At 69.6% G+C, this 115,343-nt stretch carries 100 protein-coding genes and 3 pseudogenes (1 of these 103 running past the window's edge); 43 read left to right on the top strand and 60 right to left on the bottom strand.

The features are described from left to right. Together ADK67_RS50890 and ADK67_RS14915 are read right to left on the bottom strand one after the other, a co-directional pair. Positions 1–55, bottom strand: partial view of a hypothetical protein gene (locus tag ADK67_RS50890; protein WP_157620383.1) — the 5' end (the start) only. It extends 152 nt beyond the left edge of the window; 55 of the gene's 207 nt are visible here — the first part of the coding sequence; the start codon lies at positions 53–55; its stop codon lies off the left edge, out of view. Between the two features lie 49 nt (positions 56–104). Continuing rightward, on the bottom strand, positions 105–1,100 hold the full coding sequence (locus ADK67_RS14915; protein ID WP_053717031.1) for a helix-turn-helix domain-containing protein: 996 nt from the start codon (positions 1,098–1,100) through the stop codon (positions 105–107). Positions 1,101–2,456: 1,356 nt separating this feature from the next. Between ADK67_RS14915 and ADK67_RS54645 the strand changes: the two genes are divergently transcribed. The 3 genes from ADK67_RS54645 to ADK67_RS14905 all read left to right on the top strand — a co-directional run bounded on the left by ADK67_RS54645 (position 2,457) and on the right by ADK67_RS14905 (position 4,333). Next, entirely contained in the window at positions 2,457–2,582 is a 126-nt protein-coding gene (locus tag ADK67_RS54645) for a hypothetical protein (protein WP_269436001.1), read from the top strand. A gap of 806 nt (positions 2,583–3,388) precedes the next feature. Continuing rightward, entirely contained in the window at positions 3,389–3,667 is a 279-nt protein-coding gene (locus tag ADK67_RS14910; RefSeq protein ID WP_053717030.1) for a hypothetical protein, read from the top strand. Between the two features lie 159 nt (positions 3,668–3,826). Then, positions 3,827–4,333, top strand: a complete 507-nt coding sequence (locus ADK67_RS14905; RefSeq protein WP_157620381.1) for a hypothetical protein — start codon at positions 3,827–3,829, stop codon at positions 4,331–4,333. Here the strand turns inward: ADK67_RS14905 and ADK67_RS48980 are convergent. Both ADK67_RS48980 and ADK67_RS48975 read right to left on the bottom strand, forming a co-directional pair. Continuing rightward, positions 4,315–4,785: a hypothetical protein gene (locus ADK67_RS48980; protein ID WP_082403484.1), complete on the bottom strand. Its 471-nt coding sequence runs from the start codon at positions 4,783–4,785 to the stop codon at positions 4,315–4,317. The two genes, ADK67_RS14905 and ADK67_RS48980, sit on opposite strands and share 19 nt — an antisense overlap. After that, positions 4,766–5,377, bottom strand: a complete 612-nt coding sequence (locus ADK67_RS48975) for a transposase family protein (protein WP_082403483.1) — start codon at positions 5,375–5,377, stop codon at positions 4,766–4,768. The genes ADK67_RS48980 and ADK67_RS48975 overlap by 20 nt, the downstream gene beginning before the upstream one ends. 534 nt (positions 5,378–5,911) lie before the next feature. Here ADK67_RS48975 and ADK67_RS14880 point away from each other — a divergent pair. The 3 genes from ADK67_RS14880 to ADK67_RS14870 all read left to right on the top strand — a co-directional run bounded on the left by ADK67_RS14880 (position 5,912) and on the right by ADK67_RS14870 (position 8,235). Further along, positions 5,912–6,142 (top strand): hypothetical protein, encoded by a 231-nt coding sequence (locus tag ADK67_RS14880; RefSeq protein WP_053717024.1) that lies wholly within the window; start codon positions 5,912–5,914, stop codon positions 6,140–6,142. Between the two features lie 231 nt (positions 6,143–6,373). Further along, positions 6,374–6,616 carry a hypothetical protein gene (locus ADK67_RS14875; protein WP_053717023.1) on the top strand — a complete coding sequence of 81 codons (243 nt, stop codon included), beginning with the start codon at positions 6,374–6,376 and terminating at the stop codon, positions 6,614–6,616. A gap of 56 nt (positions 6,617–6,672) precedes the next feature. Continuing rightward, positions 6,673–8,235 (top strand): pentapeptide repeat-containing protein, encoded by a 1,563-nt coding sequence (locus ADK67_RS14870; RefSeq protein ID WP_157620377.1) that lies wholly within the window; start codon positions 6,673–6,675, stop codon positions 8,233–8,235. A 217-nt stretch (positions 8,236–8,452) separates the two neighbouring features. Here ADK67_RS14870 and ADK67_RS14865 read toward each other — a convergent pair whose 3' ends face one another. From ADK67_RS14865 to ADK67_RS14825, 10 genes are all read right to left on the bottom strand, one after another. After that, positions 8,453–9,055 (bottom strand): hypothetical protein, encoded by a 603-nt coding sequence (locus tag ADK67_RS14865; RefSeq protein WP_157620375.1) that lies wholly within the window; start codon positions 9,053–9,055, stop codon positions 8,453–8,455. 182 nt (positions 9,056–9,237) lie between these two features. Then, the gene (locus tag ADK67_RS50885) at positions 9,238–9,393 is read right to left on the bottom strand and encodes a hypothetical protein (RefSeq protein WP_157620373.1); all 156 of its coding nucleotides are present in this window, start codon (positions 9,391–9,393) and stop codon (positions 9,238–9,240) included. Between the two features lie 126 nt (positions 9,394–9,519). Beyond that, positions 9,520–10,095, bottom strand: coding sequence for a hypothetical protein (locus ADK67_RS14860; protein ID WP_157620371.1), 576 nt, complete (start codon positions 10,093–10,095; stop codon positions 9,520–9,522). Positions 10,096–10,166: 71 nt separating this feature from the next. Then, positions 10,167–10,655 (bottom strand): hypothetical protein, encoded by a 489-nt coding sequence (locus ADK67_RS14855; RefSeq protein ID WP_053717019.1) that lies wholly within the window; start codon positions 10,653–10,655, stop codon positions 10,167–10,169. Then, positions 10,652–11,842 carry a hypothetical protein gene (locus ADK67_RS14850; RefSeq protein WP_157620369.1) on the bottom strand — a complete coding sequence of 397 codons (1,191 nt, stop codon included), beginning with the start codon at positions 11,840–11,842 and terminating at the stop codon, positions 10,652–10,654. The genes ADK67_RS14855 and ADK67_RS14850 overlap by 4 nt, the downstream gene beginning before the upstream one ends. After that, positions 11,839–13,881 carry a hypothetical protein gene (locus tag ADK67_RS14845; protein ID WP_053717017.1) on the bottom strand — a complete coding sequence of 681 codons (2,043 nt, stop codon included), beginning with the start codon at positions 13,879–13,881 and terminating at the stop codon, positions 11,839–11,841. The genes ADK67_RS14850 and ADK67_RS14845 overlap by 4 nt, the downstream gene beginning before the upstream one ends. After that, the gene (locus tag ADK67_RS14840; protein WP_053717016.1) at positions 13,878–15,617 is read right to left on the bottom strand and encodes a hypothetical protein; all 1,740 of its coding nucleotides are present in this window, start codon (positions 15,615–15,617) and stop codon (positions 13,878–13,880) included. Before ADK67_RS14840 ends, ADK67_RS14845 begins: the two co-directional genes overlap by 4 nt. 9 nt (positions 15,618–15,626) lie before the next feature. Next, on the bottom strand, positions 15,627–15,914 hold the full coding sequence (locus ADK67_RS14835; RefSeq protein WP_053717015.1) for a hypothetical protein: 288 nt from the start codon (positions 15,912–15,914) through the stop codon (positions 15,627–15,629). Then, complete coding sequence (locus tag ADK67_RS14830; RefSeq protein ID WP_053717014.1) at positions 15,911–17,962, bottom strand: hypothetical protein; 2,052 nt, start codon at positions 17,960–17,962, stop codon at positions 15,911–15,913. Before ADK67_RS14830 ends, ADK67_RS14835 begins: the two co-directional genes overlap by 4 nt. Beyond that, positions 17,959–21,489, bottom strand: coding sequence for a penicillin-binding transpeptidase domain-containing protein (locus ADK67_RS14825; RefSeq protein ID WP_053717013.1), 3,531 nt, complete (start codon positions 21,487–21,489; stop codon positions 17,959–17,961). The genes ADK67_RS14830 and ADK67_RS14825 overlap by 4 nt, the downstream gene beginning before the upstream one ends. Before the next feature lie 801 nt (positions 21,490–22,290). On the opposite strand from ADK67_RS14825, the gene ADK67_RS14820 reads away from it, so the two are divergent. Both ADK67_RS14820 and ADK67_RS14815 read left to right on the top strand, forming a co-directional pair. Continuing rightward, positions 22,291–23,532, top strand: a complete 1,242-nt coding sequence (locus ADK67_RS14820) for a GUN4 domain-containing protein (RefSeq protein ID WP_053717012.1) — start codon at positions 22,291–22,293, stop codon at positions 23,530–23,532. Further along, positions 23,526–25,061: an SPFH domain-containing protein gene (locus tag ADK67_RS14815; RefSeq protein ID WP_053717011.1), complete on the top strand. Its 1,536-nt coding sequence runs from the start codon at positions 23,526–23,528 to the stop codon at positions 25,059–25,061. The genes ADK67_RS14820 and ADK67_RS14815 overlap by 7 nt, the downstream gene beginning before the upstream one ends. Positions 25,062–25,379: 318 nt before the next feature. On the opposite strand, the gene ADK67_RS55350 is transcribed toward ADK67_RS14815, so the two are convergent. The 6 genes and pseudogenes from ADK67_RS55350 to ADK67_RS14795 form a co-directional block, all read right to left on the bottom strand. Continuing rightward, the gene (locus tag ADK67_RS55350) at positions 25,380–25,736 is read right to left on the bottom strand and encodes a hypothetical protein (protein ID WP_197289457.1); all 357 of its coding nucleotides are present in this window, start codon (positions 25,734–25,736) and stop codon (positions 25,380–25,382) included. Between the two features lie 67 nt (positions 25,737–25,803). Continuing rightward, complete coding sequence (locus ADK67_RS54640) at positions 25,804–25,938, bottom strand: hypothetical protein (RefSeq protein ID WP_269436000.1); 135 nt, start codon at positions 25,936–25,938, stop codon at positions 25,804–25,806. A gap of 292 nt (positions 25,939–26,230) precedes the next feature. After that, positions 26,231–26,500: an RICIN domain-containing protein gene (locus ADK67_RS50875; protein WP_157620363.1), complete on the bottom strand. Its 270-nt coding sequence runs from the start codon at positions 26,498–26,500 to the stop codon at positions 26,231–26,233. Next, positions 26,410–27,024 carry an RICIN domain-containing protein gene (locus tag ADK67_RS55075; RefSeq protein WP_331459293.1) on the bottom strand — a complete coding sequence of 205 codons (615 nt, stop codon included), beginning with the start codon at positions 27,022–27,024 and terminating at the stop codon, positions 26,410–26,412. Before ADK67_RS55075 ends, ADK67_RS50875 begins: the two co-directional genes overlap by 91 nt. 57 nt (positions 27,025–27,081) lie before the next feature. Next, a pseudogene (locus ADK67_RS55070) lies at positions 27,082–27,381 on the bottom strand (beta-L-arabinofuranosidase domain-containing protein); the annotation flags it as partial. A 229-nt stretch (positions 27,382–27,610) separates the two neighbouring features. Next, positions 27,611–29,542, bottom strand: a complete 1,932-nt coding sequence (locus ADK67_RS14795; RefSeq protein ID WP_157620361.1) for a hypothetical protein — start codon at positions 29,540–29,542, stop codon at positions 27,611–27,613. 305 nt (positions 29,543–29,847) lie between these two features. Between ADK67_RS14795 and ADK67_RS14790 the strand changes: the two genes are divergently transcribed. Then, positions 29,848–31,611, top strand: a complete 1,764-nt coding sequence (locus tag ADK67_RS14790; protein ID WP_157620359.1) for a hypothetical protein — start codon at positions 29,848–29,850, stop codon at positions 31,609–31,611. 441 nt (positions 31,612–32,052) lie between these two features. Here ADK67_RS14790 and ADK67_RS54635 read toward each other — a convergent pair whose 3' ends face one another. Then, complete coding sequence (locus ADK67_RS54635) at positions 32,053–32,445, bottom strand: hypothetical protein (RefSeq protein ID WP_053717005.1); 393 nt, start codon at positions 32,443–32,445, stop codon at positions 32,053–32,055. Between the two features lie 151 nt (positions 32,446–32,596). Here ADK67_RS54635 and ADK67_RS14780 point away from each other — a divergent pair, with 151 nt between their 5' ends. After that, on the top strand, positions 32,597–33,676 hold the full coding sequence (locus ADK67_RS14780; RefSeq protein ID WP_197289456.1) for a hypothetical protein: 1,080 nt from the start codon (positions 32,597–32,599) through the stop codon (positions 33,674–33,676). 482 nt (positions 33,677–34,158) lie between these two features. On the opposite strand, the gene ADK67_RS14775 is transcribed toward ADK67_RS14780, so the two are convergent. The 3 genes from ADK67_RS14775 to ADK67_RS14765 form a co-directional block, all read right to left on the bottom strand. Continuing rightward, positions 34,159–35,184, bottom strand: a complete 1,026-nt coding sequence (locus tag ADK67_RS14775) for a tyrosine-type recombinase/integrase (RefSeq protein ID WP_231648188.1) — start codon at positions 35,182–35,184, stop codon at positions 34,159–34,161. Continuing rightward, the gene (locus ADK67_RS14770; RefSeq protein WP_157620355.1) at positions 35,171–35,671 is read right to left on the bottom strand and encodes a hypothetical protein; all 501 of its coding nucleotides are present in this window, start codon (positions 35,669–35,671) and stop codon (positions 35,171–35,173) included. Before ADK67_RS14770 ends, ADK67_RS14775 begins: the two co-directional genes overlap by 14 nt. Before the next feature lie 126 nt (positions 35,672–35,797). Continuing rightward, complete coding sequence (locus tag ADK67_RS14765) at positions 35,798–36,196, bottom strand: SsgA family sporulation/cell division regulator (RefSeq protein ID WP_053717002.1); 399 nt, start codon at positions 36,194–36,196, stop codon at positions 35,798–35,800. Between the two features lie 694 nt (positions 36,197–36,890). Between ADK67_RS14765 and ADK67_RS14760 the strand changes: the two genes are divergently transcribed. Further along, positions 36,891–38,303 (top strand): cytochrome P450, encoded by a 1,413-nt coding sequence (locus ADK67_RS14760; RefSeq protein ID WP_157620353.1) that lies wholly within the window; start codon positions 36,891–36,893, stop codon positions 38,301–38,303. A 58-nt stretch (positions 38,304–38,361) separates the two neighbouring features. Here the strand turns inward: ADK67_RS14760 and ADK67_RS14755 are convergent, their stop codons facing one another. Beyond that, on the bottom strand, positions 38,362–40,779 hold the full coding sequence (locus tag ADK67_RS14755) for a LuxR C-terminal-related transcriptional regulator (RefSeq protein ID WP_053717000.1): 2,418 nt from the start codon (positions 40,777–40,779) through the stop codon (positions 38,362–38,364). Positions 40,780–41,394: 615 nt separating this feature from the next. Between ADK67_RS14755 and ADK67_RS14750 the strand changes: the two genes are divergently transcribed. Both ADK67_RS14750 and ADK67_RS53610 read left to right on the top strand, forming a co-directional pair. Next, a complete protein-coding gene (locus ADK67_RS14750; protein ID WP_082403480.1) occupies positions 41,395–41,793 on the top strand; it encodes a helix-turn-helix domain-containing protein in 399 nt (132 codons plus the stop codon). A gap of 147 nt (positions 41,794–41,940) precedes the next feature. Continuing rightward, positions 41,941–42,213 (top strand): annotated as a pseudogene (locus ADK67_RS53610) (transposase); the annotation flags it as partial. Between the two features lie 172 nt (positions 42,214–42,385). Here ADK67_RS53610 and ADK67_RS50865 read toward each other — a convergent pair. Further along, on the bottom strand, positions 42,386–43,093 hold the full coding sequence (locus tag ADK67_RS50865) for a YczE/YyaS/YitT family protein (protein ID WP_157620350.1): 708 nt from the start codon (positions 43,091–43,093) through the stop codon (positions 42,386–42,388). A gap of 650 nt (positions 43,094–43,743) precedes the next feature. Between ADK67_RS50865 and ADK67_RS14740 the strand changes: the two genes are divergently transcribed. The 5 genes from ADK67_RS14740 to ADK67_RS52530 all read left to right on the top strand — a co-directional run bounded on the left by ADK67_RS14740 (position 43,744) and on the right by ADK67_RS52530 (position 46,815). After that, positions 43,744–44,604, top strand: coding sequence for a hypothetical protein (locus tag ADK67_RS14740; protein WP_053716997.1), 861 nt, complete (start codon positions 43,744–43,746; stop codon positions 44,602–44,604). A 131-nt stretch (positions 44,605–44,735) separates the two neighbouring features. Beyond that, complete coding sequence (locus ADK67_RS14735) at positions 44,736–45,032, top strand: hypothetical protein (protein WP_157620348.1); 297 nt, start codon at positions 44,736–44,738, stop codon at positions 45,030–45,032. A 251-nt stretch (positions 45,033–45,283) separates the two neighbouring features. Further along, entirely contained in the window at positions 45,284–45,760 is a 477-nt protein-coding gene (locus tag ADK67_RS14730) for a DUF6355 family natural product biosynthesis protein (protein ID WP_053716995.1), read from the top strand. Between the two features lie 348 nt (positions 45,761–46,108). Continuing rightward, positions 46,109–46,564 carry a hypothetical protein gene (locus ADK67_RS52535; RefSeq protein ID WP_053716994.1) on the top strand — a complete coding sequence of 152 codons (456 nt, stop codon included), beginning with the start codon at positions 46,109–46,111 and terminating at the stop codon, positions 46,562–46,564. Further along, positions 46,561–46,815, top strand: coding sequence for a L,D-transpeptidase (locus ADK67_RS52530; protein WP_053716993.1), 255 nt, complete (start codon positions 46,561–46,563; stop codon positions 46,813–46,815). Before ADK67_RS52535 ends, ADK67_RS52530 begins: the two co-directional genes overlap by 4 nt. Positions 46,816–46,847: 32 nt before the next feature. Here ADK67_RS52530 and ADK67_RS14715 read toward each other — a convergent pair whose 3' ends face one another. Then, positions 46,848–47,324: a hypothetical protein gene (locus ADK67_RS14715; RefSeq protein ID WP_053716992.1), complete on the bottom strand. Its 477-nt coding sequence runs from the start codon at positions 47,322–47,324 to the stop codon at positions 46,848–46,850. 1 nt (position 47,325) lies between these two features. On the opposite strand from ADK67_RS14715, the gene ADK67_RS14710 reads away from it, so the two are divergent. The 14 genes from ADK67_RS14710 (at position 47,326) to ADK67_RS14645 (ending at position 62,082) form a co-directional block, all read left to right on the top strand. Beyond that, positions 47,326–47,988 (top strand): hypothetical protein, encoded by a 663-nt coding sequence (locus ADK67_RS14710; RefSeq protein WP_053716991.1) that lies wholly within the window; start codon positions 47,326–47,328, stop codon positions 47,986–47,988. A gap of 22 nt (positions 47,989–48,010) precedes the next feature. After that, complete coding sequence (locus ADK67_RS14705; RefSeq protein ID WP_157620344.1) at positions 48,011–48,484, top strand: GNAT family N-acetyltransferase; 474 nt, start codon at positions 48,011–48,013, stop codon at positions 48,482–48,484. Positions 48,485–48,530: 46 nt separating this feature from the next. After that, positions 48,531–49,319 (top strand): GP88 family protein, encoded by a 789-nt coding sequence (locus ADK67_RS14700; RefSeq protein WP_053717053.1) that lies wholly within the window; start codon positions 48,531–48,533, stop codon positions 49,317–49,319. Beyond that, complete coding sequence (locus tag ADK67_RS14695) at positions 49,309–49,608, top strand: helix-turn-helix domain-containing protein (RefSeq protein WP_053716989.1); 300 nt, start codon at positions 49,309–49,311, stop codon at positions 49,606–49,608. The genes ADK67_RS14700 and ADK67_RS14695 overlap by 11 nt, the downstream gene beginning before the upstream one ends. Positions 49,609–50,469: 861 nt before the next feature. Continuing rightward, positions 50,470–51,411, top strand: coding sequence for a conjugal transfer protein (locus ADK67_RS14690; protein ID WP_157620342.1), 942 nt, complete (start codon positions 50,470–50,472; stop codon positions 51,409–51,411). Between the two features lie 11 nt (positions 51,412–51,422). Next, positions 51,423–51,698 carry a hypothetical protein gene (locus ADK67_RS14685; protein ID WP_157620340.1) on the top strand — a complete coding sequence of 92 codons (276 nt, stop codon included), beginning with the start codon at positions 51,423–51,425 and terminating at the stop codon, positions 51,696–51,698. Continuing rightward, positions 51,695–52,117: a hypothetical protein gene (locus ADK67_RS14680; protein WP_053716986.1), complete on the top strand. Its 423-nt coding sequence runs from the start codon at positions 51,695–51,697 to the stop codon at positions 52,115–52,117. The genes ADK67_RS14685 and ADK67_RS14680 overlap by 4 nt, the downstream gene beginning before the upstream one ends. Then, positions 52,114–54,735 (top strand): ATP-binding protein, encoded by a 2,622-nt coding sequence (locus ADK67_RS14675; protein ID WP_053716985.1) that lies wholly within the window; start codon positions 52,114–52,116, stop codon positions 54,733–54,735. The genes ADK67_RS14680 and ADK67_RS14675 overlap by 4 nt, the downstream gene beginning before the upstream one ends. After that, positions 54,732–55,196, top strand: coding sequence for a hypothetical protein (locus tag ADK67_RS50855; protein WP_157620338.1), 465 nt, complete (start codon positions 54,732–54,734; stop codon positions 55,194–55,196). The genes ADK67_RS14675 and ADK67_RS50855 overlap by 4 nt, the downstream gene beginning before the upstream one ends. After that, on the top strand, positions 55,193–57,286 hold the full coding sequence (locus ADK67_RS14670; protein WP_053716984.1) for a hypothetical protein: 2,094 nt from the start codon (positions 55,193–55,195) through the stop codon (positions 57,284–57,286). The genes ADK67_RS50855 and ADK67_RS14670 overlap by 4 nt, the downstream gene beginning before the upstream one ends. A gap of 627 nt (positions 57,287–57,913) precedes the next feature. Continuing rightward, complete coding sequence (locus tag ADK67_RS50850) at positions 57,914–58,348, top strand: hypothetical protein (RefSeq protein ID WP_157620336.1); 435 nt, start codon at positions 57,914–57,916, stop codon at positions 58,346–58,348. A gap of 4 nt (positions 58,349–58,352) precedes the next feature. Next, on the top strand, positions 58,353–59,486 hold the full coding sequence (locus tag ADK67_RS54630; protein WP_053716981.1) for a C40 family peptidase: 1,134 nt from the start codon (positions 58,353–58,355) through the stop codon (positions 59,484–59,486). Continuing rightward, on the top strand, positions 59,480–61,498 hold the full coding sequence (locus tag ADK67_RS14650; protein WP_053716980.1) for a type IV secretory system conjugative DNA transfer family protein: 2,019 nt from the start codon (positions 59,480–59,482) through the stop codon (positions 61,496–61,498). Before ADK67_RS54630 ends, ADK67_RS14650 begins: the two co-directional genes overlap by 7 nt. Beyond that, a complete protein-coding gene (locus ADK67_RS14645) occupies positions 61,495–62,082 on the top strand; it encodes a hypothetical protein (RefSeq protein WP_053716979.1) in 588 nt (195 codons plus the stop codon). The genes ADK67_RS14650 and ADK67_RS14645 overlap by 4 nt, the downstream gene beginning before the upstream one ends. A gap of 164 nt (positions 62,083–62,246) precedes the next feature. Here ADK67_RS14645 and ADK67_RS14640 read toward each other — a convergent pair whose 3' ends face one another. Then, complete coding sequence (locus ADK67_RS14640) at positions 62,247–64,577, bottom strand: ATP-binding protein (RefSeq protein ID WP_231648187.1); 2,331 nt, start codon at positions 64,575–64,577, stop codon at positions 62,247–62,249. Positions 64,578–64,698: 121 nt separating this feature from the next. Beyond that, positions 64,699–70,110 carry an AAA family ATPase gene (locus tag ADK67_RS14635; protein WP_082403479.1) on the bottom strand — a complete coding sequence of 1,804 codons (5,412 nt, stop codon included), beginning with the start codon at positions 70,108–70,110 and terminating at the stop codon, positions 64,699–64,701. Between ADK67_RS14635 and ADK67_RS14630 the strand changes: the two genes are divergently transcribed. Then, positions 70,094–70,693: a hypothetical protein gene (locus ADK67_RS14630; RefSeq protein WP_197289454.1), complete on the top strand. Its 600-nt coding sequence runs from the start codon at positions 70,094–70,096 to the stop codon at positions 70,691–70,693. The two genes, ADK67_RS14635 and ADK67_RS14630, sit on opposite strands and share 17 nt — an antisense overlap. 145 nt (positions 70,694–70,838) lie before the next feature. On the opposite strand, the gene ADK67_RS14625 is transcribed toward ADK67_RS14630, so the two are convergent. The 17 genes from ADK67_RS14625 to ADK67_RS14550 form a co-directional block, all read right to left on the bottom strand. Further along, positions 70,839–72,026 carry a hypothetical protein gene (locus ADK67_RS14625; protein ID WP_157620330.1) on the bottom strand — a complete coding sequence of 396 codons (1,188 nt, stop codon included), beginning with the start codon at positions 72,024–72,026 and terminating at the stop codon, positions 70,839–70,841. A 765-nt stretch (positions 72,027–72,791) separates the two neighbouring features. Beyond that, on the bottom strand, positions 72,792–73,382 hold the full coding sequence (locus tag ADK67_RS14620; RefSeq protein WP_053716975.1) for a hypothetical protein: 591 nt from the start codon (positions 73,380–73,382) through the stop codon (positions 72,792–72,794). A 221-nt stretch (positions 73,383–73,603) separates the two neighbouring features. Continuing rightward, positions 73,604–73,768 carry a hypothetical protein gene (locus tag ADK67_RS50840; RefSeq protein ID WP_157620328.1) on the bottom strand — a complete coding sequence of 55 codons (165 nt, stop codon included), beginning with the start codon at positions 73,766–73,768 and terminating at the stop codon, positions 73,604–73,606. 166 nt (positions 73,769–73,934) lie between these two features. Continuing rightward, entirely contained in the window at positions 73,935–74,987 is a 1,053-nt protein-coding gene (locus ADK67_RS14615; protein WP_053716974.1) for a hypothetical protein, read from the bottom strand. Positions 74,988–75,324: 337 nt separating this feature from the next. Next, on the bottom strand, positions 75,325–75,813 hold the full coding sequence (locus tag ADK67_RS14610; RefSeq protein WP_053716973.1) for a hypothetical protein: 489 nt from the start codon (positions 75,811–75,813) through the stop codon (positions 75,325–75,327). 231 nt (positions 75,814–76,044) lie between these two features. Further along, positions 76,045–76,905, bottom strand: coding sequence for a bifunctional DNA primase/polymerase (locus ADK67_RS14605; RefSeq protein WP_053716972.1), 861 nt, complete (start codon positions 76,903–76,905; stop codon positions 76,045–76,047). 393 nt (positions 76,906–77,298) lie between these two features. Next, on the bottom strand, positions 77,299–78,348 hold the full coding sequence (locus tag ADK67_RS14600; protein WP_053716971.1) for a DUF4192 domain-containing protein: 1,050 nt from the start codon (positions 78,346–78,348) through the stop codon (positions 77,299–77,301). Between the two features lie 299 nt (positions 78,349–78,647). Further along, on the bottom strand, positions 78,648–79,130 hold the full coding sequence (locus tag ADK67_RS14590; RefSeq protein ID WP_053716969.1) for a hypothetical protein: 483 nt from the start codon (positions 79,128–79,130) through the stop codon (positions 78,648–78,650). A gap of 949 nt (positions 79,131–80,079) precedes the next feature. After that, entirely contained in the window at positions 80,080–80,250 is a 171-nt protein-coding gene (locus tag ADK67_RS50835; RefSeq protein WP_157620326.1) for a hypothetical protein, read from the bottom strand. Between the two features lie 710 nt (positions 80,251–80,960). Next, positions 80,961–81,395 carry a hypothetical protein gene (locus ADK67_RS14585; RefSeq protein ID WP_053716968.1) on the bottom strand — a complete coding sequence of 145 codons (435 nt, stop codon included), beginning with the start codon at positions 81,393–81,395 and terminating at the stop codon, positions 80,961–80,963. 276 nt (positions 81,396–81,671) lie between these two features. Next, the gene (locus ADK67_RS14580; RefSeq protein WP_082403477.1) at positions 81,672–83,120 is read right to left on the bottom strand and encodes an ATP-binding protein; all 1,449 of its coding nucleotides are present in this window, start codon (positions 83,118–83,120) and stop codon (positions 81,672–81,674) included. Positions 83,121–83,374: 254 nt separating this feature from the next. Further along, positions 83,375–84,625 (bottom strand): hypothetical protein, encoded by a 1,251-nt coding sequence (locus ADK67_RS14575; RefSeq protein WP_053716966.1) that lies wholly within the window; start codon positions 84,623–84,625, stop codon positions 83,375–83,377. A gap of 294 nt (positions 84,626–84,919) precedes the next feature. Then, positions 84,920–85,114 (bottom strand): hypothetical protein, encoded by a 195-nt coding sequence (locus ADK67_RS14570; RefSeq protein ID WP_157620324.1) that lies wholly within the window; start codon positions 85,112–85,114, stop codon positions 84,920–84,922. 42 nt (positions 85,115–85,156) lie between these two features. Then, a complete protein-coding gene (locus ADK67_RS50830; protein WP_157620322.1) occupies positions 85,157–85,672 on the bottom strand; it encodes a hypothetical protein in 516 nt (171 codons plus the stop codon). A gap of 406 nt (positions 85,673–86,078) precedes the next feature. Continuing rightward, entirely contained in the window at positions 86,079–87,035 is a 957-nt protein-coding gene (locus ADK67_RS14560) for a hypothetical protein (protein WP_053716963.1), read from the bottom strand. Between the two features lie 108 nt (positions 87,036–87,143). Next, positions 87,144–87,542: a hypothetical protein gene (locus tag ADK67_RS14555; protein ID WP_157620320.1), complete on the bottom strand. Its 399-nt coding sequence runs from the start codon at positions 87,540–87,542 to the stop codon at positions 87,144–87,146. A gap of 203 nt (positions 87,543–87,745) precedes the next feature. Continuing rightward, positions 87,746–88,417 carry a Crp/Fnr family transcriptional regulator gene (locus tag ADK67_RS14550; RefSeq protein ID WP_053716961.1) on the bottom strand — a complete coding sequence of 224 codons (672 nt, stop codon included), beginning with the start codon at positions 88,415–88,417 and terminating at the stop codon, positions 87,746–87,748. A 194-nt stretch (positions 88,418–88,611) separates the two neighbouring features. On the opposite strand from ADK67_RS14550, the gene ADK67_RS50825 reads away from it, so the two are divergent. Then, positions 88,612–88,854: a hypothetical protein gene (locus ADK67_RS50825; RefSeq protein ID WP_157620318.1), complete on the top strand. Its 243-nt coding sequence runs from the start codon at positions 88,612–88,614 to the stop codon at positions 88,852–88,854. A 235-nt stretch (positions 88,855–89,089) separates the two neighbouring features. Here ADK67_RS50825 and ADK67_RS14545 read toward each other — a convergent pair whose 3' ends face one another. The 12 genes from ADK67_RS14545 to ADK67_RS14485 form a co-directional block, all read right to left on the bottom strand. Continuing rightward, positions 89,090–89,353: a hypothetical protein gene (locus tag ADK67_RS14545; RefSeq protein ID WP_053716960.1), complete on the bottom strand. Its 264-nt coding sequence runs from the start codon at positions 89,351–89,353 to the stop codon at positions 89,090–89,092. A gap of 101 nt (positions 89,354–89,454) precedes the next feature. Further along, positions 89,455–91,290 carry a hypothetical protein gene (locus tag ADK67_RS14540; protein WP_157620316.1) on the bottom strand — a complete coding sequence of 612 codons (1,836 nt, stop codon included), beginning with the start codon at positions 91,288–91,290 and terminating at the stop codon, positions 89,455–89,457. An 863-nt stretch (positions 91,291–92,153) separates the two neighbouring features. Next, complete coding sequence (locus tag ADK67_RS14535) at positions 92,154–92,663, bottom strand: hypothetical protein (protein ID WP_053716958.1); 510 nt, start codon at positions 92,661–92,663, stop codon at positions 92,154–92,156. Positions 92,664–93,019: 356 nt separating this feature from the next. Then, on the bottom strand, positions 93,020–94,228 hold the full coding sequence (locus ADK67_RS14530; protein WP_231648186.1) for an MFS transporter: 1,209 nt from the start codon (positions 94,226–94,228) through the stop codon (positions 93,020–93,022). A gap of 13 nt (positions 94,229–94,241) precedes the next feature. Then, positions 94,242–95,522 (bottom strand): GGDEF domain-containing protein, encoded by a 1,281-nt coding sequence (locus ADK67_RS14525; protein WP_231648185.1) that lies wholly within the window; start codon positions 95,520–95,522, stop codon positions 94,242–94,244. Positions 95,523–96,459: 937 nt separating this feature from the next. After that, positions 96,460–98,628: a thiopeptide-type bacteriocin biosynthesis protein gene (locus ADK67_RS48215; protein ID WP_063797606.1), complete on the bottom strand. Its 2,169-nt coding sequence runs from the start codon at positions 98,626–98,628 to the stop codon at positions 96,460–96,462. Continuing rightward, on the bottom strand, positions 98,610–99,833 hold the full coding sequence (locus tag ADK67_RS14515) for a lanthionine synthetase C family protein (RefSeq protein ID WP_053716957.1): 1,224 nt from the start codon (positions 99,831–99,833) through the stop codon (positions 98,610–98,612). Before ADK67_RS14515 ends, ADK67_RS48215 begins: the two co-directional genes overlap by 19 nt. Beyond that, positions 99,830–102,763, bottom strand: coding sequence for a lantibiotic dehydratase (locus ADK67_RS14510; RefSeq protein ID WP_197289453.1), 2,934 nt, complete (start codon positions 102,761–102,763; stop codon positions 99,830–99,832). Before ADK67_RS14510 ends, ADK67_RS14515 begins: the two co-directional genes overlap by 4 nt. Positions 102,764–102,965: 202 nt before the next feature. Further along, the gene (locus tag ADK67_RS14505) at positions 102,966–103,172 is read right to left on the bottom strand and encodes an FxLD family lanthipeptide (protein WP_197289452.1); all 207 of its coding nucleotides are present in this window, start codon (positions 103,170–103,172) and stop codon (positions 102,966–102,968) included. A gap of 10 nt (positions 103,173–103,182) precedes the next feature. After that, entirely contained in the window at positions 103,183–104,451 is a 1,269-nt protein-coding gene (fxlM, locus tag ADK67_RS14500; protein WP_053716956.1) for a methyltransferase, FxLD system, read from the bottom strand. A gap of 1,145 nt (positions 104,452–105,596) precedes the next feature. Beyond that, positions 105,597–105,905: a hypothetical protein gene (locus tag ADK67_RS14490; protein ID WP_053716954.1), complete on the bottom strand. Its 309-nt coding sequence runs from the start codon at positions 105,903–105,905 to the stop codon at positions 105,597–105,599. 7 nt (positions 105,906–105,912) lie between these two features. Then, positions 105,913–106,509, bottom strand: a complete 597-nt coding sequence (locus ADK67_RS14485) for a DUF4254 domain-containing protein (RefSeq protein WP_053716953.1) — start codon at positions 106,507–106,509, stop codon at positions 105,913–105,915. 127 nt (positions 106,510–106,636) lie between these two features. On the opposite strand from ADK67_RS14485, the gene ADK67_RS14480 reads away from it, so the two are divergent. Then, positions 106,637–108,157, top strand: coding sequence for a peptide deformylase (locus tag ADK67_RS14480; RefSeq protein ID WP_053716952.1), 1,521 nt, complete (start codon positions 106,637–106,639; stop codon positions 108,155–108,157). A gap of 1,537 nt (positions 108,158–109,694) precedes the next feature. Here the strand turns inward: ADK67_RS14480 and ADK67_RS50820 are convergent. Continuing rightward, positions 109,695–109,850: a hypothetical protein gene (locus tag ADK67_RS50820; RefSeq protein ID WP_157620314.1), complete on the bottom strand. Its 156-nt coding sequence runs from the start codon at positions 109,848–109,850 to the stop codon at positions 109,695–109,697. Between the two features lie 143 nt (positions 109,851–109,993). Between ADK67_RS50820 and ADK67_RS50815 the strand changes: the two genes are divergently transcribed. The 5 genes from ADK67_RS50815 (at position 109,994) to ADK67_RS14460 (ending at position 112,856) form a co-directional block, all read left to right on the top strand. Continuing rightward, positions 109,994–110,146, top strand: coding sequence for a hypothetical protein (locus tag ADK67_RS50815; protein ID WP_157620312.1), 153 nt, complete (start codon positions 109,994–109,996; stop codon positions 110,144–110,146). Between the two features lie 44 nt (positions 110,147–110,190). Then, positions 110,191–110,658: a hypothetical protein gene (locus ADK67_RS14475; RefSeq protein WP_157620310.1), complete on the top strand. Its 468-nt coding sequence runs from the start codon at positions 110,191–110,193 to the stop codon at positions 110,656–110,658. Beyond that, positions 110,610–111,365, top strand: coding sequence for a hypothetical protein (locus ADK67_RS14470; RefSeq protein WP_053716950.1), 756 nt, complete (start codon positions 110,610–110,612; stop codon positions 111,363–111,365). Before ADK67_RS14475 ends, ADK67_RS14470 begins: the two co-directional genes overlap by 49 nt. A gap of 124 nt (positions 111,366–111,489) precedes the next feature. Then, on the top strand, positions 111,490–112,350 hold the full coding sequence (locus ADK67_RS14465) for a hypothetical protein (RefSeq protein WP_053716949.1): 861 nt from the start codon (positions 111,490–111,492) through the stop codon (positions 112,348–112,350). Then, a complete protein-coding gene (locus tag ADK67_RS14460; protein ID WP_053716948.1) occupies positions 112,347–112,856 on the top strand; it encodes a hypothetical protein in 510 nt (169 codons plus the stop codon). Before ADK67_RS14465 ends, ADK67_RS14460 begins: the two co-directional genes overlap by 4 nt. Before the next feature lie 337 nt (positions 112,857–113,193). On the opposite strand, the gene ADK67_RS53600 is transcribed toward ADK67_RS14460, so the two are convergent. Beyond that, positions 113,194–113,397 carry a hypothetical protein gene (locus ADK67_RS53600; RefSeq protein WP_231648184.1) on the bottom strand — a complete coding sequence of 68 codons (204 nt, stop codon included), beginning with the start codon at positions 113,395–113,397 and terminating at the stop codon, positions 113,194–113,196. Between ADK67_RS53600 and ADK67_RS50810 the strand changes: the two genes are divergently transcribed. The 3 genes and pseudogenes from ADK67_RS50810 to ADK67_RS14440 all read left to right on the top strand — a co-directional run. Further along, positions 113,332–113,745, top strand: coding sequence for a transposase (locus ADK67_RS50810; RefSeq protein WP_231648189.1), 414 nt, complete (start codon positions 113,332–113,334; stop codon positions 113,743–113,745). The two genes, ADK67_RS53600 and ADK67_RS50810, sit on opposite strands and share 66 nt — an antisense overlap. 114 nt (positions 113,746–113,859) lie before the next feature. Then, complete coding sequence (locus ADK67_RS14445; RefSeq protein WP_053716945.1) at positions 113,860–114,708, top strand: hypothetical protein; 849 nt, start codon at positions 113,860–113,862, stop codon at positions 114,706–114,708. A 77-nt stretch (positions 114,709–114,785) separates the two neighbouring features. Further along, positions 114,786–115,343, top strand: a pseudogene (locus ADK67_RS14440) (AfsR/SARP family transcriptional regulator); the annotation flags it as partial.

Genomic DNA, 115,343 nt, shown 5'->3' with positions numbered 1-115,343 from the left:
GCAGGAGGATCAGCGCGAGTCGGAGGGTGAACAGCGGCGCATGGGGCGTGGACATGTGACCCGTCTCCGTCGTCGGGGTGGTGGTTGTGCGGGATGGGGCCCGCTCAAAGGCCGATGACCGGAGGCGCGGCCTTGCGGTCCACGCCGAACACGGCCTCGTCGTCCTCGAGGTAGCCGGGCTGTTGATTCGCGCTGGTGTCCGGGTTGAGCAGTTTGTGGTGCAGCAGCCAGCAGGAGGAGAGCATGACGGCGGTGAAGTAGGTCCAGCCGATGACCTCGACGGGGATGCCCAGCAGCCACATGCCCGCGCCGGTTCCGGCGCTGACCAGCAGCAGCAGGGTGCACAGCAGCAGTGTCTTGACCGGCACGGCGGCGGGTCCGTGCTGGTGGATGACGATCTGCGGCGTGGGTGTCGGGTGGTCCGCGGGAGCGGGATCTGCCGGAGGCGGGGGATCGGCGATCTCGACGGGGGGCGGCACGGCGGTCCGGACGGGGGTCGTCTGCGGCCGGCTGCGGGGTTTGACGTCCGGCTCGTACACGTCGGCGACCGGCGCGCTGGGTACCGGCGCGGAGACGGGGGCGACATGGTGTTCGGCGAGCCTGGCCCAGCCCTCCACCCACAGGTCCACATCGGCGGCGGAGATCCCGCACAGTCTGGTGAAGACCTCGACCTGTGTGCGGGTGGGCAACTGGTCGGGGTGCGACAGGATGGCGTGCGCGGTGCTGCGGGACATTCCCCGGATGCCGGCGTTGCCGATGTCGGCGTAGGACAGGCCGGCGGCGTCGCGCAGGTCGTCCATCGACTGGACGAACAGACGGATGCTGCCTGCCCGTTGGGCGGTGAGGGTGATCTGGGAGACGGGGTAGTCGCCGGGCTGCTTGCGGCGCGTCCGCCGGCCCGTCTTGACCACCCGAAGATGACGGCTCGCCGTCGGCCGGTCGGCGTTGGCCTGCTGCCAGAACTCTTTCCAGTAGGACATCCTGGACGCCGGCTCGCCGCAGCCCAGCAGGAACAGCCGCACGGACTGCCACGGCAGGTTGTGGATGTCCGCGGTGAGCTCGGGGAAGCTGCGGAAGTCGACGCTGATGCGTCGGGCCATGTCCCACCTCGACGGCCTGCCCGCTTCGTCCCACCGCTCGGTCAGCGCATGACGTAGGCGCTCCGTCACCGGTTTCTCGAGCGGACCGGTCTGCGGGGAAGTTCCATCGGGTAACGCTGAATCCTCGGACATCACGCACCTGCTCCCGTCGCCGTGGACTTGGTATGACAGCCCGGACACGTCAGGGTCGTCCGCAGCCGCGTCCTCGGTTGGCGCCGATGGAAGCGGCTCCCGCCCGGCGGGAGGAACGGATCACCCTGGCCAGTCCATGATTGCCCTAACCAGGGCGTGCTCCCAGTGTCGGAAACGTCCAGGACGTCCAACACCCCCACGAGTGAATGTGACCTGTGTCACGGATATTGCGGGTGCGGGTGCGGGTGAGCACGGGATTCCCGGTGGCCAGCCACGCCGACGGGTCTCCAGGACGGACGTCCAGAACGATTTCCGTCGGTGGTGGGGACGGGTGGGCGGCCCTACCGTTGGTCGCGGAAGCCCACTCCTCATGTGAGGTTCCCTCCCGAAGTCAGGTCCGACAGCCCGGACACAGCATCGGTCAGGTGGGCCCCCGCTGTTGGCGCAGCGGGGCCCGCCGCACACAGGACAAGCACCCCGCTCAAGCTCCGACCCCCGCGTCGGCGCAACAGCGGCCAGAGTCCAGTCCACGTCGCCCGACCGGTTCACGATCCAGCGGCTTCGCAACGAGATCGAGCAGTTGGACGTGCACCTGCTGCGTCATCACTCACGGCCGTTCCGAGCCGTCCAGGGCGGGCAACCACCGGACGAGCTGAGGTTCGGGTTCGCCCGACCTCCGTGGACCCCGAGCTGCACACGCTGACCAGCTTCGCCAAGTGGATCCAAGCCGCAGGCCCGACAACGAGCACAAGTCGCCGGAGCAGATATGCGAGGTCATGGTTGGCCTGGTCAAGCGGGGCTACCGCTTCTGTGGTCCGGTCAACCACTGGGTGCTGCTGTCCGTCGGCTTAGCACCGGTGCGTCGCGGCCCCATTCACCGCGCGTCGTGCGCCTCGACCACCGCGCCCGAGGTGGTAGTCGAGATGGACCTGGCGTTCGGGCTCGCCGTCCTCAGCTGCGGTGGCGGCGGAGCCGGGCGTTCGCGGGGGCGGCTGCATGGTGGTCGACAGGGTGCTGGTCAACGTCGCTTCGGCGGCGCTGTGCCAGGCGGTCGTCGCGCGCTTGGCGGCGGCCGTGGTGGACGCCGTGGTGGGACCAGGTGCGAGCCGATCCGCACGTGGTCGACGAACTCGCCTATGACGGGCGCGGCCCGGTGCAGGTGATCGCGCTGCGCGCGGGGGATCGGCTGGTGCCGCTGCGTCCCGGCCACGGCACGCTACGGGCGTGGCCCGTGACCGAGGGCGTCGCCTGGCCGGTGAACCGCTGGCCGAGATCACGGTGGACGTCGACCCGGACCGGTGGGTGCCGGCTGCCCGGATCGCCGAAGCACGGCGACCCCATCTGGTCTGATCCTTCGAACCCGACGATCGGGATTGCAGGCCTGATCAGGGGATATCGGACTCGTCGGGGCCACCTCTAGAGGCGTCCACCCAGGCCAGTCAGTCCGCGACAGCGACTCCGAGCGCGGCGACGCGCCCGAACGGTGTGACCGCGCTGCTGATCGGAGTCGGGGTCGGTCTCGGGCAGCGCCTGGCCGACGCGCTGCTGTCCGCACGTCGGTGACACGCCGCCCGCACCGTCCAGCCATGTCTTCTGCCGACTTCGTTCAGGTCATGCTCGACTGGGTGGGGGAGCCGGCGCATCTGCGCCTGACCCTCAACGCCACCCGCACCCTCGCGCGCCCGGATAGTGCCCGCACTGCTACGCGGCCGGCAGGGTGGAGGCGGCGTGGTGGACCCGCGCCGATGCCCCACGCGGGCCAGAATTCCGGGGTGGCAGCCTGGCCCTACCCTCACGCTCACGAGGACTGCGACTCCTGCGTGGCCGCTGACTCCGAGATCGTCGTGCACTACGACGCCCCTGCCCTCCCTCGACCGGGACAGCCGTTGTGCCGCGGCTGCGCCGGACCAGTGCTGGCCCACCTGGTCGGCCTCGGACACGTCATCACCGTGCGCGCCCCGGCACCCGCGCACCCGTCACAGGCACGACCGGTTGCGACAGTACGGCGAACACGGTGGCCCAGGCGAAAGCCACCCACGATGCCGGATCGGCACCCGGTCGGGACGACGTCGTGCCCGCCCGCCGCGTCGGGGGCGTGCGCTGGACGGTCGAGGCGGCCGAGGAGATCCTGCGCCTGGCGCTGCCCCAGCGGGTCGGTGTTCCTGCGCGCGCTGATCGAGGAGGGCGGCACCGCGACCGTGACCAGGCTGCGTGAGCTGACCGGCGAGAAGAATCTGCGCTACATGACCCTGACGTTGAACACCGCGGCTCGCCGGGTGCTGGGCGGGCGCAAGGACGGCACCGGTGAACGGCTGCGCGTGGCCATCCCCTGCACCGACCCGACCCAGCCGCGGTCGACGACTGTGCACGACTACACGCTGCCCGAAGAGTTGGTCCCGATTCTGGACGCGGCGCTGCGGCACCTGGGGCGCTGATCAACCGAGCCGTTCGGTGACGGCGAAGTCGAGGCTGAGCGCGAGCCGCCGAGCGGTTGGCCTGTGGTGCTGCGTCACCGCGCGGTTGCCAACGATGTGCTCACGCCATCGCGCTGGCTGCCCGTTGGGCACCGGACTGCGGACTGCTTGGATGACCGGATGCCGTTAGGTCAGCAGTCGTTGTCGGCAGGGGAGCCCTGGTACGCCTCGGGCACGGTCTGGACGATCGTCGGGATCGTGGTGGCGGTCGTGCTGGGCTGTTGGGCGGTGTGGGCGGCGTTCCGATCGGCACGGCCGCGTCGGGCGCTCTACATCACGGTGGACCAGGCGGTGTTGCTGCCGCGCTCGGCGCCCGGTCTGGAGCATCGGCGGCTCGAGGCGTCCCTGGAGGGCCGGGGGTTGACCACGCCCTACGTGGTGACGGTGGGCGTGGTCAGTGACAGCGCGATGGACAGCGCGCCGGCGATGTTCGGCGGTGCACCGTTGGTGTTGGATTTCGGGGTGCCGATCCTGGCGCTACTGGACAAGAGCTCGGTCCCTGGGCGGCCGCGGGTGCGCGAGCTGGCGGTCTGGCACCACTGGGCCCGTGTACGCCAGACGGGGCAGCTCGACCGGGGCACCCTGCAGGGCGGCCACGAGGTTGGTGGCTATGTAGGTCGGAACTGACTGCGGATGTCGGTCAGTTCCGACCGCCCTTGCGGATCAAGCGCGTGATCGATGTCGGCGTTCGCGGCCCGGGCGAACCGCCGCGCTGTCTTGCGGTCCAGCCGCAGCGACCGCGAGATGCCGCTGATCGATTCACCCTGGGCCAGCGACTGCTGCACTGCACGGTAGTGCTCACGGATCCAGGCGACCACGGCTTGCGCCTCGATGCGGTCGACGTCCGCAGCGATCGCGATCTGTTCCACGTCCGATGGGGCAACGGGATCCGAGACAGGTTCGGGACCTCCTGATTCGGGGTCGCGCAGGTCGTGGCGGTGCTGTCTGATCGTTTTCTCGATGTGGTCGGCCAGGCCGTGCCAGAGGTGCCAGCGGTTGGCCACTTGCCGGGCGTCGGGTGCGCCCAGGCGCGTACCTTCGGCGTGCGCGCCGGCACGATCACGGCAGCCGACGGCCACGCCGGGTGCGAGTGGAGCCACTCGGTGAGGCTGTCCGCGGTGCGGTCGGCGAGCAGGTCGATCGGCCGGTGGGTGGCCATGTCCAGCAGGATGGTCCCGTAGCTGCGGCGGCGTTTGAACGCGAGGTCGTCGACCCCAGCACCGTGACCGGCCCGATCGGCGGGTCGGGGACGGCGCGGACCAGGCGCAACAACGTGTCCTGGCCGGTCACCAGGCCGAGGCGACCGGCCAACCGGGCTCCGGCACGAGCCGCCACCGCCAGACCGATCGACTCCAACATCCCCTGCAGCCCCGGGCTCCTCCGCGTGCGCACTGTCACACCGTCCACCTGCTCGGCGAACGTCCTGACCGGACAGGTCCCGTTGTCGCAGAAGAAGCGGCGCATCCGCAGCCACAGCACCACCGGCGATCCCGCCACCGGCGTATCGGCCACCCGACGGTCGTAGTGGCTGTGTACCCGGCGTGACCCGACCCCGCATGATGAGCAGGTACGCATATCCGCCTGGGCGGATACCCAGATCCGCACCCCGTCCGGTGCCTGCTCGATCTTCTCGACCACCATGCCGGCCAGGTGCGGCAGCAGGTCCGCCAACCCATCGTAATCACAGACCGCGAACCGACGCTCGCACGGACCCAAGGAAGTTGATCACGGCACGCGGGACTCGGCGGGATCAGTCGCCGGGCGGGCCCCAGGTGCCCTTGGGTGGCGGTGGCGATTGGGTGTCGGTCTCGTCCGTGGTGGGTGGCGCCGTCGATGAAGCGGATCAGTGAGTCGTCGTGTTCGACCCGTCCGGGGAACGGGTCGCAGGCGGTCAGCCTGGTGAGGGCGGCTACGGGCAGTTCGACCTGGGAGCCCAGGAGCACGAAGTTGCCGAAGCGCCTGCCGCGGAAGACCGCGGGTTCGGCCAGCACCCAGACGTGGGGACACGGCGCGGACGGTGGCGGTCTGGGCCTTGGCGAAGGCCAGCTTGGGAACGACCCGCTGGGCCAAGCCGCCGATCTCTTTCAAGACCTTCACATGTCAGGTAACGGGAAGGCGTCCTTGATCCTCAGCGGGTCGTTCGGCACTCATTAGGTAACGGGGGGCTCCGGTCGGCTACCGCGCAAGCGTCCCGACCGACTGCGAGTGACCTGTCGTGGCACGCACGGCATCCGCTACTCCACGGTCGCTAACCCGTTGCTGATCGCGGCCACGACTGCGGGCAACCCCGCCGACGCCGACCCGTGGGACGAGGCGGACTGGTGCCAGGCCAACCCGGCCGTGGGTGACTTCCTGTCGCTGACCGCGCTGCGGGAAGGAGCCCTCGAAGCGCGCAACGACCCGCTCAAGAGAACGCGTTCCGGCAGTTCCGGCTGAACCAGTGGGTCAACCAGGCGTCGCTGTGGATGCCCATGCACCTGTACACGGCGTGCACCGGCACCATCCGCGACGAGCTCGCCGCCCTGCGCCGGCAGCTGGCCCGCCGCCCCGCTTGGGCGGGCTCGACCTGGGCCTCGAAACTCGACCTCACCGCCTGGTGCCTGATCGTCCTGGACGGTATCGACGGCCACCCCCGCGCTGTGGTGGTTCTGGCTGCCCGAAGCCGGGGTGACGTTCCTGGACGAACGCACCGAGGGCCGCGTGTCCCGCTGGGTCGACCAGGGCTGGATCACCGTCACGGACGGAGAGGTCATCGACTACGAGAAGGTGGAGGCGGACATCGTTGCCGACACTGGCCTGTCGCGGGTCGCGGACATGATCTGCGGCGAGATCTCGTTGGCGTACGGCCCGGAGAATCGCGCACGGCAAGATCGCCAACCTGACCATCGGCCCAACCGGGGTGGCGCGTGAAGTTCGTCAGCGCTCGACACCCGCAGCTCGTCGTCCACGATCTGGGCGTCACGTTCGTGGACGGCGAGGCCGAGGTGACCGACAAGAACATCATCGAGACTCTGCGTGGTCTGCCGGTGAGCTGGGTGTGTGCGACGGGTGGCGACCGACGAAGGGTCACGCTTCGGAGTGAAATGCCCGGTCAGCGTGGTGCCAGGCGGGCAGTCTTGGTTAATCAGGTGGACAGCTGCCGAGGTCGGGAGGACTCGTCGATCATGCGCCTACCCCGCGGGAGGAGCCGCCCGAGGAGATCGCCGCGGACGCTCCGCCTGCCGTTCATCGGGCACCTCGCGCTGTGGTCGGCGCTCGGCGTCCTGGTCGCCGCGGGCACGGCCTGGTCGCTGTGGCTGCTGCTCGGGCGACCGCCCCTGACCCCGGCGACCAAGACCCCGGCCGGCACGCAGGAGAAGTTCGACGCGGTCAAGATCGCCCTGACCGTGGTGGCCGGTGTCGGTGGGGTCATCGCGTTGACCGTCGCCTACCGCAAGCAGCGCCTCGGCGAGGCGGCCGAGCGGAGGGAGGAGACCAAGGTCTTCACCGACCGGTTCACCAAGGCGTCCGAACTGCTCGGCTCCGACCAGTCCGCGGTCCGGCTCGCCGGGGTCTACGCGATGGCGGCACTGGCCGACGACTGGGACGACCACCGGCAGACGTGCATCGACGTGCTCTGTGCCTACTTGCGGATGCCCTACGACCCTCCCGCTGTACTGCCCGCACCTCCGGCGCGGCGGGGAATCGGCCTGCGCAAACCACGCCCCGGCACCAACCGCACGCCGACCCAGGTGGCAAGTCCGCAGTCCGCACGGGAAGACCCCCGCGAGGAACAGCAGGTCCGGCACACGGTGATCCGCGTCATCGCCGCACACCTGCGCCCCGACGCCCCCGTGACATGGGCAGGCCGGACTTTCGACTTCACCGGAGCGACCTTCGACGGGGGCGACTTCAGCGGAATAACCATCGATGGCGACACCAACCTGATTTTCCGAGACGCGACCGTCTCCAGCGGCGCCGTCAACTTCTGGGAGGCGACGTTCTCCGGCGGCACCGTCGACTTCAGCCAGGCGACGTTCTCCGGAGGGACCGTCGCATTCGCGGGGGCGACCTTCTCCGGCGGTACCGTGACCTTCTGGGGGGCGACGTTCTCCGGCGGCATCGTCCACTTCGGCCAGGCGACGTTCTCCGGTGGCGGCCACGTCAACTTCGTGATGGCGACGTTTTCTGGCGGCAAAGTCTACTTCAACCAGGCGACGTTCTCCGGCGGCACCGTCGACTTCGAGGCAGCGACGTTCTCCGCCGGTGACGTCCGCTTCCTGTTCACGACGTTCTCCGACGGCACCGTCAACTTCGGGCGCGCGACGTTCTCGGGCGCAACCGTCGACTTCTGGCGCGCGACGTTCTCCGGCGCAACCCTGGACTTCGAGCGCGCGACCTTCTCCGGAGGACGGGTGGATCTGTCCCAACCGGACGCTTACACCGTACCGCCGATCTTCGGCGTACTGGCTGCCGACACCTACTCGTGGCTGCTGCTACCCGACGCAGCCGGCGATCAACCCACGCAGGTGGGCGACTTGACGCAGTAGGGCGATGCGGTGGTCGCCTCTCTGGCTACGGTCGCCGACGTTCAGGCGCGTACCGACGTCCAACTCACCCCGAACAACAGGTCCGCGTGGCCGTGCTCATCGGCGATGGAGGCCCGGAACCGCAGCACGTTCTGCGACGAACCAGTCCAGCGCCTGCTGTTCGCCGACGATGTCGAGCGGTTGTACCTCCTCGGTCGGCTGTTGCAGGGCGATGCGCTCACGCTGCGGTGCGATCTGACGGTCCGCGGCCGCACAGGTCTGAACGTAGAAGTCGAGCAATCCGACGCACCGCGGCTCGACGGTGGGCGTCGGGCTCCTCCGCGGCGGCCAGTTCCGCGGAGTAGCTTCGCAGCAGGTCATGGAATTGGTAGCGCCCTGAGCTGAGCCGCTCCACCAGGTGCGCCCGGACCAGTTCGACCATCGGAGCTCCCACTTGGGCCGGGAGAACACCCACGAGGGCGGCCGCCGTGGCCGCGCTGACGGTGGTGCCGGGGTGCAACCCGAGGAGGCGGAACAGACCGGCGGCGTCGCGGCTGAGGGCACGGTAGGACCAGGAGAACACCGCGCGGGCACCGCCGTGGTCGTCACCGGCGTCGAGAGAGTCGAACCGTCGCTGCTCGTCCCGCAACTCCTCGGCCAGGGTCGCGAGCGCTAGATCCTGCTGCGTCATGGCGCGCGCTGCCACCAAGGCCAGCGCGAGCGGCAAACGCGCGCAGAGTCGGATAAGCCTTCTGACGGCGCCGGGTTCGGCTTCCACCCGTTGCGCACCGAGTCTTCGCCTCCACAACTCGATGGCCTCGTTGTCCTCCAGCACCTTCAAGGTGATCGGACGCGCGCCTTCTCGGGCGACCAGACCGGTGAGCTGGTCCCGGCTGGTGACGAATGTCAGGCAGGTCGTATGACCGGGCAGCAGCGGTCGTACCTGCTCGGAGCGTAGTCGCGTGTGAGCCCGGCGGTGAACGAGTGCAACTGCGGAGAGTTGTCCGCTTGCACCGCGGCGATTCATGCAGCGAGGCGTTCGCCGTGCAGGCCCGTCATCATCTCCGCGAAGGCCGCGACGTGGTGGGCCAACCTCTCCAGCGCCGGGCGGTGTGCCAGGATCTCGTTCAGCCGACCGCGCTCGCGGTCGTCGAGGTCGTCCGATGTTGCTGCATCCATCGGGTCACGTCTCGGACTTTCGGTGGGGCAGGGGTGGCGGGTGGCTGTCGTGCCTCCTTAGTTCCGTTGCTTGCGCAGGTAAGGGCTCTCGCTCTACCAGCGACGATGACTTTCACGCGGCACACGCTACGCCCGGGCTCGTATCGCTGCCGCCACTGACTCGACACCGGCCCAGCGCACGTGGTCGGCTGGGCCGACCTCCACGCACAGGGCGTGCAGCGGGTCCGGGTCCAGGGTTCGGAGGGTGCGCAGGACGTCTGGGACGCGGTTGACGCCCAGTCGGAAGTGGGTGGGGGCCTGGACCATCCGCGACACGCGGCTGCTGCGGCAGTGGACTGCGGCACGTTCGTCGTTGTGCCTGGTCAGTTCGCGGCTCCAAGATGTGGCCAGCAGGAGTTCGGCCGCGTTCCACATCGGGGCCTCGCCCACCACCGACAGGTGGGCGCGGGCGGCTCGGCTCAGGTACCACACCAGGATCAGGCGGCCGGAGAAGGCGGCCGCCGGGTCCGCCGCCACGCGGCCCAGGACCGACAGGGCGGTGGTGCCGGGGGTGGGCAGAGTGGTGGGGCGCAGGGGGAGCAGCAGGACTGCCACGTTCGTCGCCGCGTCGATCTCGAAGGGGTCGATGGTGGTCGCCTCGACGCCGCGGGTGGCCAGGGCCTCGCACAGGACGTCGCCGACGTCGTGGCCGGTGCCGTCCACGACCACGGTTCCCCGGTGGACCACTGGGTCCGGTTCGGGTGGCAGGGGTCTCCGGCGGCGCAGGAAGCCGATCACGACGGGCCGTTCATCAGGAACAGTTCGACGAGCACGTCGCCGCCCGCCCCGTCCGACGTGCTGCCGATGTAGGCGCGGATGTCCACGGCCGAGGCCAGTTGTGGGATGCCGGCGGGGACGATCAGGGAGAGCAGGTGTTCCGACACCACGGCGCCGTCACCCAGCGAGCCGGTGCGCGAGACGCCGAACAGCAGGACCAGGCCCACCTTCGCGTCCGGACCGATCTCGGCGGTCAGCAGGTCGCGGAACCTCGACGCGGCCTCGGCATCCGGGGTCGCGGGCATGAGGAACTTCTTGGTGGTCAACGACAAACCCTGCGGTGACCCGACGGCCGACGGCGGCGCGACCGGCGCCGAGGCGGCCGGGCGGTGGTCGGAGATCTCCGAGCCGATCACCACGACTACCAGCAGCAGGGCCAGTTCGGCGAACAGCCAGCCGGATGTCCCCAGGGTACCGGCCGCGGGTGCGCGGCGGCGGCGCCTCACCGCTCGTCCTCGTGCTGGTCGTCGGCGGCGCGCAGGCCGTCGGACACCAGCGCCAGCCAGTTCACCTCGTTCACGACCTTCCCCAGCTCCACCACGGTCTTCTGCAGCAGCGCGGACGTGCTGTCCAGCCGGCCCGCGGCCTGCGCGACCACGTCGGCCACGGCGGTGAACGGCGCCTGCGCGGCGGCCAGCGCCTCGGTGTGGCCGACGTACTGGTCGGAGATGGAGCGTGACTCGGCCAACTGCTCGGACGACCGGGACAGCACCCGCTCCGAGACGTCCACGGCCCGTTGCGCGGCCTCGGCGGCACCCGACACGTCCGCGACGACGGTCGCCAGCGGGTCGAGCCGGCTGGTGATCACGGCGGCGGTCCGGTCCAGCTCCTCGCGCACCTCGGCCAGCCGCTCGGCCTGCTTGCCCAGCTCCGGGAGCGTGGCGATCAGCCGTTCCACGCCCGCGACCAGCCGGTCCACCACCGTCGTCGAGTTGGCGAGCCTGCTCGTCGCGCCGCTGAACAGGCGGGCGGCGGCCGACAGTTCGATCGCGGCCTGCCGGGTGTGCTCCTCCACCTGCACCGGTCCCAGGCGCGCGCGCAGCACGGCCAGCGGGGCGAGCAGGTCGACCTCAAGGCTGTGCACGACGCGGTCCACGTCGTCGGCCAAGTCCTGGGCCTTCGCCGGGCCGCGGTGCCGCCACATGATCACCAGCACGGTGAGCACGATCGCGAACGACAACCCGACCGGCCCGCGCCACAGCGGCTGGGTCATCCAGTCGGCGAAGAACGACGGCCGCGCCACCGCGTCGATCGAGGTGAAGTCCTTGACGTAGCCGTACTCCGCGATGCCGAGAATGCCCCACGTGAGCACGACCGGCACCAGCGGCAGCGTGCTGCCCGGCCGAGGTACGGGGTGCTCGACGATCGCGCGCAGGTACCCGGGTTCGCGCAGCTTCCACAAGTCCGAGTCGCGGTCTACGGCCGCCGACCCGGCCTGGGCCTGCCTGGCCTGTTGCACGGCCTCGCGCAGCACGGCGTCCAGCTGCGCCAGGTGCGGTGGGCGGGTGCCCGGGCCGCACTTCGCGACCCGGTCCAGCTCGGCGACCGCGCGGGTGGCCAGCCGGTCGACCTGGTCGGCCGCCGACTCGGGCGTGGGCATGTGCGGGTGCATCCGTGGTTCTCCGGTGGTCATCGTTCGAGCATGTGGCGGGTCAGCAGGAAGATGGCTACGAACATGGCCAGCACCAGCACGCCCAGCAACAGCCACCGGATCAGTGGCCAGTGCGCGGACAGGTCGGGCAGCCGCCGGCGCTTGCCGACGACGGGTGAGGGGTGCGAACCCCACGGCGGGCTGTGGTCGGCGGGCTCGGTCCGGGGCGGCGAGGTCTGTGGTGTGCTGGGCGTCGGTGTGCGCGGGGCAGGTTGCGGCGTCGGTGTGGACCGCGCAGGCTCAGGTGCCGGTTGCGACGGCGGAGCGGGCTGCGCCGGTGCGCTCCGGCCGACGGTCCGGACCTTCTTCGCACCGGATTCCAGCCTGGCCGCCGCCTCCATGTAGACCTTGCGCCGTCCGGCCGCGGCCGGGTCCAGGTTGTCGGCCTCGGTGCGCAGTGCCAGCACCAGCAACGGCACCGGCAGCTCCCGGGCCAGCCGGGTGAAGTGCGCGAGCCCCGCGGCCAGCACGGCCGGGCGGCGCTTTGCCTCGACCAGCCCGTGCACGTCGATCAGCCACTTCTCGGCCCAGGTCGCGCCGCCCTTGGCGTACCCGAGGTCCAGCGCGTACTCGAGCAGGTCCGTCACCTCCCGCTCGTCCGCGCCCAGCCCGACGAACTCGGCCGCGACCTTCGGTGGCACGCCCGCGAGCCCGTCCAGCACCCGCCGCACCTCGGTGATCGGGTCGGTCGCGGCGGCCAGGAACGCCCGGCTGTCCGCGCCCAGGGTCTTGGTGTCCCGGATCTCCGCCACGATCCGCCCGGTCGGCACGCCGTAGATCCCCGAGGCCGGGTCGCTCGGCGGCACACCGAGCAGGTCCAGCCACGACTCGTGCGCGTGGAACCGGTCGTGCAACGGCCGGCCGGGCGCGATCACGTAGTCGCGCACGAACTCCACTACTAACTCGTGCCGGTCCAGCCGTGCGCGCAGCAGCCCGGCGAGCTTCACGTCCCAGCCTGGTACCACTGACGCGGCGGGCGGGAACAGCGTCGGGTTCGCGCCCGGCTCGGCGAGCCGGTGCAGGTCGAGCACGCTGTCGAACACCACCTGTTCGTGCGCCTCGGGCAGCCCGCGCACCAGCCGGGTGATCGCCTCGCGGGGCGAGGCGGCGGCCCACTCGGCGAGCAGTTCGCGGCCCCGGCCGAAGGTCAGCCGGTCGTCGCCCGCGTCGAGGAGTCCCGGCACGTCCCGCCGGTCGAAGTCCAGCTGTCGGGCCGCGATCAGCGCGGACAACGCCTCCAGGTCCGGCTGCGCCGCGTAGTCCGGCGGCAGCGCCAGCCCCAGCCCGGCGAGCTCGGCCAGCCAGTCCACGACGGCGTCCGCCTGCGGGTGCCCGACCGGCGAGCCCGCGCGGTCCGACGCGCGGTCCAGCCACGACCGCAGTCCCGCGTTGCCACCGGGCAGCACCTCGGGCCAGCGCCCCGTCACGATCGGGCGCGGGTCCTGCACAGGTCTGCGCACCAGGTACGTCGACCACACGTGCCGGGCTACGACGGCCGAGGGCAGCACGGCCAGTAGTGCGCCGATCGTGGCCGCGACACCCAGCGCCGACCCGGTGAGCACGATCCTGGTCTCGCCCGCGAACAGCCCCCGCAGCCCCGCCGCGACCGCGTCATCGGACACCGGCCGCCGCCACGTGTCGGTGGGCTCGCCCACGTCCGGGTGCGCCAGCCGGCCGTCCGGGCGTACGAGCTGGCTCGCGCCGCTCCACAGCCGGTCCGGGGGGAAGTCCGCGCCCGCGAACAGGAACTGGCACATGCCCGCCTGCCCGAACGCACCACCGCGCCCCTGCACCGCGAAGCACCAGTGCGGCACGCCCTCCACGTCCACCTGCCGCAGGCTCCACATCGGGTGGTGCCGCCCGTCGTCGACGGGCTCGGGCGGCTGGGGCACGTTGCCGCCCACCAGTTTCGCGGCGGCGGAGGCGAACGCGGCGGGCGGCGCGGGGCTGCCGTCGGCGACGTGCGGCACGAAGCCGCCGCCCTCCAGGTCTCCGTACTCGACGAGCACGAACTCGGTCATGGCCGCAGCCTCCCCAGCACGCACAGCAGCAGTTGCGACAGCGCGCTCGACGGCGCGCTGAGGTCGGTGAAGCGCCCCTTGCCCAGCGGTTTGAAGCTCACCGCGTCGTCGGCGGTCGGCACCGGAACCTGCCCCAGCGGCGAGCACAGGAAGAAGCGCAGTTCGCGCCACTCCTGGCCGAGCATCCGCTGGGTCTGCTCGCCGAACCCGAGACCGTAGACCAGACCGCACGTCAGCGCGGACATCACCAGGTCGCGGGTGCGCATCACCCGCGCCTGGCCGACCACCAGCGAGTCGATCAGGTGCCGGTCCAGCGACGGCACCTGGATCAGCCCGGGCGGCAGCAGCGCCGACGGGTCGCCCGGCGGGATCTTCACGGTGTCCTTGCGGCCCAGGTGCACCAGGTTCCACAGCGCGGTCGGGTTGTCGAAGTGCGTCACGAGCGCCTCGGCGATCTGCACCGCGGCCTTCGTGCGCACCTCGCCGTCGTACTGGTTGCGGGTGATCCGCTCGACGACGGCCTCGGCGCCGGGGTCGAGCCGCAGCCGTGCCGTCGCGTGCCGCTTAGCGGCCTCCAGCAGGTAACGCGCGGTGCCGGTGACCACGTCGCCGAGACCCTCACCCGGGTGGTCCAGGCCGTCCGGGTCGCGGCCGATGTCGCGCAGCGAGCGGCCACCTTCCAGCATCAGCCGGACCAGGTCCGCCTTCGTCACGCACACCAGCACCTGCTGCGTGCCGCCCAGGTCGACGGCCAGCGCGCCGGACAGCTCGGCGAGCTGGCGGGCCAGCCGGTCCTGCACGCCGTTGCGCTTGCGCCGCACCCGGTCGTGGTCGGCGTTCACGTCGGCGGCCGGCCGCATGCTCGCCCGCATCACGCGTGGTGCCTGCGACTCGGGCAGCAGGTGTGAGAACTCGGTGACGACCGGGTCCACGACCCACAGCAGCGTGCCGTAGTTGCGCAGCAGCCGTTGCCGGTCGTCGGCCTGCACGGTCCGCTGGTCGAACAGCTCGCCCGGCAGGTCGGCGATCGCGGTCAGTACCCGCTCGGTGCCGATCTGGTAGCGCCGCACGATGGGCTGCCGGATCCGCTTGCCCCACTCGTTGCCCGCGGCGTGGGTCTCGTGGATGCGGTCGATCTGGTCGACCAGGTCGGCGGAGACCGTGTCGTTGAGGAACGCGACCGGCATCATCTCGCCGAGCTGGGTCGCGTTCATCGGCTGCCCTTCCTCCTCGGTGCGCGCGTAGTGCGCGGTGAGGACGTTGAGTGGGTGCTCCTCCAGCATGTCCGAGGTCTGCGGGTCGATCCGGGTGCCGTCGGCGTCCCAGTCGACCGCGTCCAGGCCGGTCGGCGTGAGCTGCTGGTTGAGCGTGCGCAGCACGAGGTAGCTCTTGCCCGCGGCTGTGCCGCCGATCGCTGCGGCCACGTCGGAGCGGTCGACCGTCCACTCCGGGTCATAGCGGGCGCCGGATGTGCGGATGTGGTCGAGGAACACGTGGCCGTCACCGCAGATCCGGTAGTACCAGCGGATCCGGCGCTCCTGGAAGCCGGCAGACGCCCACGACTGGTCGCGGCCGAACAGGCCGATGCGCCACTCCATGTCGCCGGGTTGGCTGCCGTGCACCTGGAGCCAGAGGCTGGGCGGGCGCGGGTAGCCCTCGTCGTCCAGTGCGGGCGGCACGCCGAGGTCGGCGTAGCAGGCGGGGCACCGGCGCAGCCGGTCGAGATTTTTGGTCATCGGCGGTCCTCAGGCGGGGCGGGTGAGCAGGACGGCGAGCACGATCAGCACGGGGACGCAGGCGACCAGCCACAGCAGGCACTGCCGCTTGGCGTACGACCGGCCCAGGTCCGCGGCTTCCTGGAGGTAGCCGTGCAGGCGGGCTTCCACGTCGCGCGCGGCGGGTTCGGCCAGGCCGCCCATCGCCCAGTCGACGACGCGGTGGTCGACGCCGTCGTCGTTGCGGCCACCCAGCGGCAGTGCCTTCACCGCGGCGGCCAGGTGGTTCGGTCCGGTCTCCAGATACTTCGCGATCACTTAAGCCCTCCCGCGACCGTCAACACCAACAGCAGCAGGGACACGCCGAACGCGATCCGCCCCAGCCACAACCACTTCCCGTACGCCTGGCGCGCGACCTGCTGTTGAGCGGCGCGCACCCGGTCGACCAGCTCGTCACGCCACTCCGCCCACGCGGGCGCGCGCTCGTTGCGCACACCCGTTCGGATCGCGGTGACCTCGCGCCCGAACCGGCCGACCGCGACCCGGTCCACCTCGAGCGGCTCCTCCACGCGCTCCGGACTCCACAGCGCGGTCAGCCGCTCCAGCCACCCGCTCGCCGTCCACGAGTCGTCCAGCAGCGCGCCCGGTCGGAACGCGGCGGTCAGCGCGGCGGTGAACCTGGCCCACTCCGGCGACCACGCGTCCTCCAGGGTCTCGGTCACGAACGCGACCGAGTCGACCGGTCGCTTGCCCTCCGGGCCGCGCAGCAGGGCGTCGACCTTGTCCACGCCGATCAGCGCGGTCAGCACCACGAGCACGAACCCGAACCGGTCGTGCTCGGTGAGGTCGATGGTGTCGCGGGCACCGGGCGCGCGGACCTGCTTGGCCGCCCGGATCACCTCGGCGGAGGTGTACTCCGGGGTGAACCGCAGCTCGCTCACCGGACCCACGGCCCGTGTGATCGCGTCGCCATCGACCAGCACGTACGTGCTGCGGCCCTGCGCGTCGAGGTGGTGGCACACGTTCTGCGGCTTGATGTCGCAATGTGCCACACCCAGGTCGTGCAGCTTGTCCACACCGGCCGCGAGTGCGGTCAGCGCGGCGAGCTGCACGCCGCTGGGCGCCGTGCCCAACTGCTCGTAGCCGGCCCAGCCGACCACGTCCAGCAGCGGGCTCGCCACGATCACGAAGCAGCCCGGCTGCGGCTGGTCGGGCACGCCGAACCAGGCGGACAGCCTGTGCTCGGGCCCGTCGGACACCGTCATCGGCGCGGACCGGGTCGTCAGCACCTCCGGTGGCGGTGTCGCGGCGACCAAGTGGATGGGGGCAACCGCCCAGACCCGTTCGCCGGCCTTGCCCGCGACCGCGTTCGCCTGCCGTACCAGGCCCGCCTGGGTGGCCAGGTGCCGGCGCAGGTACGCGGCGTGCTGGGGTGTGGCGCAGCGGTAGATCTTCACGTGCAAGCGCTCGTCCGAGCCGGGGTGCGTCGCGGTGGTGTGCAGGACCTGCACGTGCACGTCGCGCACGCGGACATCGTCGCGCCCGGTCACCAGCGGGAACCGGCGCCCGCCCGCCTTCGTGCCCGGCTCGGGGGGCTGGACCAGCAGCGTGCCGGGATGGCCGGGATCGGCGTACTCGGCGGGGTGCGGCGCACCGTCGAGCACGTCGGCGCCGCCGCCTGGGCCGGGCACCTCGTCGCTCCACTCCACCAGCTCGTAGGTCAGCGCGCGGGTCTCGCCGTCGACCCGCGAGGTGTAGCGGATCTCGCCGGAGGCGGGCACCGGCGCGCCGTCCGCGACCAGGTCCACCCCGTCGACGGACACGGCGTAGTCGAGCCGTTCGGCAGCCCGGCGCGCGCTGAGCACGCCGTCGCGGTAGCGCAGGTCCACGAGGTGCCCGTGCGGCACGCCCGCGATCGACTGCGGCAGCAGCAGCCCGATTCCGTCGTAGCCGGTCGCCGGGCGCACCAGCGGCAGCCAGTCCGCGCCGGGTTCGAGCAGGAAGTGGAACTCCACGCCGGCGAAGCCCAGCACCAGCAGGCGCGCGGACCCGTCGGTCTCCTCCTCCGGCTCGGGTTCGGTGGTTTCGACCTTGGGTAGCGTGCAGCGGACGTCGCACGGGTCCGCAGCGTCCACGGCCGTGTCGAACTCGACGCGCACCCGGCCGTCGCCGTCGCCGAACGTCGCGCGCACCTCGCGCACGCCGTTGCGCACGTCGTTCTGTGCCTCGGCGGGCAGCGTCCACGGCGTGCGCACGAGGACGTGCGGCACCTGGCCGTCGGCCAACGGCTCCAGCGCGAACAGCCGCTGCTGCACCTCGGTGATCACCGTGGCGCGCACGTCCCTGACCCAGCGTTCGTCGCTCATCCCCGCACCTCCACGACCTCGTCGATCACCCGCTGCGCGAGCCACCTGGCCCGGCGCGATCCCGCGTTCTCGTCTTTCGTTTCCACCGCGACCGCGAAGGCGACCGGCCCGGTGGCGGTGTCCAGCGCGCCGACGACCCAGGCGACCTGCTTGGCGAACTCGCCCGCCGGCGGGTCCTGGTCCGGGCCGTACAGCTCGTGCGTGCCGGTCTTGACGCGCAGCGCGTGGTCACCGGCCCGCAGCAGGTGCGCGGTGCCGCCGTCGTCTTGGGTCACGCCCGCGAGTGCCTCGCCCAGTTCCCGGGCCTGCGTCTCGGTGAGCACCTGCCGCGCCTCGCCCCGGTACCGCCGCTCGTTCCTCCCGAACGGGTCGGCGGACGCGGCCACGACCGTGGGTTGCACGACCTTGCCTCCGTTGCCCAGCGCGGTCATCACGGTGGCCATCTGCAACGGCGTGCCGACCACCCGGCCGCCGCCCAGGGTGTTGTTGCCGATGCCCTCCATGCCCTCGGCGTCCACGTTGGCTGGCACGCAGGAGGCGGCGCCTGCCGCCGGACCGGCGAGCCACGCGTGGTTCTCCGGTGTGGTGCCGTCCAGCGCGCAGAAGCCGAGGGCGGTGGCCGTGTCGCGGATCTTCGCCCAGCCCAGCTGCTCGGCCAGCGCGACGAACGCGGTGTTGCACGAGACCACGAGCGCCTGCTTGAGGGTGATCTTCCCGGCGGCGTCGGTGCCGCGGCACGGACCGTCGACGTGGTTCTTGATCGGGAGCCCGGACCGGGGCTTGTAGGTCGGCGGCGAGGGGATCTTGGTCTGCGCGGTGGTCCCGGGCTCCTTGAGGTACGCGGCGGCGACCACGACCTTGAACGTCGAGCCGAGGCCGTACGCGCGGTCGAGGGCGCGGTTCTGGTCCAGCGCGGGCAGCTTGTCGTCCGGGGTGCCGGGTGCGTACCGGCGGCGCTCGGTCAGGGATTCCTCTTCGAAGTCCTCGGGTTTCTTGTCGAGGGACCACTTCTTGCAGCGGCCGTCCCACTCCAGGGTGTGGCAGTCCCGGTCGGACTCGTCGACCCGGTCGCCGGTGATGGGCCCGTACTCCTGGTGGTTCTCGAGGTAGGAGTCGACCTGGCCCTGGTCCGGTTCCCCGGACTTGGCGTCCTTGGTCCATCCGAGCGCGCTGGGCGCGCTGGAGGCGGTGAGCACGTGCCCGGTGCGCGCGTCCACGATCACGACACCGCCCGCGAGCGGTCCCTCGCCGTCGGCGTCGGCGCGCAGCGCTTCCGTGGTGGCCTTCTGGAGCTCGGGGTCGATCGTGAGGTCGGCGTACCCGACTCGCGGTCCGCCGGGCGTGGGCAGGACGCGTTCGCGTAGCGAGGTGCCCGAGCCGCCGTCCAGGATCGGGTCGAGCGCGTAGGCCAGGGAACTGCTCGCGCCGTGCAGGCGCAGCAGCCCTGCCAGGTCGGAGAAGGCCAGGGCGGGCTCGCCGACCGGGCGCCACACCTGTTCGGCGCGGTCCCGGACGTACTGGACCCGGCCGTCGATCCGGAGTTCGGCCGACGTGCGGCGGTTCGCCGTGCGGTCGGTGGAGCACCGCGCCGGGTCGACCCGGGCGTCCTGGGTGAGGCAGAACGGGCGGTCCTCGGCGTACCGGCCGTAGGGCGCGACCGTGATCGTGGCGGCCAGGAGCACCGAGCCCAGGAACATCGCGATCAGGCCGACCGGCGCGACCCGGCGGAACCGGCCGTGGCGCAGCCCAGCGGGCACGGGGGAGTGGTCCACGACGGCGCGCGGGGTGTTGGCGGGCACCGGGTTCGCGGGCCGGTCGGCCCGGTACAGCAGCCACACCGCGATCAGCACGCCGGCCGTGAGCGCGAGCGTGGACTGGCCGCCGCGGGACAGGAACGGCGCGGTGATGCCCGAGTGCGGCAGCAGGTTCAGCGTGGTGACCAGCACGAAGCCGAACTGGGCGACCAGCATCCCGGCGAGGCCCGCGGCGAACAGCCGGGCCGCGCGGATCCGGCGCTGCGCGGCCGGGTCGTCCGCGTCGGTGTACCGGGTCAGGTGCGTGCGGCAGCGGGCCAAGGCGACCGCGAGCATGGCCAGCAGCATGGCCAGCAGCACGATCACGACGCCGCCGAGCTTGTTCCACACCACGGCGAGGATGAAGTCGGTGCTGCCCGCCGGTAATCGGCCCAGCAGCGTGTCGGACAGCCCGCGGCCCCACAGCCCGCCGTCCGCGACCGCCGCCATCGACTGCGCGATCTGCGAGCGCTTGCCCGCGGAGGCGCCGTCGAGCGTCTCCAGGCACGGCACCAGGCCCTCCGGCGTGTCGGTCGGCTCGACCACACCCTCGGGCGCGGGCGCGCAGCCCACCGACCAGTTGAACGTCCACGGGTGGTGCCACGCGTCCTGCCGGGTCTGCACGTACGGCATCTGCAACACCGGGATCGCGACCAGGACCACCGCGCCGAGCGCGAACCACAGCGACCGGCTGGAGTTCAGCGTGTCCCGCAGCCGCGCACCGGAGCGAACCTGGAGGCGCAGCAGGAAGACCACGACCGTGAACGTGGCGGCGAACAGCGGGATGGTGGGCCCGATGTCCCGCTTGAGCAGACCGACGAGGCCGACCGCGCCGAAGATCGTGAACGTGTAGGAGACGTGCTTGCTCGTGGCCAGCGCCCGGCGGGCGCGGCGCCAGGAGGCGTTGGCGAAGAGCTTGCCGGGCCGGACCTGGAAGCCGATGGCGTAGCGGGCCAGGATCACCGCCAGCACCCAGATGTAGACGACCTTGCCGTACTCGGGGGTGGCGAAGCCGAAGAAGGTGAGGTCCGCGTCGTTTTCGCCTTCGGAGTAGAAGATCGGCGCCACGAACAGCAGCACGACGGCGGCGATCCCAGCCGGGTAGACGGTCGAAGGCCGCTTCGGCAGCTTCCCGAGCAGGTCGGCGAACCTCCGCGAGTCCACCACACGCTCGGCGAACAGCAGGCCCGCCAGCACCAGCAACGGCAGCGCGACCGAGCGCGCGACCTCCTCCAGGGCGTCCCGGGTGAACGAGGGCGCGAAGCCGACCGACGGGTCGGGCACGACCACGAGCCGGATTGCCATCACCACGCCCACCAGCAGCAGCATCGCGGTCGAGAGCAGGACCGCGAGCACCGGACCGGCGACCGAGTCCTCGCCGCGCCGACCGTGCTCGGCGCGCAGCCGCATCGCGGCCAGGAACACCAGCCCGCCCAGCAGCCCGGCACACACCAGGAACCACGGCGCCAAGCGGAAGACGCCGACGCACGCGCCCGAGAGCACCAGGGCGAGCGGGATGTAGAGGGCGGCATCCGGTCCGCGCAGGTAGCGCGTGCGCCCCTCGTGCACGTGCCGGGGCGGTGCGCCGTCGGCGGCCATCACGGCGCTCTCGCGGCCGGTCAGGAAGCGGAAGGAGTTGACGAGCGCCAGCACCAGGCCCGCGAGCAGGACCAATCGGCTCCAAGCCGTCGGTCCGGCGAAGAACAGCGCCAAGGCCGCGACGATCTCCGTCATTCGCTCCGGGTCCTCCCCAAAGAATTGTCGTCGGGCTGATCGGGGAAACCCCTAGGGGTGTTACCGGGGTTCCGTGATGTCGGCAGGGTGCGTTCCGTGACAATGTCGTCACGCTGTCGGGTTCGTGGACTCCACCTTACCGACGCGAGGCGCGTCGGGTGGTTGCCTTCGAACGGCCGGAGGTACATCAGGTCGCGCTGATTCCACCGCCTCAGCGTGGCGACCACGTCGGCACCGCCTCAGGATCCCTTGGTGCCGCACGCGTGCGGGACCGCAAAGCCCGTGGTCGATTTCAGTCCGAAGGGAATCGATGCGGAATGTGAGTATCCCGCGCTTCTATCGATCGCGTCATCGAGTGCAAGAGGTAGGTCAGGTTCGCGACCGTGTTTGCCGAGCCGGTTCCCCACGTCCGTTCGAGGGTCGCCGCCAGAGCTTCCAGTCGGCCGGTGTCGTCTTTCGCGGAGCCGGGCGCTGTGACCAGCCGGTTTCCGGTGCGGTGAAGCGGAACCGCACGGAGTGGTGCGAACGGCCGTAGCGGTCCAGCGGGTCGTCGGTCGCACCCGTGGCGTCGGTGGTGTCCAGTGCGGTGGTGAACGGCAGCGACGTGATCTCGGTGGCGTGGTCGAACCCCGGCGGGCCGACCGCCGCAGCCCGGCGAACAACCCTGACGTGGGATAACGGTCATTCGCCGACGAGGTTCGCCGCAATTCTGCGGTATGTACTGCCTTCCTGGTCGCACATTGTCGTTCGTGTCACAATTTCGAGTACGCGGTGGGTAGCCCTCGATTCGAGGAGGCACGGTTGGCACTGATCGAGCGGTTCGTCCTGGGCTTCGACATCAAGGATTCCTCCCTGCTGTCCGCCCGCCTGCAGAAGAAGCTCTACGAAGAGTTGGACCGGATGCTCGACGAGGCGTCGGCGCGGGTCGGGCTGGACCGGTCGGGCTGGGTCAGGCACCCCGGCGGCGACGGCGAGATGGCGGTGTTGCCTGCGGACGTGGACCTCGTCGCACTGGTGGGCGACTTCGTGCTGTGGTTGGACCGCAAGCTCACCGACCACAACGAGATGTTCGCGCCACCCGCGCGGTTGAGGCTGCGGCTCGCGATGCACACCGGCGCGCTCACCACCGCCCCGTTCGGGTTCGCCGGTCCGGCCCTGGTCACCCTGGGGCGGCTGCTGAACTCCCGGCCGGTGCGCGGTGCGCTGGACGACACGTCCACAGCCAACCTGGCGCAGATCATCTCCGAGTCGCTTTTCCACAAGGCTGTGGTGGCGGAGCTCGAGGGGTTGCGCCCGAGCCGGTTCCGGCGGGTGGAGGTGGACGAGAAGACGTTCCATGAGACCGCGTACGTGTACGTGCCCGAACCACCCCCGAGCCCTCGCCCGCCGTCGGTGCCCGGTGGGTCCGCGACCAGGGTGGGACGTTACGAGCCGTTGATCAGCACCATCATCTCCACCATCCCGCCGCGGTCGCGTCCGGTCGTGCCCGAGTCGAAGCTGCGGCGGGCCGAGCAGGCGGTCGTGCCCGAGTCGGAGTCGCAGCGGGCCGAGCAGGCGGTCGTGGTGCTCGGCGACGACGTCCGGCGGTTGCTGAACGAGTTGAACGCCGCGCTGGAGGACCACGCCTGGGAGCGGGCCGACGCGCTGACCACGACGACCCTGCTCGCCGAGGTGGGCTGCGTGGAGACGGGGTGGCTGCGTACCCGCGACGCCGCGCGGCTCACCGACCGGCTGCTCACCGAGCTGGACGCGGCCTGGTCGCGGCACTCCGACGGCGTGTGGGGATTCCGCGCGCAACGCGCGAGATCGCCAAGGCCGTCCACGGCGGGCTACTTCCGGTCGCTGTCCACGACGTTCGGGTGGAGCGCGGACGGCGACGGGGCCGACCCGCCCTACGCGGAGCTCGGTCGACGGGCGGATCGCTCCCGGTCGTTCTTCCCGACGTTGCGGAACCCGGTCCGCGAACAATTCCCCGAGTGGCACAACGAATGGTCGAACACGGTCGAGGCCACCCATCGGCGGCTGCGGGACTGGGAATGCTGAAAGGCGTGGTGGTCATGGCGGTCCTCTGGGCGAGCCCGGCGGTGCTGTTCGCAGGCTGGCTGGCGTTCACGAGTTGGTGCCGCCTGTCCGGCGACGAGGTCGGGATCGTGGAGAAGCGCTTCGGGCTGCGGCGTCGCCGCGACGACGACCCGACGGTGAGCCTGTACGGGGCGAAGGGCGTGCAGGCCGACGTGCTCCTGCCCAACTCGACCACCTTCCTGCCGAAGTTCGTCTACGACGTCCACCGCGTGCCGCTGATCCACGTCCCCAACGGCACGGTTGGCGTGGTCGTGGCCAAGGCCGGCCAACCCCGCCCGCCGGGTCGGCGGATCGCGAAGCACGTCGAGTGCGACCACTTCCAGGACGCCGCGGCCTTCCTGCGCGGCGGCGGCGAGCAGGGCCGGCAGCAGCAGGTGCTGGTGGGCGGCACCTACCGGATCAACACCAGGGTGTTCACCGTGATCACTGTGGACCGCCCCGAGGACATGGAGCGCGAGGAACTGACCAGGCAACAGCTGACCGACGTGGACGTCGAGGTCGGCGAGGCCGGCGTCGTGATCACCCAGGTGGGGGAGAAACCCGATCCCGACGAGGTCGGCCCGGTCGTGACCGGTCACGAGAGCTTCCAGCTGCCCTGGGTGTTCGTGGCCAACGGCGGGCGGCTGGGCGTGCAGCGAGAGACGCTCGAAGGCGGCGGCCACTACCCGCTTAACCCGTGGTTCACGCGGGTGGTGAAGGTGCCGACGCGCGTGCTGATCCTGGAGTGGAACCGCGAGCCCAAGCCCGGCGGCAATTTCGACGCGTCGCTGGAGCAGATCGTGCTGGACGTGCAGGGCTACACCGTTCGCCTGGACATGAAGCAGACCGTCCGCATCCCGCCCGATGTCGCGCCCAACCTGGTCATGCGCTTCGGCATGCGCGGACCCGACGCGCAGACCCCCGTGCAGCAGTTCGTGCAGAAGGAGCTCGCGCCGACCGTGAGGAGCTACTTCCTGCGCAAGGCGTCCGGGTACCGAATCCAGGACTTCCTCACCCGTTACAACGAGGTGAGCGACGACCTGGCGGCGGCGGTGCGGCAGGCGATGGCCCCGACCGGCGTGCAGGCCATGCGGACCACACTGGAGGAGTTCGAGTGCGACCAGCAGGAGATCAACGAACTACGCCGGGAGATCGCCAACCAGGAGAAGCGCGCCCAGTTGGAGGCCGTCCGGCTGGACCAGCTGAACGCGTTGCGCGAGAACGAAGAGGTGCTCGTCGAGATCGAGGTGCAGAAGGTCAGGGTGGAGAGGGAACGGGCCAAGCTGGGTCTGCTGGAGATCCGTACCCTGGTCGAGCTGCTGGGACCGGCGCAGGTGGCGACCGAGCGGATCGTGCGCGAGCTGGCCAAGGCCCCTGTGCCGCAGGTCATCGGCGGCAACGGCGACATGGCGCAGCAGTTGTTGAGCGTCATGCCGATCGCACAGGCCAAGGACATGCTGATGACCCTGCTGGAGCGGCACCCACCCGAGCCGCGCGCGGTGGAGGAGTAGCGCGGGCGTCGGTCGTGTGGTGACTCGGCCGCGGTCGACCTCAGCCGGCGGCACGCGGACGGGTGTGCGACCCTGCGAGCAGTTCGCCGACCAGTGGGCCAGTGCGCACATCCGCGCCTCGCTGCTCCGGCGTGGTCGGCCCTCTCATCGCCGCACCACAGGACCAGCGCGGTCATCGTGCCGTCGCCCGGCGTCATCCCGCCGACCAGCGTCGGCCGTTGACATCGACGACATGTTCGGCAGTTATCCCGGTACCCGTGGTCGTGCGCCTAACCGACCACAGTGCCGCCAGGACGCCGACCGAATGCGGCACTGCCCTCACCCACCTCGTGTGGGCGCCAGAAACGCTGAATTGGGGATGCTGAGCTGCAGCGATCGCGCATCATGGATCCGCTGCTGCGCCAGCCTCCGTCCCGGCACGGTCACCGCCGCGACCAAACACACCTGCGCGCCATTGCCCGCCGGTGGCAGCACCCCGACACCGCCTCCGAAATGCGCATCGTCGCCAGCGACAACATCGACCCGCGTCCGATCCGAACCGGCCTGGGCACGCATCTGCGGCGTCGCCCCGTTACCGGCGTCCTCCGGCATGACCAACCACCGACTCAACCGCGGCGGACACCGCCAGGCCAACGCCGCCTCTACCGCGCCGTCATCGTCCGCATGCGCTTCCACCAACCCACCATCGCCTACGTCGCGAGGAACCACCGAAGGCAAACCAAAGCCGAGATCACCCGATGCCTCAAACGCCTACTGGCCAGTAGCCGGTGAACGGCTCCAGCGCCTCCGCCCTGCGTTCGGTCATCGCCGACAAAGTGGTGAACAGCAGGGCGACGGCGGCGACCAGCGCGCCGACCCTCGTCAGTGCTCGTGACACGGATGATCTCCCTTGATCACAGGGTGCGGACGATTCGGTGCGAGCAGTCCCCATCACTCGGGGGATGAGGTTTCGACAGGTACTGCTGATGCCGTGCGACGTCTCGATGGACGTCGTGGGCACCTGACGGCTCTGCGGGATCAGATGAAGGACCAGAGGTGGTCGTTGGTGCCGTTGTCGTCCCAGATGACCACCTGTGCACTCCGCGAGGTGGAGGCGCCGTTGACGCCGAGCACGCGGCCGCCGTTGGCGCGTGGATGCGGAAGTAGCCGCCTGAGCCGTGGCGGAGTCGTCACTTGTGGTGCGCGGTGCCGTCGTCGGCCCACTGCACGGCGCGGGCGCCGTTGCCGGTGGTCCCACCTTCGACGCCGAGGACCTTGCCGCTGTTGGAGTTGCGCAGCCGGAAGTAGCCGTCGGAGTCGAGCAGCGTGGTCCACAGGTGGTCGGCGGTGCCATTGCCGTCCCACTGGATCACCAGGCCGCCGTCCGCGGTGGACATGTTCTGCACGCCCAGGAGGAGGCCGCTGCGCAAGTTCTGGATGCGTCGCGTGCCGACGGGCACGAACCGCCAGTTGTTGTCGTGCTGCCGTTGTCCGGGTCTTGGACGGCCTGGGCGCCCTGTGCGGTGGAGCCGTTGAGGATGCCCAGGACCTTGTCGCTCTTGAGGTTGCGCAGCCGGACCGCGGCGCCGTCGATGACAAGGTGCCAGTTGTGGTCCGGTGTTCCCGTGTCGCCCCACTGCAAGGCTGAGCCACCATCCGCAGTGGACATGTCCCGGATGCCAAGCACCATGCCGCTCGCCGCGTTGAACAGGCAGTAGCCCGTGTTCGAGCCACTGCCGGTGTTCCAGTACACGGTGTAGTTGTGGCCATGGGCGTCGTAGAACGGGCCGAGGTTGACGGTGGCGCCGTCGGCGGTCGCGGTGAACGCCAGCGACGAGGAACTGGTGCGGGTGACGGAGGCGGTGGCGAGGGACGGGAGCGTGCTGAACGCCGTGTCGCCGTGGTTGCCGGACAGCACGACCGGGCCGTAGGTCACCGCGGCGACCTCGGTGTTGTCGTTGGCAGGCTGGATGACGACTCGCATCGGCAGGCGCACGGTGACGGCGTCGCCCGTGGCCCACGTCCGGGTCAGGCTCGCGTAGGTGCCCGGAGTCGTGGTGATGTTCTGGGCGGTGACGTTGACGTTGATGGTCGCGCCGCTGGTTCAGGGCGGGATGCGCAGTCGCATGGTCCACGACCCGGCGGCGTTGCCGGTGACGGTCAGGGTGGAGGTGTCGGATACCGGGAAGCCGGTGGTCTGGCTGACGGTGATGTTGCGCTGCGACCACGTGAGCACGGACGGCGTGTAGAGGTTCACGGTCAGCGTGGCGCCGTTGTGGAAGTAGATCGAGTCGGCCAGGCGGGTGTTGACTTCCAGGCCAGGGCGGCGCCCTGGCAGCACCAGAAGATAAGGATGATGAACGTGGCCGGACCGGACGTGGTCGACCTCGGGTTCGCCAGGGCCGACGTCGATTGCGAGGCGCGCCAAGGCACGCGCATCGAAGGTGCCCTCACCGACGCGAACACCACCGGCGATGGTGGTGATCACCTGCTACAACACCCGACGGGCGGCGTTCCGCCAGTCGGGGTGTCAACGGCGTCCGAATGTCAGATTTGGCGCGGGCTGCGGTTCACCCGGCGAAGTAGGCGACGGTCACGGCGATACGCTCAGGCGGTGGGAACTGCTCATCGGCCCCGCCCAACGGGCCTACCAACACGGTCCACATGGGTCCGGAGTTGTCGACGATGGCTTCGTCGCCTGCCTTGATGAGCACAGGGTCGTGATCGGGGCAGTAGTAGGCGCCGACGTAGTCGTCGGCGCGACCGTCCCAGGAACCGCCGTTGCGCAGCCTGCACTTCGCCCCGTTGGCCAACTCCAGGCCCCACGGTGTCGGGTTGGCAACCTTGGTCGTGGGTGGTACGGGGGCGTCGGACCGGGCCAGGGTGATCGTCTTGTCCCACGGCAGCCCACCGCACACGAGGGCGCGCCGGTCGGGGCCCACCCAGCACACGTCCGCGCCCGCGGCGCTGGGTGAGCAGGACACGATGTCGTCCCGGACGGCCGCGATCGATGCCGAGGAGCACTCGACCGACCCGCCTTGGTCTCGCACGGTGAACCCCGGTGCGGGCGTCCCGTCGGCTGCCATGCCCACCAGCGTCACCACCTTGGTCGGGGTGGGTTTCGGTTTGACCGTCGGGAAGAGGGTGACGGTGAACGCGGCGGCATCGAGCATGAGCGTGGTGGCGGCATCGGTGGCGATGAACGTGATCCCGGCGATGGCGAGCACCCTGCCCAGGGCGCGTTTGGCGGTGTTCGCGGTCTGGTAGACCTGCGGTGACAGGCGCTGCCACGTCGCGTCGGGTAGGGCGGCGCGCAGCGTGCGCACGATCACCTCGGCCTGCTCGACCGCGCACCCGGCCAACGACGCGACCGCCGAGGCGATGCCGCCGGCGGTCCGATCGGCGACCAGGTCCGCCCCGGCGCCTTGCACGCAGGCAGCCACCAGGACGTAGCTCCATGCGCTGGTCCCGTCCAGCTGGTCCGACACCAGTTGGGTGATGGTGCCGACCGCCATCAGCAGCGGGTCGGTGCGGGCCACGAGCGCGGCCGAGGCACCGGCAGTTCGCACGGCGTCCTCGTCGAACCCGAGGTGCACCTCGTCACCGGGCAGCAGCAGCCAGCTGCGCCCCACCGCCTGCTCCTGCACGCCGAGCTTGATCAACGCCTGGCCGACCAGTGCGGCTGGCCACTCGTCGACGTGGTCGCTGATCGCCCGCTGCCACGCCCAGGTCGGGGCGACGGGTGAGGTGAGCACCATGCCCCCGCCGCGGTTGTTGGCGATCTTCACCACCGTGACCGCGGGGTCCTTCGGATCCGACCCCGCGCACACCCGCAGTGGGCCGTTGACGTCGTCCAGGAAGACGATCTCGTCCAGCCAGTCCGGTACCGTGCCGTGGCACTGCGGCGCGTCCGCACGGGTGCCGAAGAACTCGCCGAGGGCGTTGGTGGTTGCGCTGATGACGCCCTCGAACCACGACTTGAAGCTGAGGTGGTCCACCGGCACGGTGCCCGAGCGGCGGTCGCCGGACATCTCGGCGACCCGGATCCGGGCATTCGAGACGGCCGCGGAGTCGTCCACCGCCGGATCGAAGCCGGTGCCGTCACCGGAGTCGTCGACCAGGTAGAGCACGTGGTCGTCGGGCAAGGGCTGCTCGGCTCGCCAGGTGAACGTCCACGGCGCGCTCGGTTGGCCGGTCGACAAGCGGAGCCGGGCGGAACTCAGCGGGACGTCAGCGCCGGGGTGCGCGGGCAACTCCACCCGGTCGATGCTCAGCGTGGACGCGGCGGGCACACCGCCCCGCGGCACGTGGATCGACCAGTGCTCGTCGATCACCACCTCGGTGTCCCGGTCCGGTGCCAACTCGACCGAGTCGACCGGGCCCGCCGCGGCGGAGTCGGTGTCCGAGGGCCACACCGACCAGACGACCAGGGCCGCCACGACGAGCACGGCCACACCCGTGACGACCAGGGCGCGGTGTCGAGATCTGACCGGATCCGCCATCGGATTCCTCCACGCTCATGATGTGCTCGGCATTTCGCTACCGGCCCCGGCGGCGTTACCGACGGGCACCTCCACCACCGGCCGGTTCCGACACGTCGATGCGCGGCAGCTGCCGGCTTCCGAGGCACGTTGGAACGTCATTCACGTCCCACGGCCTGTGCCGTCGCACGCGGACCGGAAGTAGAGATGTTTCACCCGATCGTGTGTGTCGCAGGCTCGGCACTAACGCAGCGAACGGAGGCTGCGATGGACGGTGAAAGGGCCGGATCAGCTCATCTTCCGGTCGCTGACGCTGGGAGCGCGCGATGCGTCTGCTGCGTTCGATCGTGGTGCTGGTCCTGTCGTTCTCGCTGTGCCCTGCGTGCACCGGTTCACAGCCGACGCCTCCGACCGACGAATCGTGGATGGTCAGCACGCCTGCCACGGCGGGCAGCGTGGTGGATTCACATGGGTGGTCGGCCGAGCTGCACGGCACTGTCGGCGGCGACTTGGTGCTGGCGGCGGGCCTGGGAAGCGAGGCGCGTGCGACAGAGGTGTTGGACGAACTCACGACCCCGGGAGACCTGACAGCGGGCGCACCGGTCGAGTTGTCCTTGACCGCCGGGACCGTGCCGCCGGAGGGCGTCACCGTCCGGCGGCGCCTGGACTCCGCTCTGCAGGAAGGGCAGCAGGCGTCGATCGCGTTTTTCGACCCCGGGACGGACACCTGGACCGCGATCCCGACAACGCTGTCCGAGGACCGCAAGACGCTCACCGCGCAGGTCGACCACTTCACCACGTTCACGGACTTCGTCTACAACGTGTTCACCCGGCGGCGCGACAAGCCGTCATGCCACGGCACAGTCCCCGACTGGGCCGGCGATGCCACGTTCTTCGACGACCGCCACTCGCCGATGCGGTGGTGTGTCGGCGGCATGGACGGCGATCCCGACATCATGGTCGTGAAGGTGGCGGGCAACCGTGCGTACGGCACGGCTGTCGTCCCGGCTGCCGTGCCCCAGTACACAGAGGACACCTTGTCGAAGTCGCTGCGCGGCCTGGCCGGCGAGGACCTCCTGCAGCAGCTGATGACACGGGCGTTGTCGCCGAGCGGGACGATCACCGATCTGTTCGGCGGCAGGGTGCTCCTGCCCGGTGGGGAGGAAGTCGAACTCCGCTTCACCGAAGCGCAGGTCCGAGCCGCAGGCGACCAACCTCTGATTACCGCAGACCCCAGCCCGGTCTACGCACTGGCCGGTCAGATGTACGACGCAGTCAGCGCTGTAGTGGGCCAGGACAATCGGGGTGTGGCGATCGCCATGACCATGGCCATGGCCGGCCAGTGCCTGCACGACCTCACGCAACCAGCCGGACGAGGCGACGCGCTCGCAGCGGCCGCAGAGATCGCCCGGTGCGCGGTGGCCAACGCCGATCACATAGCGCAACAGGCGCTCGCCATGGTGCTTACGAAGGCCAACGGTTCGAAGGTTCCCGCGGTGCAGGAGACCACCGAACGGATCAAACTCGCCCGGCGGGCGATGATCCTGGTGTGGCTCGCGGGGAAGGTGCTCCAGCTCGCCGAGTGGTTCCTCGACCGCGAACTCCCCCCTGCCGCGTGGGCCCTCAGCCCAGCGCTCAAACCGCTTCGCCTGACATTCCACGGCTACGGACCGCTGACCATCGGTCTCACCGCCGAGCAGGCGATGGCCACAGGTGTCGCCGACCTCACCGCCATGCGGATCGGCAGGCGTTGCACGGCGCTGGCCGACGGAGGCTGGAGCGCGGACTGGGAACAGCGGCTGAGTACGTTGATCACCGCCGAGGCCGGCCGTACCGTCGGCGTCAATCCCCCCAGAGGAGTGCGGACCGACAAAGGAATCGGCGTGGGCTCCACCGCCCAAGAAGTGCGCGTGGCCTACCCCGGCCACCGTGACGAGCGCCTCGAGAACGAACGAGGCTCGATTCTGCTGATCGCGGGCCCAGAAGACCTCTACCTCGGCTTCCAACTCGGCCCGGGCGACATCGTGACCGACATCCTCGCCGGACAACGCGACTACGCTTCCGGGTTCGAACTATGCAGCGGGTCCTGACCCGGCGCACTTCGGCCGAGCCGGATCGCCTGGTCGGTCGGTGCGTTCGATGGACAGCGCCCTGGGACTCTGTTGCGTTGTTGGGCTATGCGCCGCTCCACCATGCGTCCCGGCGGATCAGGTTGAGGGCGGTGGTGAGGCGCGCCGCTGCGACCGTGATCCTTCCGCCACGGTTCGGGCACCCACACCACCGGAGAGCAGGCCGGGTCAGCCGATCACCCGTCGAGCCCGCCTGCCTATCCGGGCGGGAATTTGAGGATGGCCGTCGTCTCGTGAGGCGGGACGAGCAGACGGATCCACGTGCGCTCCAGAGCCGGCCGGAGCGGGTGGAGTTCGCCGCCACCGCGGCGGGGAACTGCTGGTCGGGATGCGGAGTTCACCGACCGGCAGTTCGTCCGGTGTGGACGATGTCCGTCTGTTGCGTGTTCGCTCGGCGGGTTCTTACGGTTCGCAGCCGGTGGTGGTTTCGACGTTGGTGCAGGTGTCGGTGCCGGGGCCGGCCTGTGCGGTGTCGGCGGTGCCGGCTGCGCCGTTGATGGTGTCGGCGAATCCGGCGCCGGCGTCGACCAGGGATGCGTTGCCGGTCTTGGCGTCGCCGTAGATGGTGTCGATGCCGTCGCCGCCGACGATGGTGTCGTTGGCGGCTGCCAGGGCGGCGCCGACGAGGGTGAGGGTGATGTCGATGTAGTCGCCGGCGATCACGTCGGCGCCGAGGCCGCCGTCGATGCTGTCGTTCCCGGGCAACCCGAGGGCCGCCGGGCCGTTGATGGCGCGGAAGTCGCCGATCAGGAGGTCGTTGCCGTCGCCGCCGAACAGGGTGTCGGCGCCGCCCACGGCCGTAGTCACCTGAAGATCACGCCCTTTCGGGGAGCCATCGCCGCTGATCAGCTGAAAGAGCGTTTCGAGGCTAATAAATCCATATATAACGAATCGATCGTCTTGGCTGGCACCGTAATACGGTTCGAGTCGGCTATAGGTTGACGATATGACGACACGTGAACCGGATGAAGCTGCTGCGGCAGCGCGGCGGAGGTACTCCGCTGCGGCGCGACGCCTGTCCAGCCTGGCTCGGCAACTGGTTCCCACAGAACGTGGGCACCACGACGGCGACTACCTCCGCGAAGCGCTGCGGGTGTCGAAGGATGTCGAGCGACTGGTGGTCATCGCCGTGGACCTGGAACGGGCTCGGGGAACGACCTGGGACACGATCGGCCAGGTGGACGGCGGCATGACCGCACAATTCGCCCAGAAGAAATGGTCCGACACCATCGCAGACCTGGGCCACCTCGACGAAGGATCCGGCACCGGGCTGGCCGAGGAACTGGACGCCTGGGACACCCGACCGACGCCCGGCCAGCCTTCCACGCACAACCAGATGTACGGACAAGTCTTCGGGACCGTGATCCAGGTAGGTGGTGGGGTCAGCGGAGGCGTGCACATCGCGCCGACACCGGATCAGCTCAGCAAGCTGAAGGACGAGTTGAACCTGCCGGTCCTGGCATTCCTCGTGAACTTCGACAACTGCCTGGAGGAAGTGGGAGACCTTCAAGCCCAACTCGACCTCATTCCCCGGGGCATGCGGCCTGTCATCGACGCCGTCGCCTACAGCCAAACCGATACGTTCCTTCGAAGATCCGGCCTGGGGGATGCACCGCCGGCCGCCAGGCCGGATGATGTCTCCGAATCACTCGCGTTCTTGCTGAAGGTCGCGTTCGAGCGGGGCTACTTCATGCTCCACTTCCACCGGTTGGACTACATTCCCCGCCCCGTTCACCCGGTGGATCCCCTGGCGATCATGGATCTGATCATCGCCGAAGGAGACCCCGCGCATCCCGACCGCACGTTGGGAAACGCCATCGAGGTCACCCTGCGGCGAGTGATCTCGCAGAGCACTGAGCCCGACGTAGCCATCAGGACCCTGCAGATGTTCGGGGACGGCCTCGTCTCCACCGTCCAACCTCATCTTGACCTGTGGTGCGACGTCGTCCGCAGCGCGCACGCCTACGGAATCCTCGCTGCGAGAGCCGAGATCAAGATCAGCGCGACTCGGTGGCCTGAACGGTGACGCCCGCACCCACCGGCCACCAGCCTCGGTGCAGTCCGGCAACCGGAGAGCTTGCCGACGCCGACCGTGTGCCGCAAGCCGACGGCGCGACCGTCCCAATCGTGCCGCCCACATACGCCGATGTACCCGGTCACGCACCACACCAACTGCAGCAGTGGTGCACCGAGATGGTTGGCTGGTCGCAGAACGCGCAAGCTGGCCGGGGTATGCAGTTCAATCATGGCGAACGCCTGCGACGCTTCCGCGAGGACCTGGACCAGATCGACCGGGTGGTGGCGGTGCTGCGCGCCCGACCGAACAGCAGTCGGGCACTGGCGGTGCCGGTGGACCCGATCGGCGACCGGATCGACGACCCGACCGCACGGTTCCCGACGCTCACCCTGGTCCACTTCCTGCTCACCGAGGGAGCGGTGGACGTACACCGGTCGTCAAACCTTGCCGAACCCTGGGATGCCACACTGTCCGGCCTGCTGTCGCGGAGGTCAGCCTGGTTCGGGGCCAGGGGCCGGGGCGAGCGGATGAGCTTCTCCGGTCAGTGCGGCGAGGGCTTCGGCGACTTCGCTGATGCCGGCGCGTACGTAGGTGGCGGTCACGCCGAAGCGGGAGCTGGAGGCGGCGTGACCGGCGAAGGCTCTGGCCACGGCGTAGCCGAAGTTGCGTTCCACCCAGGTGAGTGTGGTGTGCCGCAGCCAGTGGGTCGTGATGCCGAGCGCTCGTACGGTGTCCACGTGTTGGCCGATACGTTCCCACAGGTGGTCGTAACGTCGCGCCGTTATCGGCGTTCCGTTCCGGTAGCGGAGTATGGGGCGGTTGTCGTCGGGGTCGCCGCGGCTTTCCGTCAGGTGTAGCAGGTGTGTCATCAGGTGAGGGGACACCGGTTGCCAGCGGGTGATGTCGCCCTTCTCGCTGAGTCGGATCAGCGATCGCTTGGGATCGAGGTCCTGCGGTCGCAGGCCGAGTGCTCCGGCTCGGCGTGCGGCCGTCTCAAGGTGCAGGCGGATCATGATCGCGTCGAGTGTGGGGTCGTCGCCGGTGGTCGAGGCGACTTCCACGATCTGGCCGAGCAGGGTGTTGTCGATCGCGTGTCGGTTGGACTTGACATGTTTCGGTTTGGTCACCATGGCGGTGGGGTCGTTTCGCTGGTCGATCACTCTGTTCAATATCGCGTACCTGTAGACACATCGCAGTGCGCGGTAGGCGTGTTCGGCGGCGCTGTGTCCGCCCCGGCTCGATCGTCGTATGGCTGCGGTCTTTCTGGTGTGTTCGATGAACCAGTTGACGTCGGTGGCGCGGATCTCGTCGATGCGCAGCGCGCCCCACGTTTCGGTCAGCTTCCCCCAGTAGGGCTTGTAGACCCGGCGGGTTCCCACTGGTACCGCGTTGCTGACGATCGGTATGAACTCCGCGAACGTCGGCGCCGGCGGGGTGGCGTTGGTCAGGTCTTCGAGAGAGATGCCAAGGCGCTCGAGGAGTAAGTGCGCCATGGTGAGTTCCTCAGCGGTGGTCACCGGAAACCCTCCTGTGTACGTTTCGTTGGAACTGTGCCTCGTGGAACCCGCGGACCATCTCCGCGATGTTCTGTTGTGGGTGGACGACGAGCATGTCGTGGTCTGCTGCGGCGATCAGCAGGATCTGTCGGTGGGCGCCGATCCCGCAGTAGTGCAGAAGGTTGGACGGCAGCAGAAGTCGCCCTCGCTCGCCGACGGTGAGCTCGCCGTCGGCGGCGGGACGGAGCAGGACGTAGTTGCGCCCAAAGGTGCTTGTAAGGGTTTTACCTGGAGGCCACTGCAGGTGACTGAAGGTTTGCCGGCTGGTCAGTCGTCCGCGATGGTCCACAGAGGACAAGGCGAAGTGCAGGGTGGTGTTGTTGACCCTGGCGTACAGGTCTCCGACATCGAGTTTCCTTGACCGCGCGCGTGTTCGGCCGGGTAGAACCGCCGGCAGGGACAGTGCGCGGATGACCACGTCGTCCGAGTCGAAGGTCGGCGGTGTCAACGGCGCGATCCGATCATGGCGTGGGTGCCGGCGAGACTGCCGGTCTTCATGCGTTCCCCCGTGTCGCTCGACGTGCAGGGTCGGCGCCTGGTAGGTGGGCCACGGTCGGTAGCTCAGGCGGTCCGCTCAGCGCAACAGTTGCTCGACGTCGAGTTCGATTCGTTCGTGGCCGGGAGGCACAAGCGCGAACGCTTCCTTGAGAAATGAGGTGAGCCTGGCGGAACCGAGCACGACCTCGGTTCGTTCGTGCCATTCGCCACGCGTGACCTTGGTGATCTTCGTGGTTCGGTCGTCGACCCGGGTGATGAGCATGTCGAGCTCTCCGGTCACAGTGCCGTCGGTGTCGGCTTCGAGGGCCTGGGCGAGGAGGTCACGCTCGCAGACCCACTCGAGCCAGTGCTTGCCGTACCAGTTCCAGATGTACATGAAGACGGTGTAGGGCTCGGTCGGGTCGTAGACCAGTTCGATCTTCACTCCGGTCAGGCCTATCGCTCCGGTGATCTGGGCGGCGATCGGTTCTGTCATGGAACGGTCCCCTAGTTCGTACGTGGCCGTGGTTGGCTTCGAGCGTGGCGACGTGGTGTGGCACGCCCCCCGGTGTGCCACACCACGTCAGGTCTGTTGAGGTGCTCTGTGGTGCAGGTGCGTCGGGTCTCGGCTGGCAGTACAGGTTGGTGTTCCAGCGAGTAGCGCAGGCTGCGGTCTGGCCGTGCTAGTTCCGTCAGGGGCGAGTTCAAGGGTTCTGTTCGGACCGATGTGCGTGCGTCCTGCGTTTGATGCGGGAGCCGCAACGCCCTGCCGGACGAGCTTCAGGTCGAGTAGATGGGTCAGGGTGCCCTCGGATCGGCCAGCGCGTCCCGGTGTCGGCTGTGTCCACCGCCGTCCATTCCCCTCGCTTCGTCTGGCGTGTCACCCTTGTGGAGCGAGGCGCCCTGCGTTCATCCCCTGCGGCGCTACCCGGTGTTCGTCGCACGCAGGATCCTGTGTGCAGGTCTTCCCGTCCTGGTCGACGAGCGTCGGTTAGGGCGCTGAGATCAGCATCGTGATTCCGGTACTGCCCGGCATCACACGAAACCCGGAGACCGTGCGTGAGACCGCATCAATGCGGAGAACCCGAAGACGGTTTGAATACACTCGGTAACGCACTCATCACGATCGGTACTTTACTGGGGCTGAATGGGCGAATGTCTTGACTCGTATGCTTGCCCGGAGACGTAGCTTGACCAGGGGCGACGCGCCTGGCGACTGCTTCAGGCCGCAGGGGCGTCGGGCGCGACGCGATGACGGTGAATCCCGTGTCTGCACTGATGCGCTGTGGATCCGGGACACGGCATGGTTGTCGGCGTACCGCGTTGCCGCCCGGCCCGCCGAGATCCAGGGAGAGCCGCAGACCATGACCCGAATCGAGCACGACGTCGATCACGCCCGGCTGGTTGGTGGCGAGTCCGTCGGATACGTGCACCACGAGGTCGAGGACGTCGCGCGCGGGATCGGTCCGGTGCACGTGGCCCACCAGGCCAATGGTGTGCGGGTCCACATCGTCACCACCGGGCTGGAGCAGGCACGGACGCTGCTGAACAATCACCCGGGCCTGACCAAGGACGCCGCCGGCATCGCCTCGGTGATGAGGGACCACATGGTCGAGGCGGGGGTGGAACCGAACGTGACGGCCGTCATCGGCGGCAGCATGATCAACACCGATCCGCCGGACCACACCCGACTGCGACGGCCGGTCGCGGCGGCGCTCACCCCCCGACGGGTGCAGGAACTGCGCCATAACGTCGTCGGGATCACGCGTGGGCTGCTGGACGCGATGGACCCCGACCAGCCGGTCGACATGGTGGCCGGCCTGGCGTTGCCGCTGCCGCTGATGGTGATCTGCGAACTGCTCGGCGTGCCGGCACGGGATCGCGGCATGCTGGCCGGGTGGTCCTCGGCGATGATGACCGAGGTGCCGGAACAACAGCAGCCGGCCTCGGAGGCAATGGTCGGCTACCTGGCCGAGCTGATCGAGAACAAGCGGGTACGGCCCGACGAGGCGCTGCTGTCCACTCTCGTGCACGCCGGCGGCGAGGACCGGCTGGCTCCGGAGGAGGTTCTGACCACCGCGGTGCTGATGGTGCTGGCCGGCCACGAGACCACCACCGCCGCCATCGGCAATACCCTGGCCGCGCTGCTGCACACCGACCAGTGGTCCAGCGTCGCCGCAAACCCGGACTCCGTCCCCGCCGTGGTGCGGGAAAGCCTGCGCTGGGACCCACCCACCCGTAACATCCCGCACTACCTCGTCCGCGAGCCCATCGACCTGGACGGCGGTGTGACCCTGCGCCCAGGCGCCCTGGTGATGGTCAACCTCGGTTCGGCCAACCGGGATCCGGAGGCCTTCGGCCCCGACGCGCACCGGTTCCTGCCCTCCCGGCCGCGTACGGCCCGGTCCCACCTGACCTTCGGTATGGGGTGGCACCGTTGCGTGGGCAGCCCACTGGCCACCATGGAGACCGAAATCGCAGTGCGCGAGGTCCTTGCGCGCTGGCCACGGGCACGTCCGGCGGTCGCGGTGGACCGCATGCGGCGCAATCCCTACCTGGTCACCAACGGGTTCTCCGAGGTCGGCGTGACCCTGGCGGAGTGAACCGGCCCGCCCCGCAACCATCGGTGCGTGGCGAGCCGGTTCCCCTGTTCTCCCGTTGTCAGGGGTTCTCGCGCTGTTGGATGAGGCGGGTCGCGAGCTCGACGCGGTTGGCCGCGCCGACCTTGTCGCGCAAGTTACGCACGTGGGTTTCCACCGTTCGAGGGCTGATGTACAACTTCCGGGCGATCTCCTTGTTTCCCAGGCCCTGAACCAGCCAGCGGGCGACGTCGTTCTCGGGCACGGTGAAACTAGGGTGCAGAAGCGTCGCCTCGCCGACCGATCGGTCACCGGAGGCGGCTTCCGGACCCTCCTCGTCTCCGGCGGGCTCGCCGACGGCAGACGCGTTGGTGACGGACCGGTCGGCTGCAGGCGCGTCCTTCTCGCCGGGAAGCGCATCGGCGTACCTGCCGTTGAGCACCAGCGCAAAGGCGTCGTCCACGGTGCCCACCCGGACGTCGCGGGCATCCTCATACCGGTCCGGGGGAAGGTGCTCGGCTACTGCGGCCTCGGCGTTCTCGTGCACCAGAGCGAAGACCCGAAGTTCGCGGGACAGCTGGATACCGGTCGCCTGGTGCAGACCATCGGCCGCGCCCAGCAGTCGGGCCGCGGCCACGGCGGAGCGCCGCCCGCAGCGGGCCAGCGCCCAGGCCAGCACGGGCAGGGTAAACAGCGGGGTCCACCGGTCATTGATCCGCTGCTGGCCGCGCACGCCCTCGATCAGTACCCGCACGGCCGCGCGCGGCTCGTCGTCGAACCTGATCAATGCCACCGCCTGGCACCAGCGTGCCCATGCCATACCCCAGTCGGCACCCAGTCGCCGGCACCCTGCCAGGAAGTCCTGCGCGGCTCGCCGGCCTTCGTCGGCGTCCTCCACCAATACCGACCCGATCGTCACCAGCGTCTCGGTCAGGTGCGCGTCGACCAGGGCGTCCGGGCCGTAGGAGAGCCACAGGCGATGCGACTGGCGCAATAGATCCATCCCATTGCGGTCGCCGTCGAGCAGCGCGACCTGGGCCCCTTTGATGAACAGCAGGGCGGCGACCGGCTCGTCGGACGGGGCCATCGTCTCGGCATCGGCGATGCGCCGCACCACCGCCTCGCGGCCTTCCCCCAGGCACAGCATCATCCATGCGTCGAGAGCGATCGCGCTGGCGCGCAGTACTGAGGGCACTGAGGGAGTCGCCCGCAGGGCACGGTTGAGCCACAGCGATTGCTCGGGCAGGCGCCCGGAGTAGGTCCACCACCGGGTTCGCGCGACGTCCACGGCCATCTCCAAGCCCTGCCCGGCGGACTCGGGATCGGCTATCAGTGCCCCGAGGGCCGATCGGAGATTGGGCATGTCGACCTCGACAGCGCGCAGAACCTCGATCTCGTTCTCGCCTCGCCATCCCGCGGCGTGCCGCGCCGCGATCCGGAGGTAGTGGTCCCGGTGCCGCCGCCGGACCGCAGCGCCTTCGTCGGCTTGGTCCTGCAGTTGCTGCGCGGCGAACTGCACGACCGGTTCCAGCAACCTGTAGTGGGCGCGGGAGGGGGAGGGCACCACCAGCGATCGGTCGACCAGCCCTGCCAAGGCCTCGGCGATCTCATGCTCGGGCAGTTTGTCGTCGGCGCATACCTGCTCGGCGGCCTCCAAGTCGAAAGGGCCGGTGAACACCGATAACGCCGCCAGTAAAAGTCGTTCCGCCGGCTTGCACGCCTTGTAGCTGGGGCCGATCAGCTCGTTGAGGGCCTGCTGGTGCGGCGAGCGGTCGAGCCGGGCGGCGATGGCCTCCGGCGACAATGACCTCATCTGTCCCACGACGAGCTCGATGCCCAGCGGTAGTCCGCCGACACGGCGCAGGATCAGCCGCACGGCGGGCCAGTTCTGTTCAGTCAGACTCCACCCAGGCACACCGGTGTGCGCACGTTCGACAAGCAGTTGGACGGCCTCGAGCTTGGGGTTCAGCGGTCCATCCTCGGCGGGCAGCTCCAACGGCGGCACCATGATCAGCATCTCGCCGACGAGGCCGAGCAGTTCGCGGCTCGTGGCCAGCACGCGCAGCTGAGGTGCCCCGCGCAGCAGTGTGTCCACCAGGGCGCCCACGTCTTCTTTCAAGTGTTCGCAATTGTCCAGGATCAGCAACATCCGACGGTCACGTAGGAATGCCACCAGCGATGTCCGCAGATCCCGGGCGGATTGGCTGGGCAGCCGCACCGCCGATGCCACTGCCTGCTCGAGCAACGCGGTGTCCCCGGCGGGCACCCCGCGCAGATCGACGAACGCCCAGCCATGCTCAAAGGAGGACTTCGCCTGTTTGGCGTACTCCTGCGCCAATCTGGTCTTGCCCACACCGGGGCCACCCGACAGCGTGACAAGCCGGGATCCGCCCATCGCGTTCCTCAGGTCGGTCAGCTGCCTACGCCTGCCCACGAAGGCGTTGAGCGTCTCGATGCTTCCGTCCTGGTCTGACGCTGCGGTCCGAAACGACGTCCCCATGCTATGCACCGTACGACACCCGGCCTGGGCCAGGCGGCTGTTCCGGCACGTCAGGACCGTACGTGACGAAAGTCGTAAGTAGCGCAGTTCGGGCCGCAGTGAGCGCAGCGCGTCTGCCATCCATAGACGACGGCCGAGCGGTGCGCCAGCAGAGTGACCCGCTCGCTTGCTCGAACCTACGGTGATTACCATTCGTATTTGCAACGTTACCTAGAGTGAGGCGGGTGTCGCTGCGGGTTTCCGCATTCATGCGGATTGAGGTGAGCGCGCGGTCTACCCCGATGGCCCAGAAGGCCGCGATCACCATGCTGGTTGGCACACGGCGCGACGTACGACGACTGGTCGGCAAGCCTGAGACAGCAGGCGAAGCCGGACATGCCGTTGGAGCGGTTGGCGGTGTGGGATGGGAGGTGGCTGGCACTGCGGTGCCCACCCGCCGGACGGTCAGTGTCGGAACGTCAGCAGCGCCGCAAGAGCGGCCGTCTACGAGTACGAAACGCTCTGGTGCCCCCGCGACGCCGAGAGGGGGCGCGGTGCACGGAGCCACCACGATGACCGATATGACCGCATACCGGCCCGCCCTCGGCAACGTGCATAACCGCCACGCTGCCGGTCATGTCGGAAAAGGAGGGAATGCAGGTGTCGCTTGGCGACGACAGCCGGGACGAGGGACCGCTGCGACCTGATCGCGCCTCCCGAGATCAGCAGATCGAACCACAAGCCTCCGTCAGCTTGGCGGACCAGGGCACGACGGCTGACGGCGGTAGCCGGCCCTCCGTGTTGGAGCGTGCGTTTCAGATTCTGGAGTTGGTCGCCAACGAGGACCGGCCAATGAACCTCACCGAAATGAGCCGTGCGGTCAAGCTGCCGCTTCCGACAACGCACCGTCTAGCCAAGTCATTGGTGAAATTGCGCGCCTTGGAGCGGAATCACGGTCGCTTCACGCTGGGGCCGGTGTGGTCGGAGTGGCCCGACGCCACGCTGGAGCAAGGTCCAGCTCGTCGTGTTGAGTGACACTCACTGCTGCGAGCGTGACAGCGCACGGCAGCAGGACGGCCGGAACAGGGCCGCGCAACATGGGTTTCCCTGAGATCGATGTTGTTCGGGGTTGGTGTCCCGGATGTCCGGGGTGATGGGTGTTGCTGATAGATCTCGGCCGCGCCCGTCGCCTGGGACTCCGGCCGTATCACCGGAACCTGCGCCTTCCCAAGCGCTACAACCGCAGGCTGCGCCGAGTCTTCTACGTGGCCGCCCCGTCGTCCAGCCTGAGGATCGAAGACACTTCGCGCACCTTCTACAACAGGAATGCGGCGAACTGCTCGCCCACGTCTAGGCCCTCGCCCTCGCCCGTCGACTGGTCGACATCCTGTGGGCACTCCTGCGCGACGGACGGATCTTCACGTCGCGCCGCAACCAGCCGCCGCTACGACTTGACATGGTCATTCAGATTCCCTCCAGGTGGAGGCGCGCGCCGAGAGATCAGCGCTTGAGGTGGTGGGCGAGGTCGGCAACCGATACGCCGTCGAGGGTCTGCGTCCGAGGTGTTGGTGAGTCGTCGCGCGTGACGCCGTCCGTCGCTTCGGGGCGAAGAGGCTGCGTGACCAACTCACTCTGGGAATCGCGCGAGGTAGGCGGGTGGCCGCTGGCTCGGGATGTCTGTCCGTCCTGTGACGACTCCGCGGGCGCAATGGAGCGTCCGGTCCGGCGCAGCAGGAGCGCGATGACTGGTCCGAGCAGACCCGCCCACAGTAGCGAGCCCAGACCCACAGTCCAGTCGGGTCACTGCGGTGACCGGTCCCAGGGCAAGCCAGCCCGCCAGCAGGCATCCGACGTCGGCGACGACGCGGATCACGGCTGGGCGCAGCCACGGCCGGCGGCGGTGCAGTTCCAGCATCAGGCCGTCACGCGGCAGCGCGCCCATCCTGGCACTCAGGTACAGGGCGATCCCCAGTGCGAACTGGATGCCGCCGAGCGGCAACAACGCCAGGCGCCAAACCAGGGCGACACCCGGCAGCAGGGCCAAGGCCGCGTCGCACACGACCGCCGGGACCGTCGCGGCGACGATCGTCCCCACACCCGGCCGCATCCGCAGCGGCAGGTAGGCCAGCAGCAGAATCGCTTGGACGGTAAGGAAAGCGCCGCCCATCGTCCAGTCGGTGTGCCTGCTGATCGCCGCGTGCAGGACGTCCAGCGGCAGCAGGCCGAGCCGGGCACGCACCAGCAGGGCGATGCTCAACCCCATCGCGACTGTTCCAGCCACCAGACGGACGAACCGCGCTCCCTGTGCCGTGATCCGACGATCGGCGCCAGTCATGCCCTCACCTGTCCGGCCCGGCCCCGCCTCGCCACCGTGGTTGGTGGCTCGACCGCGCATCGAACGAGCGGACGCGCGGAACTCGACATCGCATTACGCATGGCTGTCGCCTTCGGATTTCGTTGTGCGAAAACATCGACTAGCAAGGAGGACGCCGGTCGCACGCTGAGTACCATAGTCGACTCGACGCGTTTAGGGGAATATTTTCATCAGTCGAAAGCATCGTCGGAGCGCGCGTGACGGAAGATTTCACTTGGTGAAACCGGCCCTTTTCGCGCACCGGAAAGATTTCACTCAAAGAAATATCAGGCCGCGTCCAGCGGTGAACGTTTGTGCAGGTCAGAGGCGAATCTATCCTTGTTTGAACTTTTCTCGTGACGTGATGCGGGAGTTTGTGTCATTGTTCTGTCGGCAACGGGGTCACCGGTTGCGGTGAACCTGATGGATGCGGACACGGCCAATGGTCTGTCGCGATGACGCGGAACGTGTCTGTATGGGTCGACTTGTTCGCGCTCGACGGGTTAATTGCTCGTGGACTGCCAGGGTGCGGCCGCCGCACGAAGTCGGGTCAAGCGGTTGTACGCGCCCTGCTGACGCATGGATAACAGGGGAACAAGGTGGAGACACGTCGTGCACGGTGGCGGCACACCGTGGAAGGGCAGCTGCTGGTGCTGCTGGGGCACCGGGCGGATCCGGTGCCGCAGACGATCAAGGACCGCCTGGTCGGGGACGGGACACTCCAGGCCCTGACCGCCGATGCCGCCGGCGATCTGCTGCTGTTGGAAGCGACGCTGAGGCGGGAGTCGGCTGAGACGCTGGAACGGATTGACGACGCGCAGCGGCGCGTCACGACGACCCGATCCGCGACGAGGCCCGACGTCGGCGCGCTGCAGCGGGCGGTGGACGAACACACCGGGGCCGTGTGGGAGCTGGAGAACGCACGTGCTCTGGCCGAGGATCTCCGCGATTTCGTGATCGGGCTGGACCCGCCGTCGGGTCCGCTGCGGGCGGCTGCCGATGGCTGGCGTCTGTCACCGGACGTGCCGGCTCAGGTGGTGGTCTTCGACGACGAGACCACGTTCCTCACCCTCGACCCCCGGAGGGCGACTGCCACGGGACTGGGTGTCTTCGCGTTGGACGGTGTCGAGGAGTGGGGCTGGGCCTGGCGCCGTGACGGCGATGACGACGATCTGTCCTCCGCCCTGCAACCGGATCGCTGCGGTCAGTGGGTGCTGGGCTATCTGCCAGCGACCCAGGAGGTCTACGCGGTCCTGCGCGGGGCAGGCGTGCCGACGCGGATCTGGCTGCTGGCGCGGAACTTCGCCCGCGACACCGCGCACGCGGTCCTCGACGAGCTGGCACCGCGGATGGCGCATCCGAACTCGTTGATCGCGGCTGCCGGGACGGTCCACGCGGCCTCGTTGTGGCGGGATCGGGAGCCGACGGTTCCGTTGACTGACTCGATGTTCCGGGACGTGGGAGTTCCCGCCGACGAAGGCGACCTGCGATGAGGTGCCATCGACGGAGGTCCACCGCGCTGGGAATGTCGACCGTCCTGGCCGTGACCATTGCCTGCACGACCCCTCAACCGGGAGACCACGTCGACTCGACGTCCGCTGATGCGAAGCACCCCGATCCGCAGGTGAGGACTGCGGTGGTGATCCCGCCGCCGCAGGCGCGCGGATCGCTGGTCAGCGTCGTCGGCAGCGTCGAGTGGACCGGCCCTCAACCCGGCTGCGTCGTGCTGGAGCTCCCCAGCGGGCAACGCTTCCAGCTCACGGGCACGGCCGCAGACGACGGAGAACGGCAGGCCCGAGCCGGCCAACGCCCGTCACGGCAGGAGATCGAGGCCACCGGCCACATCCCGCCCGTGGGCGCGACGTCCTGCGGCCCGGTGCGGGCGTTCTGGGTGGAGCGCCTGGCTCCGACCGGTCGCTGACCCACTGGGCGGCAACAACTGCACACCGCGGAGTGCCGGCTCGCGCTCACCCAGCTCCCCGCTCCGTGACAACCACAGACCACCGGCCCGACCGCGGGCCGGAGCCTCACCGCCGGATGGCGGGTGAGCACCAAACTGCCGGTCATTCCCGACCGGCGGGGTGTGCCGCGCCGCCGCTCAGACCCACATCCCCCCCTGGGAGCGCGGCGAGCGGCGCGGCACACCTTCCCCACCGGAAGCAAAGGAATCCGATGACACGCACGTTCATCCTGCGCCTGCTCGGCGTGCTCGGCCTCGCGCTCGGACTGTCGCTGGCCGTCACCGCGGGAAGCGCCTCCGCGCAGATCGCCATGGGCGGCCCTTACGGACCAACCGGCGCGAACAGCGGCCAGTCCCAGATCCAGACGCAACCCAGCACCTTCCGCGCTCCCAACACCAACCCCGGGTCGCAGATCCAGAACGGCACCCAGGGCGGTGGCGGGGTGAGCGCCCAGGATGTGTCGGCCGCGGCGTCGTGCGGCTTCTTCGTCGACAGGAGCGACCACCACTACGCCAAGTACAACCACTGCGGTTCCTCGCCGAGCATCAAGATCAGGGTCAGCTTCTGGTACGGCTGGAGCACCCGCGACATCTGGGTCGGCCGCTACGTCACCAACCTGAGCACCCACTCGCAGCTCCAGGGCGCCGGGATGATCACCAACGCCTGGTGCATCGAGCGCTGCTGGTGAGCGGCTCCCTCTCGCCCTTCGCACAGAGATGACAAGAAGCGCGTGCACCGCCGTCGTCGGGGACGTCCGGCGCACCGCGCACTTGTGAACCAGCCACTTGGTACCGAGGAGGTGATCGCCGTGGGCCACGACACGACGAAGGAGTCCGAAGACACGGCTATTCGCCGCGTCCGGGGAGTCGTCGTCAGCGGGCTCGCATTGTCCGCCTTGACCGTGGCCCTACTCGCTTTCACGTCCGCCGAGGACCGGGGCCAGGGGCAGCCCAGCCCCGGTTCCTCGGCGGGCCGCCAAGCGGAACCAGTCGCCGACGCAACGTCCGATCGACCGGTTTCGTCCCAACCCCGACCGATGTCCGACGAGCAGCTCGCTCTGCTTCCGCAGGCCGACACGTTCACCGAGATCCCTGATGCGCCGCGCGACCCGGAACCCAGGCAGATTCCGGACGGCACGGTCGCACACCCCACGCGCACGGTGGCGGCGTACACGACGCCGGGTGGTGACCCAGTCGCCGCGGTACCCAGCGCCCAGCCCATCGGCATCGAACCGGCGCGTGCCCAGGTCGACACCTGGCTGCCGGTCCTGGAGCGACGAACGGACTGGGTCATGGTCGCTCTGCCGTCGAGGCCCAACAACAGCGTGGCCTGGCTGCACCTGGGGTCCGGTATCACGCTCGCCGTGACGCCGTACCTGGTCACCGTCGACCGGGCGCACTACTCGCTGACGTTGCACCAGTACGGTCGCGAGGTCGGCCGGTGGGCATCGGTGCCGCGAACTCGGCCGCACCCCAAGGGCGCACGTTCGTGATCGCCGCGATCCGTGACCCCACCGCCACCTACGCCCCGGTGCTCCTGGCGCTTGGCGCGCACTCCGACACCTACACCACCTACGGCGGAGGACCCGGAACCATCGGCGTGCACGGCTGGCCCGATCCGGCCGTCTTCGGCGTCGCCAGCTCTGACGGCTGCATCCGGGTTCCCGCCGACGCACTGCACACCCTAACCACATCTCACGGTGGAAGCCCCATTCCTGCGGGCACGACCGTGTTGATCAGGTAGCCGGCAGAACGCCGCCGCCAGCCTGAAACCGTTTACTTGTAAGGAGATTCGATGACCCAGGGGTCTGTTCGCATCGCCTTGGCCGGGATGGCCGCCGGTGCGCTCATCGCAGGTACAGCAACCCTGTTGACCACGACCGGCGCGTCGGCCCAGGCGGCAGGGATCAGCGTCCCACCGTCGACAACGACGACCAAGCCCACGACCACCGTCAATCCGACGACGACGTCGCCGAAGCCGACGCGTACCACGCCCAAGCCCAGGCCGACCATCACGACGTCCCGCCCGACGGATACCTCATCGTCGTCGGCACCGAGCCCCACCAGCCCTCCGGTCGGCTCGACGACGACCAGCGCGGTCGTCGTCCCGGCGCCCGCACCGTCGGTCGTCGTCGCCCGGCACCCAGTCACCGGGTGAACCGAGTGCCTGATCTTCAGCGCGCGGTCCGCCCTCTCTTCCCAGGAGGGCGGGCCGCGTTCCCACCGATGCCGAACTTCAGGCAGGAGGAACACCGTGTCTCTCGTCGACATCGACACGCGCGTCAGTACCGGTCACGACGCCACCACGTTCGACACCGAGGGAACGGCCGCTGACGTTCCCGGGACCGGTGGCGAGGACCCGGGGCGCGATCTGGAAGACCGCGCTGTGCGGCTCAAGCGTTTGATCAACACAGCTCCCACCTACACCGCGGCCTTGTCCTGGTGGACCGGCTTCACCGTGCGCAGGACAGCACGTGTGCCCGACACGCGTCGTGAGGTGAACCCGCTGGAGGCCAAGCTGCTCGATGTCGCGCTCGGAACTCGCGTCACCGTGCGCGACGGCTTTCTGGTGCCCGCCACGGGTGATGCTGCCGTGCGTCTGGCTGCGGTGACGGCGCTGGTGTACGAGCCGGCGCTGGGCCTGGACATCGACGGGCAAGCCTTGCTGCGGCAGGGCAGCGTCCCGTTGGGCGAGCTGCTCGGCGCGGCGGTGCAGCGTGCCACCCAGTTCGCCGTCCGTGTCGATGGACCGCCGCACGCCGATGCCCCGGCGTTGTACTCGCAGGCACGTCTGCTCGTGGCGGGACGCCCTGTCGCTGTGGTGACCGAGACGACCTACTGGTGGCCGCTGCTGCGGCGGGCGCCCACCGCGGTGCCGCAGTACATCCAGGCTGCCCCGTGGACGTCGCGGCCATGACCACCCTCCACCGGAGCTGAGCATGATGCGCGTCGCACACCTGGTGACAGCGCCGTTGTTGGCTGCTGATGGGCGCAGCGTCGAGGCGATGCTGGACCGGTGCTCCGACCGCACCGTGCTGGACCGGTGCGGCGGAGGTTCGCCGGACGCCGCCCGCCTCTACCTGCGGTCGCTGCCCGACCGGTTCCGGCAGACCACCGTGGCCGGGTGGCATGGTCATCTGCTCGTCGGGGTCGCCACCGCGGTGCACGATGACGACGGCAGCGAGCTGGCGATCCTGGTCGAGGATGCCTGGCAGCGCCGAGGGGTCGGCACGGCGCTGATGAGCCGGTTGCTGGCCGACACCGCAGGGCGATTGGCCGTGCGTGCGCAGGTGCCCGTCACCAACACCGCAGCTCTTGCCCTGCTACGTCGCGTCGCCCCGACGGCGCGTCTCGGCGCGCCCGACGCGGGCGTGATCGAGGTCGAGTTCACCCACGCCCCCATGACCGCATGAGGAGCACGTCGTGGCAGTCGACCGGTCCAGGCGCACGCCCGAACGCATGATCACCCAGAACGCCTACCTCCGGCCGCACGGGATCTTCACCTTCTCCATCCCGGCGCTGGCGGGCAGGTTCGACGACGGAACCCCTTACGTCACCTGCCCGGCAGCCGGTGTCTGTGCGGCCGTGTGCTACGCCCGCACGGGCACGTTCCGCTTCCCGAAGGTGCTGGCCAAGCACCAGCGCAACCTTCTCAGGATCAAGAACGACCTTCCACAGTGGAAGGACGACATGCTCGCGGAACTCGCCGCACCGCGCCTGCGCGGAGGCAAGTACCTCAGGGTCCACGATGCCGGCGACTTCTTCTCCGACCTCTACTTGGCGGCCTGGCTGGACATCGCCCGCGCCACGCCAGATGTGACGTTCTACTCGTATACCAGGGAAGTAGCCAGGTTCAAGAGGTTGGTGGAGCCGGACCCGCCTGCGAACTGGCTGTGGATCTACTCCTACGGAGGGAAGGAAGACAACCTCATCGAACCGGGCGACCGGGTCGCCGACGTGTTTCCCAGCGAGGAAGCGATCACCACCGCGGGCCATCACTCCAACACCGCATCGGACCTGCTGGCGGTGCTCGGACCCTCACCGGTCGGCATGACCCAGAACAACCACCCGCACCTGCGTCGTCGCATCGGCGAGAGGACCTTCCGGGAGTGGCAGGCGCAGAGGTCGGCACAACGACCGAGCCCTGGCCGATTGGGGGCGCGACCCCACCGGCTACCCGACGCGCAGCCACGGCTACCTGCACATCCGGAACTCGACCCGACTGCGGAGCGCAGCGATGACCGGTGACCCGTCCGGGACGGCGCGACCCGCCTCCGCGCCCGCGACTCGTGGTCGCGACGCCTACCTGGAGCGCTGCCTGCGTGTGCTGGAGGCCATCGCTCCCCAACCCGCACCGTTGACCTTGGCCCGGATCAGCGAACTCGGCGACCTGCCGCTGAGCACGGTCCACCGTTTCGTCCGCGCCCTGGAGGACTGCGGCGCCGTGGAACGGGTGGGCCGCCGATACCGGATCGGCGGACGACTGGTCGCGATCACCGCTCACACCACATCCGAGCGGCTCGACCGAAGGAACTGACCGGCTTCCACGCGATTGCTTCGACGACTTCGCCGCCGCACGCTCATAGTGGACGGGGTGTGCGGGAGCCGACCGCCGGTTCCCGCACACCCCGCCTTTCGACACATGAAATGTGTCGCCAGCGCGAGCGGTCGATTACCCGTCTACGCCCCCACGGCTCGACGAGCAATCAACCGCCCGTATCCCCGACGGTGCGCATACCCGACCGCGCACCGGCTCCATCATGGCACGTCACGGGCTCCTCCGCATCGCATCGGAGTTGAGTCAGGCGGTTTTCATTCAGCGACAACCCTTTTCCCGATCTACGGGAAAAACTCTTTTCACGAGCGGGTGTGGAGTTATGGTGCCTGTATCGCGCCGCGCATCCAGGATTCTGGCGTAGTAGCGCCGCGATGTTCACAGGGGGTTTCATGTGCGCTTTCATCACGAGGCTGCCGGCCGCCCGGAGGGCGGATCATGGCCGGTGATCTGCTGTGGTGGTTGATGGCAGGGAAGAATCACCACGCTGTCCGCGTCCGCTGGAACGCGAAACGCATCGGGAAGTCCACTCGGGCGGACGGCACGGCGGTCGCCGCCGACGACAGGTCAGGACGTGCGGTCACCGGACGAATGGCACCGCCGGTGGACGCTCGACACCGGCAGCCCTCATGGACGGCCACGACACCCGGCCGCCCCGCACCAACCGGGCCAGTGCCAGTGCCCGGTGTCGCTCCACAGTGGGTGCCACCGTCGTCAGGGCCGTCCCCGACGCCGCCGGCCGACGCCGTGCCGGCACGACGCACGTCCTCGCAGCGGCAGACCGCCTTCGACGTGGTCGACGGTGTCCGCGAACCGTGGCGGACGCGGGCGCGGCGACTGGTCGTGCTGGCCGCGCTCACGGTGCTGACGGTCCTGGGCGCGGTCGATGTGACCGTCACCGTGGCGGAGTGGCTGCGTCCGTCGACGTCGACTTCCGGTGTTGCCGATGAGGTGCTCGATGGGGTCGCCGAGGGTGTGGCGGTGGACTACCTGTCGTGGGATGCCTGGGAACGGGGGCGTCGCGAGCAGGTGCTGCGACGGTGGGCGTTGCCGGGGCGGGAGGTCGACGGCTGGGACGGACACGGGCGTCAGTCCGCCGACAGCGCTACTGTGCTCGGCCGTGTAAGGCAAGGGGACGAGCAGGCCGTGGTGACCGTGCGGGCACGGGTTGTGCCGTACGCCCCGGACGAGGACCCGGAGTCGTCGGAACAGGCACCGACGCAATCACCCTCCGAGCAGTCCGGTTCTTCCTCGCCCACCGCCGGCTCCGGTATCCCGGCTGCGGAGCCCGCACCGACGGACCTTCCGGGTTGGCGGGCTTATCCGGCGCGTTGGTTGGTCGTTGCGGTGCCCCTCGCGGAGCACGACGGCCGCCTGCTGTTGACTGCGCCTCCGGCTCTGGTCGGTGAGCCCGGCACCGCGGCTCCCGATTCCACACCCCCAGGGCAGGCGGTGTCCGACGATCGGTTCACCCGCGACACCCGCGCGGCCGTGCAGAGCTTCATGGACGCCTTCGCCACCGGCGACCTGGACTTCGTCCGTGCCTCGCGCGCACGGATCGCCTCGCTCGAGGGTGCGGCGACGCTGGTCGAGCTGCGGCAGTGGCGTGGCATGCAGGCATCGCCGGGTGCACCGCCCGACCAGCGTATGGGTGTGGCGACGGTGGTGTGGCGCGTGGCCGAGAACGCCGGGCAGTTGACCTGCACCTACCGCTTGAGCCTGCACCGCCAGGACGACCGCTGGCTGTTGGCGGGCATCGACATCGACACCGGGAAAGCACCGTGATGAACACCGCGATGACCATTGTGAGAACACTGGAGCTGGCACAGACGCAACCGTTGCAACAGGTGAACCTGGACGGCATCAAGCAGGCGATCTTCACGTTGCTGGGTGTGCTGCTGATGATCGTGCTGGGCGTGCGGGCCTTCTGGTCCTACATGGAGGACAAGCCGGGCAGGATGATGGCGCAGATCCTGGGCGCCATGGCGTGCGGGGTGTTCATCTTCTTCCCGGACACCGCCGAGAACATCCTCAAGGGAGTCATCCAGTCGGTGTTCGGGGGCACGACATGAGGCTGCCCACCGACACCATCCACTTGAGACTCCAAACCCGCCAGTACGAGCTGTTCGGCCGCTCCCTGGGACGGGGCGTGGAGCGGCGGATCCTGCTGATCGGGACGGTCAGCGTCGGGCTGTGGTGGTCGGTACTTCTTGTGCTGGGCATGCCGATCCTGCACCGCCTGTCGCCACTGGTGTTTCTCGTTCCGCCGGTGGTGTTCGTGCTCTACGGCACGCGGCGCGACGACACCGGCCGGATGATGCTCGCCGCCTGGCGGGACTGGGCGCAGTTCCGGATGCAGCCTCGCAGGGCGGTGATCGGCAACCCGCTGCTGGACATCACCGGCCACCGGTCCCATCCGATTCGACTGCTGGTCACCACCCGCCTCGTCACCTCGACACCCGAGTCCGGAAAGGATGGTGGCGCAGCATGACGCGTAGAACACCACATGCGGCACGCCGCATCGCCGACCCGCCCGCCGCGCCACTGCTGATCCTGGACGGCATCGAGGTCACCGACGACGCGGTGTGGACCTGGGCGCAGATCCCCGACGGCTCCACGGAACTGATGGAGGACGGCGAGCTGGAGGCCGCGACCTGGGCCACGGCCGCCGCGATGCACACGCTGCTGCCGGTCGATGCCGACTACCACCTCAAGATCATGTGGACGCGCTACTCCGACGAGGACTACCGCGAAAGCTGGAAGTCCGCTTCCGGGGTCCGCGCGCCGGGTGCGGACTACTACATCGAGCTGGGCGCACACCGCATCGCCCGCAACAGCGACGTGGGGCACTTCCGCCGCCGCATCGTGCTGCTCGGCGTCCGCTGGCCGACCCGTGACACCGCCTCGCCCTGGGAACGACGTCGACGAACGGTCGCCGCCCAGCTGCGCTCCCGGGCCGGGATGCTGCGCGACGCCCACGACCGCGTCGAGGAACTGCGGCCCGCCGTGAAGCGGTGGTTCGGCCAAGTGCGCGACAGCCCTCTTCGCGGTGTCCCGGCGTCGGCCGTGACGATCGCCTGGGCCTATGCCCGTGAGCTTCGCCGCACCGCCGACCTCGCCCCGGTCGACGACGGCGAGCTGTCCGGCGCGCGGCTGGTGTCGCTGATGCACGGCGAGGTCGTCCCCAGCCCCGACGGCGGCTACGTGACCACGAGGGACGCCGCCACCGGCGCCACCCGGCACGTTGCGGTGCTGGTGCCCGCGGTCAACGGCTTCCCGGCCGACGAGCTGGAGATCCCCGGCGGGGAGTGGCTGGCGCTGTTGACCGAGCTGACTGACGTGGAAGCCTCGGTGCGCGGGGTCAACCATGGCCGCACCGGATCGCTGGCGCTGCTGCGCACTGGCCGCAAGTGGACCAGGTCGCAGTCGCTGGAGGCCGGTGAGGCGGGCACCGCACCGCCGGAGGAGGTCGACGAGGCCGAACTCGCGCTCGCCGAACGCGACCGGGAAGTGCGGCGGCGCATCGACGTGCTGGCTACCTCGCACCCGCGGTGGGTGGTGCATGCCGAGACCGTCGAGGAGCTGACCGACCGCATCGAGGCGCTGCGCCGCCGCTACACCGGCATCGTCGCCTTAGAGTTGGTGCCGAACATCCAAGACCTGCTGTGGAAGGAGCTGCTGCCGGGCGACTGGGTGCGTGTGCCAGAGTTCGGGCAGGTCCAGCCGATGCGAACCCTGGCAGGCTCGTGGTTTCACGGCGGCTCGGCGGTCGGCGACACCAGCGGTCCCTACATCGGCGGCAACCTGGGGGCGACGCCCGGACCGGTTCGGCTGCACCTGGTCTCTCGCACCGCTGACAACCGGCGGATGCCCACGACGATGTCGTTCACCGGCCGTTCCGGCTCGGGGAAGAGCACCGCGGTGATGCTGACGGTCCTCGCCGCGCTGGCCGAGGGCGCCTGGTGCCTGCTGGCCGACCCCAAAGGCGACCTGGCCGGCATCGTGGAGGTCGCCGACCGCGTCCTGGGTGTCCCGGTGCAGGTCGTCGACGTCACGGCGCCGGACGCGGCCGGGTCGATGGACCCGATGCGGTGGGCGCCCACCGCCGACGAGGCCCGCGCCCTCACGCTCGATGCCCTGATGGGCGTGCTCAGCGGCGACGACCGGCGAGGCACCGAGGCGGTGCTGGAAGCCGCGATCGACCGGGTCTTGGCCCGCCCCCGGGAGCTGTGGTCGGCCACTGCGGTGATCGGCGAACTCGTCGCCACCCCCGGCGACACTCAGGCCGCGCAAGCTGCACGGACGCTGGGCGAGATGCTGTCGGTGCGATCGCGGCAGTCCGACGTGCGTGCCGTGTTAGGCAGTCCGGCCGTCGATGCCGCTCCGATGCTGTCCGGCCGCGGGCTGGTCTACCTGCGGCTGGACGGTCTGGGCTTGCCGCAGCCCGGCAGCGTGGCGGAGCAGTGGACGGTGTCCCAGCGCTGCGCCATGACCACCTTCCGGACCTCCACGGCGTACGCGCTGATGCAGTCACGCCACGTGCGGGAACTGATCAAGCTCGTCGCGTTGACCGAGCTGCACCGCATCACCGCCTACCCGGAAGGCCGGTCGCTGGTGCAGTGGCTGGCCCGCACCGGGCGCGCGCTCAAGACCTACCTGCTGCTGGACTCCCAGTCTGCGGTCGAGATGGCGGCCATCGAGGGCCTGGTCGAGCAGTTGGTCATGAGCGCGGCGTTCGAGGCGCTGGGCCAGGAGGAACAGCGTGCCCAGGCTGTGCTGCTGCACCGGCCCGATGCGGGCCCTCGGTTGCGCCAGGCGCAGGGCATGTTGGGGCCGGGGGAGTGCGTGATGCGCGATCGGCACAACCGGCTCGGGCTGGTGGCCTTCGACCGGCTCACGGAGTGGATCGCTGACACCCTGTCCACCGACGCGGCTGAGGACTCCGCCGATCTCTACGCCTACGACACCGACGTCGACCAGAGCGAAGGCGAGTTTCCGGATGCTCACATGGTCACGGCGTCGGTTGACGCCGGGAAGCCCGACAACACGGCGGCAGAGGACGCGGTCGGTGAACAGCAGCAAGCCGATCACCGGGAGCGTGCTCGGTGATCGCCACCTCACCGCTGGAACCGTCAGCTGCCCAACGCCGCGCCGGCCTGATCGCGTCGGTGGTGTACGCAGCAGCACTGGCGAGCCTGACCGTCATCGCCGTGTCGTGGCCCGAACCGCTGCCCTCGGCAGACCCGGTTCCACTGGATCTCGGCGATCCGGTCTCGGTCGCACTGGCCTTTGCGCAAGGCCACCAGGCACTGGACCCGGACGCCTGCCGGCTCGCGGCACCACGGTGGCGTGCTCAGCTCGGCCACGAATTGCGCTGCCTACCCGCCGGTCACCGGCCGCGTCCGGAGGTTCGGGTGCTCGGGGAGAGCAGGTCCTCCGGGTCCGTGGTCGCCGTAGTCGAAGTCCGTGCGTACGACGACGCACCCCGGCACGTGACGATCGGCTTGGCGCTGGTTGACGACCGGTGGTTGGTCGACTCGATGGCACCTGCGCCCGTGGACGAGCCATGAGGGGACATGTCCTCGCCCGACTGGCCGACTTCCGGCGTGACACGGGCTCGCAGGCGCTGCTGGTGGTGAGGCTGGTGCGCGAACGCGCCCCGCGACCGCTGCGGTGGCTGTGGAACCGGCCCGAGCGGATGATGACCCTGGCCTGGCTGGTCGGGCTGCTCGTCGCCGGCCACGCGCGCAGCGCGGTGGCCGACGATGTGATCACCGGCCCGGACCTGGCCGGTGGCGGCCCGAAGACGCTGTTCGAGACGTACTCGTTCTACGACTACGCCATCACGGTCAAACCGGATGAGTCGGCGTCGGGCTGGCTGGATCTGGCATTGCCGGTGTACCAGATCATCGGCGTGATCACGCTGCTGCTGATGTGGCTCGTGCTCGGCCTGCTGGAGGGCGCGCTGACGCTGCTGGAGTGGCTGCTCAACCTCACCCTCTACGCCGAGTCCAGCAACAAGATCGACCAAGCAGTGAATATGGTCGCCTACCACGTGTTCTGGCCATTGATCATGGCTACCGTGGCGATCGGCACGGTCATGACCTACGCCCGATGGCGCGGTGAGGGCCGAGGCTTCGCCACCGATCTGGGCTGGGTCATGGCCACCGCCGCGACGGCCATGCTGTTCGCCTCGGGCCCGTCCACCGTGATGACCACCGTGGACGGGGTCCGGCAGCAGCTCGCCGACGGCGTGATCGCCGGATCGACCCAATTCGTGACCACCACGAACAACCCGACCGGATTTCCCACCCCGGCGATCGCCGACTCAAGTCCACACTCGGGAACCCGCCGACTGGTCGACAGCATGTGGTCCAACTTCGGCGCCACACCCTGGTGCCTGGCGCACTTCGGTTCCCTGGACGTGTGTGGCAAGGCCGGTCACCACGCGCTGGCCAATGACGACACGTGGAAGCGGTGGATGGAGATCCTCGACGACCAGGGCTCGGTCGAGGAGTTCGGTCCCTACGGCGACTACATCCGCGGCCAGGACCCGGCACGGCTTGGCATCGTGCTGCTGTTGGCGCTGTTGGTGATTCCCTTGGCATTGCTGTGGGTGCGCCTGATACTGGCGGGACTCAACGCCTCGGTGGGATTGCTGCTCACCTTGGTGGCGGGGCTGGTGTTCCTCACGTTGTGGCCGACACCCGGCTGGCCTCGTGCGACCGGCACCCGCTACGTGATCTACACGTTCGGCCGTGTCCTGCAAGCTCTGACCATCACCACGACGGTGTCAGGCGTGACCGTCACCTCCGCCGTCATCGTCGCCCTCGTCGGTCAGTACGGCTTCTTCATCGTCACGGTACTCAACATCGCCCTGATGATGTCTGCGGTGCAGATGCAGTCCTGGGTGGACTCGCTGACCGGCGGCGAAGGAGCCCGCACGATGGGCGTCGGTTCGGCGTTGATCGCGCGTTCGGTGGCGCGGACGGCGTTCAAGGCGTTCGGTGGCGTCGCTCGCGTCGCCGCCGGAGCAGCGCGAGTGGCCGGTGGCGCGGCGGTCGGCGGGGTCGGCCTGGCCGTCGCCGCGACCCGCATCGCGGGCAACCAGCTCAGATCGCCGGTGACCAAGGCGGCGGACATCGATCGCGGACCGGTGGAGGCGACCGCCACGCGCATCACCCCGTCCACGGACGTGCAGCTCTACGGGCCGGGGCCGGGCGGACGTCGGGCACGCCCGCACGGGACCGGTGCGACCACCTCGATTACTGCCGGACGTGCTCTGGCGGTGCGGGAAAAGCCTGTCCCTCGTCCCGATCCCGATGCACGCAGGGGTGCGACGTTCGACGCCGAGCAGGCCACCGCGGTCGGCCCGCGCCGTTGGATCGCTCCACCCGGCGGAACCGGCACCACGCAAGCAGTCGGTGACACGCGGCGGGTGTGGGTCGTTCCGCCCGGCGGGCGGGGACTCGCACCGCCGGACAAGACCCCGCCGCCCCCGGCCCGCAGCCGCCGTGGCGTCCACCGGATCACCACGGCACGAACACGACCCGCGCGGCGCGTGACGCGCTCGCCGGAGGAGGGCGGCTCGGATCCGGCGCCGCCGACCAGGCAGCGTCGCACACCCGGACAGCGGCGTGGCGACACCGAGTACGGCTGATCAACGAACGGAGAAGCACCGGTGACACGCTTTGACGCGCAACATGACGACTCCGAGCCCCACGAGGCCGCGATCCCCGCAGCCGAACAGCCCGATGGCGACGCGGACCGTCCGGCGCGGGTTGCGCGCGAGGTTAGCCGCGCGCTCTGGGGACGTGACCTGCTCGGTCCCTGGCCGGGTTGGTGGCCGTGGGGCGCGAAGGCCCGAGCCCGTGCACACCGACGTCGCGAGCTGCGCGAGGCCGGTGCGCAGCGCCGCGCCGAGCTGCACCACCAGTTCACCCGCAGTCATGACCGGGGCGTGGGCGACGTTCGTATGCCGTGGCGGCCCGTACCGATCCGCCGCAATATCGCGGCCGTCACCGGCGTGGTCGCCGTGGTCGCCGCGGTGGTGGGTCTGGCTTGGTCGATGGACGAACCGGGCGCACCGGACAGCGCGTCGGGTGAGCCTGGCGAATCGGCACCGACCCCCACCGGGGTCACGTCCATCACCTCGACATCGATGACGGTCCAGCCCTCCGCCGTCACGTCCTCGATGTCTCTGCCGGAACAACCACCCATCCCGCCTTCCGGGGTCGCACCGACAGTGGTCCAGCCACGGACCGCGACGGATCCGGCGACGATCGTCGTGGTAGCCGCTCCACAAGGGCCACCGGCCCTTCAGGAGCTGGCCGGTCCGGAGAGCGCGGCACGTGCGTGGCTGGCCCGGTGGTGCCCGTTCACCACCACCGGAGAGCGGTTCGGTGACGCCGAGCGGCGGGCCCGACCGGCGATGACCGCTGAGGCGTGGTCGCTGTTCGACCCCGCGGGCGACGACCGTGCCGCGCGCAGTTGGGAACAGGCCACCGCCGCCCGGGAGTCCGGGAACTGCTCCGCGCCTGTCGCCCAGATCGTGCCCAGCGCGCCCCGAACCTCGGAGCGGGTCGTGGTGCGAGTGACTTCCCACCGGGTTGTCACCACCGCTGCCGGCACCCGGTACGTCGAGTCGGTCTCCTCCACCCGGGTCATGCTGCGGCAGGGCGACGGCACCTGGCGGGTCGACCTGGCCGCCGTGGGCGGCTGAACCGATGGTCAAAGGCATCCTCGGTGGCGCAGCCGCGCTGTTCAGCGTGCTGCTGCTGGTCGCGCTGTTCAGCACCGGCGCGCAGGAGGCGACGGCGACCCCACCACGTGGCGGCTGCACGGTCACCGCCCCACTAGCCGACCAACCGGCCGGGCAGGCAACCGCTACCGGTGGGCAGGTGCAGGCCACCCTGAACGCCAGCCAGATGGCGGTCGCCCGCACCATCGTTGCCGTCGGCAAGGGACTCGGCATCACCCGGCGCGGCACCGCGATCGCACTGGCCACGGCCATGCAGGAATCCACCCTGAACCCCGACGCGGTCAGCGGACGCAGCCTCGGGTTGTTCCAGCAGCAGGGCGAGCTGTACGCGAACGTCAACCGGACCGACCCGGCCGACACCTCCGGCGCGTTCTACGAGCAACTGCTGGCACGCGTCCCCCACTACAACGACCCGACCGTCGCGCTGGCCGACGCGGCGCAGACCGTGCAGGCATCCGGCGCCGGAGCCTTCTGGTACGCCCGCTGGGACTGGTGGGCCACCGCGCTGGCCGCCCAGCTCTACGACGGAGCCTCTGCCCAAGGCGGCACCGGCGGCATCGTCTGCGCGCCGGGTGGTGGTTCGGGACCGATCCGCATCATGGTCAGCGGCAACACCATCACCCTGCCCGCGGAAGCCGGGATCCTCGGCACGCTCGCCCTGCCCGACGAACGAGTCACCACGGTGGTGGCCTCGGCGTTGAGCTACCTGGGCACCCGCTACTCGTGGGGTGGCGGCAACGCCAGCGGCCCCACCGTCGGCATCCGCGACGGCGGCGTCGCCGACGCCCACGGCGACTTCGAGAACGTCGGCTTCGACTGCTCCGGCCTGATGGTCTACGCCTTCGCCCAGATCGGCGTCACCCTGCCACGGGTTTCCCAGCATCAGCAGCAGTTCGGCCGCTCACTGCCCTGGGAGCAGGCGCAACCCGGGGACATGTTGTTCTGGGGGCGTCCGGCCACTCACGTGGCGCTCTACCTGGGCACGCTCAACGGTGTCCACTACATGGTCGAGGCACCCCAGAGCGGCGACGTCGTCAAAGTCAGCCTGGTGCGCACCCGCGTCGCGGGGTTCGACTCGTCGGTGGTGCGCGCATGGTGATCCCCGGAAGGCACCGCACCACGCTGGAACAACGCCGGCGCCGCGCGGCCGGTCTGCTGCTCGCCCTGGCCGGCGCGATCACGGCCGTGTGGCTGGGCGCAGCGCTGCTCGCCCTGGTCGACGAGCAAGGCTGGCACCCACCCCGGCTCCAGCTGCACTCGCCGACCGGCGGTGACGGCGGGCTGCTCGGCCTGCCGACCTACCGGCCCCCGTCCTCAACCACCATCCCCGACCAGGCTGCGCCATCGACGACGAGCATCCCGATTCCGGAACCGACCGCGTCTCCAGACGCCAAAGGATCGCGGTGGCCGGTGACCGTCCAGTGGCCGGTGCGCCCGCTGTGGGCGTTCATGGCCGCCCTGCCGCTGTGGGCGGCGTGGCTCGCGTTCGTGGTCGCACCCGTGGCCGGATACCGTCACGAAGGACTGGCCAGCACCCGCGAGGTGCGACGCACACTCGGCCGCTGGCAGGCCCGCCGCAAAGGCCGCGTGACCTGGCCTCGAAGCCGATGGTGGACTCGCCTGACCATGCCCACCGCCGCGTTCGGCTACCGACTGGGTCGACCCCTGCGTCCGTGGGCGCCGTGGGTGCCGTTGTGGGCGCACTTCGAGCACAACATCCGCATCCTCGGCCGCACCGGCTGGGGCAAAACCCTGCGCCTGCTGATCCCGATCATCCGCGACCTGCCCGGCGCGGCGATGGTGCTCAGCATCGAACCCGCCGTGTTCACCCACACCGTGCTGGCCCGCCGCGACCGCCCCTCACGCCCCGTGCGGGCACCGCTGCGATGGCTTCCGGGCCACGGCCGGATGCGCGAGTACCCGGTCGCAGCGGTGGACTTCTCCGACCCGGCCCACCGGTTCACCGCCGGATTCCCGCAGGTGCGGTGGAACCCCATCGAAGGATGCGCCGACTTCGCCGTGGCCACCCGCCGTGCCCACGCCTTGGTCGCCGGCTCCGACACCGCAGGCACCCAACGACGCGGCAGCGACGACGACACCTTCTTCCGCAACTCCGCCAGCGAGGTCCTGGCCGCCTGGCTGTACGCGGCGGCGCTGGGCGGCTACGGCCTCGACGAGATCACCCAGTGGCTGTCCGACACCCAGCACACGACCCCGCGCCGTGTGCTGGCCGAGCACCCGCACGCCGACCGTACCGCCCTGCTCGCGCTGACCACCCACCTGAGCACCCGCTCCGACCGCACCACCTCCGGCGTCGAGCGCTACCTCGCCCTGACCATCAACGCCCTGATCAGCAGCGAAGGCCGGGCGTTCTGCGACGTCGACCCGGACCAATCGTTCGACATGGTCGGGCTCGTCCGCGAGGGCGGCACCGTCTACGTGCTGGCCGATCCTGACCGTGTGCACCGGGTGCGGCCCTTGCTGTCGCTGTTCACTGCGGAAATGTTCATCGCCGCCCGCACTGCGGCATTCAGCCATCGTGGGGGCAGGCTGCCCGTGCCGTTCGTCGCGGTCCTCGACGAGTTGCGGCACAGCGTCGTGGTGCCCAACCTGCCCTACGTCGGGAACACCATGCGCAAGCACGGCATCCACTACCTGTACTCGGTGCAGAGCAGCAGCCAGGAAGACGAACTCTACGGCGCCCAAGCCGACGGTCTGCGGGCCTCGGCCAGCGTCACGGTGGTCGGCGGGCTGGACATGACCGTTGCACCCGAGCTGACCGCCCGAGCGGGCAACGTGGCGCTCGCCGAACGAACCCGCGCACGAGGCACCGACCAGGTCAGCCGCGTGGACAGCCTGCCGGTGTCGGAACAACAGCGCCTATCCGATGGTCGCGCGGTATTAGCCCCACGCGGGGCAGGGCTGTTCGTGGCCTCCGTACCCACGATCTACCAACGCCGCCGGCGGCGCCACCGCATCCGGCGCGAGGTCGCCGCAGTCGACGCGGTCGTGCACGAAGCGAACAGCCGCGAACACAGCCGCCGTCGCGGAGCCGCGGCGGCGGCCGACCTGCGAGCCACCTTCACCCGTCCCGGAGGCGTCCAACCGTGACCGACCAACCGATCGATCCCGCCTCGACGGTCACCGAACCGTCCGCTGAGCACGACGTGGCGATGCTGCTGGCGCTCTTGGAGGCCGAACCCGCCGCGATTCGGCGCACCCCGTGGACGTGGGCCGCGCTGTCGGAGAAGGAAGCCGCAGCGCTGCGACGGACAGTGCGGCGGTGGGTGGCCGACTACAACGCCGTCCACGCGGTGACCAGCCGCGAACTCATCCCCGACTGCTGGGAACTGCACCCCGGCCTCGCACACGACCTCGCCGTCATGATGTGGGTCTACTACGACAGCCACCACGACCGTCGAAGCACACCGCTGATGGCTGGCGACTACCACCTGCGCTACCTGCCCGGCTTCCGATCGCGGCTGAACCATCTGCTGGGTAGCGACCCTGCCAGCTGCCGCGCGGGCGCGCATCCCGCCTCTTGGCGCACCACCCCTGGCGAGACCCGTCACCTAGTCGATCACCATCAGCCTGTGGATGCCGACGAGGGAAGCACTGCGTTGCACTTCTCATTCGGCTTCACCGCCGACCACGGATTGATCAATGCGGAGTTGCCTTCACCAGACATCCGGTGAGCTGTTGACCGCTGACCGGACCGTCGAGCACAGGGCAATACTCAACACGTCCGGGCGGCTGGCATGCCAGCCGTCAGCGAGGTCAACCACAAAAACTGAGCCGGAGCAGCGTCGACGACGCCTGCTTCCGCGACGTCATCTCTGTCAAGAACGCTGGCGCGGGGTTAGTAGGGACCGTCCCGATTGGGCTCGTTGAGTTCGTCGAGTTGACGTTGGACGCGTCGGACATCGGTGTCGCGGCCTTGTTCCCGGTACAGATTCAACGCTTCGCGCCACACCTCATGGGCCCGATCGTATTGTCCTAGGACGGCGTGGGACCGACCCACGCTGTCGAGAGTCCCCGCGACTTGGTAAGCGTGGCCGTGGGCACGGCGCAGGATGATGGCTTGATGGTAGTGGTCGACGGCCTGCCGGTGGTCGCCGGTGAGGTAGGCGATGAAGCCAAGACTGTCCAGGGCATCTGCCTCGCCGTTGGGGTCGCGGTGGCGTCGGTATAAGGCAAGGGCCTCGCGGCAATGGTCACGAGCGATGTCAATGTCGCCCAGGCGCGCGGAGTGCCAACCCACGGAGTTGAGCGCATCGGCTTCGCGTACCGGTTGGTCGAGGCTACGGCAGAGGTCGAGGGCATGCCGGGCGTGGACCAGTGCCTGCCGGTCGTCGCCCTGACGTCCCCAGACTAATGCGAGCACTCGATGGATGCGTGCCTGCTCGGTGGGATCGTGGTGGCGTACGACGAGGTCGAGTGCCTGCTCCAAATGCCAGGTGGCCTCCTGGTGTAGACCCGCTTGGGAGCAGGCGTTGCCGAGGAACCGGTGTGCGCGGACACGGATGATGGGGTCGGGGAGGTGGTCTGCGGCGTCCAGCGCGGCCCGCCACGCGGCGAGTCCATCTTGTCGACGCCCTTGCCGGCGGTGGAAGGTGTCTAGTGCCCGGGCGAGGTGCCAGACGACGTGGTGGCGGCCGAGGGTGCTTGCGGCGCGTTGAGTGGCTAGGAGCGTGGCGTGCTCGGCCTCCAGCCAGGCCGTTGCGGCCGCGGCGTCGGGTAGTTGATGCGGGTGGACGCCGGGCACGGGCCGGCTGAGCGGTGGAAGCGGACGGTGAGGGTTCAGAAGGCGTTCGGTGGCATGGGCGGTATGCAGGTGGAAGTCCATCACCCGCGCCAGGGCTGTTACGCGCACGTCGTCGGATAGGTCCTGAGCGATGGTGGTGGCGTAGTCGCGAACCAGGTCGTGCATCGCATACCGGCCATGCGGTCGCCACTCAACCAGAGAAGCCTCGTCCAAGACCGACAGCGCCTTGCGTGCGTGGGGGAGGGCCAGTCCGGTGAGGGCAGCCACGGCGGGCAGGGTGGTGTCGGGGCCGGGAGCCACCCCGAGCAAGGCGAACACGGTGCGCTGTTCCTCGGTGAGCTGGCGCAGGGACCAGGAAAGGACAGCGGGCACGCTGGCGGCGGGATCGGTGTCGTGGTCGAGCATCTCCATCCCCAGCTCACGCAGCTCGACGGCCAACTCGGCCAACGGGATGCTTGGACGGGTAGAAGCATTGCGGGCGATGATCGACAGAGCCAGCGGGTAGCCGTCGCACAGCTCGACCAACTCGTCGACGGCGTCGGGTTCCGCGGCGACACGGTCGGCGCCCAGTCGCCGAGCTAGCAGGGCACGGGCCTCGGCGCGGGTGAGGACGCCCAGGGACAGGTGACGAGCACCGTGTCGGTCGATCAGGGAGACGAGCCGGTGACGACCGGTGACCAGCACGGTGCAGGTCGGGCTGCCTGGGAGCAGGGGGACGACCTGGTCTGCTGTGGCGGCGTTGTCCAGCACGATCAGCATCCGCCGGCCCGCGAGCAGGCTGCGGTACAGCGCCGCTTGGGCGTCGAGGGAGGTCGGGATACGGCCGGGGTCGACGCCGAGGGCATCGAGGAACCCGCGCACCGCTACCGCCGGGGCTACCGGGTCGCCTGCGGGACTGAAGCCATGCAGATCGACGAACAGCTGCCCGTCGGGGAACAGGTCCAAATTGCGGTGTGCCCAGGCCAGCGCCAACCAGGTCTTGCCAATCCCTCCGGCCCCACCGATTGCGGAGACCATCACCGTCGCGCTCGCGGCGGACAGATCGGCACAGGTCGGCCCTGGCCCTGTGATGTCCGCCCTGTCGGGTGCGGCGGTCGTCAGCGCACGATCCAACTCGGCCAGGTCCGCTACCCGTCCCGTGAACAGGCCCGGTGCGGCAGGCAGTTGACGCGGTAGCACCTGCGTCGGTGAAGAGGGTGCCGCGTGCAGGTACACGTCACCGTGAACGACTCCGGCCTGCACTACGCCGCCCGCACCGCCTGACGCCGTATTGCGCACCTCAAGTCCGTGGCCGGTGCGGGACTCGTGGGACTGCTCACGCTCGGGTATGACCACCGCGAACACCACCTCGGCCTGATTACTGGTCGGCGAGCCGCAGCGTCGCACCATGACCACTGGACACCAGCTGATCCCTGCGAAGTTCACCCGACCGATCGAACTTTCTCCGCAGAAAGACGGATCCCGCCGGCAACGTCCACTGCCACCTGACCCGGAGCACGACTTGTCCTCCGCGCGCCGCGTGCGGGTTGAGCTATCCGGTGGTCAGCTACGGGTCACCGGGTTGTGGCTCAATCTCGCTGCCGGTGGGCGGTGGTTCAAGGTCGTCGATGTGGGGTTGGTGTTCGGCGGCGGGCTCCGGCGCACGATCGGCTCGATTGTGTGCGGGGACCAGTTCGCTGCGACGTTCTTGTCGCTCTTGCTCGCGGAGGTGCTCGGGTTGGCGGGCGCGCAGCTCGACCTCGTTGCGCAAGCCGTCGACGCGCCTGGTGAGGCTGTGGTGTTCGGCGGCGAGGCGTTCGGCGCGGTCCTGGGCTGTGGTGAGGGCGTCGAGGTCTCGCTGGTGGGCTCTGGGACGCGCGTGTTCGTAGTCCTGTTCCGCCGCGTTCGCTCGGGTGAGGGTGTGGCGGCGCTGTTCGGGTGGGCCGGTGCGTTCGTGGAGCCGGGCGGCCTGGGCGGCGAGTTCGTGGGCGTCCGCATGCGCTTGTTCTTCCAGCTCGGCGTGGTGTTTGACCTGCTCGGACAGTTCGGTGCGGCGGGTGCGGGCGAGTGGGCTGAGGGTGTCGAGGGCGTGTTGGGTGCGGGTGCGGTTGGCGGCGGCGTTCTCGGCGCGTTGCAGTGCGGCGTGCCAGCGTGTTTCGAGGTCGTCGGCTTGGCGCACCAGATCGGCCTGCTCGCGTAGCCGGTGCAGGTGTTCGTCGAGTGCGCGCACGGCCGGGCCGGCTTCGGCGTTGACCTGGTTTCGCAGCTCTTCGGCGTTGCGGCGGGCTTCGCTGACGGCTCGGTCGAGAGCTGTGAGGCGCTGCTGTTCGACGGCCAATAGGCGCCGCAGGTGCTCGTCGTCGTGGCGGCCGTGTTCCCGATCGGCCCAACTGGGCCTGCGCGGTGCTCTCGGCTCCCCGAGGTGTGGCTGTCGATCGGGATCGGGCCTGGTGGGCTCCGTCGGGTGCTGTGTGGCGCGTTGGAAGGCGGCGGTGGTGAACGCCGCGGGGTTCTTGACCCAGTGTGCGCCGACCTCGGTGGGTGAGATTCGGCGTAGGGCGGCGTCTACGTCGATGCCCGCTTCGGCGGCTTGTTCGATGCGTTGGGCGAGCGCCCCGAACGCGGGGCCGTTGGCGACGAGGTCGACGGTCTCGGGGTGGTTCGGCCAGACCCGGCGCAGGTGCTCGGTGGCGACGAGGCGGCGGTGGCGCTCGGCGGCGGCCCTGTCGCTGCCACGCTGCGCCTGGTCGACCTCCCACTGATGGGCGCGGGCGGTGCGCTTGATGAAGTAGGCGGTCAGGCGTGCCGGGTCCTCGACGCTGTCGTGGCCGACCTTGGCCAGGGGAATGCGTCCCAGCAGGGTGCGGGCGTCCAGGTCGCCGACCGCCTGGTGGTCGAGTTGGCGGACGACGGCGTCGAACGTGGGGCTGGTGATGACGGCTTCGGCCAGGTCGGGACGTGCGGTCCAGGTGTCGCGCAAGAGGTCGGTGACCTGGTCACGCAGCAGTTGCCACTGGCGTCGATGCTCGACGCGCTCGTGCTCGGCGTCGACACGGCCGTCGGCGAGGCGTTCAGCGGCGTCGCGCACAGCCCATGCGACAAACGCGCCAGGGTCGGTGACGACACCGGAACTGACGGTGCGCAACGGCACCTGGGCCAGCACCTCGCGCACGTCCAAGGCCGAGTCCTCGACCTCGGCCAGCCGACGCGCCACGCTGGTGAAGGCCGCTGCGGCGACGATCCGCTCCACCAGGTCGGGCTCGTGGCACCACACGTCGCGTAGCAGGGCCGCCGCGCGGTCACGCGACCGCTGGTCACGCTCGGCGCGCGCCTGCTTGGCCTCGGTGCTGCGTTCCGCGCGTTCCCGGCGGCGTCGATGGGCTTCGCGTGCGGCGGCTTCGGCGTCCTGGGCGCGTTGCTCGCGGGCTTGGGCATCGGCGAGGTCGCGGAACTCCGCCAGGCCGAGTTGAACGACGACGGGGAGGTCGTCGGGGGAGGTTTCGGTGGCTCGGGCGCGGCGGGCGAGCTTCTCGACCGCACGTTCCATCCGCTCCGCGCGGGTGTGTGGCTCAGGCCGGTTGGTCGATTCCCGTTCGGTTTCCAAGGCGTCCAGTGGTGCGAAGAGGTGCACGGCGCTGCGGTGGCGGCTGGTGGCGACGTGGGCGGCGGGGTTGTCGGCTCCGGCGGCGTGGAACAGCACAGTGCCGCCGGACCATTCGCCGTCGGGCCCGCGCCACTGGTCGCCGACGGTCAGACCCTCGCTCTTGTGCACGGTCATGGCGTAGCCGAGGGAGACTCCGCCGCGGGCGATGTACTCCGGAGTGAGCTTGCCCAGGCGGGTGATGCGGCCGTCGGCTGAGTCTTCCTGCCATTCGACGGTGAGGGTTCCGCTGGCGGCGATGTCGGTGACGACGGCGCGGTATCCGTTGAGGACGTCGGTGTCGGCCAGCGTTCGACGTTGCACGGCGTTGATGCGCATCAGAACGTGGTCGCCGATGTGGAAGCGGATCTCGCCGCCTCGGCGGAGCGCGTAGGTGCGGCCTCGTCCGAGTTCGCCGTCGGCCAGGCGCAGGGCTTGGGCGCCGTAGTTGAGTCGGTCGACCATGTCGCGGGTCGCGCTGAGCATGACCAGGCCGCGGATCTCGGTGTGCGGGTCGGGTGCTCCGGCGCGCAGCTGCGCCCATGTGGCGAGCATGGCGGCGGTCGCTTCGGAGGTGGTGTCGGTGGCGACCAGCCTGTTCTTGAGCATCCAGATCGCGAGGGCTTCGCTGTAGCGACCTTCGCGCCACAGTGCGATGGCTTCGCGTTCGTCCTCGTCGCGCTGCCGCCTGTTGTCGACCAGTTCTGAGCCGTCGACGAGGCGGTGGACGTGCCCGAACAGCGAGCCCGCGCCGACGCCGCGCAGTTGGAGTTTGTCGCCGACTTCGATGATGCGGGTTCCGGTGTGGGCGGCTCGGCGGTACAGGCGGGCCCGGTCGCGGTCGTCGGTGAGGTTGGCTTCGTCGACCACGAGTACGTCGACGCCGGTGAGCACGGTGGTGTCCGGGTCCTCGGCGGTGGTCAGCAGCGAGGTGAGGGTGCGGGAGGGGATGCCGGATTCGGCTTGAAGGTTGCGAGCGGCGACGGCGGCGCTGGCCGCGCCCTGCACGACGTAGCCGGCGGCTTCCAGGATGGTGCGCAGGACGCGGAGGAGGGTGGTCTTGCCGGTGCCGGGGGCGCCGTTGACGGTGTCGATCATGCGACCGTCGGTGACCAGGCGGGTCACGGCGGCGCGTTGCTCGTCGGAGAGCGGGTAGCCCTGGCCGGCTTCGACGGTGTCGAGCGCCATCTCCAGCAGGTCGGGGTCGGTGACGCGGACTGGTGACTGTTCGGGGTGGCTGGCCCGCGCGGCGCGCAGGATGATCTTCTCGGCTTCGACGACGTCGGTGGTGGTGAACTGCTCGGCGTTGGCCATGTGCTGCGCGGCCAGGGAGCGCTTCGCACCCACTCCGTGCACCAGCTCCGCGCCTTTGGGCAGCCGGACGAAGTCCAGGTGGGCCAGGACCCGGTCGGTCATGGCCTCGATCGCCTCGGGGGACTCGTAGCCGCCGGGCATCGCGTCGGCGACGTAGCGCAACGCGTCGGCGCGGGTGAAGCGGCGGCTGTGCGAGGTCAGACCGGTGGCCGGGTCGAGCAGTTGGCGCGCGATGGTCTCGGCGGTGACGACCGGTTCGGGTTCGGGCTGCTCGCTGTCTTCGGGCAGGTGACCGCCTGCGAGAACACGCCGCAGATGCCCGGCAGGGTCGCGTCCGGCGGCCAGTTCCTGTCCCTGCCAGATGTCCTGAAGCGTGGCGTCGGGCGCGTCGATGTAGTCGCCGTGGGCGCGTCCCGGTGCGTGTTTGGGGCGGCGGGTCAGTCGGGCCGCGAGGTCCTGTTGGACGCGGGTCGCGGTCTGCGGGTCGAGTCCCAGCTGGGTGAGCAGGGCGCGGATGTCGGTGTTGCGCTTGCTGAAATGCCGCAGTGTGGCGTCGGGGATGCCCGCGATCTCCCAGCGTCTGGTGCGGTCGCTGCGGCGGTAGCGCACGCCGAACCGGGTGGTCATCTGGTAGCGGATCAGTGCGTGCACCATGTGCTGCACCACGGGGGCGTGGCGGACAAGGTCGCGTCCGCCGGCGGCGATCGTGCTCCACTTGCCGTCCTCGATGCCGCGGGTCATGTTGGCGAGGGTGACGTGGACGTGCCAGTGCGGATCGCCCACGGGCATGCCCTCGACAGGCCGGGCGGTGCGTTCGACCATCGCCCAACCCAGGAATCCCGATCCGGGGACGGTGGCAGCTGTCCTGCCTTGGCCGTGTTTGCCGCGCATGCCGTAGGCGGTGCGTGCTTCGAGCCAGTCGAAGGTGCGCAGCACCTGTTGGAGGAACATCGGTTCTGCCTGGGCGGCCAGTTCCGGGGTGGCGATGGCCAGGAAGGTCGAGTCGCTCTTGGGGATGTCAACGGTGAGGTCGTAGGCGGCGTTGCCGGTGATGACTCGTCGCGGCACGCGCTTGTTGCGCGGCTTTCCGGTGTGACCGGTGGTTTGGACGATGGTGAACAGTTTCGCCGTGGCTCGTGTGAAGGCGCCGGGTTGCCAGACCTCGTCCGGTGCCAGTCCGACCGCGTCGAGAATGCGGCCGGCGTGGTCGGCGCGCAGGCGCGCGGTCTCGCCGTCGGCCTGCCATACCCGTTCTGCGGTGGCGAACATGTCGCGCAGCTTGCGCTCGGCGAGCACCTCGGACACCGGTACCCCGGCTTGGGCGGCGATGCCGTGCACGGCGCGCACCAGTGGTGAGATCGGCAGCTTGGCGTCCTCCGGGACGGCCTTCTTGGGCTCCACCAGCACTTCGCCGGTGTGTGGGTGGCGCCCGGTGGCGAGGGCACGGGCTTGGGGGAACTGGTCGCGGGTCAGCGGACTCAGCGGGGTGATGCCGACCTCGTGCAGCCCTTGTCCGATCCACAGCAGACCAGTAGGACCGCCCTGAGAGTGTGTCGACAGCGACCGTTCGCGGTCGGAGCCGCTGCACGAGCCGTGCTCGCCGAGGCGGTAGTCGATCTCCACGGGGTCGAAGCCGATGGGCTTGACGTAGGCCACCCGACTACCTCCCCACGCGCTGCTCGGCGACGGCGCTGTGCGACCTGTCGCCTCTTCGGCTCTTGCGTGGGGGCCGAGATAACCGTACCCGGCGTGCTGCCCTGATGCGGAAACCTCGTGGATACCATAGTGCAAATCGGTTGATCTTGTAATGCTTGAATGTAGTAGGCGTTCCGATGCCGACCTTTCGTTGAGCGGAAAGGTAGCGAAAGGACAGACGGGGTCGGTTGCGTTGCGGCGGGTCTGGGCCGCTGTGGCAAGTGCGCTTTCTTCTGGAATTGGAGCGAAGCGGCGTTTACGGTGGGGGTGCTCCCAGGGGGACTGTGCGGAGCGGAGGTCGGGGAGCATGGCTGTGTCGGCGAAGGACATCGCCCGGCAGGTGGCGGAGGAGGACAGGCGGCGGGCGCGGCGGCGGACGACCGCGATCCGGGATGTCGCGCGGGCCGCTGAGGCGGCCGAGGATGTGGAGCGCAGTAGCGATGAGCGGATCGCGGGGTTGCGGAAGCGGCACCGTGAGCGGGTCGCGGTGCTGCGCGAGCAGCTCGGGAAGGACATCGAGGCCGAGCGGGCGAAGAAGCAGACGGCTCGGGTTGGCCTGGCGCAGACAGTCGCGGCGGCGCTGGAGGTGTTCGACGAGGTGGAGCTGGCGCGCTACGCGGGGATGTCAGATCAGATGGTCGCGTCGCTGGCGCGCTTGGCGCGGTCGGCGGCCACTGGAGGCGAGCCGGATGAACCGGTGAAGGAGGCGGGGCACGAAGACGGCGGCGATGAGGAGGTCATTGACGGTGATGTCGGTGCTGAGCCGGACGTGGTGAACGGTTCCGGTGAACACGCGTCGCGTGGCGGGGTGCCGCTCGGTGATGACGGTGTCGGGGATGCTAGTGCGGTAGGTGAGGGGCATCGCTTTGGTGCGGGAGATGTGGAGGTTGGCGGGGGTGAGTACCCGCCGTAGGCGGGTTCGATGTCGCTGTGAGGCGGTCGGGGGTGGGTGGGTGGGGCCAGCTTTTTGGGTTGGCCGGCTCGATGCCGGCCAACCGTCACGCTGCGGGCTGCCGGCGGACGGGGCTGTGCCCGTCCGCCGGCTGTGGTTCAGCGGGTTAGGCGGCCACCGGTTCGGTGTGGGGCTGTTGGGCGGTCTTCTGCTCCAACCGCCGGCAGTCGAGGCATAGACCCTTTCGAACCTGCTTCTTGTCTCCGCACGTCCCGCAACGTCCGTTGTCCTTCGTGGGAACGTGCTCCTGCTCCTGCTCCGGCTCGGGCTCGGGCTGCGGCTCGGGGGTGTCCTCGGAGGCGGTGGCGGCGTTGGCGCAGGTGCGGGAGCAGTAGCGCGGGTCATGCGGTGCGTTGTGCTCGTCGTGCTGGTTGGGGACATTGAGCGGGTTGGGGGTGTTGTTCAGGTTGGCGTCACAGTGGGCGCAGCGGGGCACTCCGTCGGCAACGGTGACGGTGGCTTGCCGGTTCTGGTAGCCCTTCATCCACTCTTCAATCGTGATGGCCGTGAGGCGGCGGTGGTTGCGCATGGCGCGTCGCCATTCGGCGCGGACGGCGGGCTTGCCGTTGTGCTTGATGTGGTAGTCGCATCGGGCGTGGATGGCGTCGGCGTAGGTGTGGCCGGTGGGCAGCTCGGGGATGCCGGGGCGGTTGAGCGAGCGGCACTCGGTGCACAGTCCGTCGTCACCGTGTCCGGCTTCGACGCGTTCGGTGCGAACGTCGGTGACGGCGCGTTCTCCGGCGCACCACACGCACGGGCGGGTGCGTAGGTCGGCAACGGCGGCCTTGTCGTAGTCGAGTTCGTAGGCGAACGGCCGCTCGGTGCGGGCGCGGGCGTCGTCCACTCCGGCGCGGGTGTCCGCGTACTCGGTCACGGTGCGCGGTTCGGCCCCGGCCTGGGCGCGGCGGCGCTGCTCGGGCACGGTGCGGCGGGCGCTGTGGTCGTAGCGGGTGCCGCTGTTGCGGGGGGCCTGGTAGTTGCCGCGACCGTAGCGGGGCGCGCTGGTGGTGTCGGGGCGGTAGAGGCCGGGGTCTTGGTCGGGCACGCACGCGGCGATGACGGCGCGGTGCTCGGGGTTGGTAGCGCGCTGCTCCGCGTTGCGGAGCTTCGCTACGGCGATGCCGTAGGGGTAGCTGCTCAGCGTGGCGGCGCACTTGCCCATCAAGGCCAGCGTTTCGGGGTCGGTGTTGTTGACCACGGTGCGAACGCGGCGCTTGGCGGCGGCCAGGTCACCGGCCCTGACCAGGGAGGCGACGTCGGCGAGGGCTTCGGGCACAGAAACGAGCTGCGACATGAATAACCTCGGGTTAGGAATTTGTGTCCACCGGGCTTGGTCTTCCCGGTGTTTCTTACGGATTTAATCCTATCCGTCATGGCTGCGGTTCGCAAGACAAAGGAATGTGTGAACCATTCTTGTTGTTGAAACGTTACTCCGGGGGAACGGACCCTCTGACCTGCTCTTTTGCTTCAACGAAACGTGAGATGCACGCATTGTGATGTCCGGCGGGAATGGTGGCTAACCCTTTTCTTCCGCCCCCCTCGCGTAGTGCCGGTTTCGTGCCGCGTAGACCGGGTCAAGGTGGGCCCCGAAAATAATTGTTCGGAGCTTGCGGAGAAGAATTATTTTCGGGTGCCTTGATGCGGTCGGAGCGGCATGGCAGCCTCAAGGCACGAGGGGGGCGATGGCGACGCGCGGTTCCGAGGCGGCTTTCACTTGGTCGCGTAGGCAACTGAGGATATGGCAAAACGCCAGTTCAGAGCCCTTGAGAGCGTGATGGTGTCTTGAGGCGCCAGGGCTGTGGTGATGATCCACTGGGTCGCTACACTGAACCGCGTAGCGCATCAGGATAGGGCCCTTAGGAGCCTGTGTCGTCCTGATGCGTTGTCCCCGCGGTCTTGGTCGAGCCACTGCCTGGCGGTGGTAAGCCTTCGGGCTTCCGCGGGTGACACGGGGCGTGCCTGGCTTCTGCCAGGCACGCCCTCGACACTGTCCCGAGGTTCCCCGGATCGGTCACCTCTCGGCCGGGGCTTCCAAGTGCGGTGGGCGGAACACCGCGGGCTACTCGCCGGCAGGTGTTCCATCGTCTGGGGCCAGCGTGTCGACCAGACCGGCCACGGCCTGGGTTGCTTTGCGCTGCAACCAGTCGAGGAATTCCTCTGGTAGTCCAGTGGTGGTGTCCGTCCTCTCATCGCGTCCCAGGAGCAGGCACGGTCCGGCGATTCGCGGCCTGTCCGCGGCGAGCAGTCGGCGGACGAAGGCGCGGTCGCCGTCTCCGGCGGCGTAGGCACCGAAGGCGACGTCGTCGAGGAGGTCGTTGAGCAGGATGGTGGCGGCCGGGTTGGGTGGCTGGTTGCGCAGGCTGCGGTCGCCGATCCAGAAGTCGATGCCGCGCACGACGTGGATGCGGTCGGCGTAGGGGTCGCCGACCAGTCCGATCGGCAGCTGGGCGAGTTCGTCTCGATTGCCGGGCAGGGTGAGGAAGTGCAGCTGGTCGGCGTGGCAGAACATGCCGAGCCGGGAGCGCGGCAGTGGCTCTGAGGTGAAGGTGGCCGCGTTCGGGCTGGGCGGCTCGACGGCTGGATCGTACCCAGAGGCGGTGGCGAGCAGCTGCTGGATCCTTGCTGTCAACTCCGTGACGGAGTTGTCCATGGCGTGAGGTCCCTTCGGTGGGTGATCCGGTGTGGCTGTCCGCTGGGGCAGCCACACCGGTGGAAGCTGGGTGCGGTCGGCCGGTACTGGCCCTGTGCTGTCGCAGGAGTCGAGGCGCTGTCGTGTGAGGTGGTTCGCCGGCTCGGACGGACGTGTTGAGCCGGGGCCGCTTTCGACGTCGGGTGTGAGCGGCAGTTGCATCCGGTATTGGCGGGCGGCGCCTACGTGTTGTCCAGGCCGCAGCCGGGACACAGCAGGAAGACTCCTGCGGCGAGATCCGATGCGTCGGAGTCGACTGGGCGGCCGTGGTGGTCGAACCACGCGCCGGTCGGCGAGTCGTCGGTGCAGACTTCGGGACGTTCGGCGGGCCAGATGCGGTCGGGCACCTGTACCACCCGCCGGTCCGGATGGACGTACTCGCGAGCGAGGCCGTGGAAGTCGACGGGCCGGTTGTGCAGTACGACGACTTCGTCACCGCGGGCTGTCGTGCCGGAACGTGGGAACGGGGCATACTGCTGTGCTTCTGGAGGGTGTCGTGGAGCTTGGGATGTCTCACCGGTTCGCGGGTCGGTCCCACACGTTCACGGTCTGTCCGGTCTTGAGCGGCTTGTCCTGAGGGCCTCTGATCTGTGGGTTGATCCAGACGAGGCGGCGCAGGGACCGGTCGGGACCGTGGGGCTGGTTGCGCCAGTGGCCGCGGACCAGCCAGCGCACCGTGTACCGGCGATCACCGGTGTCGGACGACTGGTTGCCGGTCGGCTTGTCCCGGTGTCGGCGGTGTACGTGCACGATGCGGACCTCGGAGGTGCGTATGCCTTCACGTGCCTCCCGGCGCTGGAGGCGCCGGTTGGGCGTGACCTGCTCGGTCTGGCTGATTCCCGGCTGGGTCATCAGCAGCCAGCTGGCGTAGAGCACCTTCAGCCACGGCACGACGGCCTCGCCGTTCAAGAGCGTGCTCAACTCCTGGATAGCGTCGAGGTCGGCGATGGTGCTGCCGTGATGCAGGGTGATCTCGTTGTCCCACAGCCATTCCGGTGTGGTTCGGATCGCGGTGTCGAGTTCGGCGCGCTTGGGTGGTCGGCCGAAGATCCGGGTCAGGGAGTGGCGGACGTAGTCGTCGTCGCGGACGCTGTAGAAGGTCGCCCCGGTGGCATCGGGCTTGCCCGCCAGTGGTCCCCATGAGGCGGCGGCGATGTCGACGCGCCGGTCACCGAGCACGTCGCCGAGGTAGGAACCGATGGGTTCGGCGAAGACGATGAATCCGTGCTCGGCCGGCTGGTGGGTCTCGTCGATGCGCAGGTCGTCGGGCAGCGTGACGGCCGCTGCGGTGGCGACTTGGGTCATCTCCGGGGAGACCCAGTAGAGGGCGGCCTCGGCCAGCCGGTCACGTTCACCGTCGAGGATGAGCTGCGCTGCCCGTTCCGGACGGGGCGAGCGGATCAGGTCGAGCGAGAAGCGACCTTCCTTGACCATCTGTGTGTGGAAGGCCAGCGCTTCCGGTTGGGCGAAGACCTCACGCAGGTAGTGACGCACGGCGGGCAGGTCGTGGGGCGCGGGTGGGCTGTAGGTGCTGTCCCAGATTCCGGTGTCGGGGTTGATAGGCATGACGGTGTGTGACTCCGAAAGGCGAAGGAGTGGTTGAGTAGGCGTGGTGGGGCTGAACGCGGCGTGTGACCACCACGGCCCCGGCCGAAGCCGGGGCCCGTGAGGTGGGGGGTGCTGCTCCGGAAGTGGTCTGCGAAGTAGGTGGACTGCCGCTGCCGCCGTGTCGTTCAGGATCGGCGACTGCTCCCGTCGGCGTCCGGTAGGCATGCCGCGGCGAAGCGCCTGCTCCGGTGCAGGAGGAAGCCGTCAGCACGCACTGTGTCCCGGCATGCGGCATCGACGCGGCCGACCGTGCAAGCCGTGCTCGGCAGGCGGGCGGAGTGCCGGAGTGGTGGAGTCAGTGTTGCGCTTCGGGTGACCGCGGGTCGGTTCCCGGCGCGGGGCGCAGGTTGTGGTCCAGTGGCGTGGTGCCGTGGCGGCGTTCGTGTACCTGCGCTGGTGCCGTGATGCGACGCCATCCGATGCGCTGGCAGGCGTAGAAGCGGCCGTCAACCGCGACGATGTCGCCGATGGACAGCGACCGGTTGCCTCGGCTGCGATAGCGGATGGCGCGCTGGTCTGGCTCACCGAATTCGGGGTCGTCCCCGACGTTGCACAGCTGGAAAGCCGACTCGACCAGGTCCACGTCGCGCGTGCGCGCCGCCGATGGCTCGTGGTAGGCGAGGACCTCGACGACCGGCTGCCCTAGATAGCCGGACAGCACCGCGCGGTCGCTGAGGTTGTGGAAGACGCGGATGCCCACCGGTCGGTGTGCCCAGCGCAGCAGCGTGTGCCGGCACCGGTCGAACGCCGTGCTGATGTCTTGCCGGGACGGTCGAATCTTCATCGTGTCGCACCCTCTTGCGGGTCGGGAGTGCCCCGCGGTTGCGGGGTGCGTCCGCCGGAACAGGGTCAGTGGGTGGGGCGGCGTTGTGTGCCGGCCCCACCCACTGACCCTGTACGGTGCGGCACCCCGCAACCGCGGGGCACTCCCGACCCGCGTGTGCGCCTCCTCGGACGCGAAGTCGGGTTGCAGACCGTAGAGAAGTCCTTTACCTGCCAAGAGGTGATCGGCAGGTCAGCGGAGATCGGCCAGGCTGCGTGGTCGGGCTCTGCCCCAGGTGAGTCCGTCGTTGATGGTCGTCTCGGCTTCCCGAACGCTCCAGCCTTCGACTCCGTCGTGCTTAGCGGCGGCGGCGTGCAGTACCGCGCGGGCTTCGTGCTCGTCGAGTTCGCCGCCGCCTACCCATCGACCGAGTCGGCCGGCCGCGCGCAGCAGGGTGTGGTGTCGTTGTCCGGGAGGGGCGGTGCGTACCTTGTCGGCTTCACCGTTGACGACGGCGTCGAGGTAGGCGTCGGGGTGACGTGGTCTCCTGCTCGTCGAGCGCAGCGGCTTCGGTGGTTCGGGCGGCAACAGCAGGGGAATCAGCCACGGTGGCAGTGCCGTGATCGGTGCGCGGTTCATCGGCTTGTAGATGCCGGTGGTACTGACGGATCCGGCTGCCACGATGTAGCCGCCCGCACCGCGGGTATCGACTCGCCAGCCGAGGCGTCCGATCGTGTTGCGCAGCTCCGGTTCGGCGGGTGCCCGGAAGTACAGGTGCAGCCCGCCGGACGGGGTGCGGACCGTAAAGGTGTGAGCCGGGTAGGGCTGGCCGGCGGCGTCGGCCAAGCGCGCCAGGACGTCGCGGCCGTGCTTGGCTCCTGCCCACTCGGGCGGTGGTTCGTGTCCGTGGGCGTCGTCCAGGTCGAGCACGTACAGGCTGCTGGGGCGACAGGCGATGCCCACGTTGTAGGGCAGCGATCTCCAGATGTCGCGTATCCGCTCGGGGTCACGAGTGGCGGCGGACTCCCACCCCTTGTCCTTGGGGATCTTGCTGCGCGGCCACAGCGGGATCACGTGGTGACCGTCGCGAACGGTGTTGAGCGCGACGCGCATCAGTCGCGGTGAGAAACCTGTATGAGTTCTCGGAGATCGCACTGTGCTCACGATGCTCAAGGCAGTCCTGCCCTTCCTGTTGGATGTCGGGTGCCAGTGATGTCGCGGGCCTCGCCGCGGATGAACTGCATGACCAGCGGCAGCGGTCAGCCGGCTGTGCCGTCCCCAAGGATCTCGGCCGAGTGGTCCGTGGCTGCTCGACTCGCTGGAGCGCGGTCCCGTTCCCGAACTGTTCCGCGACAACGGTGGCGTACCCCTGGGCGAGGCAGCCGGATGCGGGGCCAGGGTGTGGGTCCGGTGGTGCAGCGTGCCTGCGCAGTAGCGGATGGCAGGTGCGTTGTCGCGTGCTGCGCAGGCGCGCTGTCGCGGATGCGGGAACGCGGCCGGTCGAGGTCACACGAAGTTGGCCATAACCAGCTGCTCGGCGGTCTCGGCCGCGTGGTCCACGATGGGGCGGAGCCTGTCCGGGTGGATCTGCTTATCCAGGGCAGCGCCCAGCAGCGCGGCAAGTCGGTGGCCGGGGACGGCGGTCTCGGCACGGTCGAGCGCCAAGGCGACGAGCCCGCCGTCGCCGCGCAGGTACGCTGACAGGGCCAACAACACGGCCGGCTCCGCGCACTCCGGGGTCGGGCACGCTCGGGTGAGTTCCGTCCACAGCTGTTCGGCTGCGTGGGCGTGTTCGCCCGCCGCGGTGGCGATGCACGCGTCGCGCACCATGGGGTCGGACAAGGCCACGGCCAGGACGGCGACGTCCTGGTCGGAGAGGGCCTCCGACCGTTCGCCGGTCCGCCTCACCTGGTTCATCACCAGAAGGTAGGAGTCGCGCGCCGATCGCCAACGGTCCTGGTCCGGCAGCAGATCGATCATGTTCGCCCGACGGGTCAGAGCGTCCTGAGGGTCGGGGCGCACCACGGCGAGGCGGTCGTCTCGGCTGTCGAACACCTGCAGACCCTGCGCCGCAGCCTTCACAGCGAGCAGGGAGGTCTTCGGGTCCGGGAGGACGCCGGTGTGGAACGGGTCGTCATAGTCGTGCCACTGGGCTCCGGCGGTGACCGCTGTAGTCCAGAACATGCGCAGCGACGTGTCGTGCTCGGCGATCACGCGTCGCAGCCGGGTGACGAGAGCGGTGCGCGGCAGCAGGAGCCCTTTGGGTTCGCCGCCGCCGACGACCACACCGATGACCGCGGCACCGGGGTAGCGCGCCACGACTGTGGCGATCTGGTCGACCAGGCTGTCGGCGAGGCTGTCGTCGGGCAGTTCGGCACACATCGTCAGCTCGATCAGGTCGTCGACGATGATGTTGATCAGCAGTGCGTCACTCGGGTAGTAGCCGATCAAGTGCGGAGAGGCGGCGATCAGCTCGCCGGGTTCGCTCAGCTTGGCCGGGGTGCTCTGGTCCAGCGCGTCGGCGGACGTGGTCGGGTCGGGCGTCGAGTCGGACATAATGATTGTGCTCCCTGGTGGATGTGATCGGAGGGGTGCGGGCGTCGAGGGACGTCCGCGATCGGGTGGTCGTGAGCGGAACCGGACGACGGCAGGTCCAGGCCGGTGGTCAGTCGTGCTGGGTGATGCGCTCGACGCGCACACCGGCCTGTTCGGCGAGCAGGGCGTAGACGTCGTCGCCGACGTAGAAGCCGGTCAGCTCGTGCCCCGCTCTGCCGTCGTAGGGCGCCTGGGTACCGTCGGGACCTTGTATGAGGCCTGCGAGGAGGTGCTCCAGGTGTGGCGGCGATCGGAGGTGGTCATCCGGCGCCGACCGAGGCCTCGTCGGTGAGGGTTGGTGTTGCCACGTGCCCCTGTGGCCAGGGCGTCCACGAGTTGTCGCCGACCGTGACGACGACCGCCTGGGCGCGCTGCTGGAACTGCTCGGAGGTGATGCAGCCGACAGTGGCTTCCAACGACAGCAGGTAGTGCTCCGCCTCAGCTGGTCGGTTCGCCGCGACCACGTCGGGCAGCCTGCGCAGGGAGCTGACCAGCAGGTCGGGCAGCACGCCGCCGTACTTGAGGTGGGCCGCGCGCCGGACGGCCGCGAGGCGCTCGTGCAGGTTGCGCACGTGGTGTGGCGGGCCGTCTGGGACGAGGGTGAAGGACTCGCGGCGCACGTGGTTGAGGGCGATGTAGTCGTGATCGTCGACGAGTTCGTAACGGAGACCGTCGGGGGCGTCGCTGACGGAGGCGATTCGGTAGCGCCCCCAGTGGTCGTCGAGTGATCCGTGGTAGTTCACCCATCGACCTACTTCGGCCTGAGGCGGCGCGGTCGCGGCTGAGGTGTGCGATGGCTGCATCGGCTTTCCCTCTCTGGCTCGTTGATGTGGTCTCGATTGCGATCGGCTTGGCGCGGGCCGAGTCACCTGGCTGTGGCTCGGCTTGCCGTGGCTGTCCTTGACACGCTGGGGTGGTCAGGACTTCTGCCCGGGCCACCGAGAGAGCTCGACGGTGTGCTCGTCACCGGAACTCGGTCCTTCCCAGTGCCAGTCCCCGACGTCGATGAGGCGCACCAGGGCGGCGCCGTCGCCGTTGTCGTCCCGTCCGGCTGGCGCAGGGGGCCGGGTCACACGGCCTCGGCTGGGTGCCGCCTAGCCGGAGACGAGGGAGGGCGGCAGCATCTAGCCCCGCGCGGTTGACCCGGACACCGAGTCGGCCAGGGTGCGCCGCGCCGCCCGGAGCGCGGCAGCCCTCGCCCTTCCTCCCGTAGGTCCTCCACTCGCCAGCCCGGCAGGTGAGATCCGTTGTCTGGCAACAAAAAGCCCGCGCCGCATCGCGACCGGGGATTGCGACGGGAACGGACCGTTCAGTCGTCGAGCAGAGTGCCCAGCACCGTGCTCGCGGCTTTGGCTCGGAAGACCTGGCGGAGAGCAGCCGCTTCGCGCGGAACTCCGCGGCGATCCACGCGGCGATCCACTGGGCGAACCGCTTCGGGCAGTGCTCCGCCGCGGCCTCCATCCAGCCGAACTGGTCGTCGTCGCCGGTGGCGTCCTGGACCTCGCCGTGTATCAGCGCCTGGAACTGCTCGGTGTCGCCGTACCGGTTGAAGGGATTGCTCCAGCCGGTGATTCGGCAGCGCGGAGCAGTCCGGGCAGTCGACCGGCTCCATTGCGGACCGGTGGTTCAGCGGCGAGGCCCCGGCAGGACGTGCAGTGGTCGCCTGCCGAGGCCGCTTCGCGCAGTCGTCCGTCACTGCTGGAGTTCTTCGAACCCGGACAGCAGGATCTCAACTTCCGTGCCGGGTTCCGCCTCCTCCCATTCCGCGACCTGGACGAGACGCGCCCGACCCGTCCCGTCGCCGTTGTCCTTCAACAACTCGACGACGAGACCAGGGTCGATCGAGGCGAGCAGCGTGCTCATCGGGAACCTCCCGAGGTTGGTGTGTCGGTGGAACGCGGCCTGCCTCAGCACGGCGCGAGGGGCCCGGAGGGGTGCGCAAGTGAAGAGAGCTCGTCGATTCCGGTGTGATCGCGCGCAGCGCGACCCCGAAGGGGCTTGTCTCACCGGAATCGACGGGCGCGAAGCACTTGTGCGCGAACCCCTTGCGCCGTGCTGACCTCCGGGCGTTCCATCGACACACCAAGGCCGGGGGCACCTGGGTGCGTGCGCCTGCACCGTCACGTGCCTTCCGCGTGACGGCTATCACTGGAGGTTGAACGGTCGAGCCGCTGTTGCCCGCGCTGGGCGTGAAGGATCGTCCGCGCGGGTGGGCGTGCGTATGGTGGCGTCCACCACGGCGAGGTGGCGATTGCGGCGGGGTGGTTCAGAACGGTGGCTCGGTCACGGCCTGGTCGAGCAGCCCCGCGACGTCGTCGTCGGCGGCGGCCCAGAAGCCCGCGCCATACCTCGTCCATCGCCTGGCACACGGCGACGGGCATGCAGCCGTCGGGGCCGTCCAGCTTGGTGACGGCGAGGTGATGCTCCCCGTCGGCCGGTCGCAGGATCCAGTCGCCGCCGTCGCGGGCGAGGACCAGCCCGGTGCCGTCGTGCGGGGTGATGGTGCTGCGAGGGCTTCGCCGGACACGGCGGATCCGGCGGCGAAGCGAGGCCACGACGATCGTGTGATCGGGTCAGGAGGTCCGCGGCCAGGCGGTGTGCCGGCGCGGCGGCTCGTAGACGTAGTCGTACCGATCGCCTGCGGCGTCCTGGTGGTCGACGTGGGTTGTGAACGCGGCGAACGCCTCGTCCTCCGACGGGTACTCGATCACAGTGATCGCCTCGTCGTCTTTGATCATCAGTACGACCCACGAGCAGTCATGCGGGTCACCTGACCAGGGGCATCCGCGAACCAGGGCGACACCGGCACGGGTGTCGACACCCGGCACCAGGCCGCTGCCGTCACAGCGGGCCATCCACCGGACTTCGTCCGCGTCGTCGAGAACGGTACGCACCCACTCCTGAAGTTCCTCTTCGTCGTCGGGCCACCAGTCGCCCCGCTCGACGTGGGCGAGGTCTCCGTCGTTGGTGTAGCGAAGAGTGCCGTCGGCACCAGGCAGCTCAGTCATGACGTTTCTCCTGGGGACTATCGCTAATCGGCATGCGGTTCGAGGCGGGCGGCGACGTGCCGAACAGCTGTCCTCGCCGCCCGGCTCGGGCGCATCGGGACGAGGAACCACCTCGTGGGAGGTGTCCTGGACCACGGTGCGGCGCCGCAGTAACGGCAGCGGGCGCCGGCGCCGGCTTCGATGTCGGGTTCGGTGGTCATGTCGGTGTTCCTCTGTAGGTGGGTGGCGTCCGGACAAGCGGGCATGCGCCGTGCGCTGTGACGGTCCGCAGGCCCTTCACGTGGTGGGGGGAACGCTGTGCAGGCGTAGCGCGACGGCCTGCTCGACGTGGTGGCGCTCCGGGTGATCGCAGGCGTCGAGGTCGGCCAGCGACCAGGCGACGCGCCGGACCTCGGCGACGCCGCGTCGGCTGAGCAGCCCAGCCCGGTGGTGACGGTCGAGCAGCTCCCACGACGCGCGGGGGAAGACGCTGCTCATGGCCAGGGCGTCCTCGGGAACCTCGGCGTTGGTGGACACGCCGGCGTCCGACCACCGGCGGGCGGCACGCAGCCGCGCGGCGGCGACCCTGTCGGCCAGCTCCGGCAGCGTCACCGCGCCCGGTTCCGGCCGGTGTTCATGGTCGGCGTGCGTGACGTGCAGCCGGACGGAGACGCGGTCGTAGATGAACGGCGGCACCTGCCGTATCTCCGAGACCAGATCCACACAGGACAAAACCAGCAGCGGGTCGGCGGTGAAGCGGGTGGGTGTGCCGTCGATGGGCAGGAACACCGCGCGTTTGTCGATGATCTGTCGGATCACCGCCCACTGGGTGGGTGAGCGTCGTCCGGCGTCGGCGAGGTGCAGGACGCCGTGGGTGGCCAGCAGTGCCGCTCCGGGCCGACGGAAGGTACCGGCCAGTGCCGACCACGACGCGAGGCGGCCAGGCGCCTGGTAGGGCGGGTTGTGATCGACCAGCACACCGTCGGCGCGGGCGTCGTGACGTCGGTTCTCGGCCAGGGTGCGTGCCTGTTCGTCGGTCAGTGCCGGCAGCAGGGCGGCGAGCATGCGTGCGAACAGGGTCCGGTCGGCGGCGTCGGGGCCGGTGAGCAGGACGTGGTGTCCGCCTGCGGCTGCCGCTGCCAGTCCGCGCGCCACCCACGGCGAGAGCATCACGCCGTCGAGGGGGTGCGGGATCGTGCGCTCGGGCGACGAGTGGGCGTCGGGGGCCGGGGTGAGCGCGTCCCGGCGGCCGTGGGCGTAGGCCACCACGTCGGCCAGCGTGGCCGCACCGAGCACCTGAACACCGTCGAGCACGGGCGCCAGGTCCGTGTCGGGCATGATCACCCGGTGGACATCGGTGCGTTCGCGCAGCGAGCGCAGGCACTGCCACAGGTTGGGTGTCGAACGCACGCTGCCGTCCGGGTTCAAGCCGCCCAGCACGATCGTGTCCTGGAGCGTCGGCATGTCACCGGCCGCGGTCAGCACCGCGACGGCGACGGCGAGATCGTGCACCGGGTGCTCGGTCCCGATGGGCCGATCACTGTCGATGCTCACCGGCGTGGTCGGGTACGGGAGGTCGGAATTGCGGATGGCGGCCTTGACCCGGTCCCGCCGCTCCGGTGTGACCCGGCGACGACCCGACAGTGCAGAGCGGAGGTGGCGGTCGGCTCCGAGGACGGCGGTGATCACCAAGCCCTGGGCGCCGCCGGCGACCGGCATGAGGGAACGGATATGAGCGGTCTGCATGGCATTCCTTGCTGTGCGGAAACTTCACGGGGTGCTGTCCGGGATGGGTGCGTGGCCCGCCGTGGTGCGGCTGGGTCGAGATCGGCTGCGCAGCCGGTGCGGTGGGCGTGATGGCGAGCCTGGGTCGCCTTGTGGCGGCGTCCACGCTGTTCGGCGACGGTGGCGACGGGCTCTTCACCGGAGCCACGGGCCTACCCGGCCGCCACCGGGTAGGCCCCGTGCCGTGTGCGCCAACGCCTAGGGCTGGATGCCTCTTACCTGGCCAGGGACATCGCGCGCAGGGCGAGGTCGTCCAGCGCGTCGGCGCGGCTGGGGTCGGCCACGGTCTGGCTGTAGCTGGTGATCGCGTTGGCGAGGCCCGCCGCGGTGGTCTGGCCCCCGGCGATGAAGTGGCGCAGCACGCCCTCGCGTTCGGTTTCGGTGAACCCGAGTTCACGCTTGAGCACCTGCACGGTGGTGTGCGGCTCGGTGACCGGCGCCCCGGCCTGCTCCTCCAGCTTCGCGACCTGATCGGCCAGGAACCGCGGTGAGAGCCACTCGCGGACGTGGTCGCGGGCCTGGGCGGCGATGACGTCGAGCTGCTTCTTGACGGTGTCCTGCGACCAGCTGATCGTGCCGCCTTCCATCTTCTGCCCGAGGTGGACCTTGCGGAACGCCAGGGCGGGCAGCGTCAGGCCGTTGCGGCAGATCCGCACGAACAGTTCCGGCTTGAGCGTCACCGAGCCGGAACCGATCTCAGAGTTGGAGAAGCGGAACCCGGCGAAGACAACCGGCTCCGAGCCCGGCTTGTAGCCCAGGCCCTCGGCGGCGGCGAGGCGGCGGCCGGTGTCGAGGTTGGTGGTGACGCGTTGCCGATCGGCTTCCAGGGTCGGGTCGGCGAAGGGGTTGCGGTAGCTGGCTAGCAGGGTCGGTGCCAACCGCTCGACGGCGGGCGAGTAGACCTTGCAGTGCATGGAGGAGTCGGTCAGATCGCAGGAGCGGATTTCGACCTCGACGTCGGCCTGGCGGATCCCGTCGAGCACCGCGGTGAGCAGGTCGAGGTTGTCGACCATGCCGAACCGGTCCGACAGCACCGCCCGCAGCACTCCCGGCTCGCCGTCCTGGCCTCGGAACAGCCGCAGCAGGAACGACCGGGAGTCGGCCGGGTAAATTACGCTGGTCTTGCCTTCGGCGGTGCGCTTGGACTTGCCGTGCAGCAGCCCGTTGACGTTGGCGTCGAACAGATCCGGCCGCTCGGTGCGCATGAAACGCAGGTACTTCTGGTTGATGCCCAGCTTCGCCGCGATCGTGGTGTCCGCAGCGGCGGTGGGCACGTACAGGCCGTCGACCAGGGTGACGCCGTGGTCGTCGACGACCGGCTCGACCCCGGACAGCTGGATCGCGCCGCCCCTGGCCCGCAGGGCGGTGGCTGGTGCCACCACGTCGACCTTGGCGGCGTTCTGCGTGCGCAGCATGTCCAGCATGTGCTCGAAGGTGGCGTTGCGCACGATGGTGGTCAGGGACACGGGAACTCCATTCCGAAGGGCCACGCGCGCACGGCGGTGGCTCTTGCACTCGGTTGATCGGCGGCGGTGGCGTGGTCGGTCGCCGTCGCCTGGTGTGATGGCGGTGATGTCCGCACCTGGTGTCGGTGGGCGCGGCCGATTGGCCGTGGCGGCGGCAGCAGGGGCAAGCCGTGCTGTTTGCGGCTTGCCCCCTTGCCGTCGCTCCGGCAGGCTGCGCCGGCCCACCGACACGGGGCGGACAGCGGCGCTGAAGGGTGTTGTCTCAGCGGGTGGTGACCGGCCTGGTGCGGCCGGTCAGTCGCAGTCGCACTCGGCGACGCCGGCGTTGGTGACGAAAGCGCAGTGCGGGGTGTGGAACTTGGTCAGGATGATGCCGCCGTCGGCACGACGGATGATGATCAACGGATAGCCGTTGCGTTCCGCCCACTCGAAGTCGTCCGGGTCCAGGCGCACCCGATCGGCGTCGTAGCCGTGGGTCGTGGCCACCAACGTCTGGAGGATCTCCAGCAGGTCCGGCTATGTGGACATGCGCTACACCGCCAGCGAGGAGAACATCGGCAGCCGGTATGCCTCAGATGCCGGAATCAGGTCGATGACGTCGCGCTCGCCCGTCCACTGTTCAACGAACCGCAGATGGACCGACAACCATCGGCGGGCCCAGCCTGGCATGGCGTCGGTGACCGGCCGGTGACCGTTGCCGCCGTAGAAGGTCATGAAGATGCCGTCCTCGTGCTGCCACGCGAGCTCGGCGGCGATCCGGGTCGGGATGGAGGCCAGCTCGGCGGGGTGCCACCGTGCGCCGTAGGCGGTCCAGTCGTCCCCGCCGACCACGAGCGGCTGCACGACCAGCCGCAACGGCTCATCGTGGCCTACCAACCTGCCCTTGGGATCGACAGGACGCACCTGCCGGCACTGCGGGCACTGACCGTAGATCGAGTCGGGGCGACGGTTCGATCGCGGTCCGATGCTGCCTTCCGACGCAGGCAGACGACGACCGGCGCAGCGGATGGTGTCGACAAAAAGACCGTTGGAGTTCTCCAAGCGCATGATAATTTCCCCATTGACATTGTCCGATCCTCGATAGTTGCGCGATTATCGGAGCGTGGCTTAGCAGTCGACCGGGTGCGAATGACCGATGAGTCCACTTCTTCGGGCAGCAGATCTTTCGTTCCTATTCGGTCGAAACCGACGCTGTCGTATAAGGCGTCGGGCCCCGTCCGGTGGGGCGCACTCGGATGGCGTCCGCGGTGGGGTAAGGGGGCAAGCCGCAGCTTTTCCGCGGCTTGCCCCCGGCCCGACGCGGACGCAGAGTGCGCATGCCCCACCGGACGGGGATCCGCGCCCAGCTCCGTGCCCACTTCCTGGTCAGGGTTGGGTCACGAGAGCTGCTGCCGAACCCGAAGAGCGGGAAGCCCGGTGTTGCGCAGACCCGGAGGCGTGCGAGTGGACCGGATCAGCGCAAGCCCGTCCAGCGGCGGTGCAACTGCTGCCCGTCCTGGTTGAGTGTGATGCGGAAGACCTCACGTGGACCGTCGTCGGTCTGCACATGGAAGGCAGTTTCGCTGGAGAGCAGATGCGCTGCCGCGAGCAGCGCGTAGCCCCGAGCCTCTTCTCCGTCGATCGGTCGCCATGGTTCATCGGGGTCGTGGACGTAGATGGTCTGCTCACCCCAGCGGCGCACATACCGGCCGCTGGCGACCAGTTGCAGTGCCCGGTGCACGATCCACCGCGCCGGGGTATCGAACTCGCCGGAAGCATGGGTGAGCGACTCGGGACGGGGAAGCAGTTCGGCCTGAACGCCCGTGGGTCGCGTACGCCGCCGCGCGGTCTTGCGGATCGGTGGCGTCGGGGCGTCGGCGACGACGCCCCGACAGGAGACGCAGCGGTTGCGCGGCGACGCCGGGACGGCGCCCACGGCGGCGTCGACATCGAGGCCGCCGCACTGGGCACACCGGTACCCGACGTCGTCGACGTCGACTCCGGCACGCTCGCAGGCGGCGTGCGTGCCGCCGAACGCGATGGTCTCGGCGAGGCGTTCTGCGGCCTGGTGCTCGGCGAGCGTGGCCAACTCCGAGGCGCTACCTCGGTCGATCAGCGCTGCCAGCAGGCCGTTGGCATACCGTGCCAGGCCGGAGCGACGCAGTGGATCGCGACGCCCGCCGAGGAACAGCTCGAACCGGCCGGCCCGCCACGCCATCAGCGCATCCACCGACTGTCCGGCGATGCGCAGAGTGAGCCTGAGCGCCATCCCTGATCCGGTGTCCAAGTGCAGTGCCTCCACCCACAGGGTCGCCGAGAGATTCTCGGCGACCGCGCGGGCGAAGGTCATCGCGGGCACCTCGCCGGGCAGGTGCACTGCGGACATGTTGCTTTCGGTCCCATCTGGAACCGTGGCGTGCAGGTAATCCACGACGCCGCTCCTGGTGGGTGACGGTCACGGTGCGACCGTTGGACATTGCCATCGGATTTCGCGGTGCCGTAGTCGCCGCGTGCCGATGTGGACGAGGGCGTATTGATCTCACTCGGTGGCGCGCAACCGGTCGTCCCGGCAGCAGGAGTTGCCCACCCAGCCGTTGCGGCGTCGGTGTGCGGTGGCCGGCAGGACTTCCTCGCCGCAGAACATGCACACGCTCAACTCGACGTCGACGCCGTGATCGCGCAGCGTCTCGGCGATCTGTGCGTCAGTGGGGTACTCGCCGAACGACTCGTCCGTGAGCACTGCGCCGTCGGTGAGGCGTACCAGGTCGAAGGACCTGGCGGCGATGCCGTTCCAGATCAGTTCACGGACGACGTGCTGCTCTCCGAACACCTCGAACGGCGTGTGGTCGATTTCGCGGATCACGATGCTACCGGGTCGCGAGCTGTTTCCCATCAGAATCACAACTTTCGGGAGTGTGAGCGGAATGTCGAAGTGCATGAGAATGAGACGTACTCGCTCCTTGAGGTCCTCTTCGTCGTCGGGCCACCCGTCCTCACGGGTGGCGTCGGCGAACCTGTCATCTTCGGTTCTGCGGAATGGGTATGTGATTGGGCGTGGAGTGCTGCGGCGGTCTTCCGGCGCTCCGGGGTGGCTCGTTGCATCGGGCCACGTGTTCCGGGCGGGGTGTGCGCTCGACGCCGCTAGCGCGCCCGGTGGGCCAGCCGCTCTGGGTCGAGGAGCAGGACGCTCCGGCCGTCTTCCAGCCGCAGCCATCCCCGCTTGGTGAAGTCGGCGAGGGTCTTGTTCACCGTCTCGCGCGACGCGCCGACAAGCTGCGCGAGCTCATCCTGCGTCAGGTCGTGAGTGACCCGCAGCAGGCCGCCTGCCTGGTCGCCGAAACGTCCTGTCAGTTGCAGCAGGGTCTTGGCCACACGGCCGGGCACGTCGTTGGTGATCACGTCGGTCAGCACCGAGTTGGTCCGGCGCACCCGGCGTGCCAGGGACCGGAGCAGGTGCTCGGCGATCTCGGGCCGGGTGGTGATCCACTGCCGCAACGCGTGCCGGTCGATGCTCACCGTCTGCACTTCGGTCACCGTGGTGGCGGTGGACGTACGCGGCCCGGGGTCGAAGATCGACAGCTCGCCGAACATGTCGGATGGGCCGAGGAGATCGAGCAGGTGTTCCCGGCCGTCAGGCGACGTGCGGCCGAGCTTCACCTTCCCGGACTCGACGACGTAGAGCCGATCGCCCGGCTCGCCCTCGGCGAAGATCACGTGGCTGCGTGGGAACTCGACGACTTCTCCGGCGGCCTCGACGGCGGACCGCAACGGGTCTGCGGCGGAAAGGTAGGTGGCGGGTCGGGTAGCGGACATCGTGTAACTCCGGGAACGGTTGGTGTGGAGGGACGTGTGCTGGGGTGAGCACGTCCATGCGCACCGGGTCGGGAGACCTGTGGCGGACGCTGCTCAGCCGGTGGTTCGGTACGGAGCGGGCAACCCGCACCGGTGGGTGTTTGTGCCGTAGGTGCAGGGTTGGCCGATGCGCGGTGTTCCGCGGTGATCGACCGTTGTCCCTGGTCGTCGCGCGGCTGTCGATGATCGGCCGGTTTGCCGGTGCAACGTCTCGGCCGGGCGATGGCTGGGTCGGCGGCGGCGGTGGCGCGGCGGGGCGCGATATGGACATGGACGGCGAGCGCCTCGTGCTGGATGCTCGCGGTGTCGGCGGGCACGATCACCCGGCGCGACAGGAGTCGGCGACTGCTGTGTCGAGTTGGCCCGGACCGCCGTACTTCGAGTGGACTTCGCTGTAGCAGCGGCGGCACACCACTCCGATGCCGGACCCGGCACCTTTAGCACTGGTGTGGCAGCAGGGGTCAGCGGGATCAGGTACTCGGCGCCGTCTTGTGCCGAATCGGACTACTCGGATCGCCAAGGGGGATGAGCAGGTCTCCGTCGGCGTCGATGCCGCGGACGCGGCCGGCGATCACTGCGGGGGCGTGGACGCGTCGACCGTCGGTGAACAGTTGTTTCGCGGTGTCGCGAGGGTCAGTCGGTCTCGGCACGGTGGGGCCTTTCTGGTTCGGAAGCGGAGTGCGGCTGGTGGTGGGTGGCGATGCCCTCGCCCCACGCGAGTCGGCAGGCCGCGGTGTGTCCCACGGCGGCGGTGGCCTCGTCGGCGGCGTGGGTCCAGCCGTCGGCGTAGCCGGTGCTCCAGTCCGGCGAGCCGGGCTGTGGGGTGTAGTCGCCTCCGGTGCGGTAGTCGGCCCGACCGCGGGTGCGGCCGAAGTCGTAGTCGGACAGGTCGGTCACGGTCGGGTCCTGTTCTCGGGGCCGGTCGGGAGGTGATACGGACGCCGTCAGGCCCGCACCGGACGATTGGCGCGGGCCTGACGGGCGGAAGCGACGAGCGGTTACGCCGCCTGGGCGTCCTGGCTGTCGGCGGGGGTGAGGTGTGGCCACTTCTCGTGGTCCAGCTCGGGGTTGTTGACCAACCGCTCGACGTGCGAGAGGGGGTAGCCCAGCGTGGCGAGCAGCTCGAAGTAGAAGCGGGTGTCCTCGCTGGGGCGTCGCCAGCTGGAGTCGGCGTTCTTGTCGGTGTAGGCGAGGTCCCAGTGCTGCTCGCAGGCGCCGACGACCTGGGCGAGACGGATCAGCACGGCTTGGGGCTCGGTGGTGTCCTTCCTGCGCAGTTGCACCGTGATCGGGTGCAGCTCGCGCGGGTGGTCCTTCGGTTCGTCCAGCTTGAGCAGGGTGCAGGCGTAGCGGTGCAGGGGTGCGGCGTCGCTGAGGTAGTCGCCCGCCAGCACCTCGGCCAATCCGAGCCAGTGGTGCACCCGCGGCGGCAACACGATGTCCTTGGCCTTGGTCTTGCGCCACTCGGCGAAGTACCTGGCCAGCCACTCCCGGCGGTCGGCCTTGGCGTCACGCCAGAGCTGGTTGTTCTCCTTCGCACGCTTGCGCTCGCCGGCCTCGAAGGCGCTGTCGGGTGCCGTCCGTGCCGCCCGCGCGAAGCGCAGCACGTGCCCGTGGGCGATGTGGTCGGTGCAGACGTAGTGGACGTCCGGCTCCGGCCGGTCGTGGTCGTAGTCGATGTAGGCGGCGTGGCCGGGGCAGCCGGCGTGCGCCTCGGCGGTGAACGGGTGCTCGGCCTGCTCGTCGGGGAGCAGGTCGTCCAGTTCGGCCACGTCGTCGGCCTCGGGGTCGACGATCGGCACACCGGCGGCGTGCAACCGCGCCTCGGCCTCGGCGATCTTCACCGAGGCGATCGTGCGGTGACCGTGCTCCGTGGCCTGCACGCAGAAGTGCGTGACTTCCACCTGCATGTCGCGGTCCACCCAGACGTCGACCGCACGTCCGGGGCAATCGGCGTGGTCACCCGGGTCGAGCGGGGTGGTGTTCTCGCCGTCGCACAGCTGGTCCACGCGGGCGGTGTCCTCGGGCAGGTCGTGTTCGTCCCCGACGATCATGTAGCCCAGCTCGGTGAACCGCGTCACCTCCTCGACCAGCTTGGCGCGCTGCTCCCGCTCACGCCGTAGTTGCCCGAGAGTCCATTCGAAGTTGCGGGGATCGCGGGTGAGGACCTCCAGCAACTTCTGGTGGGCCTGCTCGTCGCCGTCGAACTCCGCCAGTTGCGCCAAGGCGAGCAGGTCGGTGTCGGGCAGGGCCTCGCTGGCGGCGCGCGTGCGCGGGTTGGCCGCGACCGCGAGCCCGGCCCGTACGCGCTCGGTCTTGCGGGACAGGGTCTGTGCGATCGCGTCGGTGTCCAGGCCGGTCAGGGACAGCTGCTCGTAGAGACCGGCTTCCTCGGCCTGGGTGTAGCCCTCGCGGTGGATGTTCTCGATGCCCTGGGCCACCAGCACGTCCTGCCGGGTCGTGCCGGGCGCGTGGACCAGGACGTCGATGAGCAGGTCGGGGTTCTCCAGTTCCTTGACCGCGACCGCGGCGGCGGTGCGGTGGAAACCCACCAGCACACGCAACACGCCATCCATCGGGTCGGGGGCGACGTTGACGATCGAGACCATCGGGTTCAGGCCGTGCTCGGCGACCGAGGCCACCAGCTCGGGCCGCTTCAGGCGGATGTCGCCGACCTCGCGGGTGTTGCCCTGCGCGCGCAGGGCACGCGGGTCGACCCCGTGCTGGAGGTACGGGTAGGTCCGCTCGATCTCGGTACCTGCCGACCCGACGACGCTCGTGGCGTCGGCGTGGGCTGAGTCGTCGATAGTGTCGCGCTCGGCGACAACGTTCATGGTCATTGTGGAAGCTCTCAATCCAGGTTGTGCGGGCATGACGGTGCCCTGATACGGATTCGGAATACGTTGTTGTCAAAGAAAGAGTTGCGCCCTCGTGGAGGCTGTGGCCGCCGACCGGGGCCGGTGGTGCGCCCGCCGCGATGCTCCGCGAGGGGTTGGGGTGTCCAGCGCTTTCTGCTGGACACCCCAACCCCTGCGGTGCACGCTGGGCGGCGCACACCGGGCCGGACGGCGTGCACGGCCCTGATCAAGCCACTGAGTGCAGGACCTGGTCACAGGCCTTCCGACACGATGGGGGTCAGGAGTCGGCCGACCGAAGAGCAGCCAGCCGGTCAGCTCGGGCGAACCGACGGTGGTGACGGTGGCGGTGGTGCCTTCGTCCGCGTCGAAACCGCCGCGTCGAGGGCGGTACGGCTTGATGTGGGTCTTGCCGACGGTCTCCCCGTCGGCGAGACGGTCCCGACCGCGGCCGGTGCCGCCGTCCTCTCGTCCGGGTGACCACCGGCGCCTGTGGGAACCGGAAGGCCGCCGGAGTGCGAATGCCGCCGCACACGGCGATGGCACCGGCCAGGCCCCACGGGTCGTCGATCCTGCTGTCCCTGTCCTCGATCAACCTGTTCGCCAGAACCTTGGCGTCGCTTTCCAAATCCGGCGGGACGCGCTCGCCTGGCGCCGGCTGCGGGAGAAGAGGCAAGCCCTCAGGTGTCGTTCCTATGGGCTTGCCCGTCCGACCGGCGGGGCGCAGCGTGCGCGGCGGTCCGCCGGATCGTGGGCGTCGGGATCGAAGGGTGGAGGTCCGCTGAGTCGTGCGGGGACTGCACGATCAGGCGGTGATGCGGCGCTCGGCCATGCAGCACCGGTCAGGCGGGCACGATCAGCGTCGCCTCGCGCGCCAACGCGTCGGCGATGCGGCGCAGCGTGTCGAAGCCGGGCTCGGGGTGAACAGTGGTTCCCCTGTCGCCATAGATCGAGGTGCTGCTGTGCCAGTTCGAGGGATCGTTGTTCACGACCTCCGTCCACTCACGAGCGGCCGTGAGCACCTCGGCGACGGCGAACGACTGCTCGGCGTAGCTGTCCCGCTGGGTGCGTACCCGGAAGGTGTGCTCGCCGCGGCGGTAGAAGCGGACCAGGGTGTAGCGGTGGCGGTCCGCGTCGCTTCCGAGGGTCTCGTGGAACTGGACGAGTTCGCCGGGCGATTCGAGCCAGCCGAGGATGGCGCACATTGCGCCGAAGACGTGACCCGAACGGTGGTCCGGGTCTTGCTCGTGGTAGTCGGTTTGCTCCTTTTCCCAGTTGTGCCCGATGACGGCTTCGATGAATGCGACGATCTCAGGTGGGGCGATCCTGGCGGATTGCTGGTCAAACGACATGGGCCTTCTCCGTATCGACATGACGGTGGACGCCCCGTCGACTCGATGGCTGGTAGCCGCTGATTCGCCTGGTCGAGCAACCGACTCGCTTCTCAATGAGGAGCGGCCTATCAGGGTGGTCGAATCGGCTGGCAAAGCCGCCTTGTCGGTGGGGCACACGCGGAAGGCGGCGCCGTCAGCCCGCAGAGGCAAGCCATCTTTTCGGCTTGCCTCTGCGGGCTGCGGTGCCGCAGAGTGTGCCGCACCCACCGACAAGGCGGCGGACGGCCGGTTCGGCCAATCAGAGTATTGTATGGATCCAATTACGAAATATAGCTGGCAGCGCTCCAGAAGTGACGCGCCCTCCGGCCGCGAGGTCAGGTTCGGGGCTGAAGCGTTCGCCACCGCCCTGCCAAGAGCGTTGCGGCCACGACACCGACAACACCCGCTGCGCCGGTGACGACGTGCGGGTCGACAAGTTCGGCGGCAAGGCCGCCGAGGGTGACACCGGCGCCTTGGGCGGCCTGCATCGCGGCGACGGCGAAGCCGATGGCCTGGCCGCGGTGGGCCTCGGGTGCGCGTAGCACGAAGGTCGGCTGTGCGACGACGTGGTAGCTGGACGCGGCGCCGGACAGCACGAACAGCCCCACGACCACGGGTAGCGGCGGATCGAACAGACAGCCCAGCAGCGGTACGCCGGTACCCATGGCCAGCAGCGGCATCAACCGGAGCTGAACCGGCTCCGCCAGGACCGCCACGGCAAGGGACGCCGCGGCACAGCCGGCGGAGTAGGCAGCGAACAGCAGGCCCACGGTCGCCGGCCCGCCACCGAGATGCGCGGAATAGGAGGCAGCCAAGGCTTCGCCGACGATGTAGGTCCCGGACAGCGCCGCGTAGCCGACGAGAACCAGCAGATGCCGGTCGCGCCACACCACGCCCGCGCCGGCACGAATCCGTTCCCACCACCCGAGCGGCTGGGAACCCCTCGTGGCGATCGACGGCACGAACAGTACGACCAGCAGCGCGGAGGCGGCGAAGGTGGCGGCGTCGGTCAGGAGCGCTCCGCCGGGGCCGATGGCGGCGACCAGGATGCCGCCGGCGGCGAATCCCAGGATCTGCCCAAGTTGGGTGACGGTGGACAGAGCGGCGACCCCGGTGCGCATCACGGCCGGATCCGGTATCAGCGCCGGGAGCAGTGCCGAACGCGCCGGCACGGCCGGGGCTCCGGCCAGCTGGACCACGACCAGCAGTACGCACACCACCTGCCAGGGCAGGCCGAGCCAGGCCATGAACGCGACCACGGCCGCCCGGACGAGGTCGGCGACGATCATGACGGTGCGCCGCAGATACCGGTCGGCCAGCCCCGCCAGGAGTGGACCGCCGATCAGCGCGGGCAGGAAGGTGAGCGCATAGGCAAGGGCTGACCAGGCGGGCGAGCCGGTTCGGTCGTAGACCAGCACGACCAGCGCGACGCGGGCGAGCTGATCGCCGACCACCGAGATGACGTGGGCGGTGAACAACGCCCGGAACGCTCCGAGGGCGAACGCCGCCCGGTACCCGGTCCTGCCGTGCGAGCCTTCCACCACGGGATGTGTTTCCTCAGGCCGCGCCGACGCCGGCGAGCCGGACCTGGTCGCGTCCGCTGTTCTTGGCTTCGTAGAGGGCGGCGTCGACCGCGAGCAGCACGTCGGCCACCGTGGCGGCCGTGGTGGGGAAGGCCCCCGCTCCCACCGACAGCGTCAGGTCGGCGACGACGACCTCTTGGCCGGTGTGGTCGCGAGTGGTCACCCGCAGCACCGAGACCATCGCCCGGATTCGTTCCGCCGCTGCCGCCGCTCCGGTGGTGTCGACGCCGGGCAGCAGCACGGCGAACTCCTCGCCACCCCAGCGGCCGACGAGGTCGGTACCGCGCACGGCACGGCGGATGGCGTCGGCCACTGCGCGCAGCACATCGTCCCCGGCCGGGTGGCCGAAGCGGTCGTTGATGCGTTTGAAGCGGTCGAGATCCAGCATCAGCACGCCGACCGGGCCGGCGAGTCGGCGAGCGCGTTCGAGTTCGGCGGAGGCTTGGTCGTGCCACCACTGCGCCGACACCAAGCCGGTCTTGCCGTCGGTGCGGGCCGCCGCGCGGAACTGCGGCAGCAGCAGACCCAGGTGCAGCGCGAGGATGGTGACCAGCAGCAGCGGCGCAGTCCACGGTTGGTGCACCATGACCACGGTCACCGCATAGCCCAGGCCGATGGCGGCGGCGATGAGCAGCTGGTCCGACGCCGGGCCGAGCGCCTGGTGCGCGGGCTTGTCGGGATTGGTGGCGATGATCGCGCCGACCACCAGCGCGTAATTGACCAGCCGGTAGATCAGCCCCGCCAGCACCAAGGCGACCACGCCGCGCGGCCCTCCCAGCGTTGCGACCAACGGCTGGCCGGGGTCGACAGCGGGGTAGAACGCGGCCAGCACCAGCGTCGCCCCGGCGGTGGCCAGCAGCACGGTGCAGGCGGAGAACAGCTTGCGGTGGGCCACCGCGCGGCGGCGGAAGACCCGGTACCACTCGTGAGTGAAACTGACGGCGATCAGCACCGCTTGCAGCGGTACGGGCAGCAGCAGCACCCCGGCGAAGAACCAGACGCTTTGCAGGTGGGTGTAGGGGGTGCCCTCTGCGGCGAGCTCGCGGATCCGCTCGATGCCCTGCGCGGCTTCCAGGTGGATGACCGAGGCCACCACGAGCACGCCCAACCACGTCCACGACCACGTCGAGATCGGGGTAGCCAGAGCGGTGGCGAGCAGGACGGCGTACGTGAGCACCTGAACGGTGACCACGTACGCGAGCACGCCGCCGGGCAGCGACCATAGAGCCCAACGGCGTGGGTCCAGCCGACTCACGCTCTACCCCCGATCCCTCCACAGAGCACTCGACTGTAACCAGCAGGTCACGCAATGTCAGGGGCTGGTCGGGGGACATGACCAGGGCTTACCCGTAACCGTCAGGGAGATCACCATGATCGACAACCTCACGTCCCCCCGCACCGGCCGCCCCAGCGAGTGGACCCGCAGGACCAGCCGCCCCAGCGAGTGGCGAGGCTGAGTACTACGCGAGCACCCGCCGTCCTGGTCCGGGCGGCGGGATGCGCTCGTTCGTCCCTCGAAGGTGAGTCCACGTTGTGACGACCATGCGGTTCACCCGTTGAAGCGACTGGACGGGGCCGCGCACTCGTACGAGGGGATCTCGTCTCGGGACTGCGCGGCTCGAACCGCGACCACCAGCCATTGGCCTCGAGCGTTCCGTTCGAGGCTCACCCTGACGTAGCGCCCGTCGAACCGGCCTTGCTCGGTCAGTTCGACGCCCAGACCGGTGCGATGTGCACAGGTCCTCTCGAAGAAGATCGACGCCGCCGGATCCGCAGTATCCGAACGATGGTCGCACCGTCCTTCGCTGGTCAACCGATCCCGGAACCGTTGATCGGCCAGGTCGCATATAGCTCCGTCGCCAACGGCATAGCGTTTGACGAAGTCGATGCCGACGTCGGTCGGCGACTTGTCCGTCCTGCTTCGGACTTGTCGCCATCGGACGCGATCGCCATCACCAGAATGGCCACGGCAACTGCGGCGACACCGGCCACAATCCATGACAGAATTTTCTGAGTCGGTTGCCGCCGTTCCACGTCGCCCCCATTGTGCGTGCCAAATGACAACGAACACTTACCATACCCTTGTCGGATGGCGCGCGTCGTTTCGTATTATCTGTGGCCGGCTCTGCTCATCAACACTTGACTTTCAACGAAGCGTAGAGCTGTGCAAGGTGCCGAGCGCTATGCCGTCGTCAGCGTTCAGGTTCAAGGAGGGCGTGTTTTAGGACACTGGCAGCTTGTTCGGTGGCCGTATGCAACCGGTCTCGAAGGTCTTCGGGGATCGTTCCCTGCCGTAGTCCGGCTGATGCGATGAGGTTGTTCAGCGCCCCTACATGGTGTGATGGCGGAGATGGTCTGTTGGCGGCGTCGTCGAGCACTTCGCGGGCCGCGTAGGCGCTGCCGGACCGGTGAGCGTCTTCTGCGGCTTCGGCGCGCAGGAGGCTGGCCTCGCGCTGGTGGGTTGTCGCGGCGAGGTGTGCGGCTGCAAGGCCGATCCGGACACGGAACATGGTCATGACCGAGTCGGCTGCTGCTGTCCGGGCGGCTTGGACGTTGGTGATCAGCGTGTTCGTCGTGGTCGGGTCGTGGTGTCCCGTGTTGATGTCCGTGTACGCGCGAAGGCAGGAGGCGATGGCGCGGTGCCACGGGTGGGTGGTCGTGGCGGTGTCGATGAGGCGGAGCGCGCCATCGCGGTGTCCCGCGCGGGCGAGGGCGATGATGCGGGTCTGGCGTGCTTCGTGCAGCAGCTCCGGCGTGTCGTCGTAGTTGGAGGCGTGGTCCGCCGCCTTCTCCCAGTCGCCTGCGGCGACGAGCGCGCGAGTGCCGTCTTCCCGCAGTGTCCGAAGTAGCCATGCCTCGACGGGGCTGCGGTCGCCGCCGGGGGCGATGAATGCGTCGAATGGGATCGTCTGGCCGGCGATGTCGACGGTGCCGCCGGAGCGGACGGCGTGTTCGATCTGGGCGAGAGTGTCGTAGGCGTGTTTGGGTTCGCCGGTGCGCTGGGCCAGTCGTGCGAGGTTCACCAGCGGTTGCAGGCTGGCGATGGCGGGGCGGCCGGACAGCGGCCATGACTGGTGGAAGACCTCGAACTGTGCGACGCAGAGATCCTTGGCCAGGTCGAGCATGTCGCAGTCGGCGGCGATGAGGGCGGCGAGGTTCCAGGCCGCGGCTGCGGCGTTGATGCGTTTGTCGGCGTCGCCGTGGTGGGCGCTGTTGGCGGCGTGTTCTTCGACGAGTCCGACGCGCGCGGGCAGGTCGCCGCAGAACTGGCGGCCCTGATGGATCAGCGGAAAACGGATGATGGCCTGATCAACGCTCCGCGCGGGTACCGGGGTTGCTGAGGCTGGGGGCGAGTTTGAAGGCCGTGGCGCGGCGGGGTGGTCGGTGGAGCCGAGGATGGCGTGGCGGGCTGCGTGGGCGAGGATCGCCTGGGTGCGGGCGTCGAGCCCGAGGCGGTTCCAGTGGAAGATCACGTGGTAGCTGAGGACATCGCGAAGTCCTCGCGTGAGATGTCCGGTGCGGTTGGCGTCGGCAAGATCGCGGCCGGTGGCACGGAACGCCGCCGCCCAGCCGACTTGCGCGGACAGCGGCCCGTCTGTGTTGAACAAGGGTCCGCCGGGGGCGGTATCGGCGAGGGTGAGGGTTCTCAGTTGCCCGGCCATCGCGGCGATTCTGTCGTTGTCGATGTCGGCGGGCAGGGGTCGCTCGGCGCTGACGCGGTCCCAGACGTCGCCGCGTTCGTACCATTCCAGTGCGGCGCCGTCGCGCATCAGCGTTCCGCACAGCAGGACCGACAGTTCTCGACGTCCCAGCCCGGGTTTACCGGCCGCCGCGAATTCCAGGACACCGCGGCTGTCCGCGCTGAACAGGCGGTGTCCGGCGTCGATGGCGCTCGGGCCGCCGAATGCGGCGGTCTCGGCTTCGTACAGGCCGGGCCACCAGGCGTCGACGTGGCCGGCTGCGATGAGTTCGTCGAGCGTGGTCGCGAGTTCGGTGATTGCGTCGTGCCCGTGGGCGGGGAGCAACCGTAGTCGCCAGCACGGGTGTTTGCGCATGAACCACCACTGGGTAATCGCGCCGCTCTGTTCGGTGCGAGTCAGTGCCGGCAGCAGGTGGCTCGCCGTGATGTCCTCGGCGCGGGTCCAGTCCTGGAAGCGGATGTAGACCTGTTGCCAGGAGTCGGCATGTCTCGCGGAGAGGGCGTCGTGGCCAGCCTGTCGGTAGATCGTCGCGGCGGCTGTCAATTCGTCGGGGTCGAGGCCGGACATCTCTGCGGTGGTGTCGAGGTCGTCGCCAGCCAGGACGCGCCAGATGGCGGCTTCGGCCGGGGAGGACGCCCAGGTCAGTCGATCAGCAGGCATGCGTCCCATCCGGAGGTCGGAGCGGTGTCGGTGGCGGCGGTGTGCAGCGCCAGGGCGATTCCGGCGGTCCCGTTGAGCAGGCCGGGCCCGTGTTCGTTCGGTCGTGCGGATGCGGCGAGCAGCGCGTCGGCCAGGCGCGGCACCTGCTCGCTCAGGGCGGGGGTGGCGGCGTCGGCGGCGGCGCGCCAGAGGGTTTGGAAGGTGCCCGCGACGCCGTGGCAGAGCCCGGCGTCGGTGAGCCGCGCGAGCTGGGTGTCGTCGCTGAGGCACGCCAGCAACGCGCGCTCGTAGCGGTCTTGGAGCGCGTTGTCGCCGAGGGCAATGGCGGCCAGTTGTCCGGCGCGGGCGATGCCGGGGGTGCCGTAGCACCAGCTGGGCCGGGTTGGCCCGGTCTGCTGGGTGCGCCCGGTTCGCAGTTCTGTGATGTCGACGTGTTCGGGCCACCAAGGCGCGTCACCATCAAGGCGCTGCCAGTGGTCCAGCCAGCGGCTGATGTCGGTGATCGCCTGGTGCTGTCCGTCGACGGTGATGCCACGACGAGCGGCTTGGGCGAGCAGCGCCAGCGGACCGGCGATGCCGTGTGATGCGCCGAGGTTGGCGTGGCCGCGGTGTCCCGGCGGTGTTTTGCGGTGCGGGTCGTGGCCTACCCACCAGCCGGGAAGGACCTCGTCGCCGACGGTCAGCGGCCGGGTGAGCGCGACCAGGTAGTGCAGGATCTGTTCCAGGGCGCTGCCACCGGGATCACGTCGCAGGAGCAGCGCGCCGAGTCCGGACAGGCCGGAGAAGATGTCGTATTCGGCGAAGGTGGCCGGTCGCGCGGTGTCGATGCGGGCCAGGGCGGTGCGGGTGCGGCGGTGGGCGAGCCTGGCGATGGGGGCGTCGAGGTCGGCCAGGCCGGTGCGGTAGCGGTCGCTGGTGCCGGCGGCGGCGTCCAGGACGAACACCAGGGCCGGTGCGCCGAGGAACAGGGCGGCGGAGTCGTGGTCGCTCAGGTGCGTGTCGGCGGCGTCGCGGATGTGGGTGTGTGCGGTTCGCCAGTTGTCGAGTCCTGACCTGGCTCGTTCGATGTGGGCCAGGGCGATTCCGGCGCTGCCGGTGGCGAGGTTCTGTGCGGCCCAGTCCTGTCCCGGTGTTCTCGGCGGCGGGGTGTGCAGGAGCTGGGCGTGGTGTTCGGCGGCGGCGGCGAGGTCGGTGCTCATGGTCATCGGGACGCTCCGCGATGGGCTTGCTGGCGCAGGGCGAGAGCTCGGGCCAGGCGGCCGGTGATGGCTTCGGAGTCGGGGTAGGCGCCGATGGCGCGCAGGTGGTGTAGGTGCAGCAGCGGCCCGAGCACGCTGATCGGGTCTCGTTGCTCGGACAGCGCTGTGGCATAGCCGGCCATCGCTTCTGCTCGCAGGCTCCAGGCGTGGATTACGGCTTGGCCGGCCTGGGTGTCGGCCAGCGGGCCGAGGCGGTCGGCCAGGGCGATGGTCTGGTCGCGCAGTTCGGGGTTGAGATGGCCGCTGGTCTGGGCGATCTCGTGCAGTAGCCACGCCCGCCCGCCGGCCGGGTCACCGGCCATGGCCGTGGTGAGGTCGAGGAAGCTGGCTGCGGTGATGGTTTGGGGGCGCAGTCCGGCGACTCGGGTGGCTCGGATCTGGGCGGCGGCGGCGGCCGAGTCGGCGGCGAAGCCGAGCAGTGCGGCGTCCAGGGCGGCGCCGTGGCCGTAGCGCCCGGTCGGCGGCTGCCAGTCGGCGATGGACAGTCCGGAGACCAGGTGGTCGCGGTGCAGTCGTCGCGCCCAGGCCGCGGTGTTCTCGGCGGCGTCGGAGAACAGCTGCGGGTCGGCGATGCGCAGGAAGATCGCGAGATGCTGGCCGGCGCGATGGTCGCTGAGGTCTCGGTGGCGGTGGAACCACCAGGCCGGCGGGTTCGGGCCGAAGGAGTCGAGAAGGGCCGGCAGGTGGTCGATGATGATCTCGTCGAAGCGCTCGGGGTGGGCGTGCAGGCGCAGCCCGAGGATCGGTGATGCTGCCGGGAGATGGAGGTCGGCGGCACCCACAACGGGCGGCAGGGTTGTGATGCGCGTCGCCGTCTGGGTCGGGGCCTGGGTGCGGGACAGGATCAGTAGCACCTCGTGCGCGCGGCCGATCCAGGCCAGCTCGTCCGGGGCGGCGCACTCGCGCAGCTCCACGCGGCCGCCGCGCTCCAGACGTGCGCGCAACAGCATCCTGTGCGCACGGTGCCGCAGGTCGATCGGCTGAACGCGGTCGTGGTCGACCATGGCGACGTGGTCTGGGACCCGCCAGCGCGCCAGCCAGCCGGACAGCTCGGCGTCCCACAGTTCCGCGCCGGCACCACGGGCGGGTAACTGATCGGCTCTGATCTGCCAGCGGGCCGGCGACAGGATGGTGCGCCGGTAGCGGACGCGCGGCAGGAAGGGCAGCGCGCCGGCCGGGCCGAACGCGAAGGTGCCGTAGGTCGGAAAGCACGCGGTGGCGACTTCGGACAGGAACCGGGCCAGCGGCGCGGTGTGGTTGGCGGCCTCCAGCGCGCTCGCGACGTACGGGATGACCCGATTGCCGGTGGAGATCTGGATCAGGTGAAGGTCCGGACCGTCGGCGGTCACCGCGAGATCGGCCAGGTCGATCACGCCCGGACCGGGTGCGCGGTGCTCGGCGATCGGGATCACGACCGGGGCGAGCATGCCCGTGCGGGCGACGTTCTCACTGCGCCGCCAACGCGGGGCGAAGGACAGTTGCGCCGTGACGGTGTCCGGCCCGGTGCCCTCGAAGGTGCGGCGGATCTCGGCGAGATCGGTGTCGGGAAGGAGGTGGGCAGTCCTTCCGGCCATGCTGCCGGCCGGACGCGGGGTGCCGGTCAACTCCAGCACGAACCTCCCGGCGGACATGTCCTCCGGACAGCCGGCGCGGATGGTGAAGGCGACTTCTGTGCGCGCCGGCAACCGCTGCGGGTCGAGGGGCGCGCTGGCCAGGTGTTCGACGAGGTCGGCGGTGAGGACGATCTCGCCGCCGGTCATGGTCGCCTGCTGGACCAGGGCCAGCAGCTTGTCATCGCGCTCGGACATCTGCCGGGTTCCGCGTTCGCGTCCGGAGCCGATGTAGCCGGCAGGCAGCCCCAGCCCACTGTCTGCGACCAAGTCCAGGACCGGGACCAGTGCGCCGGTGCCGTACCTGGCTCGAAACGCGGTCTGGTATTCCCTCCAGGGCGGATACCCGCCCAGGTGGGGCGAGAGTCGGTACAGCACAGCCACCGCGTCACGGGCCTCGCGCGCCACCGCCTCGGGCAGTACTGCCTCGCAGTCGGCGATCGTGTCGACCAGCAGCGGCGTGCGCTCCGCCGGGGTGATCGCCGTCATCCGGTCGGCCACCCCCGGCGGCACGGCAGCGAACACGCCGCCGGTCAGTGTGTCGTGGATCCCGTACAGCCCGGCGACCAGCTCCGCGATCTCCGGGATGTCGTCGGCGTCGGCAGCGCGAAGCACGTCGCACACCGCGCCAAGCGCGTCGGGTTCCGTCATCGGTATGCGCAGCCCGGTGATCAGAAACTGCTGGTCGACCAGGCCGTACAGGATGGTGCCGATCTGTGCGGAGGTGGCCGTCGGGAACCTGTCCGCCAGCTGCCGGCGCAGGTTGTCGAAGGTGATCGGCGTAGAGGCGGCCTCCAGCGCCGTGACTGCGGGACGCGTGGCGCGCACCGAGACCTCCGTGAGCGCTTCGGCGCTCGGGGAGTCATCCGGCGGCAGGCCGGGCGCGACCAGTCGTCCGCCCCGCACGCAGATCGCGTTGTTCGCGACCACCGGCAGCCGCTCCAGCAGATCCCGGCACCGGTGCAGCCTCGCCGTCACGTCGGCGAGCCAGCCGCCGTCCACCCGGACCGACAGGCGGTGCCCGGTCCCGGTCCGAACCTTGGCCTGGCCGCCGATCCTCACCGGCCCGATACCGGCGAGCGGCCCCAGTGGCGTCGGGCGCCGCTGCCAGCGCAGCAAGTAGGCCGCCAGCGCGGTGGCGGCGCGACAGACCTGGGAGGCGTCGCGGCAGGGGTCGGCGACGATGGCATCGATCCGGCGGCACAGTGCCGGGCTGACCGCAGAGAGCGCGGCACGGATGTCGTCGCGGTCCCACACCCGCGCCATCCACGCCACCGACGACGACGCGTCGGAAAGGTCGAGTTCATCCGGCAGGTCCAGGCCGCCGGGGTCGGTGCTGACCCGCAGCAGTCCTACGCCGCCCCACTGCCACCCTGCTGCCAACCCCACGATCGTCCCCTCGATCCGATGTCGACCGAACTCCTCCCGGCCGCCGGAGGAGTCCGCCGACGGCCGGGAGGGGTGCTGATCAGAACTGGTTGTTGTTGTGCGAGATACACGCGCTCGCGCCGTTGGCGCAGCTGTTGCCGCACCCGTCGTCGGTAGGACAGTTGCTGCTGTGCGGCACCGCCTGGTGCGAGAGCACTGCGCGGATGTCCAGCTCGAACTCGTCCTCGACGGACGCCTCCAGCAGCGCTGTCGCACCGCCGGACGGCTCGATCGCTACTACGGTCACGGTTCTTCCTCTACTGGTGGTTGGGGTGGTGCAGGACGTCTCGGCCGACGGTGTTCGCGGGCCGTGGCCAGGAGATCAGGACCCGGCTGTGGCGCTTGCCGACGACGAAGTCCGCCTCAGGCAGCTGCTCGCCTGGGGTTGCCGTCGGGTAGATGAGGTACTGCGGCCCCGGGCCGCCGCGGTGATCGCGGTCCCAGATCCGGAGCTGTTCGGCGACGACCTCGGCAAGGGCGGCGGGGGACGGGCCGTAGGTGTGGACCTCGAGCGCGAGGTCGTTGCCGCCGAGCCGGCGGGAGGCCACGTACGCCAGGTTGGCGCCGTCGATGGCCGCCATCCCGGTGTGGATACCGCCCAGCGGCCGGGGCGACGCCTCGTTCGCCGCCTGATCGACCATGATGCGGCAGAACCCGGGGACCGTGGTGGCCAGCCACATCTGCATGGTCGCCCACAGCTCGCCCACGCGAAGCCCGGCGCCGCTGTCCACCACCAGCGGCTCGTACTCCAGCACGCCGTCCAGCCGCGACGGGTCGACCGGGGGCTGCTCGTCGAAGACCAGCCTGACCGCGGCACCGCGCAGCACCAGCTCGGTGCTGTCGTGGGCGCCGGCACCCTGCATCGGCACGAACCCGAACTGCCGGGCCGACTCGCTGACCAGCCGACCCCTCTCGCGCACCAATGCCACGGTGCGCATCAGCCCCATGACCTTCAGCGGAACCACCAGCAGGCCGCCGTCCACGAGTTGATCGATCCAGGCCGGCGGCACGTCCCACGACCCGACCGTGACCAGGATCCGGTCATAGGGCGCGTGCTCCGGAACGCCATGCTCGGCGTCGGCCAACACCACGTTGACCCGCGAGTACCCGGCCTCATCGAGGAACCGGGAGGTCCGGTCGGTCACAAATTCGTCGATGTCGACGGTCGTCACCCGGCCGGTCGGCCCGACCATCTCGGAGAGATAGGCGGCGTTCATCCCGCCCGAGCCGATCTCCAGCACGTTCATCCCCGGCTCGATCCGGGCCTGCTCCAGCATGTGCGCCTGCGCATCCGGCGCGGACAGCGAACTCAACGGCCGCCCGTCCTCGTCCCTCTTCGTCACAAGCCCGTTCCACGGCTCGTAGACCGCATCGAGATCGGCCTCCGGGGCGAAGGCCTCGCGGGGAACTGCCCGCATCACGGCCTCGACGCGGGCAGAGACGACCGTTCCCGCCTCCTTGAGCGCATCGACAGTCTGGTTGCGCAGCAGGGTAGCCCGCTCGCCGCCCGGCGTCGTTCCAGTCACGAAATGTCCTTAGTGGTCGTACTTCATGGTCATTTTGCAAGTGACACACAACCAGTCACCGCATGCGTACCGTATCGTCATGATCACTGTCCGCAATTGTGCGGTGGTGCTGTCCGTAACCGTCTTGTCGCGAACCTGGTCGCTGCTCGCGTCTTCCCAAACCGGCGTGCGTTGTGGTCCGGGAGGTGGGGAACGGTGCGGCGTTCCCCACCTCGAGCAGCCGCCGGCGTGTCCGCGGTGCGGCCGGCGGGGTGGCGTGTCGAGCCGCGCTGGTCGGGGGCGGGGCGGGCTCGTCGGCGATCAGGTGCCGGTGGGCGGTGGCCCGGACCAGGCAGCTCGGGGTGCGACCGCGTCGCCACCGGGGACGGCATTGGGGACACCGGCCGCTGTGGTCGGGCCGGTGTTGACCGAGCAGATCACGAAGGGCGGCGGTGAGCCGGTGGAGCTCGCTGTCCAGCAGCATTGTCCTGGCGTCGTCGTCGTCGCCTTCGGCTGCCAGACGGTCGTAGTAGTCCATGCGCTCGATGAGCGCGTCGTGCGGGCTAGCGGACAGAACCTCGTCCATCTGCGGCTCCAGACGAATCGGCGGTGTGCGAGTCGGGAACAGGGGGAAGGTCCGACCCGGCACACCGTGCACCGGGACTGGTAGCCGGGCGGTGGCAGGTGGGCCGTGGCGTGGGCGAGCAGTCGTCAGTCAACCGTGTGTGGGGCGGCTGGACGAGGTCGTCGACCGGCGATCAAGCGGCGATCTTGCGGAGGCGGCAGCGCCGTCGGAAGGTGGGGAACGCTGCGGGCGTTCCACCTCTGGCAGCCCGCCGACGGAGTGCACGTGGCGTGGTCGGCGGGTGGCGTGTCGAGCCGCGCTGGTCGGGGGCGGGGCGGGCTCGTCGGCGATCAGGTGCCGGTGGGCGGTGGCCCGGACCCGGCAGTTCGGGGTGCGACCGCGTCGCCATCGGGGACGGCAGGGGCAGTGGTCCTGTGAGTCGGGCCGGTGCTGCTTCATCACGTCGCGTACGGTCGCCACCAACTTCGGCAGCTCGCCGTTCAGGAGCGACGCCTGGGTGGCGTCGTCGCCGAGCACGACTGTGCGTTCGAGGTAGTCCGGATAGGCGGTGGCGCCGCTGTGCGGACTGGCGGCCGGTACTTCATCCATCGGGGGCTCCCGGCAGGTCCAGGGTCGGCTGGTCGGCGGTCGCCGCGGCGGGCGGCCAGAGGACGGGGTGCAGGTCCAGCGGCACGAGGTAACCGACGGGGATGCCGAGTGCCGCGAGTCCACGGGCCGCCGTGTCGAACGGGCCGCACGGCCACGATGCGTCTCGGCAGACCGTGCACTGCGTGTGCGCATTAGGCGGTGGCAGGTGTGCGGTGGCGACATCGACGGCATCGGTGGCTCGGCCCAGCGGGCTGTCCGCGGCCACGGCCAGCGCCACGACCCCACGCCACTGCTCGGCCACGGGCGGCCTACAGCCCGAGTACGGCGGAGACTGTGGTGGGCAGTCGACGCCGGCCGGTGCGCAGCTCGGCCAGCAGGTCGTCGTAGGCGTTGACGAGGGCGGCGACCTCGTCCATCGTCGCCTGCGCCTGGTGCCCGACGGACGCGCCGCGGGAGGACGGCACGCGGTGCGTCAGTTGCCGCCGGTACGCCCAGGTCATCGCCATGCGGTCCACGAGTTGGCCCAGGGTCTCGGTGTGCAGTAGCGCCGCGGGCGGGCCGGTGGGCAGCCTTTCGGTCACCCACCGGTCGATCTGGTCGACGAGGGCTTCGCGGGCGCTCGCGCAACTCAGGAGGATCCGTGCGGCGGCGGCGAGCACGTGGTCGTTGTCGTAGAGGTCGCGCTGCGCGGGCACGGCCTGGATGCGTTCCAGGTGTTTGCGGGCCAGGACGGAGACCGCGATCAGGATCGGGTCGGAGCCGGCGGGCGGTTCGGCGCCGCATGCGCGGATCACCTCGGCACCGCCGGGCAACGGGTAGGCGTCGGTCGCCGGTGTCGACGTCGGGTCGGCACCGGTGGTCGCGGTGGTGGGTCGTCCTGCCGTGGTCGTGAGGCTGGGTGTCATGGAGGTCCTCCCTGTGCCGAGCCGGACACCGTCCACAACACTCCGGCGCAGGGGTGTGCCTCTAGGCTGAGCCGTGACTCACGGTGGGTTCACGCCCACTCACGGCCAACAGGGGGACAGGGCGGTCATGGTCGACGACACGCAGGTCACCGACGCGGGCGGCGACAAGGGCAACGCCTTCGCGGCGGAATTCGCCCGCTGGCGGGACGTGCGCGGCCTGTCCCGCGCGGCACTGGCCCGCAAGATGGACTACGACCGTTCCTACGTCTCCAAGGTCGAATCCGGCGCGGAGCGCCCGTCGCGGGAGTTCGCGCTCCAGGCCGAGACCGTGCTGGCCGCCGGGGGAGCGTTGCGCGAGGCGTTCCGCGCCTTCGAGACCGGCCGCGAACCCCGCGTCCGCCCCAACGCCGCAGCCGAGTCGCGCGAGCTGGCGGGCACAGGTGGTCTGGTGGTGGACCACGACGACGCCACCCTGCGCTACGACGCAGGCGTCTACCGACTGACCCAGCGGCGCCGTCTGGTCAACGACGGGACCGAGCCGATCAGCCGCTACCTGATCCGCATCTCCGTCGACCGTCACCCCGGCGACCCCGAACGCTCGAACAAGCTCTACAGCGCCGACCCGCTCACCTGGGACGAGATCGACCTGCACGCCTGGCACGGCCCCGACCGCGCCGAGCCGATGACCTGGAGCGCCCACCACGACCGCGACGCGTTCAAGGAAGTCTGGCTGCACTTCTCCGGCGACACCGGGCACTTCCCGCTCTACCCGGGAGAGTCGACCTGGATCGAATACGAGTACACCGTCCGCGAGGACCACTGGGGCAACTGGTTCCAACGCGCCGTGCGCCTGCCGACCACCACCCTGTCGGTGACCCTGGACTTCCCCGCCGAACTTGCGCCGGTCGTGTGGGGGCTGCACACCTCGATGACCGCGGAGGCCATGCCCTTCCGCACCGCCATTACCCGCACCACCGCCGACGACCGCGTGCGATTCGCCTGGTCGTGCGAAGACCCGCCCCTGCACGGCCGCTACCGCCTCGAATGGGACTTCCGAGGCCGCAGAACTACTGATGCCGACCAGCCGGCGCGGCCGAGTCAGACCATGACCGGGCTCGGCGTCGTCCAGGAGGGCGACCCGCTGCTGCGCCGCACCGCCCGTTCCTTCGACCTGCCCGCCGAGGCCGAGGACGCACGCCGGGTCATCGCCGAACTGCACTCCGCCGCCCAACGCATCGCCGGCGCCCACAACTTCGGCAAGGGCATGGGCGTGGCCGCGCCCCAGATCGGCATCGACCGCGCCGCCGCCCTGGTGCGACCACCGGGCACCGACCAGGTCATCACCCTGCTCAATCCCCGGATCATCGAGGCCAGCGCCGAGACCGACGAGCAGTACGAAGGGTGCCTGAGCTTCTTCGACGTCCGCTGCCTCATCCCTCGCCCGCTGCACATCCACGTCGAACACACCGACATCACCGGCGAACTGAAGATCACCATCTTCGAGTGGGGTATGGCCCGACTGGTCGCCCACGAAGTCGACCACCTCCACGGCATCCTCTGTCACGACCACCTGCCCGATGGACGGCAGCCCACCCCCATCGAGCAGTACCGGGGCACCGGCCACACGTGGGCCTACAACGCCCACTGACGCTCCTGGACGGTTCCCGATCGGCTTGCAAGGCGATGCCCGCCGGTGGCCCGTTCATGCCGTCCGCAACACGCAGGACGCGGACGGCCCGGCCCACACCGCGATTGTGCTCGACCATCAGCGACAGCGACGTGCAGCAACTCCAACATGAGATCCGGCTACTGCGCTTGGCTGCCTGACCCTCGCCTGGCGAAGGCCCCATGTCAGCGCGTGTCGTGGCCGTGACGGCGATGCAGGCGGCATCACGGAGGTGCTCCCTCATACTTACATGTGATGTAGGTAGGGCTAGGCTGCCCAGCAGTAACGTTACTGATGAGGGCGTTACTGGAGAGGCGGACGCCGCCAGGCCCGGCGACGTCCACCGCTCAGCGAGGGGTTGTTACCACCTGCTGCGAACTAGGTACTCGACAATCAGGCGGGCAACCCAGAGGAGCAGTCCGGGACCGTACTTGCGGCCCCGGCTGCCCTCCTTCCATGGGCGTGCGACCAACGTCCATGAGGCGCTGGCAACCTCGCCCAGGCGTGCAGTCGGCACCCGCAAGGCACCGATCACCTTCCCGAACACGCGATTCAACACTCGTTCTCCCTTCCTCGGCCACTCTTGGCAGTTCACTGCACAGCGAACCTGTGCGGTGAAGTGACCGGGCAGCCGAGGAGTGGTGAACGAAGCACCGTTCCACGCGACAGAAACGTAGCGCAACCACCCTCAGCCCTTCGCAGCGGGGGCGCGAACCTACAGACCTTACATATGTACGTCGGTCCGTCGGTCTGTCTGTCCGGCCGCCTCGCGCGCCGACGCAACGCCTGGCCGAACGTCATTAACGTGCGGGGTGGACATTATTGTAACGCCTGGTCAGGTTGGCTGGAATACACCTCCAGATCGCCGGGCAGTCGCATTTAGCAAAGTCCGACTGCGCTAAGGCAAGTCGTGGAGTCATGTGGTTGTTGCGGACATGTATGACTGTAGGCAACGTATGACTGATCGCTGACCTGCGGAAATGTTTCGAGGTTCACCCGGAAGGCTTAACGGAATCAATCTCGGTACCAGTGGCTTCGAGGTTAAGCAGTTACTGTTGGTCGGGAACTTCCGCGCGGCGGCCTTCCTCCGGATCGGCCGCGCACCTGTGTGCGCATCTGCCTCATGACCCGCTGCGCCGGGTGTGTGCGCCGTGCCTGTTGGTCGAAGTCGATTCCCTCGTGCCGGTGACGACCCCGGGATAGCAATCTGGAGAGCCCGTCGGGCAGCACCAGTCCGGCCGCCGAACCCGGCGCGGCACCACCTGCCCTGGCGTCCACCTCATCCACGCCGTCGTGCCGGGCTGGCCCTCGGCGGCCGAGCCCGACGGCGCGGCGCTGACGGGGCTCCGGTGACCGGCAGTCGATGGTCGGACGGTGGTGGCCGTGGGGGCGCGACGACGGGCCCGCGCTGAACTTCACTGCGGTGCGCAACAGCCATCAGGCCGGTGCGTGGAAGGGCGGTCAGATGCCCGTCGGGCACACCGACGAGATGCATCTGCGGTACCGGCTGGCGAATCCTTCACAGGTGGAAGCGGGTCGCGACATCGCCCTGGCCGGTCTGCAGGACGCGCTCGACGCCGCCCGCGACACCATGGCTGTGCGGATCCACGACGTGGACGACCTTGATCCGGACCGGGACATGGTGGGCGTCAACTGCGCCGACCACGACAACCATCCCGACACCGGCGACCTGTGCCGGGAGCCGTTCCTGGCGTGTTTCGGGTGCGCCAACGCCTGCGTCACACCCCGTCACCTGCCCACCGACGTCCTGATCCTGGACGGGTTGGAGAACCTGCGGGCGATCCTGCCGCCGCCGCGGTGGGAAAGCGGTTCCTGCGCTACTACCTGCAGGTGCTCTCCGTGCTGCAGCAGGCCGGGGTGGACGAACGACGCCGGGTCTACCTGCGGGGCCAGGCCACCGAAACACAACGTCACAAGATCGCACGAGCGTTCGCGGGGGACTACGGATGACCGGCCCGTCACCTGTCCGGACCACCACCGCCGGCGGTGACGTCGTGACCCGCAGGTGGGCACGGCGGGCGCTCGGCGCGTCGATCGTGGACCCGGCGCGACTGCGTTTGCCGGGTGCCCCCGTCGCCGCCTTCCGGGACCACCGTTGGCCGCTCGACGCCCTGGGGAACGAGTGCACGATCCCGCTGGTGTTCGAGCAGGAGCACCGACGCAAGGCCGACAGCATGGGGTGGCGCGACGTGGAGCACGCCTGGCGTGCGCCGCTCAAACGCCTCGCCTGGCTGATGATCAACACCCCGGTGCCCGAGCAGCTGCTGTTCCTGCCCGGCGGCAACTACCGGTCCCGGCCCGGGACCGGCACCATCGTCTTCACCCTGGGTGGGGTGATCCGGTTCCTGCGGCGGCTGCACACCGACACGGGCGTCACCGAGATTCGGCAGATCACACCGCACCACCTCGAAGGGTGGGTCAACACGTCGACACCCTCGACCTGCGGGACCCGGCCTCCCTGATCCGGCCGTTGACCTACCTGTGGGCCTGGGGAGAAGCCGGGGAACTGCCCGCCAGTGACGTGCTGGCCCGCCCGTTCTGGATCGGACGGGAATCGGCTGTGCTGCGGCCACGCACCGACCGGGGTGAGGGCCGTGAACCGCTCGCGCAGGACACCATGGACCCGCTGATCTGGTGGGCGGTCGAGTTCGTGGAACGGTTCTCCGGCGACTGCCTGACCGCACTGCGCTGGTACCACGACAACCGCGCCCGCCTCGACCCGCACTACGCGGTCGGGCACGACCCCGCCGCCGCCACGACCTGGCTGGCCTCGCTGACCGTGCATCCCCGCGCTGGAAACGGGCGGGACCGTCGAGACGTGGCCTACCTGACCGCGATCAGCCCGGGACTGCCGGGCCGATCCATCGAGGCAGGACTCGCGCGCCTGCGCCGGCGGTCGGGCACCGGATTGCCGCCCCTGGCCGAGGACGGGTCGGCGAAACCCCTGCCGGTGGACTGCACCGCGCGGATCAACGACCAGCCATGGCTCGTACCGGATTTCCGCCACGTAGCCGTCCGCATGACAGGGCGACGGCGCCGACACACCTCCGTGCTGTGGAACGTGCTGCAGGGCGCGTGCGCGGTCGTGATCGGCTACCTCGGCGCCGGGACCACGACCGCTGGAGCTGCGCACCCTGGTCCGCGGCTGCCTCACCGTCGAGCACCTTGACGGCGGCGCGGTCCGCTACCGCATCACCGGACGCATCCGCAAAGCGCAGCGCGACCACACCGACCAGCACGACCTCGACGGCCGTGAGCACATCTGGCCGGTCCTGCCCCAGGCGGCCCGAGCTGTGGAACTGCTGGAGAACCTGCCCGCTCCCAGGCGGTCGACCACCCTGTTCTCCGATACGACCGGCCAACCGGCCACCGGCCCCGACATCAACAAGGCGATCAGCGCGTTCGTCGCCTTCGCCAACGACATCGCCGCACGACACCACCTGCCGGGCATCGCCGAGGACCCCACCGGGATCACCGCCGGACGTCTGCGCCGCACGATCGGCCCCTTCATCCGCAACCGGCCCGACGGGGCGTTCGGCCTCGCGGTCGTCTACGGCCACGCCGACGGCGTCATCGGCGCCGCCTACGGCGGCATGAAGCAGTCCGGCTCCACCCGCTTCCTGCCCCGCGACACCGCCGACCACATCACCGCCACCCTCAATAACCTCGCCGCCTCACTGGCCGCCGGCGGCGGCATCTCCGGCCCCGCCGCACGGCACGCCGTGGACGCCGCGGCGACCTTCGCCGGCGCGATCCTCACCACCAAGGACTGGAAGAAGATGCTCGCCGACCCCGGCATCCAGGCCTATGACAACCCCGACACCGCCGTCGGCTGCCGATTCGACCCCACCACCAACCCGCCGTGCCTCAACGACACCGCCCAGGACGCCCGCACCGAACCCGACCTGGCCAACTGCCAACCACACTGCCCCAACCGCTTCCACACCGACCACCACGCCCGCGACCACCAACGCCTCGCCCGACAACTCGACGCCTGGGCCGACCTCGCCCCCGGACCCGAGGCGATTCGACTGCGCATCACCGCCACCGGGCACCGCACCACCGCCGACCGACACTGGGCCACCCGCATCGGACCGGACGGCACACCCCTGCCACCACCCACCGACACCGCCTCCTTCCCGGACAGCCGATGACCGATCCGCCGGCGGCAACCGCGCCCACCTCGCGCGAGATCGACGCAGAACCGCACCCGACCCGCAAAGCCGTCCTCGCCGCCATGGCCCGCATGCTCTCCGGCCGCCCCAACCTCACCCGTCCCGGTCTGCTCAGCAAAGCCGGACTCGCCCGCGAAGCCCAAGTCGACCGCAACCACGTCACCCAGGGCTCCCTCCGCGACCTCGGCGACCGCCTCGCCGCCCTCGCCCGAGCGCACCGCACACCCACCACCTCCCTCGAAGCCCAACAGCAGGCACACATCGAGCAGTTGACCGCCCGACTGGAAAACCTCACCGCCACCCATGCCGAGCTCCGCCTCGACAGGGACCACTGGAAAGCCTCCACCCACACCCTGCTGCGCGCCGTCCAGGTCCTGCGACTGGAACACACAACGATGCGCGCCGACATCACGGTGCTGACCAGACGATTGGACACCGTGCACGACGCGACCACCGGGCTGTACGTGCTCCCGCCACAGCCGTAGACCGACACACGCAGCAGGGACAAGGCCCGTGGATTGAACAAGCAACGCACGACTTTCGCCGACGAATGGGTGAAGCTAAGACGTCCGCACCACCGCGCCGTCGGTGTTTGTGACCCCCAGCGATAGTTGGCGGTCCCCAGAGCTATCTGGCGGCTGATCTTTGCTGGGGTTGCTGGCTGGCGAGGCGCGCATGCCGCTTCCGCGAGTTCTCGGCTGAAGTAGCGGTGAGTGATCATCCGGGCGTCGATCAGGTGGGTCCGACGCCAGCGCGATCTCCGACGGCGATGTCGACTCCTGCGGCCGCCCATCAGCAGGTGGGCGGCCGCATCGCCGAACGTCACCTGGACGGTCGCTGCCACTGCTCGGCGTCAGCACCCACGCCGCGCAGCGCTGGGCCGCCCACCTCGACACCGCCCTGGACCACGCCCGCTTCACCCGGCTGCGCTACCTCGCCGACGAGACCTACCGCCGCCGCATCACCCGCCAGCTCAACAAGGGCGAGACCCTGCACTCCCTGCGCCGCGACCTGTTCTTCGCCCACGAGGGCACCGTGCGGCGCCGGATGCACGAACAGCAGACCGAACAGGCCCTGTGCCTGTCCCTGGCGGTCAACGCGATCATCACCTGGAACACCGCCTACCTCGAACTCGCCCTCGACCGACTCTCGCAGCGCCGCGGCCGCATCGATCACGACCTGCTCGCCCACATCTCCCCGGCCCTGATGGAACACGTCAACCCCTACGGCACCTACGAGTTCCCCGTCGAACAGGAGTACGCCCGCCAGGGCTACCGACCCCTGCGCGCACCCGGCGGCGCTCCCGACGAGCCCATCCGACGACCGCGACCGGACAGCGGGACCGCAGTGGCGGCGTGTCACCCGGCCGGGTGAACTCGTAGGGCCGAACGGGCGACCGGTGCGTCAAATGACGCGGAACGCGCCCGCACTGGTCGGTAGAACGTGGTTCATCGGTGCACCACGCGGTTCTGCCCTCGGAGGGTCGGCATGGCGGGTACGGGTCGGCACGCGGTCCACCGCACGATGGTCCTGGTCGACGTGGAGCGCTTCAGCGCCCCCGGCCGGACCCTGCACCACCAACTCGATACCCGTGCGGGCCTGTACGCGGTCGTCGCCGAGGCGTTGGCGGCGGCCGGGGTGTCGTGGGAGGACTGCCATCACGAGGACCGCGGCGACGGCCTGTTCCTGCTCATCCCACCCGAGTACCCGAAGGCGCCGCTGGTGGAGGTGCTTCCCGAGGCCCTGGTGCGGGCGGTGCGCGGGCACAACAACACCAGCCACGACTCGGCCCGAGTTCGGTTGCGCCTGGCCGTGCACGCAGGCGAGGTCGCCCTCGACCGACAGGGTGCCACCTCGACCGCCCTGACCGAAGCGTTCCGGCTGCTGGACACCGCCCCGCTCAAGGACGCGCTGGCGAGTTCACCCGGTGTGCTGGCCATGATCGTGTCCCGGCTGGTCTTCGACGATGTCGTGCGGCACTGCGCCACCCTCGATCCTGCCACCTTCCGACCGGTCCAGGCAGTGGCGAAGGAGTTCCAGGACCTGGCCTGGATCGCCCTGCCCGACCACCCCTACCCTGCCGACCCCACCGTCCTCACCCCACGCCCGCCGGACACCCCGGCACCGGAGACCGCGTCTGCCGGCCATGTGGTGAGCGGCCCTGCCACCGGCCCCGTAACACACGCCCGGTACGACGGTCCCGGACCGCGCGGGGTGCACATCGCCGGCGACGTGCACGGCTCCGGACCCGGCATCACCATCGGCGCGGCCACCGGCGACCACCTCACCATCGGCACACCACCGCCTTCCGCGCAGCAGCCGCACAACCCTCGCTAGCCGACGCGGACCACGGGCACACCGCGTCGGCGGCCGACCCGCCTCACCCCGACACCACCCCGGACGCCGGCACCGCGGTGACAACGAGCATCCACGGTGACCTCGTCGCCACCGACCACGGTGCCGCCGTCGGTGTGGTGCACGGCAACCTGAACCTGCACCCGCCACCACCGAGACCCGCGCCGGTCATCCCGCGGCAGCTGCCCGCCGCACCGGGACTGTTCACCGGCCGGACCGCGGAACTGGCCCGTCTGGACCGCGCCCTGACCCGCGCCGCCACACCGCAGGGACCAGGCACCGACGCGCGGGAACCGACCACCGGCCCGGCGGGTGCGGGGCAGGGCGCGACGGTGCTGGTCTCGGCGATCGGCGGGGCCGGGGGCATCGGCAAGACCTGGCTCGCCCTGGCGTGGGCACATCGGCACCTGGAGCGGTTTCCCGACGGGCAGCTGTTCGTGGACCTGCACGGGTTCAGTCCCACCGGCGAGCCGGTGGAGCTGGCGGTGGCGGTGCGCGGGTTCCTCGACGCCCTGGGCGTCGAGGCGAACCGCATCCCCGTCGACCTCGACGCCCAGGCCGCGCTGTACCGCAGCCTGGTGGCCGGGCGGCGGATGCTGGTCGTGCTGGACAACGCC

Origin of the sequence: Saccharothrix sp. NRRL B-16348 (assembly GCF_001280085.1) — a bacterium.
Taxonomy (GTDB): domain Bacteria; phylum Actinomycetota; class Actinomycetes; order Mycobacteriales; family Pseudonocardiaceae; genus Actinosynnema.
This window is presented reverse-complemented; position numbering and strand designations above follow the sequence as displayed.

What these genes read in the sequence shown, in the direction of transcription:
- ADK67_RS14915 (WP_053717031.1), bottom strand. Translation starts at nt 1,100, where the DNA reads ATGGCCCGACGCATCAGCGTCGACTTCCGCAGCTTCCCCGAGCTCACC.
- ADK67_RS14905 (WP_157620381.1), top strand. Translation starts at nt 3,827, where the DNA reads ATGCCGTTAGGTCAGCAGTCGTTGTCGGCAGGGGAGCCCTGGTACGCC.
- ADK67_RS50885 (WP_157620373.1), bottom strand. Translation starts at nt 9,393, where the DNA reads ATGGATGCAGCAACATCGGACGACCTCGACGACCGCGAGCGCGGTCGG.
- ADK67_RS14850 (WP_157620369.1), bottom strand. Translation starts at nt 11,842, where the DNA reads ATGACCACCGGAGAACCACGGATGCACCCGCACATGCCCACGCCCGAG.
- ADK67_RS14845 (WP_053717017.1), bottom strand. Translation starts at nt 13,881, where the DNA reads ATGACCGAGTTCGTGCTCGTCGAGTACGGAGACCTGGAGGGCGGCGGC.
- ADK67_RS14840 (WP_053717016.1), bottom strand. Translation starts at nt 15,617, where the DNA reads ATGACCAAAAATCTCGACCGGCTGCGCCGGTGCCCCGCCTGCTACGCC.
- ADK67_RS14830 (WP_053717014.1), bottom strand. Translation starts at nt 17,962, where the DNA reads ATGAGCGACGAACGCTGGGTCAGGGACGTGCGCGCCACGGTGATCACC.
- ADK67_RS14825 (WP_053717013.1), bottom strand. Translation starts at nt 21,489, where the DNA reads ATGACGGAGATCGTCGCGGCCTTGGCGCTGTTCTTCGCCGGACCGACG.
- ADK67_RS14815 (WP_053717011.1), top strand. Translation starts at nt 23,526, where the DNA reads ATGCTGAAAGGCGTGGTGGTCATGGCGGTCCTCTGGGCGAGCCCGGCG.
- ADK67_RS55075 (WP_331459293.1), bottom strand. Translation starts at nt 27,024, where the DNA reads ATGCGAGTCGTCATCCAGCCTGCCAACGACAACACCGAGGTCGCCGCG.
- ADK67_RS14795 (WP_157620361.1), bottom strand. Translation starts at nt 29,542, where the DNA reads ATGGCGGATCCGGTCAGATCTCGACACCGCGCCCTGGTCGTCACGGGT.
- ADK67_RS14790 (WP_157620359.1), top strand. Translation starts at nt 29,848, where the DNA reads ATGCGTCTGCTGCGTTCGATCGTGGTGCTGGTCCTGTCGTTCTCGCTG.
- ADK67_RS14780 (WP_197289456.1), top strand. Translation starts at nt 32,597, where the DNA reads ATGACGACACGTGAACCGGATGAAGCTGCTGCGGCAGCGCGGCGGAGG.
- ADK67_RS14765 (WP_053717002.1), bottom strand. Translation starts at nt 36,196, where the DNA reads ATGACAGAACCGATCGCCGCCCAGATCACCGGAGCGATAGGCCTGACC.
- ADK67_RS14755 (WP_053717000.1), bottom strand. Translation starts at nt 40,779, where the DNA reads ATGGGGACGTCGTTTCGGACCGCAGCGTCAGACCAGGACGGAAGCATC.
- ADK67_RS14750 (WP_082403480.1), top strand. Translation starts at nt 41,395, where the DNA reads ATGTCGGAAAAGGAGGGAATGCAGGTGTCGCTTGGCGACGACAGCCGG.
- ADK67_RS50865 (WP_157620350.1), bottom strand. Translation starts at nt 43,093, where the DNA reads ATGACTGGCGCCGATCGTCGGATCACGGCACAGGGAGCGCGGTTCGTC.
- ADK67_RS14730 (WP_053716995.1), top strand. Translation starts at nt 45,284, where the DNA reads ATGACACGCACGTTCATCCTGCGCCTGCTCGGCGTGCTCGGCCTCGCG.
- ADK67_RS52535 (WP_053716994.1), top strand. Translation starts at nt 46,109, where the DNA reads ATGTCCGACGAGCAGCTCGCTCTGCTTCCGCAGGCCGACACGTTCACC.
- ADK67_RS14705 (WP_157620344.1), top strand. Translation starts at nt 48,011, where the DNA reads ATGATGCGCGTCGCACACCTGGTGACAGCGCCGTTGTTGGCTGCTGAT.
- ADK67_RS14700 (WP_053717053.1), top strand. Translation starts at nt 48,531, where the DNA reads ATGATCACCCAGAACGCCTACCTCCGGCCGCACGGGATCTTCACCTTC.
- ADK67_RS14695 (WP_053716989.1), top strand. Translation starts at nt 49,309, where the DNA reads ATGACCGGTGACCCGTCCGGGACGGCGCGACCCGCCTCCGCGCCCGCG.
- ADK67_RS14685 (WP_157620340.1), top strand. Translation starts at nt 51,423, where the DNA reads ATGACCATTGTGAGAACACTGGAGCTGGCACAGACGCAACCGTTGCAA.
- ADK67_RS14680 (WP_053716986.1), top strand. Translation starts at nt 51,695, where the DNA reads ATGAGGCTGCCCACCGACACCATCCACTTGAGACTCCAAACCCGCCAG.
- ADK67_RS14675 (WP_053716985.1), top strand. Translation starts at nt 52,114, where the DNA reads ATGACGCGTAGAACACCACATGCGGCACGCCGCATCGCCGACCCGCCC.
- ADK67_RS14670 (WP_053716984.1), top strand. Translation starts at nt 55,193, where the DNA reads ATGAGGGGACATGTCCTCGCCCGACTGGCCGACTTCCGGCGTGACACG.
- ADK67_RS54630 (WP_053716981.1), top strand. Translation starts at nt 58,353, where the DNA reads ATGGTCAAAGGCATCCTCGGTGGCGCAGCCGCGCTGTTCAGCGTGCTG.
- ADK67_RS14650 (WP_053716980.1), top strand. Translation starts at nt 59,480, where the DNA reads ATGGTGATCCCCGGAAGGCACCGCACCACGCTGGAACAACGCCGGCGC.
- ADK67_RS14635 (WP_082403479.1), bottom strand. Translation starts at nt 70,110, where the DNA reads ATGTCCTTCGCCGACACAGCCATGCTCCCCGACCTCCGCTCCGCACAG.
- ADK67_RS14625 (WP_157620330.1), bottom strand. Translation starts at nt 72,026, where the DNA reads ATGTCGCAGCTCGTTTCTGTGCCCGAAGCCCTCGCCGACGTCGCCTCC.
- ADK67_RS14620 (WP_053716975.1), bottom strand. Translation starts at nt 73,382, where the DNA reads ATGGACAACTCCGTCACGGAGTTGACAGCAAGGATCCAGCAGCTGCTC.
- ADK67_RS14615 (WP_053716974.1), bottom strand. Translation starts at nt 74,987, where the DNA reads ATGCCTATCAACCCCGACACCGGAATCTGGGACAGCACCTACAGCCCA.
- ADK67_RS14610 (WP_053716973.1), bottom strand. Translation starts at nt 75,813, where the DNA reads ATGAAGATTCGACCGTCCCGGCAAGACATCAGCACGGCGTTCGACCGG.
- ADK67_RS14605 (WP_053716972.1), bottom strand. Translation starts at nt 76,905, where the DNA reads ATGCGCGTCGCGCTCAACACCGTTCGCGACGGTCACCACGTGATCCCG.
- ADK67_RS14600 (WP_053716971.1), bottom strand. Translation starts at nt 78,348, where the DNA reads ATGTCCGACTCGACGCCCGACCCGACCACGTCCGCCGACGCGCTGGAC.
- ADK67_RS50835 (WP_157620326.1), bottom strand. Translation starts at nt 80,250, where the DNA reads ATGAGCACGCTGCTCGCCTCGATCGACCCTGGTCTCGTCGTCGAGTTG.
- ADK67_RS14585 (WP_053716968.1), bottom strand. Translation starts at nt 81,395, where the DNA reads ATGACTGAGCTGCCTGGTGCCGACGGCACTCTTCGCTACACCAACGAC.
- ADK67_RS14580 (WP_082403477.1), bottom strand. Translation starts at nt 83,120, where the DNA reads ATGCAGACCGCTCATATCCGTTCCCTCATGCCGGTCGCCGGCGGCGCC.
- ADK67_RS50830 (WP_157620322.1), bottom strand. Translation starts at nt 85,672, where the DNA reads ATGCGCTTGGAGAACTCCAACGGTCTTTTTGTCGACACCATCCGCTGC.
- ADK67_RS14555 (WP_157620320.1), bottom strand. Translation starts at nt 87,542, where the DNA reads ATGCACTTCGACATTCCGCTCACACTCCCGAAAGTTGTGATTCTGATG.
- ADK67_RS14550 (WP_053716961.1), bottom strand. Translation starts at nt 88,417, where the DNA reads ATGTCCGCTACCCGACCCGCCACCTACCTTTCCGCCGCAGACCCGTTG.
- ADK67_RS14540 (WP_157620316.1), bottom strand. Translation starts at nt 91,290, where the DNA reads ATGAACGTTGTCGCCGAGCGCGACACTATCGACGACTCAGCCCACGCC.
- ADK67_RS14535 (WP_053716958.1), bottom strand. Translation starts at nt 92,663, where the DNA reads ATGTCGTTTGACCAGCAATCCGCCAGGATCGCCCCACCTGAGATCGTC.
- ADK67_RS48215 (WP_063797606.1), bottom strand. Translation starts at nt 98,628, where the DNA reads ATGCCTGCTGATCGACTGACCTGGGCGTCCTCCCCGGCCGAAGCCGCC.
- ADK67_RS14515 (WP_053716957.1), bottom strand. Translation starts at nt 99,833, where the DNA reads ATGACCATGAGCACCGACCTCGCCGCCGCCGCCGAACACCACGCCCAG.
- ADK67_RS14510 (WP_197289453.1), bottom strand. Translation starts at nt 102,763, where the DNA reads ATGGCGCGGGTGTGGGACCGCGACGACATCCGTGCCGCGCTCTCTGCG.
- ADK67_RS14485 (WP_053716953.1), bottom strand. Translation starts at nt 106,509, where the DNA reads ATGACACCCAGCCTCACGACCACGGCAGGACGACCCACCACCGCGACC.
- ADK67_RS14480 (WP_053716952.1), top strand. Translation starts at nt 106,637, where the DNA reads ATGGTCGACGACACGCAGGTCACCGACGCGGGCGGCGACAAGGGCAAC.
- ADK67_RS50820 (WP_157620314.1), bottom strand. Translation starts at nt 109,850, where the DNA reads ATGGTTGTCGTGGTCGGCGCAGTTGACGCCCACCATGTCCCGGTCCGG.
- ADK67_RS14460 (WP_053716948.1), top strand. Translation starts at nt 112,347, where the DNA reads ATGACCGATCCGCCGGCGGCAACCGCGCCCACCTCGCGCGAGATCGAC.
- ADK67_RS14445 (WP_053716945.1), top strand. Translation starts at nt 113,860, where the DNA reads ATGGCGGGTACGGGTCGGCACGCGGTCCACCGCACGATGGTCCTGGTC.